Raw genomic sequence first — 113918 nt, forward strand, 5'->3', positions numbered from 1 at the left:
CCTTCGGTCTTGCGTTTCCGACTCTATCAGATCTTTTCTCGATCCGATTTCCTCGGTGCTTTCCAGGTTCCCGCTCTCGCGTTTCCCTTTCCGGCGGTTCCGACTCTATCAGATCCTTTCGGGCCTGACTCCCAGTCAGAGGGGGTTGTCCTCGCGACCCTTGGGCCGTTCCGACGAGTGAGACTTTAGCGGATTCCTTGCTCCCGAGCTAATCGGGGGCTGCGTCCTTTCGAACGCGGATTCCTCATTTCGCAAATACGCATACCGAGCGCGCGAAAAGCAGATGACTGCTCGTCGAGAGTGGTGTGGTACTTGCGGAGTGGCTGTCCGGGGACCGACCGGGGTCGGCGCTCACGTCGGACAACCCGGAGAACAGTACGGAGCGGGGTGAGGTGTGTCAACTCTGGGGCGGAGACACCCTTGCGGCGTATCGTGGGCGCCGTGACTACGCGTACGTGCACCCAGCAGTGGTGGGCCGCCTGACGGCGGCCGTACTCACGTATGCACTCAACGGCCGCCGCTCTCGGCGGCCGTAGTCGTATCTCCCTCCGGGAGGGGCGGTCGTCGGTGGAGGCGGCGGCTCCGAGCAGGAGGTGGAGAGATGAAGCGGGTCTTCAGCGGGGTCAAGCCGACCGGGCATCTGACGCTGGGGAACTATCTGGGGGCCATGCGGCGGTGGGTCGCGGTGGACCAGCACCAGGCGGACGCGCTGTTCAGCGTCGTGGATCTGCACGCGCTGACCGTGGAGCACGATCCGGCGCGGGTGCGCCGGCTCAGCCGGCAGGCGGCGACGCTGTTGCTGGCGGTCGGGCTGGACCCCGAGCGGTGCACCGTCTTCGTGCAGAGTCATGTCGACGAGCACGCGCGGCTGTCGTACCTGCTGGAGTGCGTGGCGACCGACGGTGAGATGCGGCGGATGATCCAGTACAAGGAGAAGGCCGCGCGGCAGCGGGAGCGCGGCGGGAGTGTGCGGCTGTCGCTGCTGACCTATCCGGTGCTGATGGCGGCGGACATCCTGGCGTACGGGACCGACGAGGTGCCGGTCGGGGAGGACCAGGCGCAGCACGTGGAGCTGGCCCGGGATGTGGCGGTGCGGTTCAACCAGCGGTACGGGCACACGTTCGTGGTGCCTCGGGTGACGTCGCCGGGCGTGGCGGCGCGGGTGATGAATCTGCAGGAGCCGACATCGAAGATGGGGAAGAGCGACGACGTCGGGCCGGGGATCGTCTATCTGCTGGACGAGCCGGACGTGGTGCGGAAGAAGATCATGCGCGCCGTGACCGACAGCGGGCAGGACGTCGTCTACGACCGGGAGGAGCGGCCGGGGGTCGCGAATCTGCTGGAGATCCTTGCCGCGTGTACGGGTGGGAACCCGGAGGCGCTGAGCGGTGTATATGAGTCGTACGGCGCCTTGAAGAAGGACACCGCTGAGGCTGTGGTCGACGTTCTGAGGCCCGTGCAGGAGAGGCACGCGGAGCTGTGTGCGGATCCCGGCTATGTGGAGGGGGTGCTGCGGGATGGTGCGGACAGGGCGCGGGCGATGGCCCGGCCGACCGTGGATGCCGCTTATCGCGCGATCGGGTTGCTGCCGGCCCCTTCTGATACGGGGGTCGGGGCGGGGGCCGCGCTGAACGCGGCGCGGTAGGCGCGCGGGCTGGTGGCGAGGCGCGATGCGAAGTGCTGGCGCATCGTGACCTCGCTGCCGAAGCCGGCGCGGCGGGCGACCTCGGGCATGGGGAGGTCGGTGCGTTCGAGGAGCTTCTGTGCGGCGGCGATGCGCTGGTCGAGGAGCCACCGCAGGGGCGTGGTGCCCGTCTCCGCGGTGAAGTGGCGGGCGAAGCCGCGCGGGGACATGCCCGCCTGGGCGGCGAGGTCGGCGACCGTGAGCGGTTCGTGCAGGTGCCGCAGGGCGTGTTCGCGTACGGCGGCGAGGGTGTCGGCGTCGCGGTCCGTGCGGGGAGTGGGGTGCTCGATGAACTGTGCCTGGCTTCCGGTGCGGAAGGGGGCGGTGACCATGGAACGGGCGATGGTGGCGGCGGTCTCGGCGCCGTGGGCGCGGCGGACGAGGTGGAGGCAGAGGTCGATGCCGGCGGCGGTGCCGGCCGCGGTCCAGATGTTGCCGTCCTCGATGAACAGGGCGTCGGGGACGACGGTGACCTGGGGGTGCCTCGTGCGGAGGAGGTCGACGAGGCTCCAGTGCGTGATGGCGCGGCGGCCGTCGAGGAGGCCGGCCTGGGCGAGGACGAAGGCGCCCGCGCACAGGGCGGCGATGGTGGTGCCGCGGGCGTGGGCGCGGCGGAGGGCGTCGAGGACGGGGACGGGTGCGGGGATGAGCTGGTCGTCGAGGCCGGGAATGAGGATGAGGTCGGCCTGGCGGAGCCAGGCGAGGGTGCGGTCGGGGTGGAGGGAGAGACCGCCGTGGACGGGGATGGGTGTGGGGTCGGTGGCGACGCGGCGCAGGTCGAAGGCGGGGGTGCCGCGGTCGGTGCGGTCGGTGCCCCAGACCTCGGTGATGACGGAGACGTCGAAGGCGCGGATGCCGGGGAAGGCGACGAGGGCCACGCGGTACATGCGTGGCAGTAAACCATCGATCGATGGCTTTCTCACCTCTGGGGCGGGCTGCTCGGTGGCGGGATGCTCTGGGACATGGAGATCGCGAAGAACGCAGCGCTGGTGGTCGTCGATGTGCAGAAAGGCTTCGAGGAGTCCGGGTTCTGGGGTCCGCGGAACAATCCGGGAGCGGACGAGAACATCGCGTCGCTCATCGACACCTGGCAGATGACGGGCCGGCCGGTCGTCCTCGTCCGGCATGACTCGGTGAGTCCGCGCTCGCCGCTGCGGCCGGGCCAGGTGGGCAACGACTTCAAGGACTACGTGGAGGAGCGGCGTGGGAAGGGGGCGGGGCGGGAGCTGCTGGTGACCAAGTCGGTGAACTCGGCGTTCTACGGCACGCCGGATCTGGGCGCCTGGCTGGGGGCGGAGGGGATCTCGCAGATCGTGCTGGCCGGCATCCAGACCAACCTGTGCGTCGAGACGACGGCGCGGATGGGCGGGAACCTGGGGTACGACGTGGTGGTGGCGTACGACGCGACGCACACCTTCGGTCTGGCCGGGCCGTTCGGATGGCGCAAGAGTGCGGACGAGCTGGGGCAGGCGTCGGCGGTGTCGCTGCACGGGGACGGGTTCGCTCGGGTGGTGCTCACGACGGAGGTCGTGGACGCGGCGAAGTGACCGCCCCCGGCGGGCGGGGTCAGCTGTTGTTGCCGGAGGCGAGTTCGCGGCTGCGGTCGCGGGCGGCTTCGAGGGCGGCGATGAGGGCGGCCCGGACGCCGTGGTTCTCCAGCTCGCGGATGGCGTTGATGGTGGTGCCGGCGGGGGAGGTGACGTTCTCGCGGAGCTTGACCGGGTGTTCGCCGCTGTCGCGGAGCATGGTCGCGGCGCCGATCGCGGACTGGACGATCAGGTCGTGGGCCTTGTCGCGGGGCAGGCCGAGGAGGATGCCGGCGTCGGTCATGGCTTCGACCAGATAGAAGAAGTAGGCCGGGCCGGAGCCGGAGAGGGCGGTGCAGGCGTCCTGCTGGGACTCGGGGACGCGGAGCGTCTTGCCGACGGCGCCGAAGATCTCCTCGGTGTGGGCGAGGTGGTCGGCGGTGGCGTGGCTGCCGGCGGAGATGACGGACATGGCCTCGTCGACGAGGGCGGGGGTGTTCGTCATGACGCGGACGACCGGGGTGCCGGCGGAGAGGCGGCCCTCGAGGAAGGAGGTGGTGATGCCCGCGGCGCCGCTGATGACCAGGCGGTCGGCGGGGACGTGGGGGGCGAGTTCGTCGAGGAGGGTGCCCATGTCCTGCGGCTTGACCGTGAGGATCAGGGTGTCGGCGGTCTTGGCGGCTTCCGGGTTGGTGACCGGGGTGACTCCGTAGCGGCTGCGGAGTTCCTCGGCTCGTTCCGGGCGGCGGGCGGTGACCAGGAGGTCGGCGGGGCTCCAGCCGGCGCGGATCATTCCGCTGAGCAGGGCTTCGCCGATCTTGCCGGTGCCGAGGACTGCGACTTTCTGCGTCATGGCCATGTGCCCTCCGAGGTGTGCGTCGTCCGGGATCATCCTCGCACCCGGGTGCGGGGTGCGGGCGGGGTGTCCGGTGGGCGGACGGCTCGCGGCGGGAAGGCGGAAGGGCTCCGGTGGCGCCGGGTCAGGTCGTGCGGCGTCGCAGGGTCGCGGCGCCGAGGGTGAGGACGAGGAGGGCGCAGCCGGCGACGATCAGGGCATCGCGGACGAAGCCGGCGGTCATGTCGGTGTGCTGGAGGACTTCGTTCATGCCGTCGACGGCGTAGGACATGGGCAGCACGTCGGAGATGGCTTCGAGGACGGGGTGCATGTTGTCCCTCGGGGTGAACAGACCGCACAGGAGGAGCTGGGGGAAGATCACGGCGGGCATGAACTGGACGGCCTGGAACTCGGAGGCCGCGAAGGCGGAGACGAACAGGCCGAGGGCCGTGCCGAGCAGGGCGTCGAGGAGCGCGACGAGCAGGAGCAGCCAGGGGGAGCCGGTGACGTCGAGGCCGAGGACCCACAGGGCGAGCGCTGTGGCGAGGGCGGACTGGATGATCGCCAGGGTGCCGAAGGCGAGGGCGTAGCCGGCGATGAGGTCGCCTTTGCCGAGGGGCATGGCGAGGAGGCGTTCGAGGGTGCCCGAGGTGCGTTCGCGCAGGGTGGCGATCGAGGTCACCAGGAACATGGTGATCAGCGGGAAGATCCCGAGGAGCGAGGCGCCGATGCTGTCGAAGGTGCGCGGGCTGCCGTCGAAGACGTAGCGCAGCAGGAACAGCATCACGCACGGGATCAGGATCATCATCGCGATGGTGCGCGGGTCGTGGCCGAGCTGGCGCAGGACGCGGGCGGCGGTGGCGGTGGTGCGGGAGAGGTTGAGGGCGCTGGTGGGGCCGGGCCGGAGGGCCGGGGCCGTGGTGGTGCTCATCGGGTGGTCTCCTTCGCGTGGCCCGCGGCCTGGTCGACCAGGTGGAGGAAGGCCGCTTCGACGGTGTCGGCGCCGGTGCGGGCGCGCAGGGCGTCGGGGGTGTCGTCGGCGAGGATCTCGCCCTCGCGCATGAGGAGCAGGCGGTGGCAGCGTTCGGCCTCGTCCATGACGTGGGAGGAGACCAGGAGGGTGGCGCCGCGGGTGGCCGCGATGTCGTGGAAGAGGTTCCAGAGGTCGCGGCGGAGTACGGGGTCGAGGCCGACGGTGGGTTCGTCGAGGACGAGGAGTTCGGGGGCGCCGAGCAGGGCGACCGCGAGGGAGACGCGGTTGCGCTGGCCGCCGGAGAGGTTGCCGGCGAGAGCGTCGGCGTGGCTGGTGAGGTCGACGTCGGCGATGGCGCGGGTGACGTCGTGGTGGCGGCGTTCGGCGAGGGCGCGGCCGGGGGCGAGGATCGCGGCGAAGTAGGCGAGGTTCTGGCGGACGGTCAGGTCGTCGTAGACGGAGGGGGCTTGGGTGACGTAGCCGATGCGGGTGCGCAGGGCGGGGTGGCCGGCGGGGCGGCCGAGAACGTCGAGGGTGCCGGTGACCTTGGCCTGGGTGCCCACGATCGCGCGCATGAGGGTCGACTTGCCGCAGCCGGAGGGGCCGAGGAGGCCGGTGATCCGGCCGCGGGGGACGGTGAAGCGGAGGTCGCGCAGGACGGTGCGGGGGCCACGGACGACGGTGAGGCCGTCGGCGTGGACGGCGTGGTCGCCCGGGGGTGGGGGTGCGGTGCCTTCGGGAGGCCCGGCCATATTATTCATCATGCGATGAATAATCCTCCCGGAGGCTTGGCCCGTCAAGAGACGGTGGTGGTGACCAGAAGTTCCACGTCGTAGACCTCCTCGACGACGCCCTCGGGGAAGCGGCGCAGGAGGTGGTCCCGTTCCTCCGCGAGGAAGGCGGCGCTGCGTTCCGGGCCGTGGACCAGGAAGACCGAGTGGCTGCCGAGGTTGGCGAGATGGGTGTCGAGCGGGACGCGGCGGCTCCAGCGGACGAGCTCGCGGACGCAGTGCGGGGTGCGTCCGTCGGCCGCGGCCGCGCCGAGCGCGGCGGTGAAGGCCGGCAGGGCGCTGGTGCGGGCGCTGCCGCGGGTGCCCCAGACGGCGACCACCGCGTCCCCGTAGTGCTGTCGGACGCGGTCCGTCTGCTCGGCGATCCAGGGGACGTCCTGGGCGTCGAGGTTCCACCACAGCGCGAGCGCGCCGCCCGGTCGCAGGACGCGCAACGCCTCCGGCAGGGCGCGGGCGGGGTCGGTCCAGTGCCAGGCCTGGGCGTAGGTGACGAAGTCGGCGCAGGAGTCGGCGAGCGGGAGGGAGTTGCCGTCGCCCCGGACGAGCGGGATGCCGGGGTGGGCGCGGCGGAACTCGGCCGCCATGCCCTCACCGGGCTCGACGGCGACGATCTCGGCGCCGCGGCGGTGCAGGAGCGCCGTCGCCATGCCGGTCCCCGCGCCGATGTCGGCGACCCGGGCGCCGGCGAAGGGGCGGCCGGCGATCTCCTCGATGGCGGCGAAGAGGGCGGGTGGATAGGAGGGGCGGTTCGCGGCGTACTGGGCCGCGATGGTGTTGAAGGAGTGGGCCCGGGCGGTGAGGGAGGGGCCGGTGGTGGAGTCGGAGGGGCCGGTGGTGGAGTCGGAGGGGCCGGGGAGTGGGTGTCCTGGAGTCGGCATACGGCCATGGTGGCCAAGGAAGAGAGCGCGGACGGGCGGTTCGGGGTAAGTCCGGGAGGGTGGAGCGGGTCAGGCGCGGCGGCCCTTCCTGGACGGGTTGCCGGTGCGGCGGGCGGTGCGCTTCTCGTACTGCTCGCGGGCGGTCTCGTACTCCGCGCGGTGCAGCTTCTCGCCGGGTGCCTCGGTGAGGGAGCGGAAGAAGTAGGCGAGGAGGGAGCCGACGAAGCCGATGGCCAGCAGGCCACGCAGGGACGCCTGGCGGTCGGGGTCGGGCCGCTTGCCGAAGCTGTCCCAGGTGTGCCGGAAGGCGAGCGCGCTGCACACGGCGAACGTCACGACCATGAGCAGCGACACCAGGTTGCCGGTGTTCGCGAGCGCCAGGCCCTCGTAGGCGAAGCGCAGCACGAGGCAGGAGACGACGACCGCGGCGAACGAGCCCGTGACGGCGGCGACGCGGCGCAGCGCGTAACCCTGGTCGCGGTGCAGCCAGGTCGTGCCGAAGAAGCGGATCGGCTCGGGGCGCGGGCCTGCGGCGGGCATGGCGCCCGGGGCGGCCGTGGCCCCCGGAGCGGCCGTGGTGCCTGCGGTCGGCGTGGTGGTGGCGGGCCGGGAGCCCGCGGGGGCCGTCGCCGGGTTGCCGGATTCGTCGCTCACGCGTCGATTATGGCTGCCGTGTCCCGACGGCCCGGGTGCGGGCTCCCAGGGTGTCGGAGACGTCAGAGACAGCGCGAGGCGACGTAGCCGTCGGTGCCGGTGTTCACGTACGCGTCGGAGACGTACTCACCCTGGCTGATGTTGTCCCAGATCTTCGACGTGCCGTAGGGGCCGGTGATCGTCTCGCCGGGCCGCTGGCAGTAGATCGCCACGCGGGCTCCCTCGGGCAGCACGCGGATGACCGGGTAGTTGGTGCCCGGACCGCTGCGCACGTTCAGCCGGACGCCCGGGGCGACCGCGTAGTAGCGCACGGCCGTCGTCGTGACGGCCTCGGTGACGCCGCCGGTCCCTTCCACTTCCACGTTCTCCACAGCCATGGAAAGCCTCCCCCGTTGACCCATGGCTCAGGACGGCCATGGGATCGCGTTGATTCCCCCGAAGCGCGTCTCGAAACACATGTCCGCAACTCGCACACGGAGGCTAGCAAGCCGCCTCGGTCTCGTACGAGTCATCGACTAGGCTCCGTGCGTCGCGCGCGCGGACGTAGAGCACGGGGGTGGTCCATGGCGCCACAGCGCAACATCGGAGCGGGCGCGGAAGCGGAACTTCCGGAGTACGCCGGTCACTACCGTCTGGAGTCCTGCCTCGGCGCCGGCGGCATGGGCGTCGTCCACCTGGCGCGCAGCCCCTCCGGGATGAAGCTCGCGGTGAAGGTCGTCCACGCGGAGTTCGCCAGGGATCCGGAGTTCAGGGGGCGGTTCCGGCAGGAGGTGGCGGCGGCCCGGCGGGTCAGCGGCGCGTTCACCGCACCCGTCGTCGACGCCGATCCGGAGGCCGGACGGCCCTGGATGGCGACGCTGTTCATCCCCGGCCCCACCCTGGCCGAGGAAGTGAAGCGGAACGGGCCCATGGCCACGGCCCAGTTGCGCCGGCTGATGGCGGGGCTGGCCGAGGCGCTGCGGGACATCCACCGGGTGGGCGTGGTGCACCGGGATCTCAAGCCGAGCAACGTGCTGCTCGCCGAGGACGGGCCGAAGGTCATCGACTTCGGCATCTCCCGGCCGAAGGACAGCGAACTGCGCACCGAGACCGGCAAGTTGATCGGCACGCCGCCCTTCATGGCGCCGGAGCAGTTCCGGCGTCCGAGGGAGGTGGGGCCCGCCGCGGACATCTTCGCGCTGGGCTCGGTCATGGTGCACGCGGCGACGGGGCGCGGGCCGTTCGACTCGGACAGTCCGTATGTCGTGGCCTACCAGGTCGTGCATGACGAGCCCGATCTGACCGGCGTACCGGAAGGGCTCGCTCCGCTGGTGCTGCGCTGTCTGGCGAAGGAGCCGGAGGAGCGGCCCACGCCGGACGAGTTGATGCGGGAGCTGCGATCGGTCGCGGCCTCGTACGACACGCAGGCGTTCATACCGGCGCAGCGGGCGGTCGAGGAGGGCGCGGGGTCCGGGACTACGGAGGCGGGAGGCGCGGAGGCGGCGGGCGCGGCGACCGGAGCTGCCGGCGCCGGGGGCGCCGAGAAGGGGGACGGCGGAACCGGGCTGGCGGGCTCCGAACTGCCGCGCGGCGAAGGCCTCGTCCCGGCCTCCGGTGCGCCGGGAGACAGGCCCCGGCTTCGCAACCGGGTGAGCGGTGCCGGCCGCGGCGCGGGCGCGGAGGCGCGGTCCGGACGGCGCCGTCTCGCGCTCGCCGCGCTCGGCGCCGTTCTCGTCGTCGGCGGTGCGCTCGCGTCGGTGCGGGTGTTCGACGGGGCGCCGGAGGACAGCCCGCCCCGGACGGCCGCCGCGGGTTTCAGCGCGTGGGCGGCGCCACCCGCCACGCGGGGCGGGGCCGCGCCGCAGTGCGCCTACGGCGCGGGGCTGCTGCTCTGCTCCCGGCCCGGGCGGATCTTCGCCCTCGACCCGTCCGACGGCACGCGCGCGTGGACGCGGTCCGCCGCCACCGGACCGACGAGCGGACCGCCCGTCGTCTCGGGCGGCCTGGTGCAGCCCGACCCGGAGGGCGGCCGGCGGCTCGTGGCACTCGACCCCGCCACGGGCGCGGAAGCCTGGCACCGGGACCTGCCGCCGCAGTCCGCGACGCGGCACGCCGGGGGCGTGCTGCTGCTCACCCGCGCCGACGGAACCGTCACCGGGGTGGACGGCGCGACCGGCGGGACCCGGTGGAGCGAGCGGATCACGGGGCACACCGTGCCGTCCTTCACCGCCTTCCCCGGCGACCCGCTGGCCTATGCGGCCGGTCCGTCCGACGACGGCTCGGGCACCCGCGTCAGCGCGGTGGATCCGGCGACCGGCGAGGTCCGCTGGACGGCCGTGCTGGAGGGCGCGTTGAAGCCGGTCGGCACTGCGGCGCAGGCAGAGGCAGAGGCCAACACGGACGTGACCACGGACGCCGACGCGGACGCGGCAGCCGACTCCGCGTCCCGGGCCGTGTACTTCGCCGCCGTCGACCCCGGTTACGGCGACACGGACGCCGTCGTCCGGTACGACCCGGGGTCCCGCACGGCCGACCGGGTGGCGCTGCCCGTGCCGCGGCAGGACGCGCAGGCCGCCGTGCACGGCGATGTGGTGTACGTGCTGGGGGCGGGCGGCTCGCTGGAGGCCTTCGACCTGGCGCGCGGGACGCGGCTGTGGCATCTGGAGACGTCCGTGAGCCGGGGCTCGGCGCCGGTCTCCGACGGCCGCCGGGTGTACTTCAGCGCCGCCGACGGCCGGCTGATCGCCGTGGACGCCCGGTCCGGGAACATGGCCGGGCAGACGCCCGCGCGGCTGGGCGCGGGCTCGGACAAGGTGGCCGGTGAAGTACCCGCGCCGGTGCTGGTGGGCACGCGCGTGTACGCCGCCGCGCCGGACGGCACGGTCTTCGGGGTGGACGGGCGTGACCCGGGCGCCTGGTGAAACCCCTGAGGCCCGCGCCGTCCTCGCCCGTGTACGACCGAGCGGCCGTCTCCCGCGGGGGACGGCCGCTCGTCGTACGAGGGGGTCAGCCCAGCTTGGTGACGTCGCGGACCGCGCCCTTGTCGGCGCTGGTGGCCATCGCGGCGTACGCGCGCAGGGCGGCCGAGACCTTGCGCTCGCGGTTCCTCGGGGCGTAGGCCCCGTTCAGAGCCTGCTCGCGGCGGGCCAGTTCGGCGTCGTCGACCAGCAGCTCGATCGTGCGGTTCGGGATGTCGATGCGGATGCGGTCGCCGTCCTCGACGAGCGCGATGGTGCCGCCGGACGCCGCCTCCGGGGAGGCGTGGCCGATGGACAGGCCCGAGGTGCCGCCGGAGAACCGGCCGTCGGTGATCAGCGCGCAGGTCTTGCCGAGGCCGCGGCCCTTGAGGAAGGACGTCGGGTACAGCATTTCCTGCATGCCGGGGCCGCCCTTGGGGCCCTCGTAGCGGATGACGACCACGTCCCCGTCGGTGATCTGCTTGTTCAGGATCTTCTCGACGGCCTCCTCCTGCGACTCGCAGACCACCGCCGGGCCCTCGAAGGTCCAGATCGACTCGTCGACGCCGGCCGTCTTCACCACACAGCCGTCTGCGGCGAGGTTGCCCTTGAGGACCGCGAGGCCGCCGTCCTGGGAGTAGGCGTGCTCGGCGGAGCGGATGCAGCCGTTCTCGGCGTCGGTGTCCAGGGCCTCCCAGCGCTCCGACTGGGAGAAGGCCTCGGCGGAGCGGACGCAGCCGGGGGCGGCGTGCCACAGCTCGACGGCCTCGGGAGACGGGGAGCCGCCGCGCACGTCCCAGGTCTTCAGCCAGTCGGACAGGGACGGGCTGTGCACGGCGTGCACGTCCTCGTTGAGCAGGCCCGCGCGGTGCAGTTCGCCGAGGAGGGCGGGGATGCCACCCGCGCGGTGCACGTCCTCCATGTAGTACGTGCGGTCCTTGGCGACGTTGGGCGCGACCTTCGCCAGGCACGGGACCCGGCGGGACACCGCGTCGATCTCCGTCAGGCCGAACGGGACGCCGGCCTCCTGGGCGGCGGCCAGCAGGTGCAGGATCGTGTTGGTGGAGCCGCCCATCGCGATGTCCAGGGCCATCGCGTTCTCGAAGGCGGCGAAGGTGGCGACGTTGCGGGGCAGGACCGAGTCGTCGTCCTGCTCGTAGTAGCGGCGGGTGATGTCCATGACCGTGCGGGCGGCGTTCTCGTAGAGCGCGCGGCGGGCGGTGTGGGTGGCCAGGACGGAACCGTTGCCGGGGAGGGAGAGGCCGATGGCCTCGGTCAGGCAGTTCATCGAGTTGGCGGTGAACATGCCGGAACAGGATCCGCAGGTCGGACAGGCGTTCTCCTCGATGCGGAGGATGTCCTCGTCCGAGATCTTGTCGTTCACGGCGTCGGAGATCGCGTCGACCAGGTCGAGGGTGCGGACCGTGCCGTCGACCAGGGTGGCGCGGCCGGACTCCATGGGGCCGCCGGAGACGAAGACGGCGGGGATGTTGAGGCGCAGGGCGGCCATCAGCATGCCCGGAGTGATCTTGTCGCAGTTGGAGATGCAGACCAGGGCGTCGGCGCAGTGCGCCTCCACCATGTACTCCACGCTGTCCGCGATCAGGTCGCGGGAGGGCAGGCTGTAGAGCATGCCGCCGTGGCCCATCGCGATGCCGTCGTCGACGGCGATCGTGTTGAACTCGCGCGGGATGCCGCCCGCCTCCCGGATCGCCTCGCTGACGATCCGGCCGACCGGCTGGAGGTGCGTGTGGCCGGGCACGAACTCGGTGAAGCTGTTGGCGACCGCGATGATGGGCTTCCGGCCGATGTCCGCACCCGGTACACCGGAGGCGCGCATCAGGGCGCGGGCGCCCGCCATGTTGCGGCCGTGGGTGACTGTGCGGGACCTCAGCTCGGGCATCGTCGCTCGCTCCTTCGAGGCCTCGGCCAGAGAAGTCTGGATGAGGCAGAGAGTTCTGGATACGTCGAGCGTACGCCGGGGGTACGACAGCCCGGGCGGAGTGTCCGGAATGCGGGACGGATGTCTCAGGGATCACCGCGGTCGCACGGAGGGGCGCGCCGGGTCAGGGGTGGGTCAGGTGCCGCTGCACCACGGGTGCCACCCGCGCGACGATCACTTCGATGTCGGCAGACGCCAGCGGCTCCAGCTTGATCACATAGCGCATCATGGCGACGCCGACCAGCTGCGCGGCGGCCAGCTCGGCCCGCAGCTCGGCGTCCGGCAGGCCCAGCCGGCCCGCGACCCGGCGCATCAGCTGGCTGGTGACCAGCCGGCGGAAGACGGCGGCGGCCACCTCGTTGGTGACGGCGGACCGCAGCACCGCGAGCAGCGGCGTCCGGGTCACCGGGTTCTCCCAGACCCCGAACAGGAACCGCGCGAACCGCTCGCCGATCTCGTCGGCCGGGCCCTCGAAGATCACGTCCGGTGCGCTGAGGGCGGGCGCGAAGACCGTCTCCACGGCCGCCTGGAAGAGCTGTTCCTTCGTGCCGAAGTAGTGGTGCACCAGCGCCGAGTCCACGCCGGCCGCCTTGGCGATGCCCCGTACGGACGTCTTCTCGTAGCCGTGCTCGGAGAACTCCTCGCGGGCCGCCGCCAGAATGCGGTCCCGGGTCTCGCCCGCCGCACCGGACTCCGTACGGCGCGGGCGGCCCCGGCGGCGGGCGGTGGCGTCGGTCATCGCCGGGGCACCCGCGCCGCGGAGGCCAGGTGGAGGCGGGTGAAGGCCAGCGCCTCCGCCAGGTCGGCCTCACGTTCGGCGCTGGACATGGCGCGGCGGGTGTTGACCTCGATGACGACATGGCCGTCGAACCCGGTCTGGGCGAGGCGTTCCAGCACCTCCGCGCAGGGCTGGGTGCCGCGGCCGGGCACCAGGTGCTCGTCCTTGGCGGAGCCGTTGCCGTCGGCGAGGTGGATGTGGCCGAGACGGTCGCCCATGCGGTCGATCATCTGGAGGGCGTCGGTGCGGGCGGTGGCGGTGTGGCTGAGGTCGATCGTGAAGTGCCGGTAGTCGTCCTTGGTGACGTCCCAGTCGGGGGCGTACGCCAGCATCTCGCGGTCGCGGTAGCGCCAGGGGTACATGTTCTCGACGGCGAACCGGACATCCGTCTCGTTCGCCATCCGCCAGATTCCGGCGACGAAGGCACGGGCGTAGTGGCGCTGCCAGCGGAACGGCGGGTGCACGACGACCGTGCTCGCGCCGAGCTTCTCGGCCGCCGCGCGGGCGCGCTGGAGCTTGACCCAGGGGTCGGTGGACCAGACGCGCTGGGTGATCAGCAGGCAGGGGGCGTGGACGGCGAGGATCGGCACGTGGTGGTAGTCGCTGAGCCGGCGCAGTGCCTCGATGTCCTGACTGACCGGGTCGTTCCACACCATGACCTCGACCCCGTCGTACCCGAGGCGCGCGGCGATCTCGAAGGCCGTCGCCGTCGTCTCCGGATAGACGGAAGCCGTCGACAGAGCGACCTTCGCATCCGGGATGCGCACCACTGGTTCTGCCACGAAGGACAGGGTACGGGGCGCCGCTTGGCGCCGGGCGGCGAGCCGCCGTTCGCCGCCCACGGGGGCACGGCAATCGGCCACCCGCGCGTGGGGGCGGTTTTCGGCGGGGCGGGGGCCGGCGGGGGCTCGCCGGCCGGCGACCCGGCGACGGGGAGGGGGAGGCCGCATGCGGGCGACATGCGGGCGATATGCAGGCGATATAGAGGCGTATGGACGGTTACGGGGGTGTGAGGAGCGGGGTCGCACGCCCGGCGTGGGAGTGGTGGAGGGGCGCCTGGGGTGGGGGCGTGAGAGGTGTGGTGGGGGCGCGGGTGGTGGGGTGCGGGGTGGCGTACTTCACGTGCGCCGGGCGCGGCACTGGGCGCCCGGCGGGGCAGGCACGGCACTGGCCACGCGGGTGCCCTGGTCGACGGGGCGGGTCGGGCACCGCGCAGCACCCCGGGCGCTTCCCCCTGCCGAAGCCGGTAGGCGCGGGCGGGCACCGCGCGGGCGGCACCCCATGGCGGCAGCCCGTCGCACGCGGCAGGCAGCCGCGGCAGACGGCACCGAGCGCGCCCGGGCAGCCCCGGCGCAGGCGCGCCGCGCGGACCGGCGGCCCCTCCGCTCACGCACACGCGCACGCACCCTGCCGCAGGGGCACCGCCGCCCGCACCGAGCCCCCGCGCCCGCGCCCGCGCCCGCCGCGCCGTCTCACTCCCCCGGCATGTGGTCCAGCCGGCGCAGGATGACGCCCTCGCGGAGGGCCCAGGGGCAGATTTCCAGGGCTTCCACGCCGAACAGGTCCATCGCGCCCTCGGCGACCAGGGCGCCCGCGAGGAGCTGGCCCGCGCGACCCTCGGAGACACCGGGGAGTTCGGCGCGCTCGTCCACGGTCATGGCGGCGAGGCGGGGGACCCAGGACTCGAGGGAGGCCCGCTTCAGCTCGCGCTGGACGTAGAGGCCCTCGGCGGAGCGGGCGGCGCCGGCGATGCGGGCGAGCTGCTTGAAGGTCTTGGAGGTGGCGACGACGTGGTCGGGGGCGCCGAAGCGGCGGAACTCCCCGACCGTACGGGCGATCTGCGCGCGGACGTGGCGGCGCAGCGCCCGGACGTCGTCGGGGGCGGGCGGGTCGCCGGGGAGCCAGGCGGCGGTGAGGCGGCCGGCGCCGAGCGGGAGGGAGACGGCCGCGTCGGGTTCCTCGTCGATGCCGTAGGCGATCTCCAGGGAGCCGCCGCCGATGTCCAGGACGAGCAGTTTCCCGGCCGACCAGCCGTACCAGCGGCGGGCGGCGAGGAAGGTCAGCCGGGCCTCCTCGGCCCCGGTGAGGACCTGGAGGTCGACGCCGGTCTCGGCCTTCACGCGCGCGAGGACCTCGTCGGCGTTGCCGGCCTCGCGCACGGCGGAGGTGGCGAACGGCAGCAGTTCCTCGACGCCCTTGTCCTCGGCGGCCTGGAGCGCGTCGCGGACGACGGCGATGAGCTTGTCGATCCCTTCGGGGCCGATGGCCCCGTCCTCGTCGAGGAGCTGGGCGAGGCGGAGCTCCACCTTGTGCGAATGCGCGGGCAGCGGGCGCGCGCCCGGGTGCGCATCCACCACCAGCAGATGCACCGTGTTCGATCCCACGTCGAGGACTCCGAGTCTCATGTACGGCACGCTACTGCCCGCCGCGCCGTCAGCCGCCCCCCGGAACCGTGCCCGATCCGGTCCGGGAGGTCCCGCAGGCCGTCCCGGGCGACTTACCCTGGTCCCGTGCCAAAGACGAAAAAGACGAAGAGCGAAAAGGCCGCGAAGAAGGCCAAGAAGGACAAGACGGTCCTGGGTTCTTCGTCGGCGAAAGCAGCCGAGGACGCCCTGACGACGTCGCGGCAGGACCCGGCGGCCGACGAGAAGGGGCTCGACTTCGCGCGCGCGTGGGTGGAGTTTCCCGATCCGGCGGACGACGAGCAGGTCTTCCGGTGCGATCTGACGTGGCTGACCTCTCGCTGGACCTGCATCTTCGGGAGCGGCTGCCAGGGCATCCAGGCGGGCCGCGCGGACGACGGCTGCTGCACGCTGGGCGCGCACTTCTCCGACGAGGACGACGAGAAGCGGGTCGCCGAGCATGTGGCGAGGCTCACGCCGGAGATCTGGCAGCACCACGACGTCGGCAGGGAGAGCGGCTGGATCTCCGAGGACGACGAGGGTTCCCGGCAGACCCGCCCGTATCAGGGCTCGTGCATCTTCCAGAACCGGCCCGGCTTCGCTGGCGGCGCGGGCTGCTCGCTGCACATCCTGGCGCTGAGGGAGGGCCGCGAGCCGCTGGAGACCAAGCCGGACGTCTGCTGGCAGCTGCCGGTGCGCCGGACCTACGACTGGATCGACCGGCCCGACGACACCCGGGTGCTCCAGGTGTCGATCGGCGAGTACGACCGCCGGGGCTGGGGCCCGGGCGGCCACGACCTGCACTGGTGGTGCACGTCGGCGACCTCGGCGCACGGCGCGGGAGAGCCGGTGTACGTCTCGTACCGCGCGGAGCTGACCGAGCTGATGGGGAAGGCGGGCTACGACCGGCTGGCCGAGCTGTGCGAGCAGCGGCTGGCCTCGCAGCTGCCGCTGGTCGCGCCGCATCCCGCGGACCCGGTGGTGTGACACCGGCCGCGTTCGGGACGTGACGCCCGCTCAGGACGTACCGGGACTCGGGTCGCCGCCGTCGCCCGGCGGCGGGGTCGAGCTGCCGGGACCGGGCGGGGAGGACGCGCTGGGCGTGGGTTCCGGGTCGGGTGACGGGGGCGGGCTGCTGGACGGGGGCGCCGTGGGCGCGGTGGCCGTCGGCCTCGGGTCCGGGGTGGACGGCGGCGGCTCGGACGGCGGGCTCGGCAGGGGGGCCGGGCCGGGGTCGGCCGGGGTGGGCGCGGTGCCGTAGCCCGCGATGGAGACGACGGCGCCGGCGGGCGAGATCGCGACCCGCGCGGTCCAGTACCCGGACGGCTCGCGCAGGTGGTCGACGTACACCTTCAGCGTGGTCGACTCGCCGGGCCGCAGGGTGCCCGAGGACTGGCTGAAGTAGAGCCAGGGGGCGGCGGTGGACGCGGACCAGCGGACCGGGGAGCGGCCGGAGGCGGTGAGGGTGACGAGGGTGGTGTCGCCGATGTGGCCGGCGGTGACCTCCAGCCGCCCGGCGCCCTTCGTGCCGGCTCCGGTGACGCTGACGACCTCGACGGAGACATCGGGCCGGTCGCTCCGCGAGGGATGTCCGCCGGGCTTGGCGCTGGCGTTGCCGGCGTTCTCGTAACCGCTGCCCCCCTCGCCGCCGAAGCCCCCGGCGATGTCGTCGCGGCTGGTGGCGGTTCCGCCGCCGGCCCCTGCCTCGCCGGCGCCGGGGGCGCCCCGGTAGGCGGACCACAGCGCGATCACGGGGGCGGCGATGACGGTGGCGACCACGGTCGTGGTGACGGCCCGCGCGCGGAGGCGGTCCCGGCGTGCGGCGCGGTCCTTGGGGTCCATGGGGAAGCCGCGCCGGTCGAAGCGGGGTGCGGCGGCTCCCCGCGCGCGCGTGTGGTGGGCCATGGCCATGCGCAGGGCCGCGCGGGGCGCCGCCAGGACGGGCAGCTCGGCGGGGGTGAGAGTGGCGCCGGGCCAGCGGCCGGGGACCGCGCGCTGCGCACCGCGGCGGCAGCGCGGGCAGTCGTCGACGTGCCGGACCAGCTCGCGGCGCAGGGCGGGGCTGAGCACGAGCTGGTGGTCGCCGGTGAGCCGGGCGACGCCCGGGCAGGTGCCGCTCTCGACGACGGCGAGCGCCGCGCGGGTCCGCTCGACCTCGCAGGCGGCGGCGGCCAGCAGCTCGCGGGCTGCGGCGAGTTCCAGGCCGAGTACGGCGGCGACCTCGTGGGCGGCCAGGTGATGGCGTACGGCGAGTTCCAGCGCCTCGCGCTGTTCCGGGGTGGTGCCGGCCGCCTCGGGCCAGGCGAGCAGGGCGAGTTCGCGCCGGCGCTCCTCCTGGACTTCCTCCGAGACCGGCGGCACGGCGGGCGGCGCGGGCCGCTGCCGGGCGGGGTTGTGGCGGCCCGCCGCGTGGGTGGCCTGACGTTTCTGCTTGGCCTCGGCCAGCTTGCGCAGACAGGCCCAGCGGGCCAGCGCGTACAGCCAGGCGCGGCGCTCCCCGGCCGCTTCGGGGGCGCGCTGGCCGCGCCGCTCGGCGACGGCCAGCACCTCGCCGAGGGCGGCGGTGGCGCTGTCGTGGTCGCACAGGACGGAGAGGCAGTAGGTGAACAGTCCGTCGAGGTACGGCTCGTAGCGCGCGGGGGGCCGGTGCGCCAGCGTGCGCGCCGCAGCGCGGTCGCGCGCCTCGCGGTGCGCCCGGTGTGCACCGGTCGTGCGGGTCGAAGTCTCCGGGCTGCTGCTCATCACCCGGTGACCGTAGGGCGCCGGGGAAGGACCCTTCCGCCCCCTTGAGCACTTTTAATCCGTACGGGTGAAACGATCCCTCATAAGGGGACAGGAGCCCATCATTCCGTGGCTGATTCCGAGGGGTGCGGGCCGATTCGGGGCGGGTGGCACGGGGGCGCGGCCCGGACGTGACCGGTGGCTCGGCCGGGCGGCCCCGGCCCCGCGGCGGCCGTGTTGTCAGTGCGGCCGGTTACGGTTTCGTCCATGGCTGCCCGTACGAAGACCACCAAGGACCGCCCGTCCTACCGCTGCACCGAGTGCGGCTGGCAGACGGCGAAGTGGCTCGGCCGCTGCCCCGAGTGCCAGGCCTGGGGGACGGTCGAGGAGTACGGCGCGCCCGCGGTCCGTACGACGACGCCGGGCCGCGTCACCACCTCCGCCCTGCCCATCGGCCAGGTCGACGGCCGCCAGGCCACCGCCCGCACCACCGGCGTGCCCGAGCTGGACCGGGTGCTCGGCGGCGGTCTGGTGCCCGGCGCGGTCGTGCTGCTCGCGGGCGAGCCCGGGGTCGGCAAGTCGACGCTGCTGCTGGACGTGGCGGCCAAGTCGGCGAGCGAGGAGCACCGGACCCTCTATGTCACGGGCGAGGAGTCGGCGAGCCAGGTCCGGCTGCGCGCCGACCGCATCGGCGCCCTCGACGACCACCTGTATCTGGCCGCGGAGACCGATCTGTCCGCCGTCCTCGGCCACCTGGACGCGGTGCGGCCCTCGCTGCTGATCCTGGACTCGGTACAGACGGTGGCGTCCCCGGAGATCGACGGCGCCCCGGGGGGCATGGCCCAGGTCCGCGAGGTGGCCGGCGCCCTGATCCGGGCCTCGAAGGAGCGCGGCATGTCCACCCTCCTGGTGGGCCATGTCACCAAGGACGGCGCGATCGCCGGCCCGCGTCTGCTGGAACACCTGGTGGACGTCGTCCTGCACTTCGAGGGCGACCGGCACGCCCGTCTGCGGCTCGTGCGCGGCGTCAAGAACCGGTACGGCGCCACGGACGAGGTCGGCTGCTTCGAACTGCACGACGAGGGCATCGTGGGCCTCGCCGACCCGAGCGGACTTTTCCTGACACGACGTGCCGAACCGGTCCCCGGCACCTGTCTGACCGTCACCCTGGAGGGCCGCCGCCCCCTGGTCGCCGAGGTACAGGCGCTCACCGTCGACTCCCAGATCCCCTCCCCGCGCCGCACCACCTCCGGCCTGGAGACCTCCCGGGTCTCGATGATGCTGGCCGTCCTGGAACAGCGCGGCCGGATCAGCGCCCTGGGCAAAAGGGACATCTACTCCGCGACGGTCGGCGGCGTGAAGCTCTCCGAGCCGGCCGCCGACCTCGCGGTCGCGCTCGCCCTGGCCTCCGCGGCGAGCGACACCCCGCTGCCCAAGAACCTCGTCGCGATCGGCGAGGTGGGCCTCGCCGGCGAGGTCAGACGGGTCACCGGGGTCCAGCGCCGGCTGGCCGAGGCGCACCGCCTGGGCTTCACGCACGCGCTGGTACCGGGCGACCCGGGGAAGGTCCCGGCCGGTATGAAGGTCCTGGAAGTCGCCGACATAGGAGACGCCCTGAGGGTCCTCCCCCGCTCCCGTCGCCGAGACGCCCCCCGGGAGGCGGAGGACCGCCGGTAGACTTTGCCCTGGTCTCGCCCGTCCGTACGAACCGAGTGCGCGTTGCGGGAGCGCCCCAGAACCTGCGACCGGAGGAGTGCAGTGGCAGCCAACGACCGGGCGGCAGCTCCCGGAAAGTCCGGTGGGAGTTCCGGTGCCGATGGCCTGATGCGCGCCTCACTGAGCGCCGTGGCACCCGGCACGGCCCTGCGCGACGGCCTCGAGCGGGTGCTGCGCGGCAACACCGGCGGCCTCATCGTGCTCGGCTCGGACAAGACCGTCGAAGCGATGTGCACGGGCGGATTCGTCCTGGACGTCGAATTCACCGCGACCCGGCTGCGCGAGCTGTGCAAGCTGGACGGCGGCATCGTGCTCTCCTCCGACCTGTCGAAGATCCTGCGGGCGGGTGTGCAGTTCGTGCCCGACGCCACGATCCCGACCGAGGAGACCGGCACCCGGCACCGCACCGCGGACCGGGTCAGCAAGCAGGTCGGCTTCCCCGTGGTCTCCGTCTCCCAGTCGATGCGGCTGATCGCGCTCTACGTCGACGGCCAGCGCCGGGTCCTGGAGGACTCGGCGGCGATCCTCTCCCGCGCCAACCAGGCCCTCGCCACCCTGGAGCGGTACAAGCTCCGCCTCGACGAGGTCGCGGGCACCCTGTCGGCGCTGGAGATCGAGGACCTGGTGACGGTCCGGGACGTCTCCGCGGTCGCCCAGCGGCTGGAGATGGTGCGCCGGATCGCCACCGAGATCGCCGAGTACGTGGTGGAGCTGGGCACCGACGGCCGCCTTCTCGCGCTCCAGCTGGACGAGTTGATCGCCGGTGTGGAGCCCGAGCGGGAGCTGGTCGTACGGGACTATGTGCCCGAGCCGACCGCCAAGCGTTCCCGCACCGTCGACGAGGCGCTGTACGAGCTGGACGCGCTGACCCACGCCGAGCTGCTGGAAATGCCCACGGTGGCGCGCGCGTTGGGGTACACCGGGTCGCCCGAGACCCTGGACTCCGCGGTGTCGCCGCGCGGCTTCCGGCTGCTGGCCAAGGTGCCGAGGCTGCCCGGCGCGATCATCGACCGGCTGGTGGAGCACTTCGGCGGGCTCCAGAAGCTGCTCGCCGCGAGCGTGGACGACCTGCAGACCGTGGACGGTGTGGGCGAGGCCCGGGCGCGCAGCGTGCGCGAGGGGCTGTCGCGGCTGGCGGAGAGCTCGATCCTGGAGCGGTATGTCTGAGCGGTACGGCTGAGCGGTGCGTCGGAGCCGCTCAGCCGAGCGGCAGCCGAAGGGGGCCGCACCCGGCGGGGTGCGGCCCCCTTCGGCGTCTCGCTCAGTCCGCGTCGAGCACGAACGACGTCTGCGCCTTCGCGAAGCTGGCGGCCTTGGCCTCCAGCAGATACGTCCCGGGCTTGGCCGACCCGGCCGGAGGCGTCGCGCACTCCGGGGCGCTCGGCTCCCGGTCCCACTCGACGGTGTAGGTGATGCCGCTCTTGGCCGGAACCCGGTAGAGCAGGTGGGCGGCGCCCTCGGGGCAGTCCGCGGACGACCAGTAGGCGTCGTCGCCGTCGGCCTGAGTGATCGTCAGCACCGCGCCGCGCGGTCCGAGATCGATCTTGCAGTCGCTTCCGGAGGTGTTCCTCGCGGTGATCCGGAACGCGGGCGTCTGGTCCGGCGAGTAGGAGTTGCGCACACTGCGCACGCTCAAGGTGACGGCGCCCGGTGCGCAGTCGGGGAGTGCGGAGCCCGCGGGCAGCGCGTCGCCCGCGCCGACCCCGTCGGCCACCCCGCCGGCGCCGGACCCGCCCGGCTTGTCGTCCGTACCGTCCGCGCCGCCGGAGTCACCGGCGTCCGTACCGTCGCCCGATCCCGCACCGGACCCGTCACCGGAGCCGTCCCCGGAGCCGCCGGAGTCTCCCGATCCGCCGGAGTCGCCGCTGCCCGACTCGTCGCGCCCGCCCGGGTGTTCGCTGATCGCCGGTCCGGAACCGGACGGTCCGGCGGTGATCGTGGGCAGGGGGTTCTTGCCGTTGGAACCACCGGCGTCGTTGTCGCCGCCGCCGTCGCCCGACGTGACGGTCCAGGTGATCAGCAACGCCAACAGGGCGACCACGGACAGCAGGACGGCCCTCCGTCGCCAGTAGATGGAGGAGGGAAGCGGCCCGACCGGATTGCGCAGAGATCCCACGGCGCAAACTGTACGAGAGATCAGTCCGTTCGCCGGTCCCACCCGCCGCCCTGGGTAACAACTTTTCCGGATCATCATCACGGAATCCGCCATTCCGCCACGGCGGCTCCCTCTTCACGCGCTCGCGTTCGCGCCCTTGACCCTTTGGCCACGACTCATCGGGCACCCCTGGGCGCATCCGACGGCGCGGTCCCGGGGCATCGGGCGGCACGCTCCGCGCACATCGGACGGCACGCTCCGCCACGCCGGGAACCCCTCCGCCGCCCCTCGGCGTGGCAGGATCGGAAGCGTCATGACTGCTCCCACGAAGCCCCTCCCCGGCACCCCCGCCCCCGGCCACGCCGACCCCACCACCGGCGAGCACCTGCACGCCCCTGTCATCGCCTGGTTCGACGAGCACGCGCGCGACCTGCCCTGGCGACGCCCGGAGGCCGGGCCGTGGGGCGTGATGGTCAGCGAGTTCATGCTCCAGCAGACGCCGGTCAGCCGCGTCCTGCCCGTCTACGAGCAGTGGCTGGCGCGCTGGCCGCGCCCCGCCGACCTCGCCGAGGAGCCGCCCGGCGAAGCGGTCCGCGCCTGGGGCCGGCTCGGCTATCCGCGCCGCGCCCTGCGGCTGCACGGCGCGGCGGTCGCCATAACGGAACGGCACGGCGGCGACGTACCGGCCGACCACGCGCAACTGCTGGCGCTGCCCGGCATCGGCGAGTACACGGCCGCCGCGGTCGCCTCCTTCGCGTACGGGCAGCGCCATCCGGTGCTGGACACCAATGTGCGCCGGGTCTTCGCGCGCGCGGTGACCGGGGTGCGGTATCCGCCGAACGCCACCACCGCCGCCGAGCGCCGGCTGGCCCGCGCGCTGCTGCCCGAGGACGAGCGGACCGCCGCCCGCTGGGCGGCCGCCTCGATGGAGCTGGGCGCGCTGGTGTGCACCGCCAAGAACGAGACCTGCCGGCGCTGTCCGATCGCCGCCCGGTGCGCCTGGCGGCTCGCGGGCAAGCCGGAGCACGACGGTCCGCCGCGCCGCGGCCAGACGTACGCCGGGACCGACCGGCAGGTCCGCGGCAAGCTGCTCGCCGTGCTGCGCGAGGCGCACGCGCCGGTCCCGCAGGCCGCGTTGGACCGGGTGTGGCACGAGCCGGTGCAGCGCGCCCGGGCGCTGGACGGGCTGGTCGCCGACGGCCTGGTCGAACCGCTGCCCGGCGGGATGTACCGGCTGCCGCTGGGCTGACGGATGTGACGGTGCGGCCGTCTCCGGCGTCGCGGCCCCCGCCTCCCACTCGCCGCAAATCACCCACACCTGCTCGAAGACGCCCGCCCTTTTACCCCGTTCCTCCTTTCGTTACACAACCGACGGACAGCCGATTGACAGTCGCGGGCTGCTTCGCACAGCCCCGTGACAACGCCTCCGTAGCTTCATTGCCGTACCCGACAGCGGGACTGAGCACGGGACAACGGGGAAAAGACGGAGGCGGTTGATCATGGCGCAGGGCGAGGTGCTCGAGTTCGAGGAGTACGTCCGCACCCGGCAGGACGCGTTGCTGCGCAGCGCCCGGCGCCTGGTACCGGACCCGGTCGACGCGCAGGATCTGCTCCAGACGGCGCTCGCGCGGACGTACGGCCGCTGGGACGGCATCGCGGACAAGCGGCTGGCGGACGCCTATCTGCGCCGGGTCATGATCAACACGCGGACCGAGTGGTGGCGGGCGCGGAAGCTGGAGGAGGTGCCGACCGAGCAGCTGCCGGACGCCTCGGTCGACGACTCCACCGAACAGCACGCGGACCGCGCCCTGCTGATGGACGTCATGAAGGTGCTGGCCCCGAAGCAGCGCAGCGTGGTCGTACTGCGACACTGGGAGCAGATGTCCACGGAGGAGACGGCCGCGGCCCTCGGCATGTCGGCGGGAACGGTCAAGAGCACGCTGCACCGGGCGCTCGCCCGGCTCCGCGAGGAGCTGGAGGCCCGCGATCTGGACGCACGCGCGCTGGAGCGTGAGGAGCGGGAGCGGTGCGCGGCCTGACCGGCACGGGAACGGCTGGGACAGACCCTGGCGATCAAGGCGTCCGGGCGGCGGGCAGGGCGATGGTCTTAGTCGCCGCCCTCGTCCTGTGTCTGGCCGCCTGCGGCACTGGCGGCACCGGCGCGCGGGACGAGGGGCCGGCGCACATCGGCACGGTGGCGGGTGCGGGGGCGGCGCCCTCCGACCAGCCGTCCGCGTCCGTCACGCCGAACCGGATGGACGCGCTCCGGCTGGTGCGCAGCGACCCGCGGGTCTCCCCGGCGGTCAAGCGCGAGCTGAAGCCCTGCGTCCCCGACGACTACCCGGTCGACGTGTCGTACGGCGACCTGACCGGCGGGACCGTGGACGATCTCGTGGTCAACGTGCTGACCTGCGGTGACGCGGTCGGGGTCGGGTCGTATGTGTACCACCGGGTCGACGGCCGGTACGAGAATGTCTTCGGGGCCGAGGAGTCCCCGGTGTACGCGGAGATCGACCGCGGCGATCTGGTGGTGACCAGGCAGGTGTACGAGAAGGGCGACCCCGTCTCCAACCCCTCCGGCGAGGTGGTGATCACCTACCGCTGGACCGGGAACCGCTTCGCCGAGGAGTACCGCATGCACAACGAGTACGGCAACGCCGTCGGGGAGGCCCCCGCCCCGGCACCCGAGAGCAACTGACGCCCAGAGCCACTGACCAGCACCGACGGAGCATCCGGATGGCAGACCAGACCCACGTCCTGTTCGTCGAGGACGACGACGTCATCCGCGAGGCCACCCAGCTCGCCCTGGAGCGGGACGGCTTCGCGGTCACCGCCATGCCCGACGGGCTGTCGGGCCTGGAGGCGTTCCGCGCGAACCGGCCCGACATCGCCCTGCTGGACGTCATGGTGCCGGGGCTGGACGGGGTCAGCCTGTGCCGCCGGATCCGCGACGAGTCGACCGTGCCGGTGATCATGCTGTCCGCGCGGGCCGACGCCATCGATGTCGTCCTGGGCCTGGAGGCGGGTGCCGACGACTATGTGACCAAGCCGTTCGACGGTGCGGTGCTGGTGGCCCGGATACGCGCGGTCCTGCGCCGCTTCGGCCACGCCGGTGGCGGCGACCGGGCCGACGAGTCCGGTGCCGCGGCGTCCGGCGGGATGCTGACCTTCGGCGATCTGGAGATCGACACCGAGGGCATGGAGGTGCGCCGGGCCGGACAGCCGGTGGCGCTGACGCCGACCGAGATGCGGCTGCTGCTGGAGTTCTCCGCCGCGCCGGGCACCGTGCTCTCCCGCGACAAGCTGCTGGAGCGGGTCTGGGACTACGGCTGGGGCGGGGACACCCGGGTCGTCGACGTCCATGTGCAGCGGCTGCGGCAGAAGATCGGCCAGGACCGGATCGAGACGGTCCGCGGCTTCGGTTACAAGCTGAAGGCCTGAGCGGGGGCTGTCGACGTGATGCGGGGGATGACACGCCCGTCCGCCCGGCGCGCGGACAGCCGCGCGCTCCTGGGCGCGGGCCCCGGCGCGGGCATCCGCGCCCGGCTCGGCGGGAGATTCGGCGACAAATCCGGTCCAGGCCTGCGCAAGGGCCTGCCCCGCGGGCTGCGCAACGGGTTGCCCCGCGGGCTGCGCAAGGGCCTGCCCCGCGGGTTGCGCAAGGGGCTTCCCAGCGAGCTGCGCACCGGTCTGCGCTGGAAGCTCAGCGCGGCGATCGCGCTGGTCGGCGCGCTGGTCGCGATCGCGCTCAGCCTGGTGGTGCACAACGCCGCCCGCGTCTCGATGCTGGACAACGCGCGCGACCTGGCGGACGAGCGGATCCAGATCGCCCAGCGCGACCTCGCGGACGTGCAGATCGCCGAGCACACCTTCGACCTGTCCAACCGGGCCAACTTCGCCAGCGTCAAGATCGACGACCCCCATCTGCCGGCCGAGCTGCGGGCGAAGGTCGGGGCCGGACGCCGCGCGACCTATGTGGCGGACCCGCCGGGCGGTTCCCCCGACATCTGGGCCGCCGTACCGATCGCCGACGGCCATGTGCTGTCGCTGCACACCGGGCTCACCGAGCGCAGTACGGACATCCTCAACGATCTCGACCAGGCCCTGGTGATCGGCTCGATCGCGGTCGTCCTCGTCGGCAGCGCGCTCGGCGTGCTGATCGGGGGACAGCTGTCGGGCCGGCTGCGCAAGGCCGCCGCCGCGGCGAACCGGGTCGCCAAGGGCGAGCCGGACGTCCGGGTGCGGGAGGCGATCGGCGGGGTCGTGCGGGACGAGACCGACGATCTCGCGCGGGCCGTCGACGCGATGGCGGACGCGCTCCAGCAGCGGCTGGAGGCCGAGCGCCGGGTCACCGCCGACATCGCGCACGAGCTGCGCACCCCGGTGACCGGGCTGCTCACCGCGGCCGAGCTGCTGCCGCCGGGCCGCCCGACCGAGCTGGTGCTGGACCGGGCGAAGGCCATGCGCACCCTGGTGGAGGACGTGCTGGAGGTGGCGCGGCTGGACGGGGCGTCCGAGCGGGCCGAGCTGCAGGACATCATGCTGGGCGAGTTCGTGGCCCGGCGGGTGGCGGCGAAGGACCCGGACATCGCGGTGCACGTGGTGCACGAGTCGGAGGTCACCACCGATCCGCGGCGGCTGGAGCGGGTGCTGTTCAATCTGCTCGCCAACGCGGCCCGGCACGGCAGGCCGCCTGTCGAGGTCACCGTGGAGGGCCGGGTGATCCGGGTCCGCGACCACGGGCCGGGCTTCCCGGAGGATCTGCTCGCCGAGGGCCCCAGCCGGTTCCGCACCGGCAGCCAGGACCGCGCCGGGCACGGCCACGGGCTGGGCCTGACCATCGCCGCGGGCCAGGCCCGGGTGCTGGGTGCCCGCCTGACCTTCCGCAACGTCCGGCCGCCGGGCGCCCCCGCGCGCATTCCGGCCGAGGGCGCGGTCGCCGTGCTGTGGCTGCCGGAGCACGCGCCGACGAACACCGGCAGCTATCCGATGCTGCCGCTGTCCGGGGATCAGTGAGGCCGGGGAGCAGTGAGACCCGGGACCAGTGAGGCCCGGGGGTGCCCCGCTCGGGGCCACCCGCCCGGGATGGCCCCTCAGCAGCCGAAGTCCTTGGAGAAGTCCAGCTCCTCGCTGCGCTCGGTCAGCGAGTACCGGTTGCCGTTGTCGTCGCGGAAGATCGCCTCGATGCCGTACGGCCGCTCCTGGGGCTCCTGGGGCTCCTGGATGAACTCGACGCCGCGGGCCCGGAACGTCTCGTAGTCGCCCCGGCAGTCGTCGGTGCGGAACGCGCCGGCGCGGACGAAGTGGAAGCGTGAATACCCGGCGTGGCCGGCCACCGCGGCCAGGTCGAGATCGGGGTCGGCCCAGTCGCGGTCCATGGCGTCCTTGGCGAGGCGCAACGGCCGCATCGTGTCCATACGCCGATGGTGGCACGCGGCACTGACAACGACCCCGGGCGCGGTGGGGCGCCCGGGGTCGTCGGGAGGTTCAGCCGGTTCTCACCGGCGGGTTCAGCCGGTTCTCGCCTCTGTCACGTCGGCGAGGGACGGCCGGTGCGTGGCGGTGGCCTCAGAGGGAGAGACCCTTGCCGCGCAGGAAGGCGACCGGGTCGATGGCCGTGCCGTAGTTCGGGGTGGTGCGGATCTCGAAGTGCAGGTGCGGGCCGCTGGAGTTGCCGGTGTTGCCGGACAGGGCGATCTTCTGGCCGGTGGCGACGATCTGGCCGACCTTCACGTTGATCTTGGACAGGTGGGCGTACTGGGAGTACTGGCCGTTGCCGTGCTTGATCACGATGGCGTTGCCGTACGCGGGACCGTCACCGGCGCCGTTGCCGCCGGCCTTGACGACGGTGCCGCCGTGCGCGGCGACGACCTTGGTGCCGCTCGGCACCGCGAAGTCCTGACCGCTGTGGGTGGACTGCCAGCGGGCGCCGTTCTGGGCGAAGCTCGCGGTCTTGGTGTAGCCCTTCACGGGGGCGACCCAGCCGGCGGCCTTCTTGGCGGCGGTCGTGGCGGTGACGGCGGTCGGGGCGGCGGAGGGGGCGGCGGCCGCGACCCCGGCCCCCAGCACGACCGAGGCGCCCAGGCCGGCGGCCAGGACGGCCGCGCGGGTGCGGAGCTGGGCCGTACGGGAAGAACGGGACGTGACACGCGGGGACATTCGCTACCTCGGAAGGTCGGGGACAGAGAGAACCACCCGGCGCACAGGCATCGGCTCCGGATGGCCATCCCTTGGTAACCCGGACCCCCGCAAAGGCCCAAAACCCTGATCTACGGCTCAAGCTAGTACTTGACCCCGAAATATCCCGACTCTTGACAGAGCCCCCATTCGGGACGAACCACAGCAGAACGCCGGTTCCGACGAAGGAACCTTGAGGCATACGTCCTTTTTGCCCGAATCGACCTTTCCACTATTCCGGCTAGTACCGGACAAATCGCCTGTGCGGCATGTCACCGGACGGCGAGATCTGCCGGCCCGCGAATGTGACCGGCGCTACTCTGCTGGTCAGACGGGGTGTCGACGGATTTCGGGGGAGACCGGAGTGGAACCGACGGCCATCGGGGTCAGGCTGGCGTCCAGCGTTGTGACGCCGCTCATACGAAGGCTCTTCGTTACCGAGGGACCGGGCGCCGGACTGGTGGACCGGCCGGTGCGGCTCTCCGGGCACCTCTCGTTCCGCGGCGAGAAAGGGCGGCTCGGCCCGGCGGACGTCCAGCGGCTGGCCGCCGAGCTGGTCCGGCAGGCCCTCGCCACCGGGGAGCGCCCGCTGCCCGCCGACGAGGAGCAGGCCGTCACCCACGCCCTCGCCGACACCCTGTACGCCCTCGGCGACCTCACCATGACCGACGTCCAGGCCGTGGAACTGGGCCCCGAGGCCCTGGCCGCCCGGCTGCGCCGCGCCGCCGGCGACCCGGCCCGCCATCTCTCCTACGACGCGAGCCTCTTCCTCGACCGCCTGCTCACCACCGCCTGCCTGCACATCCTGCACTTCTTCACCCAGCGGTCCACCTTCGTCCCGCGCACCCTGGTCGAGCAGACCCGCCGCCAGCGCGAGCTGATGGCCAAGGTCGACGAGCTGATCGCCCGCACCCCGCCGCCCGCCGGCACCGACCAGGCCTTCGAACAGCGCTACCTCTCCTACGTCGCCACCCGCCACGCCCACCTCACGATCTACGGCATCGACCTGGTCGCCTCCCCCGACCGCTGGCCCCTGGACGCCGCCTACCTGAGCCTCACGGCCCTGCACCCGGACGACGGCGGCGACCACGGCGGCGACCCCGACGGCGGGCCCGTCGTCTCCGCCGCCACCGCCCTGCCCGCCGACCGGGCACTGGCCGAGCACGACCGGGTGCTGCTGCGCGGAGTCGCCGGTTCCGGCAAGACCACGCTGGTGCAGTGGCTCGCGGTCACCGCGGCCCGGGGCGAGCGCGGCCGGATCCCCTTCGTGCTGCCGCTGCGCACCCTGGTCCGCCGTGCCGACGGCCTGCCCGCACCCGACGCCTTCCTGAGCGCCGTACGCGTCCCCTTCCACGCCACTCAGCCCGCCGGCTGGGCGGACCGGGTACTCGGCGACGGTCGCGGGCTGCTCCTCGTCGACGGCATCGACGAGATCCCCGAGCGGGACCGCGAGCGGACCCGGCGCTGGCTGCGCGAGCTGCTCGACGTCTACCCCGGCAACCAGTGGCTGGTGACCTCCCGCCCCACCGCCGTGCGCGCCCACTGGCTCGCCGCCGACGGGTTCACCGAACTCGCCCTCACCCCCATGCGCGGCGACGACGTGGCCGCCTTCGTCACCCGATGGCACACCGCCGCGCGGATCGGCGCCCCCGACCCCGGCCTCCTCGACACCTACGAACGCGTCCTGCTCGACGCCGTCCGCACCAAGCCCGACCTCGCACAGCTCGCCACCAATCCGCTCATGTGCGGTCTGATCTGCGCCCTGCACCGCGACCGGCGCGGCTACCTCCCGCACGGGCGGCAGGAGCTGTACGACGCCGCCCTGTCCATGCTGCTCGCCCGCCGGGACGAGGAACGCGACCTGATCACCCCCGACGACGGGGTGCACCTCACCGAACTCCCCCAGATCCAGCTCCTCCAGCGGCTCGCCTACTGGCTGATCCGCAACAACCAGTCCGAGCTGGACCGCGAACGCGCCGTCCGGATCGTCGCCGACGTGCTGCCCGCCCTGCCGGCCGCCGCGGCCCAGGGTGACGCCGAGCGGATCCTCGGCCATCTGCTGCTGCGCAGCGGCCTGCTCCGCGAACCGTCGGAGGGGACGGTGGAGTTCGTGCACCGCACCTTCCAGGACTACCTCGGCGCGCGGGCCGCCGTGGAGGACGGCGACTTCGGGCTGCTGGTGCGCAGCGCGGCGGACACCGCGTGGTCGGACGTGATCCGCATGGCGGTCGCGCACGCCCGGCCCCGCGAACGCGCCGAACTGCTGCGCGGCCTGATCACCGCCGCGGACCGGCTGACGGGGGCCGCCAGCACCCGCGTACGACTGCTGGCGCTGGCCTGCCTGGAGCACGCCACGGAACTCGACCCGCTGGTCCGGGCCGAGGTCGAACAGCGGGCCGCGGTGCTGATACCGCCCCGCTCCACCCAGGAGGCCCGCGCCCTGGCGGAGGCCGGGCCGCTCGCCCTGGAGCTGCTGCCGGGGCCGGAGGGCCTGAGCGAGGAGGAGGCACGGGCGGTCGTCGTCACGGCGTCGCTGATCGGCACGGACGCGGCGCTGCCGGTCCTGGCCCGGTTCCGCGGCCACCCCTCGCTGGACGTGCGGGCCCAGCTCACCTGGACCTGGCACCGCTTCCCGGTGCGGCGGTACGGCGAGGAGGTCGTCGCCCGTCTCAGGAAGGGCGGGCTGTTCTTCGCGGCGCACTCCGCGGAGCAGCTGCGCTTTCTGCGCGAACTGGGCGGGCGCCGGAAGATCCAGCTGGCCGGGAACATCCCGGCGGACGCGATCGCGGCGGGGCTCGTGCCGGAGCGCACGGAGAAGCTGATCATCCGCGGCAACGACCTGCTGCGGGATCTGGGCTGCCTCGCGGGCCTGCGGCGGCTCGGCCACCTCGACCTCAGCAGATCGCCGTACGTGGAGGACCTCACGCCGCTCGCCGGGCTGCCGCTGACCTGGCTGTCGCTGGACCTGCTGCCGGGTCTGGAACGGCCGGGCGCGCTGCACGCCCTCGCCGGGTGCCGGACGCTGGGCCAGCTGGACCTGGGGGTGCCGCTGGAGGCGGACTCGCTCGACGAGGCGATCCCGCTCGAACTGCCGCTGCGCTACCTGCGCTTCACCAAGACGGCGCTGCGGCACACCGGACTGCGCGGCCTGCACCGCTTCGGCGCCCTCAGACAGCTGAGCCTGGCCGCGCTCCAGAGCGAGCTGTCCCCGCGGGACCGCGAGGAGATCGCCCGGCTCCCCGAGCTGACGGAGCTGCGGATCAACTGGCGGGCCGTCGGCTGGCAGGGCCCGCCACTGCCCCGGATCACCAGCCTGCGGCTGAACAACCTGCACGGCACCGAGGACCTGGCGCGGATCCCCGCGCTGTTCCCCCGTCTGCGCGAGGTGGTGATCGTCCCCGCGCCGGACGCGTCCGAGATCCCGGACGAGGTGCTCGCGCCGCTGCCGGTCACCCCCGCCATCGCCAGGGTCCGTGCCGTCGTGTGACGCACGCCTCTAGCCACCTACCGTTCGGTAACCGTACGGTTCACCTCGCGTCACCCTCTTGAACGAGCATGCACACGACATGTGCCACCGACGTGAGAGGACCCCCCACCCATGACGAGACCCGGGATGCGCCGCACGGCCACCCTCGCCGTCACCGCGGCCGCCCTGCTGGCCATCGCCGCCCCCGCCGAAGCCACGACCGGCACCGGCACCACCGCCGTCGCCACCGCGACCACCACCGCCGCGGCGGACGTCGACTACGCCACCTGGCAGAAGGACTGCCAGGCCGTGATGGACCAGGCCCTGCCCTACCTCCGGCAGCGGATCGCCCAGCACCAGCCGGGCGAGAAGCAGGCGATCGTCTTCGACATCGACAACACGACCCTGGAGACCGACTTCGGCTTCAGCTACCCGTCGCCGGCCAACAAGCCGGTCCTGGAGGTCGCCGAGTACGCCCAGGAGCACGGCGTCGCGCTGTTCTTCGTGACCGCCCGCCCCGGCATCATCCACGCGCCCACCGAGTACAACCTGAAGAAGGTCGGCTACGAGGTCTCCGGGCTCCACGTCCGCGGCTTCCTCGACCTCTTCAAGAACGTCGCCGACTACAAGACGGCGCAGCGCGTCGCCATCGAGTCCAAGGGCTACACGATCATCGCCAACATCGGCAACAACACCACCGACCTGTCGGGCGGCCACGCCGAGAAGACGTACAAGCTGCCGGACTACGACGGACAGCTCTCGTAGGGCTTCACGCACGGAGAAGGGCCGGTGCCCGCCCGGGCACCGGCCCTCTCACCTGCCGTGAGACCTACTCCTTGCTGAGGTTCGGCCCGGCACCGCCGGCCGCCTGCTCGATCGGCGGGACGTCCGGCAGAGCCGACTTCTCCTCGCCGCGGAAGGTGAAGGTCTGGGTCTCGCCCTCGCCCTCGGTGTCCACGACCACGATGTGACCGGGGCGCAGCTCGCCGAAGAGGATCTTCTCCGACAGCGAGTCCTCGATCTCGCGCTGGATGGTCCGGCGCAGCGGCCGGGCGCCCAGCACGGGGTCGTAGCCCTTCCGGGACAGCAGCTCCTTGGCGGACTGGGACAGCTCGATGCCCATGTCCCGGTCCTTCAGGCGCTCGTCCACCTTGCCGATCATCAGGTCGACGATCCGGAGGATGTCGCCCTGGGTCAGCTGCGGGAAGACGACCACGTCGTCGACGCGGTTGAGGAACTCGGGGCGGAAGTGCTGCTTCAGCTCGTCCGACACCTTGTTCTTCATGCGCTCGTAGTTGGTCTTCGTGTCGCCCTGGGCGGCGAAGCCCAGGTTGAAGCCCTTGGAGATGTCCCGGGTGCCGAGGTTGGTCGTCATGATGATGACCGTGTTCTTGAAGTCCACGACCCGGCCCTGGGAGTCGGTCAGACGACCGTCCTCCAGGATCTGCAGCAGCGAGTTGAAGATGTCCGGGTGGGCCTTCTCGACCTCGTCGAAGAGGACGACGGAGAACGGCTTGCGGCGGACCTTCTCGGTCAGCTGGCCGCCCTCTTCGTAGCCCACGTAGCCGGGGGGCGAACCGAAGAGCCGCGACACCGTGTGCTTCTCGCTGAACTCCGACATGTCGAGGGAGATCAGCGCGTCCTCGTCACCGAACAGGAACTCGGCGAGCGCCTTGGACAGCTCGGTCTTACCGACACCGGACGGACCGGCGAAGATGAACGAGCCACCCGGACGCTTCGGGTCCTTCAGACCGGCGCGCGTACGACGGATCGCCTTGGACAGCGCCTTGACGGCGTCGTTCTGGCCGATGACCCGCTTGTGGAGCTCGTCCTCCATCCGGAGCAGGCGGGACGACTCCTCCTCGGTGAGCTTGAAGACCGGGATGCCCGTGGCGGTGGCCAGCACCTCGGCGATCAGCTCGCCGTCGACCTCAGCGACGACGTCCATGTCGCCGGCCTTCCACTCCTTCTCCCGCTTCGCCTTGGCGGCCAGGAGCTGCTTCTCCTTGTCACGCAGGGAAGCGGCCTTCTCGAAGTCCTGCGAGTCGATCGCGGACTCCTTGTCGCGGCGGACACCCGCGATCTTCTCGTCGAACTCGCGCAGGTCCGGCGGCGCGGTCATCCGGCGGATGCGCATCCGGGAACCGGCCTCGTCGATCAGGTCGATCGCCTTGTCCGGCAGGAAGCGGTCCGAGATGTACCGGTCGGCCAGGGTGGCGGCCTGAACCAGCGCCTCGTCGGTGATGGAGACGCGGTGGTGCGCCTCGTACCGGTCGCGCAGGCCCTTGAGGATCTCGATCGTGTGCGGCAGGGACGGCTCCGCGACCTGGATCGGCTGGAAGCGGCGCTCGAGGGCCGCGTCCTTCTCCAGGTGCTTGCGGTACTCGTCCAGCGTGGTCGCGCCGATGGTCTGCAGCTCACCACGGGCCAGCATCGGCTTGAGGATGGAGGCCGCGTCGATGGCGCCCTCGGCGGCACCCGCACCGACCAGCGTGTGCAGCTCGTCGATGAACAGGATGATGTCGCCGCGGGTGCGGATCTCCTTGAGCACCTTCTTCAGGCGCTCCTCGAAGTCACCGCGGTAGCGGGAGCCGGCGACCAGCGCGCCGAGGTCCAGGGTGTAGAGGTGCTTGTCCTTGAGGGTCTCGGGCACCTCGCCCTTGACGATGGCCTGGGCGAGGCCCTCGACGACGGCGGTCTTGCCGACGCCGGGCTCACCGATCAGGACCGGGTTGTTCTTCGTACGGCGGGACAGCACCTGCATGACCCGCTCGATCTCCTTCTCGCGCCCGATCACCGGGTCGAGCTTGGACTCACGAGCGGCCTGGGTGAGGTTCCGGCCGAACTGGTCGAGGACCAGGGACGTCGAGGGGGTGCCCTCCGCAGGGCCGCCGGCGGTGGCGGTCTCCTTGCCCTGGTAACCGGAGAGCAGCTGGATCACCTGCTGCCGCACGCGGTTCAGATCTGCGCCCAGCTTGACCAGGACCTGGGCGGCGACGCCCTCGCCCTCACGGATCAGGCCGAGCAGGATGTGCTCCGTGCCGATGTAGTTGTGGCCCAGCTGAAGGGCCTCGCGGAGCGACAGCTCCAGGACCTTCTTGGCACGGGGGGTGAAGGGGATGTGGCCCGACGGCGCCTGCTGCCCCTGGCCGATGATCTCCTCCACCTGCTGGCGGACCGCCTCGAGCGAAATCCCGAGGCTCTCAAGGGCCTTGGCGGCGACACCCTCACCCTCGTGGATCAGGCCCAGGAGGATGTGCTCGGTGCCGATGTAGTTGTGGTTGAGCATCCGGGCTTCTTCCTGAGCCAGGACGACAACCCGCCGCGCGCGGTCGGTGAACCTCTCGAACATCGTTAATCGCTCCTCAGAGCGGTCAGGCAGTAAGGGGAACTTCCCCTCCCTGTCCTTCCGCAGCTTAGTCCCGCAAGCGGGGACCGCTCATTCCAACTGCCGACACCGTCCTTGGCCTCCTGACCCCGAACGCCGACATCTGCTCCAACCCGATGGTGCGAGACGATGTTCCCGCAGGCCAGGCAGTTACCCTCACCACCAGTACGCCGATGGCGAACGCGAGACGGCCTTTCCTGCGTGTCGCCCCCTCCCACTAGGGATGTCTTACCCGCACGGACCGACAGTCCATGCCGCGCGCACGGTTTCCCTCCGCTACGGGCGAACAACCTTGCGCCTCCCCGCACCCCCGCACGCCCCCTTTTCCGGCACTCGGCGCATCCGCACGGGCACCCAGCGTAACCCGGACGGGCTTTCGACGGTTGCGCTGGGCATGGTTGGCGCAGCCCCGCAGTCCCCACCGTCCGTCACCGTCCCTCACCCCCGCCGTCCCGGCCGTCCCGGTCGTCCGCTCGACGCGAGCGACCGCCTCCGCGGGTGGTACGAGAACGATCTGGGATGGCCCGTGGTGCCCGGCAGGCCCTTGCGGCTCGTGGTGGGCCCCCGCTTCGACGTCCTGGACGTCCCCGCCGCAGCGGGCCTCGCCGCGCTGCGGCATCTCGCGCCGGGCTCTCCGGTCGCCGCGCAGGGCGGCCGGGTGCGGCTGCTGACGGCCCCGGGCACCGCGCAGGAGCTGCCGGGGCTGCTCGACTGGCTGGAGTGGGGCTCGCTGGACCTGGACCTCACCGCCCTGGGCGAGGGCACGCTCATGGACGCGCCGCGGGTGGGCGCGGAGTGGAGCCTCGGGGAGTCACCGGTCACGTCGTCGGTCACCGCGCCTGCTGCCGCGCCGCGGGGGGAAGGCGGGCCGCCGGTGGCCGTCGGCCGGGGCGGCTCGGCGCAGGGGGCCGCCGTGTGGGTGCGGCCCCCCGGTTCGGTGCGCGAGACCGAGGCCTCGCTGCCGACGCTGTCGGCCTTGGGGGGCGGTGGGGGCGCCCCCGATCTCGTACGCGTCGTGGACACGGTGGCGACACACTGCCACCGGATCCGGCTGCGGCGCGTGGGTGCTCAGCCGTTGGCCTTCTCGTAAGCCTCGCGAATGGACGCCGGAACTCGGCCACGGTCGTTGACCTCGTAACCGTTCTCCTTCGCCCACGCGCGGATGGCGGCGGTGTCCTGGCTGCCGCCGGAAGCGGCCCGCGCCTTTCCACGACCGCCCGAAGCACGGCCTCCGGTACGGCGACCGCCCTTCACATAGGGCTCGAGAAGGCCGCGAAGCTTGTCCGCATTGGCGGTCGTGAGATCGATCTCGTACGTCTTACCGTCCAGCGCGAACGTCACCGTCTCGTCCGCCTCGCCGCCGTCGAGGTCGTCGACAAGAAGGACCTGAACCTTCTGTGCCACCGGATTTCCTTTCATCGATAACGTGAGGACCTGGGGTCCGCGGCGTCCGCCGTTTCGCCGCCCCCTGTTATATGCAGTACAGCAGTACGTCGGAAAGCAAACCGCTTTTGCTGGAAAAACACAAACCCCTGGGAGAGACCCACTGCCCCTCCACTGCCCGGAAACGTGCGCGTTTCGGACATAGGGAACCTGGGCAGGGTCGGCAGAGCGGAATAACGACGATCACAGATGCAGAAGCATCCGACTGTTGCCCAAGGTGTTCGGTTTCACTCGTTCGAGACCCAGGAACTCCGCGACGCCCTCGTCATAGGAACGCAGCAGCTCCGCGTAGACATCGGTGTCGACCGGCGTCTCGCCGATCTCCACGAAGCCGTGCCGGCCGAAGAAGTCCACTTCGAAGGTGAGGCAGAAAACCCGGCGAACACCGAGCCAGCGGGCGGTCTGGAGCAACTTCTCCAGCACCTGGTGACCGACCCCGGCGCCCTTGAGCCCCGGCTTCACCGCGAGAGTGCGCACTTCCGCGAGGTCTTCCCACATCACGTGCAGTGCGCCGCAGCCGACGACCTCGGCGTTGTCGTCCCGTTCCGCTACCCAGAACTCCTGGATGTCCTCGTAAAGCGTCACCATCGCTTTGTCGAGCAGGATGCCGTGCCGGACGTACGCGTCAAGGAGCCGGCGGACGGCGGGGACATCGCTGGTCCGGGCCCGGCGGACGGTGATGGCTTTAGCGGTGACTTCGGGGTTCTCGGCGGAGGGGCTCTCTGCGGACATGGTCGGACGCTATCGCCCGTCACGCTCCGGTGCCGAGCCGGGGTTCTCCGCTTCCGCGCCTTCGGCTTGTGGGCGGGCTTCCGGCCGGGGCTGCCGTTCCGGTTCCGGCTCGGGTGTTTCCGGACCCTGGACGATGCGCACGGCATCCCGCAGGGCCGTCCGCTGTTCCTCGCTCATCATGCCGAAGAAGGCGACGAGTGCGGCGGCGGGGTTGTCGCTCTGCGACCAGGCGTCGTTCATCAGGGCGGCGGCGTAGGCGGCGCGGGTGGAGACCGCCTCATATCGATAGGCCCGGCCTTCCGCCTCGCGGCGGACCCAGCCCTTCTGATGGAGATTGTCCAAAACGGTCATCACCGTGGTGTAGGCGATGGACCGTTCCCGCTGAAGGTCTTCCAGGACTTCTCGAACGGTCACCGGGCGGTTCCACTTCCACACCCGCGTCATGACCGCGTCTTCGAGTTCTCCCAATGGGCGAGGCACAGCTTGAACAATAGTGGGAGATCTCCACAATGGCCTGCCGGACGTGCCCTTTCCCAGCAAACGCGAGCAAAAAGGGCGCGTCTGGGGTGTGCCGGGGCTGCCGAGTCCGGGAGCCCGCGTGACGGGGGCGCCGCCGACGGGGCGGGGCGGCGGCGCTCCGGGTCGGGCGGCTGGGGGCGGGGGCCGCCGGCGCGGGCGTGCCGGGGCGCCGGCGCCCGGGGTGGGCAAGGGGTCCGCATCGACCGCGGGGCCGGGGCGCTGCCGACGGGGCGTGGCGAGAGGTCGGTCCCCGCGGCGGGGAAGGCTGCCTTCGGCCCGCGGCGTGCGGGGCGCCGAGACTGCTGGGGCTGAGCCGGCGCCGGGGCCGGAAGGGCTGCCTGCCGCCGACGGGCTGAGGCGCAGCACCGCCGCCCGGGTGCCGCAGAACTCAGGCGACCGGCGCGCCGGGTGCCGCCCCCGGAGCGGCCGGGCTCGACCGCCCGGCTCCGAGCAGTGCGGGTGCCTGGCTTCGAGGGCCGTCGCGGGCGCCGGGGCAGACCACCCCGGACAGGACCGTCGGCCAAGGCCGCGTGGTCAGGCGCCCGGGTGGCGGGGCCGTCTGCCGGGGCGGCCGGCTTGGACGCCCCAGACCGGGGGTCGTCGGGCTTGGGCGCCCGGCTGCCGGGCGTCGGTAGTGCGGGTGCCCGCGCCAGGGGGCGGAGTACCGGTGGCGGGGCCGGGGTCGGGCGCCCCGGGCCGGCGGCCGTCGGTCACGGCGGCCAGGGCAGGATGCGGCGACGGGGACGGCAGAGCCCGAGCGAACGCGAAGGCGGGGAGGCCGGGGCCCGGGGCTCGCGGCCGGCGGCGGGCCGACCGGGCTCCGGCGCCGGGGGGCCGAGCGGGCCAGGGCTCAGGTGCCCAAGCCGGGGTCAGGCGTCCGGGGACGGGCGCCCGGTGCTTTCCGCGCGGGCGAGGGCGGCGTCGACGGCCGCGTCCTCCTTGGCCTTGTTGGCCCCGCCCTGGCTCTTCACGATCACCCTGATCACGCTGATGAAGAACACGGCCATGACGACCGGAGGCAGGAGCGCGGAGACGTAGTCCATGGCTCCAGGGTAGTCGCGCGGTGCCGGGGGCCCGGGGCGGGGTGGCGTCGGAGAGTCAGCCTGCGGCCAGTTGCCGCGGGGGGCCGGCCGGGGGCTGGGGCGGCTTGCGGCGGGGGAAGACCTCGCCGGGGGTGGGGATGGGGCGGCGGGCCGGCGGCTGGGGCGCGGTCGGCTGGGCGGGCTTCTGCGCGGGCTGCTTCTCGGGCTGCCGGGCGGGCCGGTCGGCCGCGTTCTCGACGGCGCCGCGGCCACCGGGGAGGGCGAGCAGACGGGTGCGGGACGCCGGTAGCAGCGGATGGGGCCGCGCGGCCGGGGCCTGCACGGTGCGGCGGGCCAGGCGGGCGCGGACGTCCTGTTCGGCGAGGGCCTGGCAGCGGTCGAGCAGGGCGGCGGCGACGGGGTTGCCGCGCAGGGCGCGCAGGGCGGCGAGGTCGTCGGGGGTGGGCCGGTGGCCGGCGCTCAGGGCCTCTTCCAGGAGGGTGAGGTAGCCGGCGGCGGTGCCGGGGAGGGCGGCGCGGTAGCGGGCGAGGTCGGCCACCAGGAAGGCCCGCAGGCGGGCTCCCTCGGCCATCGCCTCGTCGAGGGTGCCGGCGAGGCGGAGGCAGTCCTGGACGTCCTCGGCCGAGGGCCGGCCGGGCTGGAGGGCGAGGGCGAGGGCGCGGCGGAGCACACGCAGCTCCTCCACACCGAACGCCATGCCGCCGCGGGATCCGTAGGGCGTGGGCATGCGGCGACGATACGCGCTAATCAGACAAACTTCGCACGGAGCGCCGGTGTGGCGCGGGGAGCCACCCGGATGCGGGGTCCGTACCGGGGCCGCGGGCGGCCGGGCCGCCGGGTGCCCTCGTTCGAGGGCCCCCGGTGCGGCGCGGGCTCACATGCTCACATGCGGGACACGTTCCGCTCGTAGACCATCCGCAGGCCGATCAGCGTCAGCCACGGCTCGTGCTCGTCGATCACCGAGGACTCGCCCAGCACCATGGGTGCCAGGCCGCCCGTGGCGATGACGGTCACGTCGTCGGGGTCGTCGGCCAGCTCGCGGGCCATGCGGTTGACGACGCCGTCGACCTGGCCCGCGAAGCCGTAGACGATGCCGGCCTGCATCGCCTCGACGGTGTTCTTGCCGATGACGCTGCGCGGCCGGGCCACCTCGATCTTGCGGAGCTGCGCGCCCTTCACGCCGAGTGCCTCGACGGAGATCTCGATGCCGGGGGCGATGACCCCGCCGACGTACTCCCCGCGCGCGGACACCGCGTCGAAGGTCGTCGCCGTGCCGAAGTCGACGACGATCGCGGGTCCGCCGTACAGCTCGACCGCGGCGACCGCGTTGATGATGCGGTCAGCGCCGACCTCCTTGGGGTTGTCGGTGAGGATCGGCACGCCCGTCTTGACGCCCGGTTCGACGAGGACGGCGGGGACGTCGCCGTAGTAGCGGCGGGTGACCTCGCGCAGTTCGTGCAGGACGGAGGGGACCGTCGCGCAGATCGCGATGCCGTCGATGCCGTCACCCAGTTCGTCGCCGAGCAGCGGGTGCATGCCCATCAGGCCCTGGAGCAGCACCGCCATCTCGTCCGCGGTGCGGCGGGCGTCGGTGGAGATGCGCCAGTGTTCGACGATGTCCTCGCCGTCGAACAGGCCGAGCACGGTGTGCGTGTTGCCTACGTCGATGGTCAGCAGCATGGCCGGTCCCCCGTCTCCTACTCAGCCGCTCGCAGGTCCAGGCCGATGTCGAGGATCGGCGAGGAGTGGGTCAGGGCTCCCACGGCGAGGTAGTCGACGCCGGTGTCCGCGTACGCCTTGGCGTTGGCCAGGGTGAGCCGGCCCGAGGCCTCCAGCGTGGCGCGGCCGCCGACGATGGCCACCGCCTCCTCGCACTCGCCCGGCGTGAAGTTGTCCAGCAGGATCAGGTCGGCGCCCGCGTCGACGACCTCGCGCAGCTGGTGCAGGGTGTCGACCTCGACCTCGATGGGGACGTCGGGGAAGCGTTCGCGGACGGCCCGGAAGGCCTGGGCGACGCCGCCCGCGGCGACCACGTGGTTGTCCTTGACGAGGGCGGCGTCGGACAGCGACATACGGTGGTTCACGCCGCCGCCGCAGCGGACCGCGAACTTCTCCAGGGAGCGGAGGCCGGGGGTGGTTTTACGGGTGTCACGCACGCGAGCCTTCGTACCCTCCAGAACGTCCGCCCACGCGCGCGTGGCCGTGGCGATGCCGGAGAGGCGGCACAGGAGGTTCAGGGCGCTGCGCTCGGCGGTGAGCAGGTCGCGGGTGCGGGTGGTGACGGAGAGCAGCTTCTGGCCCTCCGTGACCCGGTCGCCGTCCTCGACGTGGCGTTCGACCTCGAACTCGTCCTCGCAGACGATCGAGACCACCGCTTCGGCGACCCTGAGGCCGGCCACCACGCCCGCCTCGCGGGCGACGAAGTCGGCGGTGGCGACCGCGTCCTCGGGGATGGTCGCGACGGTCGTCACGTCCACGCCGCCCGCCAGGTCCTCCTGGACGGCGACGTTGGCGATGTCCTCGATCTCGACGGGGTCGAGCCCGGCGTCGGCCAGGAGCTGGGCGAGCGCGGGGTCGAGGCCGCACTCCAGGTAGGCCTCTTCGGTGTCCGCGCCGCAGGCGCAGCCGTCGCCGCAGCCGCCGTTCTGGGCGAGGGGAAGGTCGGGGGTGCTGCTCACTGCTCTCACTGCTCCTGGGGACGGTGCGCCGGGGGGTTCGGCCGGGTCGGGGGGAAGTCTGCGGTGTCGGTGGTGCGCACGGCGAGGCTGCGGTCCGGATTGAGCCGTACGACGATGTGGCGGCGCCACGCGGTGTCGTCGCGGTCGGCGTGGTCCTCGCGCCAGTGGCAGCCGCGGGTCTCCTCGCGCAGCCGGGCGGCGGCGACCAGGACGCGGGCCACGCACAGCAGGTTGGTGGCCTCCCAGGTGTCGACGCCGGGCTCGGCGGTCTTGCCGTTCTCGGTGAGCGCGTCGCGGGCCTCGGTGTGCAGCCGCTGGAGCCGGTCGGCGGCCTTGGTGAGGGAGTCGGCGGAGCGCAGCACGCCCGCGCCCTCGGTCATGATCCGCTGGATGGTGAAGCGGGCCTCGGCGGACTGGAGGGGGTGCGCCGGGACCTCGGGATAGGGGACCGGTTCGGGCACGCACGCGTGGAGGCCGCTGTCCGCGTGGGCCGCGGCGATGTCGGCGGCGATGCGCTCGGCGTAGACCAGCCCTTCGAGGAGGCTGTTGGAGGCGAGGCGGTTGGCGCCGTGGACGCCGGTGCAGGCGACCTCGCCGCACGCGTAGAGACCGGGGACGGTGGTGCGGCCGTGCGGGTCGGTGCGCACGCCGCCGGAGGCGTAGTGGGCGGCCGGGGCGACCGGGATGGGCTCGTGGACCGGGTCGATGCCGTGGGCGCGGCAGGCGGCGAGGATGGTCGGAAAGCGGTGCTCCCACATCTCGGCGCCGAAGTGCCGGGCGTCGAGGAACATGTGCTCGGCGCCCTGCTCCTGCATGCGGCGCATGATGCCCTTGGCGACGATGTCGCGCGGGGCGAGTTCGCCCAGCTCGTGCTGCCCCACCATGAAGCGCACGCCGTCGGCGTCGACCAGGTGGGCGCCTTCGCCGCGGACCGCCTCGGAGACCAGCGGCTGCTGGCCCTCCGCCTCCGGGCCGAGGAAGAGCACGGTCGGGTGGAACTGGACGAATTCCAGATCGCTGACCTCGGCGCCCGCGCGGAGCGCGAGGGCCACGCCGTCGCCGGTGGAGACGGACGGGTTGGTGGTGGCGGAGAAGACCTGGCCCATGCCGCCGGTGGCGAGGACCACGGCGGGGGCGTGCACCGCCCCCACGCCGTCGTGCTGGCCCTCCCCCATGACGTGCAGGGTCACGCCCGCGGTGCGGCCGTCTGCGTCCGCGAGGAGGTCGAGGACGAGGGCGTTCTCGACGGTGCGCATCCCGCGCGCGCGGACCGCGTCGACCAGGGCGCGGGAGATCTCCGCGCCGGTCGCGTCGCCGCCCGCGTGGGCGATACGGCGGCGGTGGTGGCCGCCCTCGCGGGTGAGCGCGAGGCCCCCCTCGGCGGACTCGTCGAACTGGGCGCCGGTCTCGATGAGCCGCCGTACCGCGTCGGGGCCCTCGGTGACGAGGATCCGCACCGCCTGCTCGTCGCACAGGCCCGCGCCCGCGACCAGGGTGTCGTCGAGGTGCTGCTCGGGGCTGTCGCCCTCGCCGAGGGCCGCGGCGATGCCGCCCTGGGCCCAGCGGGTGGAGCCGTCGTCGAGGCGGGCCTTGGTGACGACGACGGTGTTCAGGCCGGCCGCCTCGCAGCGCAGGGCGGCGGTCAGGCCGGCCACGCCGGAGCCGACGACCACCACGTCCGCGTCGATGGACCAGCCCGGAGCGGGCGCGTGCAGTCGTATGCCTGTGCTGGTCACGAGGCGGCTCCGAAGGTGAGGGTGATGTTGTCGATCAGCCGGGTCGCGCCGACCCGGGCCGCGACGGCGAGGACCGCCTCGCCGGTGAAGTCGTCGCCGACCTCGGTGAAGTCGGAGGGGTCGACCAGGGCCAGGTAGTCCAGGGCGAGCGGCGGGTCGAGGCGGGCGGCCTCGTCGAGGACCAGCCGGGCCGCCGCGCGGACCTCGGCCGGGCCGCCGGGCACGGCCTTGGCGACGGCGTGCGCGTCGGCCGCCGCGCGGGACTCCCCTATCGCGCTCAGCGCCTCGGCACGCGCGCGCGTGGAGGGCACTTCCCGGGCCCGCGCGCGCAGCGCCTCCAGCGCGACGTGCCGGTCCTGGGCGGCGAACAGCGCGCGGGACAGCGCGAGGGCGGTGCGCCGCTCCTGGGGGGACAGGTAGCGGTTGCGGCTGGACAGGGCCAGGCCGTCCTCCTCGCGGACGGTCGGCACGCCGACGATCTCGACGGGGAAGTTCAGGTCCCGCACCATGCGCCGGATCAGGGCGAGCTGCTGGGCGTCCTTCTGCCCGAAGAACGCGACGTCGGGGCGGGTGAGGTGGAGCAGCTTGGCGACGACGGTGAGCATGCCGTCGAAGTGGCCGGGGCGCGAAGCGCCTTCCAGGCGCTCCCCCATGGCTCCCGCGCGCAGGGTTATCTCGGGCCGGCCGTCCGGGTACATCTCGTCGACGGAGGGCGCGAACACGATGTCGGCACCCGCCTGCCCGGCGGTCTTCAGGTCGGCTTCCAGGGTGCGCGGATAGCGGTCCAGGTCCTCGCCCGCGCCGAACTGGAGCGGGTTCACGAAGACGGTGACCACCACGTAGCCCTTGCGGCCGACGCGCTCCCGCGCGGTGCGGATCAGGGTGGCGTGGCCCTCGTGCAGCGCGCCCATGGTCATCACGACGGCGGTGCGGCCGGGCACCGAGAAGTGCTCCAGGACGTATCCGAGGTCGTCCAGGGTGGGGACGAGTTCGAGGTCGCGGCTCATTGGTCTCCCCCGTTCTCGGGCAGCGCCGCGCCGTCGGCGAGCACACCCAGCAGGTCTTCGGCGAGTTCCGGCTTCAGCAGGCCGTGGGCGAGCGCCCGGTCGGCGGTCGCGCGGGCCATCGCCAGATAGCCGGCGACGGTCTGGGGGGCGTGGGCGCGCAGTTCGGCGATGTGCGCGGCGACGGTGCCCGCGTCCCCGCGCGCGACGGGCCCGGTCAGGGCGGCGTCGCCGGAGCGCAGGGCGTTGTCGAGGGCGGCGCCGAGCAGCGGGCCGAGCATCCGGTCCGGGGCGGCGACACCGGCCGTGCGCAGCAGCTCCAGGGACTGGGCGACCAGGGTGACCAGGTGGTTGGCGCCGAGGGCGAGGGCCGCGTGGTAGAGCGGCCGGTTCTCCTCGGCGATCCACTCCGGTTCGCCGCCCATCTCGATGACGAGGGCTTCCGCCGCGAGGCGCAGTTCGTCGGGGGCGGTGACGCCGAACGAGCAGCCGGCGAGCCGCTGGACGTCCACGGGGGTGCCGGTGAAGGTCATCGCCGGGTGCAGGGCCAGCGGCAGCGCGCCCGCGCGCAGGGCGGGGTCCAGGACCTTCGCGCCGTACCGCCCGGAGGTGTGCACCAGCAGTTGGCCGGGCCGCACGGCGCCGGTCTCGGCGAGGCCGGTGACGAGGGCGGGCAGGGTGTCGTCGGGGACGGTCAGCAGCACCAGGTCGGCGCGTTCCAGCACCTCGGCGGGCGCGACCACGGGCACGTCGGGCAGCAGCAGCGCGGCGCGCCTGCGGGAGGCGTCGGAGACCGCCGAGACGGCGACCGGACGGTGTCCGGCGAGCTGGAGGGAGGCGGCGAGCGCGGGGCCCACGCGACCGGCGCCGACGACGCCGACGGTGAGCCGCGCGGGGCGGTCCCGGGGATCTGGCTGTTGGCTTGTACTCACGCGACGGCGGCCTTCCCGTTCCAGTCCGCTCTGGGTACCGGACGATTTCTCGTCATGTTAACGCGATCGGTTCGAGGGGCGTTCGGTTGTCCACAGGCTGTGGGTTTCTGTCCGAGGTTCCCCTCCGGGCTGCGGAAAACCGGGTGCCCACCCGGGACACGCACGCGATGATCGCCGGCATGAGCGATTCGGCCGAACAGAGCGCCCCGGAACCGCTGTCCGACGACGAGCGGCGCAAGCGGCGCCGTGAGCGGCGCCTCAGCGCGTCCCGCAGCGCGCAGCGCATTCTCGCGCGCCTCGGTTTTCAGCTCACCCTCCGGGAGCGTCTGGCGCTGCTGGACACGGCGTCCGAGCTGTACGACCTGGACGAGCGGGTCGACATGTACGGCGACGGCGTCGTGGAGGCCGTGGAGGAGAAGGTCGCCGGGCTGCTCGGCACGGAGGCCGCCGCGTTCTTCCCGACCGGCACGATGGCCCAGCAGGTGGCCCTGCGCTGCTAGGCGGGCCGCACCGGGAACCCGACCGTCGCCCTGCATGCCCTCGCTCACCCGGAAGTGCATGAGCGCCATGCGTTCAGCCAGGTCAGCGGGTTGCGCCCGGTCCGGGTGACCAGCGAGCCCCGGCTGCCGACCGCCGAGGAGGTGCGGGACTTCCCGGAGCCGTTCGGCGCCCTGATGCTGGAGCTGCCCCTCAGGGACGCGGGTTTCGTGCTGCCGTCCTGGGAGGAGCTGACCGAGGTCGTGGAAGCGGCGCGCGAGCGCGAGGCGGTGGTGCACTTCGACGGCGCGCGCCTGTGGGAGTCGACCGTCCACTTCGACCGCCCCCTCAGCGAGATCGCGGGCCTGGCGGACAGCGTGTACGTGTCGTTCTACAAGTCCCTCGACGGCTACGGCGGCGCGGCGCTGGCCGGTCCGAAGACCCTGGTGGAGGAGGCGAAGGTCTGGCGGCACCGCTACGGCGGCACGGTGTTCCAGCAGTTCCCCACGGTCCTGTCCGCGCTCGCCGGGCTGGAGCGGGAGCTGCCCCGGCTGCCGGAGTACGTGCGGCACGCGCGCGTGGTGGCCGCCGCGCTCCGGGAGGGCTTCGCTGCGGCCGGGCTGCCGCTGGCTCGCGTCCACCCCGAGGTGCCGCACACCTACGAGTTCCAGGTGTGGCTGCCGTACGACGTCGATGCCGTCGCCGAGGCCGCCGTCCGCGCGGCGGAGGAGACCGGGACGGTCCTCTTCGCGAACCCCTGGGACAGCAAGGGTCCGGGCCTCGCCATGACGGAGGTGTACGTCCGGGCCGCCGGCCTGGAGTGGACGGCGGAGGACGTCCGCACCGCGGTCGCGGAGTTCGCGGCACGGCTGGCCGGGGAGACGGCCTGATCGGCGAGGCACCCCCTGGCTGGGGGGCGTCTCGCCCTCTAGAAGCGCGGCCGCAGCCGCGACCAGCGGCTCACATTGCGCCACAGCCGTCCGCCGGCCGGACGGCCCGCCAGGACCGCCGCGAACTCCCGGCGGTCACGCCACTCGCGCGCGACCTGCCAGTCGTGGGCGCCGGGCTGCGGCGGGGCGGCCTCACCGAGGCGGTGGGCGCGGTAGGTGTCGAGGAGGTACTGCTGCGTGACGCTCATGACGGATCGCCTCTTCGGGACGTGGGAGACAGGGGTTCCGGAAGGCTCCGCGGCTGCCCCGGTGCCCTCAGCCTGCGACCGGACCGCACGGCGTGTCCCGTCGGTTGACGGCAGCCGTCAATCGGGAGGAGCGCTGTCGGTGGCCGGGTGCACCATGGGCCCATGAGCGTGAGCATCGACATCACCGGGCTGCCGCAGGAGCGGATCTTCTTCGTGCCGTCACCGCTGGCCGAGCTGGGGATGGCCCTGCACGCGCTCAGCGAACCCGGCCACCATCCGGGGCTCCAGGGCTGGGCGACCGCGGTGTCCTCGCGGCTGGACCCCTCGCTCGCGGACCGCCTGTGCGAGGCGGACTTCCTGTGGCGCACCACGTTCTCCGACGTCTTCGCCCCGTTCGCCGGTGTCCCCGGCGGCCGGACGCTGCCCGGCGCCACCCTCGCCGAGGAGCTGGATCTGCTGGACAAGCTGACCGATCAGCAGTTCGTGCACGCGGCCCTCGAGTTCACCTGCCAGATCAGCTACGACACCGAGACCGCCGGCCCGCTCGAGGACGAGACCGTGCGCCGGCGCGCGCTGGAGATGGCCGCCGCGCGGGGCTGCGTCCAGGAGCGGTTCACCCGGCGGCTGCTGCACGACCCGCCGGCCGTGCGCGCCTGGTTCCGGCAGCTGATGCAGGACTGCGAGGAGGCCTTCTTCGCGGACGTGTGGGCGCGGGTCCAGCCGCAGCTGGCCGCCGACGCGCGGCACAAGACGGAGCTGCTGCGCCGCAAGGGCCTCGCCGACGCCCTGACCGCGATGTCCTCGGCGGTGTCGCTGGACGCGCGGGCCGGGCTGATCACGGTCGACAAACTGATCGTGGGCCGCACCGCCACGGGCGACGGCGGCCTGGTCCTGGTGCCGACCAGCCTGGGCTGGCCGCATGTGATGGTGCTGCACCGGTTCGGCTGGCAGCCCGCCATCACCTACCCGGTCAGCGGTTCCGCGCCGCAGGCCCCGTCCGTCGAGCAGCTCACCCGCCGGCTGGAGGCGCTGGCCCACCCGGTGCGGATGCGGCTGTGCCGGCACCTCGCCCGCGCCCCGCACACCACCAGCGAGCTGGCCGACGCGCACGGCATGTCGGCGCCCGAGATATCCCGGCATCTGAGCGTGCTGAAGAAGGCCGGGCTGATCAGCACCCGCCGTCGGGGGCGATACGCGCAGCACCAGCTGGACCTGTCGGCGGTGGCCCGGCTGGGCAGCGACTTCATCGAGGGCGTGCTGCGCTGACGCCCATCGCGCGGGCGCGCTCAGTCGAGGCGGATGTGCCGGATCCCCACCCGGGCCTGCCGCAGCCGGGTCCGCACGGGACCCTCCCGGTTGGGCCGCAGCGTCAGTCCGGCGAGGACGGCGATCCGGTCGGCCGTCTTCGGCACGGTGGAGTGGTCCGTCCACAGATGCTCGGCGAACTCCGGTTCGCGCAGCCGCTCCAGGCAGTGGTCGAGCTGCCGCACGGCCCAGCTCTCACGGCGGAGTCCGGCATTCTTCCCGGCGAGGTGGCGCAGGACGTGCCCGAACCCCCGCTCGCGCAGCCGCGCGAGGACGGTGTCGCGTTCCGCCAGCAGTGTGAAGTGGCGGACGTCGTGGCCGAGTTCCCGCAGCCGTCCGACGGTCTCGGCGAAGTGGCCGGAGTGGGTGACGGTCATGGGCGCGATCACCACGCCGTCGTGCCGGGTCAGGGCGAGGTCGAGGACTTCGACGACGCCCTGCCGCCAGGCCGCCAGATCCTGGAAGTCTCCGCGCAGGTCGGGCGGCAGCATGCGGCGCAGGCCGAAGCCGACGTGCTCGGGGTCGCAGATGACGCTGCCGGGCAGGCGGCGCTGTATCTCGTGTGCGGTCTGTGTCTTGCCGCCCCCGAAGGGGCCGTTGATCCACAGGAGCATGCGCAGGACCCTACCGACGCCCCCGGAGACCGTCAGCGGTTCGGTGACGTCAGCGGTTCGGGGAAGTCAGCGGGTTCGGGGAAGTCAGCCGTGTCCGCCGGCCCGCACCAGCCCCGTCTCGTACGCGAGGACGACGACCTGCACCCGGTCCCGCAGTCCGAGCTTGGTCAGGATGCGCCCCACGTGCGTCTTCACGGTCGCCTCGGACAGCACCAGCCGGGCGGCGATCTCCCCGTTGGACAGGCCCTGCGCGACCAGCACCATGACCTCGCGCTCCCGCTCGGTCAGCCGTTCCAGCTCCTTGTGCTGCGGCTCGCTGCCGGTGCTGGGCAGCATCGGCGCGAACCGGTCGAGGAGCCTCCGGGTGGTCGAGGGCGCCACCACGGCGTCGCCGCTGTGCACCGCGCGGATGGCGGCGAGCAGTTCGCCGGGCGGTACGTCCTTGAGCATGAACCCGGAGGCACCCGCCTTCAGCCCGGAGAAGGCGTACTCGTCGAGGTCGAAGGTGGTCAGGATCAGCACCTTCGGCGGGTTCTGTTCCGCGCAGATGCGGCGGGTGGCCTCCACGCCGTCCAGCTTGGGCATCCGGACGTCCATCAGCACCACGTCCACGGCGGTCGAGCGGACCGCCTGAAGGGCCTCGACGCCGTCGCCCGCCTCCGCGACGACCTCCATGTCCGGCTGGGCGGCGAGCACCATCCCGAACCCGGTGCGCAGCAGCACCTGGTCGTCGACGAGCATCACGCGGATCGTCATCGGAGCCTCTTCCATGTCCATGGTTGTGAGCGGGGGGGCGTGACAGGTGTCAACGAGGGGCGTACGAATACGTCAATGCGCTGGTTTGAGCGGGAGAAGCGCACTGATGCGGAATCCTCCGCCGGGCCGGGGCCCCGCGTCCAGGGTGCCGCCGACCATCCCGACCCGCTCGCGCATGCCGATCAGGCCGTGGCCCTGCCCGTCGGCGCCGCCCTCCTCGTACAGCTCGTGCGGAGCGCCCTTGCCGTCGTCCTCCACGAGCAGCCCGAGGCCGTCGTCGAAGTACACCAGGCGCACGCTGGCGCCCGCGTTCGGGCCGCCGTGCTTACGGGTGTTGGTCAGCGCCTCCTGCACGATGCGGTAGGCGGTCAGCTCGACACCGCTGGGCAGCGGACGCGGGGTGCCCTCGATCTTGAAGTCGACGGGCAGGCCGGAGTCCCGGCACTGCGTGACCAGGTCCTCGATCTGTTCGACGTCGGGCTGCGGGACGTACTCCCCGCTCTCCTCGTGCTCGCCGGTGCGCAGCACCCCGAGCAGCCGGCGCATCTCCGCGAGCGCCTGGCGGCCGGTGGAGGAGATCGTCTCCAGGGCCTTCTTCGCCTGGTCGGGGGCGGCGTCGAGGACGTAGGCCGCGCCGTCGGCCTGCACCACCATCACCGACACGTTGTGCGCGACGACATCGTGCAGCTCCCGCGCGATCCGGGCGCGCTCGGCGGCGACCGCGACCTTGGCCTGCGCCTCGCGTTCCCTCTCCAGACGAGCGGCGCGCTCCTCCAGCTGCGCGAAGTAGGCGCGGCGGGTGCGGATCGAGTCGCCGAGCACCCAGGCCAGGGCGAACGGCACGGTCTGGAAGACGGCGACCGCGATGTCGCCCGCCACGCTGGTCTCGGTGGCCGGCCAGCGGATCTGGGCGAGCGGCGCGGCGCACAGGCCGGCGGCCAGCGCCAGCCGGGAGGCCCAGCGCGCCCCGACCGCGGCCACCGTGTAGACGATCACCAGCATGGCGAAGTTCGCGGGTGTGGTCGCCACGTCCAGCACGAGCTGGGCCACGCCCGCCCCGATCGCCAGCAGCAGCATCTGCTCCGGCAACCGGCGGCGCAGCGCGACCACGACGCACAGCAGCAGCACGACCGGGACGATGAGGACCGGCACGTCGGTGCCCATGTCCCGTTCGACCTGTCCGCCCATCAGCGAGAGACCGAGCAGGATCACGGCCCAGAAGCCGTCGACCCATGTCGGGTGCCTGCGGAGAAAGTCATAGAGGCGCTGCACGTAACCCAGCGTAGGGAAGCGCGATGCGTGCGGGGGTCAACCGGAGGATCGATCCGTATCGGACACATGTACTCCGCAAGGTGGAGGAGCCGTTCCCCTGTGCGCCTAGCCTGGCCGTGTGACGGATGCGGCGGAGGATGAGGCGAGTGCTGTGAGGGATGGTGTGTCGGGCCCTGTGACGGACGGGACGGCGGGCCCCGGCTGGCGGGGATGGCGGGCGGCGGCGGAGGCCGCGCTGTACGGGCCGGGCGGCTTCTACCGCCGCCCCGAGGGCCCCGCCGGGCACTTCCGTACGTCCGTGCACGCGTCGCCGCTGTTCGCGCGGGCCGTGGCCGGTCTGCTGTGCCGGGTCGACGAGGCGCTGGGCCGCCCGGACCCACTGGACTTCGTGGACATGGCGGCGGGCCGCGGCGAACTCGTCACCGGCGTGCTCGCCGCGCTGCCCGCCGGGACGGCCGCCCGCACGCGCGCGTACGCCGTCGAGATCGCCGCCCGTCCGGCGGAACTCGATCACCGTATCGAGTGGCGCGCCGAGCTGCCGAAGGCCGTCACCGGGCTGCTGTTCGCCAACGAGTGGCTGGACAACGTGCCCGTGGAGGTCGCGCAGACCGATGCCGCGGGCGTGCCGCGGCGGGTGCTGGTGCGGGCGGACGGCACGGAACGGCTGGGCGAGCCGGTCACCGGCGCGGAGGCGGCGTGGCTGGCCCGGTGGTGGCCGCTGCCGGCCGAGGAGGGGCTGCGGGCGGAGATCGGGCTGCCCCGGGACACCGCGTGGGCGTCGGCCGTGTCCTGTGTGGAGCGCGGGCTCGCGGTGGCGGTGGACTACGCGCACACGGCGGACGCGCGCCCCCCGTTCGGGACGCTGACCGGGTTCCTGGAGGGGCGGGAGACGGCGCCCGTGCCGGACGGGTCCCGTGACATCACGGCGCATGTCGCGCTGGACGCGTGCACGCTCCCCGGGGGACGTGTGCTGACCCAGCGCACCGCCTTGCACGCCCTGGGCATCCAGGGCGCACGCCCCCCGCTCACGCTCGCCTCCACGGACCCCGCGGCCTATGTGCGCGCCCTCGCGAGCGCCGGGGAGGCCGCCGAGCTGACCGCGGCGGGCGGGCTCGGCGACTTCGGCTGGCTCGTCCAGCCGGTGGGAATCGCGGACCCGCTGGCGCGGGCCGCGCCCACCGGACACTGAGCCCGGCCCGTCGCGCCGAGCCCTACTTGTCGATGTCCCCGACCACGAAGAACATCGACCCCAGGATCGCCACCATGTCCGCGACCAGCGTGCCCGGCAGCAGCTCGGTGAGCACCTGGATGTTGTTGTACGACGCCGAGCGCAGCTTCAGCCGGTAGGGCGTCTTCTCGCCCTTGCTGACCAGGTAGTAGCCGTTGATGCCGAGCGGGTTCTCGGTCCACGCGTACGTGTGCCCCTCGGGCGCCTTCAGCACCTTGGGCAGCCGCTGGTTGATCGGCCCGGGCGGCAGCTCGGCGATCCGGTCGAGGCAGGCGTCGGCGAGGTCGAGGGCGATGTGCGTCTGCTCCAGCAGGCACTCGAAGCGGGCGAGGCAGTCGCCCTCCCGCCGGGTGACGACCTTGAGGGTGTCCTGCAACTCGCCGTAGGCCAGGTACGGCTCGTCGCGGCGCAGGTCGAAGTCGACGCCCGAGGCGCGCGCGATGGGGCCGCTCACGCCGTAGGCGTGCACCGCCCCGGGGGTGAGCGTGCCCACGCCCCGCGTGCGCCCCCGGAAGATCTCGTTGCCGAGCACCAGGTCGTCGTAGACGTCCATCCGCGAGCGGACGGCGGCGACGGCGGCACGCGCGCGTGCGGTCCAGCCGGCCGGCAGGTCCTCCTTGAGGCCGCCGACCCGGTTGAACATGTAGTGCATCCGCCCGCCGGAGACCTCCTCCATGACGTTCTGGAGCACCTCGCGCTCCCGGAACGCGTAGAAGACCGGCGTGATGCCGCCCAGCTCCAGCGGGTAGCTGCCGAGGAACATCAGATGGTTGAGCACCCGGTTCAGCTCGGCGAGCAGTGTGCGGGTCCACACCGCGCGCGGGGGCACCTCCATGCCGAGCATCCGCTCCACGGCCAGCACCACGCCCAGCTCGTTGGAGAACGCCGACAGCCAGTCGTGGCGGTTGGCGAGCATGATGATCTGGCGGTAGTCGCGCGCCTCGAACAGCTTCTCCGCGCCGCGGTGCATGTAGCCGATCACCGGCTCTGCGCTGGTGATGCGCTCGCCGTCCAGCAGCAGCCGCAGTCGCAGCACACCGTGTGTGGACGGGTGCTGGGGCCCGATGTTGAGCACCATGTCGGTGCTCTCCGCCGCGCCGCCGATCCCGACCGTGGTCTCCGTCGTAGGAGTCATGGCCCCAGTCTCTCCTACGTACGCTGGCCCCATGGAAACGGGGAGCCCGCGGGGCGCGGAGACGGCGGGGGACGATCCGGTGTGGACCGGGCTGCCGCCGGGGCTGCTGCGGATGCGGCGGCTGTTGCTGGTGGTGTGGACGGTGATCCTGGCGGTGGGCCTCGGCCTGCCGCTGGGCCTGCTCGTGGGGCCCGCGTGGGCGGCGTTCGCGCTGCTGCCCCCGGCCTTCGCGGTGGGCTGCTGGGGCCTGCTGGAGCGCAACTGGCGCTCCTGGCGGTACGCCGAGCGCGCCGACGACCTGCTGATCAGCCGGGGCGTGCTGTGGCACGAGGAGACGGTGGTGCCGTACGGGCGCATGCAGCTGGTCGAGGTCACCTCCGGCCCGCTGGAGCGGCACTTCGGGCTGGCCAGCGTGCAGCTGCACACCGCCGCAGCCGCGACCGACGCGACCATCCCCGGCCTGGACCCGGCCGAGGCGGAACGGCTGCGCGACCGGCTCACCGAGCTGGGCGAGGCACGATCGGCGGGGCTGTGAGCGCGCCGGGCACCGAGGACGGCGTACGCCGCGACGACACCGCGGTGACCGAACGGCGGCTGCACCCGGTGACACCGCTGCGGCGGGCGTGGGCTCCGGTCGCCGTGCTGATCGGCTGGGCGCTGCACGACCCGGACGGGACCCAGCGCCAGCTGTCCCGGCTGACCACGACCACCCTGCTGATCGGGCTCGCCGTGCTGATCCCGGCCGCCGCCCTCTACGGCTTCCTCACCTGGTGGTTCACCTACTTCGCGGTCACCGGGACGGAGCTGCGCATCCGCACCGGCCTGCTGTTCCGGCGCACCGCGCACATCCGGCTGGAGCGGATCCAGGCCGTCGACGTCACCCAGCCGCTCCTCGCGCGCGTGGCGGGCGTCGCGAAACTCAGACTCGACGTCATAGGGACCGACAAGAAGGACGAGCTCGCCTTCCTCGGCGAGGACGAGGCGCGAGCGCTGCGCGCCGAGCTGCTCGCGCGGGCGGCCGGTTTCGCGCCCGAGACCGCGCACGAGGTCGGCGAGGCACCGGCGCACCGGCTGCTGCGCGTGCCGGCCAAAGTCCTCGCGCTCTCCCTGGTGCTGACCGGCGCCACCTGGGGCTCGCTGGCCGCCGCGCTCGTCGTCCCGCCGGTGCTGTGGTTCGCCACCCACAGCCTGTGGACGGTCCTCGCCACCGGTGTGCCGCTGCTCGGCGCGGCGGGCGCGAGCAGCGTGGGACGGTTCGTCGCGGAGTACGACTGGACGGTGGCCGAGTCCCCGGACGGGCTGCGGATCGACCGCGGACTGCTCGACCGCGTCCACGAGACGGTGCCGCCGGGGCGGGTGCAGACCGTCCGGATCGTGGAGCCGCTGCTGTGGCGCCGCCGGGGCTGGGTGCGGGTGGAACTGGACGTGGCCGGGTCGTCGAACTCCGTGCTGCTGCCGGTGGCCCCGCGCCAGGTCGCCGAATCCGTCGTCGCGCGGGTGCTGCCCGGGGTGAGCGTGCCGCCGCGCTCGGCCCTCTCCGGGGCGCCGCGACGCGCGGGCCGGTGTGTGCCGCTGTGGTGGCGGGGCTACGGCTTCACCGCACCGACGCCGTCTTCGCCGCCCGACACGGACTGCTGCGGCGCGGCCTGGCCCTCGTCCCGCACGCGAAGGTGCAGAGCGTCCGGCTCACCCAGGGGCCCTGGAAGCGCCTGTGGGGGCTCGCCGACGTCCACGTGGACACGGGAGCCGGCAAGACCGTCACCGCGCGTCTCAGGGACGCCGAGGAGGCCGTCCGGCTGCTGCGGGCGCAGGCCGAGCGATCACGGACGGGACGCAGGGACGCCCGGCCGGACCGGTGGATGGCGTAGCGCTCTGTCCGCGCGGGGCCGGGGGGCGTCGCGCGGCGGCTCAGGAGGCCGCGGTGCGCAGCCCCTGGACGTCGATCTGCTCCGTCTCGTCGTGCGCCGTCAGGTCGATGACCTGGCCGACGGCCCGCCCGTCGGCGGGGCCCGCCGCCTCGGCCTCCGCCTCGGCCTCCGCCTCGATGGCCGCCTCGGTCTCGGCCTTGTGCACGTCCAGCGCCTCCTGGCCGACGACGTCGGCGAGGTCCTCGTTCTGCACGGCCTCCAGGGCGGCGGAGTCCGCGCCCTGCGCCTTCGTGCCGAAGAAGTCGAAGCCGCCCTCGACGGCGGGGCGCCGCGCGGGGGCGGGCGGTACGACCGCGACGGCGGTCGGCACGGTGAAGTGCCCGGCGGGGTGCTGGGGGTCGGCGGGCAGGTCCACGGAGGCGGCGGCCGCGTGCTCCTGGCCGGCGGCCGCCTCGGGCTTCCCCTGCGCCTCGTCCTCCCGCGCGGCCTCCGCCTCGGCGGGACGCCCGGCGCCGGACGCGGTGGCCTGCCGCGGCACGGAGGCCTCGGCGGCATCGGTGGCGAGGTCACCGGCGGCGAGGACACCGGCGGCGGGAGTCTCGGACGACACGTCGGACCTCGGCGCCGCACCGGACGGCGCGACGGCGCCGGGGGTCACCCCGGACTCGACGGCACCTCCGGCACGCGCACCGGACTCGACGGCTCCCCCGGCGTCCGCCTTGGCACCCGCCTCGGCGTCCGCCCCTGCCTCGATGTCGGCCTGCGGGCTCGCGTCCGCCTGCGGGCTCGTGTCCGCACCCGCAGCCCCGTCGCCATCGGCATCCCCATCCGTGTCCGCGTCCGCGTCCGTGTCCGCCGACGCGGCATCCCCCTCGGGGACCGTGCCGGCGTCGTCGAGGCGGGCCAGTGCCGCCCCGGCGCGCAGGAAGAGCCGGGATCCATCCGGGGAGAAGAGCGCGGGCACGGCCCGCTGGCCCACGACGGCCGCGAGTGCCTCACCGGCCTCGGCCGCCCGCTCCGGCCCGGCCTGCTGATCCGGCTCCCGCACCGGCCCCGGCGGCAGCGCCCGCGCGGGCGACGTGGCCTCGATCTCCAGCAGCCGCCGCCCCTCCAGGGCGGTCGCCCGCTCGGTCTCGGCGGTGGCGTACCGGCGCAGCAGTGCCGCGTGCTCGTTGCGCAGACCGGCCAGTTCGGCCCGCTTGGCGCGCAGCCGCTGCTCCAGCTTCCGGCGCAGCTCACGCGATTCGTCGAGGTCGGTCTCCAGTTCGGCGACCCGCTCATCGAAGCGCCACTCGTCGCCCGCACGCGCGCGCGTGAGCTCGGCGACGCGCTTGCCCGCCTGAATGTCCCAGCGCCGCATGACGACCGCGCCGACCACCGCCGTCACCGCGGCGGCGGCGGCAAGGCCGCGCAGCACCATCGGTTCCGTGAACACCCAGGGCCCGAAAGCGCAGACAAGGGAGACGCCCGCGATCGCCGACGGGGGAAGCAGCCTGTGCAGAGGCGGGGAATGACGGTGACGTCCACGTGGCATGGCCAGAAACTTACCGCGCGTAGGCGAATCGTGGTGCCCCAGGCCGTAAAAAGAAAGCCACGCCCAAGGGTTCACGCCCGATCAGGAACTCCGCACGGAAGGAAAGCACCCGTCCTCGAATTCGACAAGATCATTTTCTAGGCCTCGGTCAGCCGCCCGCTCAACCACTCCAGTGCCGCCGGGATCTCCCGCCGCCACGTGTTGAAGTTGTGCCCGCCGCTTTCCAGGATGATCGACGAGATGCGCGTCGGGGGCGCCGCTTTCACCCGGTCGATGAACTTCAGCGTGTCCTTGTAGTTGGTCTCCCCGGACTTGCTGCTGGTGACGAGCAGCGAGGTCTCCGGCGCGGGCAGATTCTCCAGGCACCACCACAGGTCGGCGCGATTGCGCACCGCCTCGTCGCCCTGGAAGAGATCGCCCGTCGTGGCGTCGGTCAGCGCGTTGTAGTAGGGCGACAGGCCCGCTCCGGCGCCGTAGACGTCCGGATGGTGCATCGCGAACTTCAGGGCGCAGTAACCCCCCGTGGAGTCCCCGATGACACCCCATCGGCCGGGTTTTCCGTCCACCCGGTAGTGGGCCTCGACGGCCGCGGGCAGGTCCTTCGCGAAGAACGTCTCCGCCTGCGGGCCGCCGGGGACGTCCACGCACTCGGTGTCCCGCGGCGGCGCCACGGTGGGCCGCAGCATCACCAGGATCATCGGCTCCATCCGGCCGTCGGCCGCCAGTTCCCGGGCGGTGCGCGGGAAGTTCAGCTTGTCGACCAGCGACCTCGCCGTGCCGGGATAGCCGCTGAGCACGACGGCCGCGGGGAACGCGCGGGTGCGGTAGCGCGGCTGGAAGTACTCCGGCGGCAGGTACACGTACGCGGGCACCGTCAGGCCGGTCGAACGGCCCGCCAGGGCGACCTTCTGCACCCGGCCGTTGCTGTCCGGCCGCAGCCCGGGCGCGCCGGGCACGCGCTCGTTCGTCAGGACCTTCACACCGCCGCCCCCGGCGTGGTCGACGACCACGCCCAGGTCGTCCTCCTGCCCGAGCAGGTCCGCCCAGCTCGCGTAGAAGCCGAACGACTGGTTGGCGGCCAGCCCGACCGACGCGAACAGCGCCAGCTGGGTGGCCAGCAGCAACCCGATCCGCCCGCCGACGACCCGCCAGCCGCGCCGGGCCAACCGCGGCCACAGCCACACCGTTGCGGCGAACAGCGCGACGGCCGACCCGACCGCCAGCGCCAGCACCACGTCACTCGTGAGCCCCATGGGTGGTATCCACCCGTCCTTCCTGAACTTTCCCTGACTTTCCCCGGCCTTTGACCCCGCTTGGCAGAACGGAGTGAACCTCCGCCCCCCAGACACCGTCCTAGAGGGCGCAATGTCGCCGGATGCCCGAATCGGCACCGGATCAAGCTCTCTCGCAGAACCACGGGATGCGATGTCTGTCAGGGAAGATGGGGAAGTGTCGGGCGGGGTTCCGGGCGGATCGAGCCGGGCGCGCCGACTGCTGCGCGGCCCGCGACCGGAGGCCGTACCCGGCCTCGTCGCCAGGGCCTGCGCCCTCGTCGGGCTGCTGGACATCGCCGCGGGCGTCTTCCCGCGCTTCCGGTACAGCAGGATGCACGCCCTCGCCGAGGTGCTGCCCGGCGCGCTCGGCCCGTTCGCGGCGGCGCTCTCGCTCAGCGCCGGCGTGCTGTTGCTGCTGCTCGCGCACGGGCTGAAGCGCCGCAAGCGCCGCGCCTGGCGGGCCACCGTCGCGCTGCTGCCGGCCGGCGCGGTCGCCCAGTTCGCCTACCGGCACTCCGTGCTCGGCGTGGTGATCTCGCTCGCCCTGCTCGCGGTCCTGCTGCGGTACCGCGACCAGTTCGCGGCCCTGCCCGACCCGCGCAGCCGGTGGCGCGCCCTCGCCAACTTCGTACTGATGGGCGCCGGTTCCCTCGCCCTCGGTCTGGTCATCGTCGGCGCCCACCCCGGCCGCATGGTCGGCGACCCCAGCCTGGCCGACCGCCTCACCCACGTCCTGTACGGCCTGTTCGGCTTCGAGGGGCCCGTCGACTACCGCGGCAACACCTCCTGGACGGTCGGCTTCTCCCTGGGCGCCCTGGGCCTGCTCACCGCGGTCACCACCGTCTACCTCGCCCTGCGCCCCGAGCACCCCGCCGCGCGGCTCACCCAGGAGGACGAGGTCCGGCTGCGGGCCCTGCTGGACAAGCACGGCGGGCGCGACTCGCTCGGCCACTTCGCGCTGCGCCGCGACAAGGCCGTCGTCTTCTCGCCCAGCGGCAAGGCGGCGGTCACCTACCGCGTGGTGTCCGGTGTGATGCTCGCCAGCGGCGACCCCATCGGCGACGTCGAGGCCTGGCCCGGCGCCATCGAACGCTTCATGGACGAGGCCCGCGCCCATTCCTGGACCCCGGCCGTCATGGGCTGCTCCGAGACCGGCGGCGAGGTGTGGACCCGCGAGACCGGCCTGGACGCCCTCGAACTGGGTGACGAGGCGGTGGTGGACGCCTCGGATTTCTCCCTCGCCGGCCGTGCGATGCGCAATGTGCGCCAGATGGTCAAGCGCATCGAGCGCGCCGGTTACGAGACCCGAGTACGACGCGTGCGTGACCTCGGCGAGGCCGAACTGGAGCGGATCCGCCGGGCCGCCGACGACTGGCGCGGCACCGACACCGAACGCGGCTTCTCCATGGCGCTGGGCCGCATCGGCGACCCCGCCGACGGCGACTGCCTGATCGCCACCGCGCACCGGGCCGACGGCGAGCCGGGTCCGTACGGCGACCTGAAGGCGATCCTGCACTTCGTGCCCTGGGGCACCGACGGGGTCTCCCTGGACCTGATGCGCCGCGACCGCTCGGCCGACCCCGGCATGAACGAACTGCTGATCGTCGCCGCCCTCCAGGCCGCGCCGGAACTCGGCATCGCGCGTGTGTCGCTCAACTTCGCGATGTTCCGCTCGGCGCTGGCGCGCGGCGAGAAGATCGGCGCGGGTCCGGTGCTGCGCGCCTGGCGGGGGCTGCTGATCTTCCTGTCCCGCTGGTTCCAGATCGAATCCCTGTACAAGTTCAACGCCAAGTTCCAGCCCCGCTGGGAGCCGCGCTTCGTCGTCTACCGCGCCTCCGCCGACCTGCCGCGCATCGGCTTCGCGGCGATGCAGGCCGAGGGCTTCCTGGACCCGGCCGAGCTGCTGCCGCGCCCGCTGCGCCGCCGCCGGCCCGCACCCCGCCCGTGCGGCCACGCCGTACGGGAACAGGACACCCGCGCGGCGGGAGAGCGGGACGTCCGCGCGGGGCGCGAACAGGACACCCGCGCGGGACGGGGACAGGACGTCCGCACAGCCAAGGAACGGGACGCCCGCACGTCCGAGGAACGGGACGCGCGCGCCTCCGAGGAACGGGACGCGCGCGCCTCCGAGGAACACGAGGTCCACGCGGCCGAGGAACACGAGGTCCACGCGGCCTGATGCGCGGGACAGTGCGCCGTGGCGCCCAGGACAGGCCCGGGCGGAAGCCCGCCCCCTCCTCCGGCTCCGGAGGGCTTCCGCCCGGGCCGCACGGCGTGAAGAGCCGCGCGCCCCGGGGGGCCTACGCTGAACGTATGAGCAACCAGAGCGGACGCGGACACATCGCGGGCCTTCCGGATTGGGACCGCTGCGCGGTCATGGGCGTCGTGAACGTGACGCCCGACTCCTTCTCCGACGGCGGCCGATGGTTCGACACGACCGCCGCGGTCAAGCACGGCCTGGAGATGGTCGCCCAGGGCGCCGACCTGGTCGACGTCGGCGGCGAGTCCACCCGCCCAGGCGCCACCCGGGTCGACGAGTCCGAGGAACTGCGACGGGTCATCCCCGTCGTCCGCGAACTGGCCTCCGAGGGCGTCGTCGTCTCCGTCGACACCATGCGCGCCCCGGTCGCCGAACAGGCCCTCGCGGCCGGCGCCGCCCTCGTCAACGACGTCAGCGGCGGCCTCGCCGACCCGGCGATGATCCCGGTCGTGGCCGACGCCGGCGCCCCCTTCGTCGTCATGCACTGGCGCGGCTTCCTGGAGGGCGGCAACGTCCGGGGCGTCTACGACGACGTCGTCACCGAGGTCGTCGACGAGCTGCACGCGCGCGTGGAGGCCGTCCTGGCGGGCGGCATCGCCGCCGACCGGATCGTCGTCGACCCCGGCCTCGGCTTCTCCAAGGACGCCGAGCACGACCTGACCCTGCTCGCCCACCTGGACCGGCTGCGCGGACTCGGCCATCCGCTGCTCGTCGCCGCCTCCCGCAAGCGGTTCCTCGGCCGGGTGCTCGCCGGACCGGAGGGCGCCCCGCCGCCCGCGCGGGAGCGCGACGCGGCGACCGCCGCCGTCTCGGCGCTCGCGGCACAGGCCGGCGCGTGGGCGGTGCGAGTGCACGAGGTGCGCGCGACGGCGGACGCGGTACGCGTCGCACGCGCCGTGGAAGGGGCGCGCATGCCGGACAACGCGCCGGTGGCGGCTTCCGCACGCCAGGCGTACGGCACCGCACACACGCCGGGCGCCTGCGCCCCCGAGGCGCGCCCCGTCGACACCACCCCCACCGGCGCACACTCTGAAGGAACCCGGTGAGCGCTCCCCACACCGACGTCGAGCAGGTCGAGCTCGCCAACACCGCCTTCTACGAGGCACTGGAGCGCGGCGACTTCGAGACGGTCTCCCGGCTCTGGCTCGCCCCGTCCGACCTGGGCGTCGACGAGACGTACCACGACCCGGCGGACACCGGAGTGGTCTCCTGCGTACACCCCGGCTGGCCGGTGCTCACCGGCCGCGGCGAGGTGCTGCGGTCGTACGCGCTGATCATGGCCAACACCGACTACATCCAGTTCTTCCTCACCGACGTCCATGTCTCCGTCACCGGCGACACCGCCCTGGTGACCTGCACCGAGAACATCCTCAGCGGTGGGCCCGCCCCCGCCGACGGCGACGAGCTGGGCCCGCTGGTGGGCCAGCTCGTGGTCGCCACCAATGTGTTCCGGCGCACGCCCGACGGCTGGAAACTCTGGTCGCACCACGCTTCACCCGTCCTCGCCGAAACCGACGAGGCCGAGGGCGACGACAACCCCGCCTGAGCGGGTAGAGGCACCCCGGAGGGCCGGAACGAGACGGAAGAGAGCCCGAAGGGACCAAGGAGTGGTTGGAATCACGCAGCGCCGGGTAGGGGCGGCTACCAGCCCGTGACCCGCCGGGTTCCCCAGGGGAAACGCACGGTGGAGCCTCCTGGCCCCGGCCGGGCCCACGCCCCCGTGGCCCGGTGCTGTCAGTGCCCGCAGGTAGATTCGTCCGAGGCCGGTGTGCCCTCCGCACACGGCACGGACCGGTCGCAACCGACGATTGCAGGAGTGATTCGCGTGGATCGTGTCGCGCTGCGCGGCCTGAAGGCCCGCGGGCACCACGGTGTGTTCCCCAAGGAGCGCGAGGAAGGCCAGACCTTCATCGTCGACCTCGTCCTGGGCCTGGACACCCGGCCGGCCGCGGCCGACGACGACCTGGCGAAGACGGTGCACTACGGCATCGTGGCGGAGGAGGTCGTGGCCGTCGTCGAAGGCGAGCCCGTCAACCTCATCGAGACGCTCGCCGAGCGCATCGCCCAGGCCTGTCTGAAGCACGAGGGAGTCCAGGAGGTCGAGGTCCGCGTCCACAAACCGGACGCGCCGATCACCGTCCCCTTCGACGACGTGACCGTCACCATCACCCGGAGCCGAGTATGACCCCGTCCTTCACGCAGGGTCCCGACGACCCGACCGTCCAGCCGGTGCCCGCCGCCGTCGTCGAGAAGGTCGACGCCGCCGACACCACCCTGCACGACCCGAAACGCGCCGTGCTCTCCCTCGGCTCCAACCTCGGCAACCGCCTGGAGACCCTCCAGGGCGCCATCGACGCCCTGGAGGACACACCGGGCGTACGGATCAAGGCGGTCTCGCCGGTCTACGAGACGGAGCCGTGGGGCGTCGAGCCCGGCAGCCAGCCGTCCTACTTCAACGCCGTCGTGGTGCTCAAGACCACGCTGCCGCCGTCCTCCCTGCTGGAGCGGGCCCACGCGATCGAGGAGGCCTTCAACCGGGTGCGGGACGAGCGCTGGGGCCCGCGCACCCTCGACGTCGACATCGTGGCCTACGCCGACGTGGTCTCCGACGACCCGCGGCTCATCCTCCCCCACCCGCGCGCCCACGAACGCGCCTTCGTCCTCGTCCCCTGGCACGACGTGGACCCCGACGCCCAGCTGCCCGGCCGCGGTCCCGTGGCCGGTCTCCTCGGTACGATCACCCGCGAAGGCGTCGCGCCCCGCGCCGATCTGGAACTCCGGCTGCCCGAGTAGTCGTTAAGGTCGAGACGACCACCGTCGGGGAGATCCGCCAGGCCGGACACCCGGGAAGCCGAAGGGACACCGTGAGAGAGCTGCGCATCAGGGTGCTGGCCGCCGTGTTCGTCGTCGCCGGAGTGCTGTCCTGGGCGGGCGCCCGCCTGTGGAGCTCGTACGGCACCCTGCCGAGCGTCCCCCTGGCCGCGCCCATCGTCCTGGCGCTGATCGCCGTGGTCCTCCTGGCCACCGCGCTCTCGCTGCGCGCCCGGCTGAAGGCCCAGCGCGAGCGCCGCCCCGAGGCCAAGGGCGTCGACCCGCTGATGGCGGCCCGCGCGGTGGTCTTCGGCCAGGCCAGCGCCCTGGTTGCCGCCCTGGTCGCCGGTGTGTACGGCGGCACGGGCGTCGTCCTGCTGGACTCCCTCGACATCCCCGCCCGCCGCGACCAGGCCATCTATGCCGGCTTCTCGGTCCTCGCGGGCATCGCCGTGATAGCGGCTGCCATCTTCCTGGAGCGCGTCTGCAAGCTCCCGGAGGACGACGAACCGGGGGGCCCGGGGACGGCACCGGCGGCCTGAGGGCTCGGCCGTCGGCTCACCGCGGCTGGTGTTCCGTACGAAGGTCCCACGCGACGGCCGGCGGTCCGCCGGCGCGAGACGCGCGGGCGGCCCGGTCGCCTCGGTGAGCGTCCCGGCGCAGCGGGAAGCGAACGCCTCATCGTCCACCACGAGCGACACGCGGTCGCGCCCGCTGTGCCGCCCGCGCAGCCCGCGCCGATCATGTAGCCGAAGGCGCATCCCGGCTTGACGGTCGATCGCTCACGGCACAGCTTCCTCGCTGGTGTCCCGGCCGGAATGGTTCCCACGATCGGCTCACTGCCGACAGCCGTAGCGGGCCCCACTGACACCCGGGTCAGCGCGCCAGTATCAGGCTCATCGCCTCGGCTCGGGTCGTGGCGTCCCGGAGCTGACCGCGTACGGCGGACGTCGTGGTCTTGGCACCGGGCTTGCGGATGCCTCGCACCGACATGCACATGTGTTCGGCCTCGATGACGACGATCGCGCCACGCGCCTCAAGGATGCTCATCAGCGAGTCGGCGATCTGCGTGGTGAGTCGTTCCTGCACCTGGGGGCGTCGAGCGAACACCTCGACGAGGCGCGCCAGCTTCGACAGTCCCGTGATCTTGCCGGTCTCCGCCGGGATGTAACCGACGTGCGCCACTCCATGGAACGGCAGCAGATGATGCTCGCACAGAGACACGATTTCGATGTCCTTCACCAGGACCATCTCATCGTGCCCCAGGTCGAACGTCGTCGTCAGAACCTCCTCGGGTTCCTGCCAGAGCCCCGCCAGAAGCTCCCGATACGCCCGCGCCACCCGCGCCGGCGTCTCCCTCAGGCCCTCGCGGTCCGGGTCCTCGCCGACCGCGATCAGGAGTTCGCGGACGGCGTTCTCGGCGCGCTTCTCGTCGAACTCGCCGATGATGCCCTCGCCGTCCAGCGTCACGGGGTCGGTCATGTGGTGCCTCGTTCCTGTGTGTCGTGCATTCCCGGCAGCCGGAAATGGCGGAATGCCGCGCCCCCCAGGCTAAAACCTGGGGGGCGCGGCATTCATTCCGGGCCTGGTGGGGGCCGCCGGGGCGGCTCCGGGCCGGGTCAGCCGTCGGTACGGTCCTCCTGGACCGGGTCCGGCACGGACTCCGTGGCCGTGGACTTCGCGGTGATCGCCGCCGACGCGCCGTTGGCGCCGTTGGTCAGCGCCAGCTCCTTCGGGGAGAGCACCGGCGGGCGGGTGGACGGCGTACGCCGCGAGGAGCCGGTCCAGGCGGGCCGCGGCGGGCGCTTGACGATCGGGGCGAAGATCTCGGCGATCTCCTCCTTGCCCAGGGTCTCCTTCTCCAGCAGCTGGAGGACGAGGTTGTCGAGCACGTCGCGGTTCTCGACCAGGATCTCCCAGGCCTCGTTGTGCGCGGTCTCGATGAGCTTCTTGACCTCTTCGTCGACCAGCGCGGCGACCTCTTCGGAGTAGTCGCGCTGGTGCGCCATCTCACGGCCGAGGAACGGTTCGGTGTTGTCGCCGCCGAACTTGATGGCGCCGAGGCGTTCCGTCATGCCGTACTGCGTGACCATCGCGCGGGCCAGGTTGGTGGCCTTCTCGATGTCGTTGGCGGCACCGGTGGTCGGGTCGTGGAAGACCAGTTCCTCGGCCGCGCGGCCGCCCAGCATGTAGGCCAGCTGGTCGAGCATCTCGTTGCGCGTGGTCGAGTACCTGTCCTCGTCCGGGAGCACCATCGTGTAGCCGAGGGCGCGGCCGCGGGACAGGATGGTGATCTTGTGCACGGGGTCGGAGTTCGGTGAGGCCGCCGCGACCAGGGCGTGTCCGCCCTCGTGGTACGCGGTGATCTTCTTTTCCTTGTCCGACATGATCCGGGTCCGCTTCTGCGGTCCGGCCACGACACGGTCGATCGCCTCGTCCAGCATGTGGTTGTCGATCAGCTTCTGGTCGCTGCGGGCCGTCAGCAGGGCGGCCTCGTTCAGGACGTTGGCGAGATCGGCACCGGTCATGCCGGGCGTGCGGCGGGCGACGGCCGAGAGGTCGACGTCCGGGGCGACCGGCTTGCCCTTCTGGTGGACCTTGAGGATCTCCAGGCGGCCCTGCATGTCGGGGCGGTCGACCGCGATCTGGCGGTCGAAGCGGCCCGGGCGCAACAGGGCCGGGTCGAGGATGTCGGGCCGGTTGGTCGCGGCGATGAGGATCACGCCGCCCTTGACGTCGAAGCCGTCCATCTCGACGAGGAGCTGGTTCAGGGTCTGCTCGCGCTCGTCGTGACCGCCGCCGAGGCCGGCGCCGCGGTGGCGGCCGACCGCGTCGATCTCGTCGACGAAGACGATCGCCGGGGCGTTCGCCTTGGCCTGCTCGAACAGGTCACGGACGCGGGAGGCACCGACGCCGACGAACATCTCGACGAAGTCGGAACCGGAGATCGAGTAGAACGGCACGCCCGCCTCGCCCGCGACGGCACGCGCGAGCAGGGTCTTGCCGGTGCCGGGGGGGCCGTAGAGCAGGACGCCCTTGGGGATCTTGGCGCCGACGGCCTGGAACTTCGCCGGTTCCTGGAGGAACTCCTTGATCTCGTGCAGTTCCTCGACGGCCTCGTCGGAGCCCGCGACGTCCGCGAAGGTCGTCTTGGGGGTGTCCTTGGTGATGAGCTTGGCCTTCGACTTCCCGAAGTTCATCACCCGGGAGCCGCCGCCCTGCATCTGGTTCATCAGGAAGAGGAAGACGACCACGATGAGGACGAAGGGCAGCAGGGAGAGCAGGATCCCGACGAACGGGTTCTGCTTGGACGGCGAGACCGTGTAGCCGTCCGGGATCTGCTTTTCCTGGTACTTGTTCTGCAGCGTGCTGGCGATGGTCACGCCCTGGTCGCCGATGTAGCTCGCCTGGATCTTCGAGCTGCCCTCGATCTTCACACCGTCTTTGAGCTGGACCTTGATGATCTGCTCGTCGCCGGTGGTCAGCTTGGCCTGCTCGACCTTGTTGTCATTGATCGCCTGGACGACCTGGCCTGTGTCCACCGTCTTGTAGCCGCCGGACGAGCCGACGACCTGCATCAACACGACCACGGCAAGGACGGCCAGCACGATCCACATGACCGGCCCACGGAAGTATCGCTTCACGTCCATCCATACGGAGCGGTGCCGCCCCGTCCCTCCTGCCATAGTGAGTTTGATAAGACAGTTCTTCTGACGGTACCCCAGCATTGTCGCCCGAAGCGGCGCAGGACGGCTGGCAATCCCGTCTGCATGCTCCAACGGCGCGAGGCCCGCCGGGGTTCCCGATCTCCCCGCGGAGGCGCCCTGGTGGCTCAGCCGCCGTAGACGTGGGGCGCGAGCGTACCGACGAACGGCAGGTTGCGGTACTTCTCGGCGTAGTCCAGGCCGTAGCCGACGACGAACTCGTTGGGGATGTCGAAACCGACCCACTCGACGTCGATGGCGACCTTGGCGGCGTCCGGCTTGCGCAGCAGCGTGCACACCTTCAGCGAGGCGGGCTCGCGGGAGCCGAGGTTGTTGATCAGCCAGGACAGGGTCAGGCCGGAGTCGATGATGTCCTCGACGATGAGGACGTGCTTGTTCTTGATGTCGGTGTCGAGGTCCTTGAGGATCCGCACCACGCCGGAGGACTGGGTGCCCGCGCCGTACGAGGACACGGCCATCCAGTCCATGGTGACGGGGGTGGACAGCGCCCGCGCGAGGTCGGCCATGACCATCACCGCGCCCTTGAGCACGCCGACGATCAGCAGGTCCTTCCCCGCGTACTCCGCGTCGATCTTCGCCGCCAGTTCGGCCAGCTTGGCGTCGATCTCTTCCTTGGTGATGAGTACCTGCTGGAGGTCGGCACCCATGTCTTTCGCGTCCACCCGCATCACTTTCGGTCGTCCCACCGGCTGCCCGCCCCGCCGGAGGGGGGCCGGGATTCAGCCTTGCCGAATCACCAGTCTGCCACCCTGCCGCTGGGCGACGACTCTGCCGGGGAGGTTGATGGCGCCCTGGCCGCGCCAGCCGGTGATCAGCCGGTCGATTTCCTCGATGTGGCGGGCGAAGAGGGAGCCGGCCGGGGCACCGGCCTCGATGGCCGCGCGGCGCAGGATCCGGCGGCGTACGGCGGGCGGCAGGGCGTAGAGCTTGGCGCACTCCAGCAGGCCGGCGGCGTCGCGGACGGTGGCCTCGGCCCGGCTGGCCCAGGCGTCGAGGGCGTCGGCGTCGTCGCGGGAGAGGTGGGCCGTCCGGGCGAGGGCCTCGACGACGCCCTTGCCCAGGGCTTTCTCCAGGGCGGGCAGACCTTCGTGGCGCAGCCGGGAGCGGGTGTAGGCCGGGTCCGCGTTGTGCGGGTCGTCCCAGACGGGCAGCGACTGGACCATGCAGGCCTTGCGGACGGTCTGCCGGTCGAGTTCCAGGAAGGGGCGCCGGTAACGGCCGCCGGCCCCCGAGACCGCGGCCATTCCGGACAGGGAGCGGATGCCGGAGCCGCGGGCGAGCCCGAGGAGCACGGTCTCGGCCTGGTCGTCGCGGGTGTGGCCGAGCAGGACGGCGGCGGCGCCGTGACGTTCGGCGGCGGTGTCCAGCGCGGCGTACCGGGCGTCCCGGGCGGCGGCTTCGGGGCCGCCCTCGCGGCCGACGGTCACGGCGGTGGACTCGACCGGGTCGAGGCCGAGTTCGCGCAGGCGCAGGCAGACCTCCGCGGCGCGGAGGTCGGAGCCGGGTTGCAGGCCGTGGTCGACGGTGACGCCGCCCGCGCGGATGCCGAGCTTGGGCGCCTCGAAGGCGAGGGCGGAGGCGAGCGCCATGGAGTCGGCGCCGCCGGAGCAGGCGACGAGGACGAGCGGCGGGGACGGGGGCGCCTCGCCGTTCGGACGGGGCCCAGGGCATGGGGGAGGCTCGGAGCCGGCCCGCTGGGGGAAGCTGTGGTCGTTGAGGATGTCGTGGAGGACGCGGCGGACCGCCAGGCGTATCGCCGCGACCGCAGGATGGGGACCCATGTCCGGTTCCCTTCATGAAGTTTTCTTCGGGGGGTGAACCCGAGCCGGTCACTCAGAGTGTGTAGATGGTGACAGATCCGGGCCGTTCCCCGAGCATTGCACGCCCGTGCAAGGCTCACGCTCCCTCGGACGGGTGATTGAAGGGACGTTCGCCTGCCGTCGGCCGGATTCGGTTCACGACCGTCCCACCCCGTGTCAGGTTTCGCTCCGGCGGTGCACCCGTGCGATCCAGTCCGCCGGTTTGGCGATCTCCGCCTTGGTGGGGAGGGTGTTCGGGGAGGTCCACACGCGGTTGAAGCCGTCCATGCCGACCTCGTCGACGACGGCCCGGACGAACCGTTCGCCGTCCCGGTACTGCCGCAGCTTGGCATCCAGGCCGAGCAGCTTGCGCAGGGCCAGGTCGAGGCGGGAGGCGCCCTTGGCACGGCGCTGCTGGAACTTCTCGCGGATCTCGCCGACGGCCGGGACGACCGCCGGGCCGACGCCGTCCATCACGAAGTCGGCGTGGCCCTCCAGGAGGGACATCACGGCGGTGAGGCGGCCCAGGATCTCCCGCTGGGCGGGGCTCTGCACCAGCTCGACCAGGGAACGGCCGCCGTCGTCCTCCTCGGCGTCGGGGCGGCCTCCGGCCAGCGTCTGGGCGGCTTCGCGAATGCGTTCGAGGAAGGTCATGGGGTCGACGTCGGTCTCCGCCAAGAACGACTGGATTTCACCCTCCAGGTGGTCCCGCAGCCAGGGCACGGCGGTGAACTGCGTCCGGTGGGTCTCCTCGTGCAGGCACACCCAGAGCCGGAAGTCGTGCGGGGGTACGTCGAGTTCGCGTTCGACGTGGACGATGTTGGGCGCGACGAGCAGCAGCCGGCCGCCGCCGCCCGCACCGGCGGGGAGGTCGCGGCTGGCGGGGGCGAAGGTCTCGTACTGGCCGAGGACGCGGGAGGCCAGGAAGGACAGCAGCATGCCCAGCTCGACGCCGGTGACCTTGCCGCCGACGGCGCCGAGGACCGCGCCGCCGGGGCTGCTGCCGCGACGTTCCTGCATCTTGTCCAGCAGCGGCCGGAGGATCTCCCGGAAACCGGCGACGTTCGCCCGGACCCAGCCGGGGCGGTCGACGACGAGGACGGGGGTGTCGTGGGTCTCCTCGGTGCCCATACGAGTGAAGCCCCGGACGTGTTCCTCCGAGGCCTTGGCGTGCCGGCGCAGTTCCGCGACGACGGCCCGGGCCTCGTCGCGGCTCACCTCCGGGCCCGGCCGTACGAGCCGGGTCGCGGTCGCCACCGCGAGATTCCAGTCGACCATGCCGGGTGCGGTGCCACCGATGCTCGTCATGTGTCAACCGTACGTGAGGGGTCCCCACGGGGGCAGGCCGTGTGCGGGCGGGGAGGGGCCCGGCGCACGGCGCCCGGCAGGCCGCGCAAGGGCGCTCGCTAGCCGCAGCCGCAGGCCGCCAGCGCCGTGGCCGCGCGGTCCAGGGCCGACTGGGCCGTGACCGCGTCGGTGGTGTCCGAGCCGAGGAAGGCGAAGGCGAGGACGCGGCCGGACGCGTCGACGACGGTGCCGGCGAGGGTGTTCACACCGGTCAGGGTGCCGGTCTTGGCGCGTACGAGGCCGGCCGCGCCGTCGCCGTAGCGGCCGGTCAGGGTGCCGGTGAAGCCGGCCACGGGGAGACCGGTGAGGGTGGGGCGCAGGTCGGGGTGGCCGGGGTCGGCGGCCTTGGTGAGGAGCGCGGTGAGCAGGGCGGCCGTCAGCCTGCCGTCGCGGTTCAGGCCGCTGCCGTCCTTGATGACGGCGCCCCGCGTGGGCACGCCCAGCTTCTTCAGCTGCTTCTCGATGGCGCGGCCCGCCCCGGCGAAGTCGGCGCGCTCGCCGGTCGCGAGGGCGGTGTGCCGGGCGAGGGCCTCGGCGATGTCGTTGTCGCTGTGGGTCAGCATCCGCTCGACGAGCGCGGACAGCGGGGGCGAGGAGACGGTGGCGAGGGTGTCCGCGCGGCCGGTCGCCTTGGACGGGCCGGGGGGCGTGGTCTCGATGCCCTCGGCCGCCAGGAGGTCCCCGAAGGCGCGGGTGGCCTCCGCCGCGGGGTCGGTGTGGCGCGGGGCGGGCCCGCTGGTGGAGCCGTCGGTGCGCGCCTCGTCGGCCATCAGTGCGGTGACGCGCGCGAGGTTGTCGTTGACGCCGATGGGGTGAAGGTCGGAGCCGGCGTACAGGGTGGTGTCGTACGACAGGGTCACCGCGCGGACGTCCTGCTTCTCCAGGGCGGCGGCGGTGCGCGCGGCGAGCGTGCGCAGGCTCGCGCCGCCCCCGGCGTCGCGGCCGGCGGTGAGGGTGGGGTCGCCGCCGCCGACCAGGATCAGCTCCCTGGTGTCGGGTTCGAAGACGGCGCGGGTGGCCAGGCGGTGGTCGGCGCCGAGGGCGGACAGCGCGGCGACCGCGGTGGCGATCTTGGTGGTGGAGGCGGGGGTCAGTGCCTCGTCGGTGCCCGTGCCGTAGAGCCGCTTGCCGGTGGCGATGTCGACGACCGCGGCCGATCGCCGTCCGCCGAGCGCCGCGTCGTGCAGGAGCGGGTCCAGGACGTCGGCGAGCGCCTCGCCGTCCGGGAGCCCGGCGTTCGTCGCGCCGCCCAGTCCGGTCAGCACGGACGCGGCGCTGGGGGCGGGACGGGGCCCGGTGCCGTTCGCTCCGGCCCGGCCGGCGGCGCCGCCGTGAGATGCGCCACCCGGTTGTCCGGCGGCGACCGCGCGATCGCGCTCGGCCGTACGCTGACCCGTGGAGTCCCAGGGCCCCGCGGCGGTCACGACGCCGGCGGCCAGCGCCAGACCGGCGGTGGCGGCACCCGCGGTGTACTGCCAGGTCTTCACCCGCGTGATCCGTGTGACCTGCGGTGACGCGGCCCGCGCCAGCCGCGCGACCCGCGGCCCCGTCGCCGCGACGGCACGGGCGAGACGGGGGCGTACGGCCTCCGCGACCCGCGTCAGACGCGGCCTCGCGGACCGCCACGGCCTCAGCTCGGGCACGACCACCAGCCCCTTTCGCGATCACACACCTGCGTGAGGGACACTTAACCACCAAGACTGTGTGCTGATCATGGAGGAGCCACCGGTGGAGTTCGACGTAACGATCGAGATTCCGAAGGGTTCGCGCAACAAGTACGAGGTGGACCACGAGACCGGTCGGATCCGCCTGGACCGCCGACTGTTCACGTCGACCGCCTACCCGACGGACTACGGCTTCGTCGAGAACACCCTCGGCGAGGACGGCGACCCGCTGGACGCGCTGGTCATCCTGGACGAGCCGACCTTCCCGGGCTGCCTCATCCGCTGCCGCGCGATCGGCATGTTCCGGATGACGGACGAGGCCGGCGGCGACGACAAGCTGCTGTGCGTCCCGGCGACCGACCCGCGTGTGGAGCACCTGCGCGACATCCACCACGTGTCCGAGTTCGACCGCCTGGAGATCCAGCACTTCTTCGAGGTGTACAAGGACCTGGAGCCCGGCAAGTCGGTCGAGGGCGCCAACTGGGTGGGCCGTACGGACGCCGAGGCCGAGATCGAGCGGTCCTACAAGCGCTTCAAGGAGCAGGGCGGTCACTGACCTGCCTGTTGCCGGGTAGACGGGCCGTACGCGTGTGCGTGCGGCCCGTTCGTCATGTGTGCGCATACTGAGGTACCGGAGGTGTCGTACAGGGAGCACTGCACGTGACGGACGCGGAGGACCGCAAGCCGCAGTCGGACGAGGCGAGGATGGCGTTCACGCCGCCCGCCGGGGTCGAGGTCGGGGACAGCGAGTCGGAGACGACGTCCGAGTTCGCGCTCCCCGTCGGGCTGGACGCCCCCCAGCCGGCGGGCGCGGAATCCGAGGGATCGGCGTTCGTCCCGCCGCGCACCTACAGCGCGCGGGAGGCGCCGCCCGCGTTCACCCCGGCCACCGGGATACCGGCGGTCAGCCTGACCAAGGACGCGCCGTGGCAGGACCGGATGCGCACGATGCTGCGCATGCCGGTGACCGAGCGGCCCGCGCCGGAGCCGGTGCAGAAGGCGGAGGAGGGCGGCCCGGCCGTTCCGCGCGTGCTGGACCTGACGCTGCGTATCGGGGAACTGCTGCTGGCGGGCGGCGAGGGCGCGGAGGACGTCGAGGCGGCGATGTTCGCGGTGTGCCGGTCGTACGGCCTTGACCGGTGCGAGCCGAACGTCACCTTCACGCTGCTGTCGATCTCGTACCAGCCGTCGCTCGTGGACGACCCGGTGTCGGCGGCGCGGACCGTACGGCGGCGCGGGACGGACTACACGCGGCTCGCGGCCGTGTTCCAGCTCGTCGACGACCTCAGCGACCCGGAGACGCAGATCTCGCTGGAGGAGGCCTACCGGCGGCTCGCCGAGATCCGCCGCAACCGGCACCCGTATCCCACCTGGGTGCTGACCTCGGCGAGCGGGCTGCTCGCGGGGGCTGCCTCGGTGCTGGTCGGCGGCGATCTGATCGTGTTCGTCGCGGCGGCGCTGGGCGCGATGCTCGGGGACCGGCTGGCGTGGCTGTGCGCGGGGCGCGGGCTGCCGGAGTTCTACCAGTTCACGGTCGCCGCGATGCCGCCCGCCGCGATCGGGGTGGCGCTCACCGTCGCGCACGTCGACGTGGCGGCGGCCGCCGTGATCACCGGTGGGCTGTTCGCGCTGCTGCCCGGGCGCGCGCTGGTCGCGGGCGTGCAGGACGGGCTGACCGGCTTCTACATCACCGCGGCGGCGCGGCTGCTGGAGGTGCTGTACTTCTTCGTGGGCATCGTGGTCGGGGTGCTCGTGGTGCTGTACTTCGGCGTCCAGCTGGGGGCCCAGCTCAACCCGGACGCCGCGCTGGGCAGCCGGGAGCAGCCGCTGGTGCAGATCGCCGCGTCGATGCTGCTGTCGCTGACGTTCGCCGTGCTGCTTCAGCAGGAACGATCCACCGTGCTGGCGGTGACCCTCAACGGGGGTGTCGCGTGGGTGGTGTACGGCGCCCTGCACTACGCCGGTGATCTGTCGCCGGTGGCGTCCACGGCGGTGGCGGCGGGGCTGGTCGGGTTGTTCGGGCAGCTGATGTCGCGGTACCGGTACGCGTCGGCGCTGCCGTACACGACCGCGGCGATCGGGCCGCTGCTGCCGGGTTCGGCCACGTACTTCGGGCTGCTGGCGATCGCGCAGAACGATGTCGACGGGGGGCTGGGGTCGCTGACCAAGGCGGCGGCGCTGGCGATGGCCATCGCCATCGGGGTGAACCTCGGGTCGGAGGTGTCGCGGATGTTCCTGCGGGGCGCCGGCCGCGGGCGGAAGGCGGCCAAGCGGACGCGGGGATTCTGACGCCGGGTCGCTTCCCCGCGCCCCTCGGGTGGACTTCTTCAGTAGCCCTGGTTCTGGTTGTACGGGTAGGGCTGCTGCTGGGGGTACTGGTCGTCGGCGTACGGCTGCTGCTGGGGGTACTGCCGGTCGTAGCCCTGCTGGTCGTAGCCCTGCCGGTCGTAGCCGTACTGCTGCTGCGGGTACTGCTGCTGGTTCTGCTGGGGGTACGGCTGCTGCTGGTCGGCCGGGGGGATGCGGCGGAGCTGGGTCGTGGCGTCGTCCATCACCGGGTACGCGGGCTGCTGCTGCGGCTGGGCCTGGTGCTGCCGGGGCTCGGTGGGCCGCTGCCGCGCGGCCTTCTTGTTCTGGGAGCGGGCCCGCAGGAGCTCGATGATGATCGGGACGACCGAGATCAGGACGATCAGGATCAGGATCGCTTCGATGTTCTTCTTGACGAAGTCGATGTTGCCCAGCCAGGAGCCGAGCAGGGTGACGCCCGCGCCCCAGAGGATGCCGCCGACGACGTTGAAGACCAGGAAGGAGCGGTACCGCATGCCGCTGACGCCGGCGATGATCGGCGTGAAGGTGCGGACGATGGGCACGAACCGGGCCAGGACCAGGGACTTCGGGCCGTACTTCTCGAAGAACTCGTGGGCCTTGGTGACGTTCTCCTGCTTGAAGAAACGGGAGTCGGGGCGGGTGAAGAGCGCGGGTCCGACCTTCTTGCCGAACATGTAGCCCGCCTGGTCGCCGAGGATCGCGGCGACGCAGATCAGCACGATGGCCGCCCACAGGGGGAAGTCCAGCTGCTTCGAGGTGATCAGCAGACCCGCCGTGAACAGCAGGGAGTCACCGGGCAGGAAGAAGCCGATGAGCAGGCCGGACTCGGCGAAGACGATGAGGAGCAGACCCCAGATCCCGAAGGTGTCGAGCAGGTAGTTCGGATCCAGCCAGCTGGGTCCGAGAGCGAGCGTCGTCACGATTCCGGGCTCCTGAGGGGTGAAGGGAAGTGCGGCGTCCAGTTGGCCGGACAACGCTATCAACGCCGCGCGCCCGCCCCAGGTTCCACCGGCCCTCCAGGATGCACTGTGCGCCGGGTGGGAGGCACCCGCGCGTGGGGCCGACGGGGTGCCGGCGTTCCGCTTCGATGTGACGGACGCCGCGGACGCCGGCACCGAGGTGTGCGCGGACCGGACGGCGGTGGTCCTGGCCCGGGAACAGCCCGTGGGCCGCCCGGGCCAGGACGTCAGGAGGCGTGCCGGGCCGCGTTCGCGACGATGGCGTCCCTCAGGTGCTCGGCGAGACCGGGGCGCATGGCCTCGTAGAACGCCTTGAAGCGCTCGTCGGAGACGTACATGTCGCCCAGGCACCGGTGCATCTCGAAGCCGCACTCGTAGTACCAGCCGGTGATGTGCCGCCGGTGTTCCTCGGCCAGGTCCATGGCCCGCTCACCGGTGGGCGGCTCGCCGTCGGCCATCAGGGCGCCGTAGCGCTCGGCCCAGTCGGCCGCCTCGGCCTGCATCCGCTTCCAGTCCTCCTTGGTGTAGCTCGCGGCGCGGCGCTGCGACTCGGCGTAGGCCTCGGTGCCGCCCCAGCGCGCCTCCACCTCCTCGGCGTACTGCTCCGGGTCGTTGTCCCCGAAGACCTCGAACCGCTCCTCGGGCGTGAGGTTGATCCCCATCTTGCGTGCCTCCATGGCGTGCTCCACGGCCGCCGCCATCTTCCGCAGCCGCTCGATCCGGGCGGTCAGCAGCTCGTGCTGCCGGCGCAGGTGGGCCCGTGGGTCCACCTCCGGGTCGTCGAGCAGGACGGCGACCTCGTCGAGCGGGAAGCCGAGCTCGCGGTAGAACAGGATCTGCTGCAGCCGGTCGAGGTCGGCGTCGCTGTAGCGCCGGTGGCCCGCGTGGCTGCGCTCGCTGGGCACGAGCAGCCCGATGTCGTCGTAGTGGTGCAGGGTGCGCACCGTCACTCCGGCGAATCCGGCGACCTGTCCCACGGAGTAGCTCACTTCCGCTCCCTTCTCGGTACACCGTCCACGCTGAGGCATCACGTCACGTGAGGTGCAAGCCGGGAATCCCGGTGCCTCAGGTCAGGACACCGACGAAGGGCTCGCCCTCGCCCGCGAAGGTATGGGCGCCGCCTTCGATGCGGCCGATGAGGCCGCGGGTCCAGGCGGCCTCGGCGTCGGCCGTGTGCAGCCAGAGGTTCATGATCTCGCCGATGTGGCCGAGCTGTCCGGTGCCGCCCTCGGGGACGTAGTGCTCGGTGACGGCGGCGCGCCACTGCTCGATGCGGCGGATCCGCTCCTTGAGCAGGGCGACCGTTTCGGCGCGCGGCAGGTCGACCATGAAGCCGATGGCGGCGGACTTCATGTCGGTCTTCTGGTCGTACTCGGTGAGGGCCTCGCGCAGCAGCCGGAAGTACTCCTCGGTGCCGTCGGCGGTGATCTCGTACTCGGTGCGCGGAGGGCCGCCGGCGGTGGAGGGGGCGACCTCGTGGGCCTGCAGCAGGCCTTGCCTGGCCATCTGTTTCAGCGCGTGGTAGATCGAGCCGGGTTTGGCGTTGGACCACTCGTGCGCGCCCCAGTACTCCAGGTCGCCGCGCACCTGGTAGCCGTGGGCCCGTCCGTGCTGGCGGACGGCGCCCAGGACCAGGAGTCGGATCGCTGACATGCGGTCCAGATTAGGACCCAGCCGCTTCCGCCTTCTCGGCGAGGGCGACCAGTTCGAAGGCGGTCCTGCCGTCCAGCGACTCGCGGACGATGTCGGCGTGACCGGCGTGGCGGGCGGTCTCGCGGATGAGGTGGAGGCACAGCCAGCGCATCGAGACGGACTCCTCGGGGAACCACGGCTCGTCCGGGAGGTCGAAGGTGTCGTCCAGGCTGGGCACCGCGCGGATGAACGCCTCCGTCTCGGCGGCGACCTTCTCCCAGTACGCCAGCTGGTCGGCGAGGGTCTCGCCGTCGACCAGCCGGAAGCACTCGTGCCAGTTCGACTGGTCGCGCCGGACGGCCGGCGGCTCGCCCTTGGCCCGCGCGATCCAGCCCTGCTCCACCTCGGCGACGTGCTTGACCAGCCCGGCGAGGCTCAGCTCGCTCGCGCTGGGGCGCGCGGACGCCTGCTCGTCGGTCAGTCCGAGCACCGCCCGCCGGATGCCGCCGCGCTGCTCCGCCAGGAAGGAGAGCAGCGCTCCGCGCTCGTCGCCGTGGGCCTCCGCGCGCACGTGGGTGACCATGTCGGACCGCCTTTCATCGGGGGCTTTCGCCTGACACAGATGAAGGTACGCGGCATCGAGGTCAGATGCTGTCCTAGTGCGGGCGGGACCGGAGAACGGAAGCGGAGAACGGCCGCGATCCTCAGAAGGGGAACCTGCTGCGCCTGTGCTGCACCGAGATCCACTTCAGAGTGGTGAAGGCGTCCAGGGTCGACTCGCCGTTCAGGCGGCCGACGCCGGAGTGCTTCTCGCCGCCGAAGGGGACGAGGGGTTCGTCGTGGACGGTGCCGTCGTTGACGTGGAACATGCCGGTGTCGATGCGCTGGGCGAAGCGGACGCCGCGCTCGACGTCGCCGGTGTGGACGGCGCCGCTGAGGCCGTACGGAGTGTCGTTGACCAGGCGGACGGCCTCCTCCTCGCCGTCGAACGGGATGAGCAGGGCGACCGGACCGAAGATCTCCCGGCGCAGCACCGGCGAACCGGCGGGTATGCCGGTCAGGACGGACGGCTCGACCAGGTTGTCGCGGACCGTGCCGCGCAGCAGGGCCGTCGCGCCCTCGGCGACCGCCTGCTCCACCGCGCCGGACAGCGCCTTGACCTGGGAGGCGTTGATGACCGGGCCGATGACGGTCTCCGGGTCGCGCGGGTCGCCCACCTTGAGGGACCTGACCTTGGCGACGAACTTCCCGGTGAACTCGTCGGCGACCGAGCGGTCCACGAGGACGCGGTTGGCGGCCATGCAGACCTGGCCCTGGTGGATGTAGCGGCTGAAGACCGCCGCGTCGACGGCGTAGTCGAGGTCGGCGTCGTCGAGGACGACCAGCGCGCTGTTGCCGCCGAGTTCAAGGACGGCCCGCTTGAACTGCCCGGCGCACACGGTGGCGACGTGCCGGCCGACCGCGTCGGAGCCGGTGAAGGAGATGACCTTGGGCACCGGGTGCTCGATGAAGGCGTCGCCGATCTCGGCGATGTCGGTGACCACGACGTTCAGCAGGCCGGCCGGGAGGCCCGCGTCCTCGAAGAGTCGGGCGACGAGGGTGCCGCCGACGACCGGGGTGTCCTGGTGCGGCTTGAGGACCACGGCGTTGCCGAGCGCCAGGGCGGGCGCCACGGACTTCAGCGACAGCAGGAAGGGGAAGTTGAAGGGGCTGATGACGCCGACGACACCGACCGGGACGCGGTGGAGGCGGTTCTCCTTGCCGGGGTCGGGCGAGGGGATCAGCTTGTCCTCGGGGCGCAGGGCGAGGGCGGCGGCCTCGCGCAGGAACTCCTTGGCCAGGTGCAGTTCGAAGGCGGCCTTGACCCGGGTGCCGCCCAGCTCGGCGGTGATCGCGTCGGCGATCTCCGCCTCGCGCTCCTCGACCAGCCGCAGTGTCTTCTCCAGCACCGCGCGGCGGGTGAAGGCGCCGGCGCGGGCCCAGTCCCGCTGGGCGCGTTCGGCGGCCCGGTAGGCCTGATCTATCTCGTCGACGGTGGCTATGGTGATCGAGGCCAGCTTCTCGCCGTCGTACGGATTGAAGTCGATGATGTCCCAGGAGCCGGTGCCCGGCCGCCACTCGCCGTCGATGTACTGCTGAGCCAGGTCGGTGAAGTAGGACGACATGTGATCCCTCAATCCCTGCCGCGGGCGCGGACAGACAGACACTCCTGATCACTCGTCATCGTACTTGTGACGCAACCGAGTTGGCCGCTGTCTCAGGAGAGTTGGAGGAGGCCCCGGAGGAGGTCGCGGCTCTCGGCCGGGCCGGGGCTGTCGCGCTGCAGCTCCTTCAGGGCCGTCTCGTACTGGGCGACGTCCTCGGGCTTGTCCAGGTAGAGGGCGCTGGTCAGCTGCTCCAGGTAGACCACGTCCGACAGGTCGGACTCGGGGAAGCTGAGGATGGTGAAGGCGCCGCTCTCCCCGGAGTGCCCGCCGAAGCTGAACGGCATGATCTGGAGCCGTACGTTGGGCCGCTCGGAGATCTCGATGAGGTGCTGGAGCTGGCCGCGCATCACCTCGCGGTCGCCGTAGGGGCGGCGCAGGGCGGCCTCGTCCAGGACGATGTGGAAGTCGGGGGCGTTCTCCGCGACGAGGTGCTTCTGCCGCTCCAGGCGCAGGGCCACACGACGCTCCACGTCGGCCTCGCTCGCGCCCTTCATCCCGCGCCGCACCACCGCGCGGGCGTACGCCTCGGTCTGCAGCAGACCGTGCACGAACTGCACCTCGTACGCCCGGATCAGGGACGCGGCGCCCTCCAGGCCCACGTAGGTGGGGAACCAGCTCGGCAGCACGTCGGAGTAGCTGTGCCACCAGCCGGCGACATTGGCCTCGCGGGCGAGCGAGACCAGTGAGCCGCGCTCGGCCTCGTCCGTGATGCCGTACAGCGTCAGCAGGTCCTCGACATCCCTCGTCTTGAAGCTCACCCGGCCCAGCTCCATCCGGCTGATCTTCGACTCGGATGCGCGGATGTGGTAACCCGCCGCCTCACGGGTGATGCCACGCGCCTCGCGCAGCCGCCTGAGTTGCGAACCGAGCAGCATCCGCCGCACCACCGATCCGGGCTCTCCCGCGCTCACCTTCGCCAGCCTCCCCAACCGTCTTCAGGGCCCGCAGTCTGCCACTAAAACACTCCGAGCTGTACTCGCCCGATTACACAGACGGAAAGAAGCCAAAGATTGCGGACAGGAGGACACGCGGAGGGGACGCGCGGCGAGCGCACGAGCGACGAGAAGGTGGCACGCAGGGCCAGAAGATGGCGGAAAAAATGGCCAAGAAGTGGTACGGGAGGGACTATTTCGGTCGCGTGCACGTGCATCTGCCCTTGCATCTGGTCTGCGCTTCCGAAACCATGGTGCCGCGCCACCGCTGCATCGCAACGACCGCGAATTCCGGGAGTGCCCCGCATGGCAACGAATGGATCGACCATGCTCGAGCCGTTACGGCAGGGCCTTCCGCCGCTGGACCCCACGGCCGTCTCCAGCGCCGCCTCCTGCGCCCTGCCCGCCCGCTTCGAGGCGGTGCGTGACGCACGGCGGTTCACCCGCAGGACCCTCGACCAGTGGGACCTGGGCGACCGGTTCGACGACGTCTGCCTGGTCGTCTCGGAACTCGTCACCAACGCCCTGCGGCACGCCGTGCCCGGCGCCCCGCGGACCCCGGCCCAGGAACCGCCGGTACGGCTGCACCTGATGCGCTGGACCGAGCGGCTGGTGTGCGCGGTGCGCGACCCCAGCAACGACAGCCCGGTGGCGCGCGAGGCGGACGACTTCTCGGCGGAGTCCGGCCGGGGGCTGTTCCTCGTCGACTCGTTCTGCGACAGCTGGGGGTGGCACCCGCTGGCCGGCACGCTCAGCGGCAAGGTCGTCTGGGCGCTGTTCCGTCTCCAGCCCGCCGACTGACGAACCGTGGCACGCGCGCGTGCCACGGTTCTACGCGCGTCACAGCGATCCCGGAGCCGTGCCGCACGGCGCGCCGCGCGCCGTCCCTCAGCCGGCCACGAGATGGTCGAACTCGCCGTCCTTCACCCCGAGCAGCATGGCCTCGATCTCCGCGCGCGTGTACACCAGCGCGGGCCCGTCGGGGAAGTTGGAATTCCGTACGGCGACTCTGCCGCCCGGCAACCGGGCGAACTCCACGCAGGATCCCTGCGAGTTGCTGTGTCTGCTCTTCTGCCAGGCCACACGCAGCTCGGTGGCGGCCATGCCGTTGTACACGTCGTGGTCCACAGATCGCTCCCCGGTGGTGCACTGGCTGATGTGGCCATAGATGCAATGGTCAACTGTGCCGGATCATAACCTTCTTCACCTGCAGCTGCATGAGCAGATGCACGTGCACGCGGGGTGTTCCTGTGACTACGGCTTTGCCCCCCGCTTTACCGAAGTGGTTCCCGTACTAGGAACAGACGCATGTCATCGGCTTTGTGTTCCATTGAACCTCCGCCTGAACTCCCCGTGTGGCGGCGGGCCGTGCCGCACACGTCGACGGGCCCCGCCTCCGGTGAGGCGGGGCCCGTCGATACGGGAGGTCAGCGGCTCCCGTAGGGGAGCAGAGCCATCTCCCGGGCGTTCTTGATCGCGCGGGCCAGCTGCCGCTGCTGCTGCGAATCGACCCGGGTGACCCGGCGGCTGCGGATCTTGCCGCGGTCGGAGATGAACTTCCGCAGCAGATCAGTGTCCTTGTAGTCGATGTACGTCACGCCCGCCTGGTCCAGCGGATTGGGCCGGTTCTTCTTGGCGGGCTTGCGGTCGGACGTGCGGGGCATCGGTGTTCAGACCTCCAGGAGGGTGTCGAAGGCGGACGGCAGCCGCTTCCAGGCGTCGCGCCCGGCGGCGTACTCGGCGTCGGTCAGCAGGCAGGACTCCAGCAGGTCGCGCAGGCCCTCCCGGTCCAGGCCCGGCGAGGTGAAGACCAGGTGCTGGCAGCGGTCCCCGTGCTCCGGGTGCCAGTCCAGCGCGGCGGCGGCCCGGCGCACCGGCGGGACCATCTCCCAGGCCGCGTCGGGCAGCGAGGCGAGCCAGGGACCCGCGCTCTCCACGCACAGCGCGCCCCCGGCCGCGTCCCAGTGCAGCAGGGTGTCGGGCCGGTCGGCGAGCCAGAACCGGCCCCGGCTGCGCGCGGCGGCGCAGGTCAGATCCTCAAGGGCCTGGTAGAGCCGCTCGGGGTGGAAGGGGCGGTGCCGGCGCCAGACGAGGGTGGCGACCCCGTGCGCGTCGGCCTCGGCGGGCAGCAGCGCGCAGGCCGGGTGCTGGGCCGCCGCCGCGGCCTCGATGTCGAATCCGGCGAGCGCGGCGCCCGCCAGATCACCCTGACCGATCGGGACCCGGCGGGCGGTCGGGTGCAGCTGGGCCAGCAGCTCGCGGTCCTCGTCGTCGGCCTCCGGGGAGTCGGCGACGGCGAGGACGGGGGCGTACTCCAGCTGGCGGGCGAAGGTGTCGGCGACGGTGCGCTGGTCGGTGGCGGCCGTGGCGAGCCCGGCCTCGGCCAGATCGTCGCCGTTGCCGAGGTACGGCAGCAGCAGCGCGGGGTCGACGGCGGTGAGCACGCCGGTGACGGTGAGGCCGCCGGCCGCGACGACCTCGGCCATGGCCTTCGGCTCGACGGAGTCCCACAGCTCGACGACCGCCAGGCGGGTGTCCCCCGCGTCGGCGAGCCGCCGCAGCTCGGGCACCAGGTCCTCGCGCAGCGCGCAGCACGCGCAGTCGTTGACCAGCGGCGCCTCACCGGTGTCCCGGACGCCGCCGGCGTCGCGGACGGTGCGGACCACGGTGCCGGCCGCGGCCGTCGCCAGGTCGTGGTGGAGGGCGACGCTGCCGGGGACGTCGGCGAGCAGCCGGCCGACGGCCGCCCTGCGGGCGTCGGAGTGCAGCCCGCCGACGATCACGACGGAGAGGTCGGGCACGTCGCTCAGCTCCGCTTCCCGTACCGGCGCTCGAAGCGCTCGACGCGGCCGGCGGTGTCCAGGACGCGGGCGGTGCCCGTGTAGAAGGGGTGGCTCACGTTCGAGATCTCGACGTCCACGACCGGGTAGGTGTTGCCGTCCTCCCACTCGATCGTCTTGTCGCTGGTCATGGTGGACCGGGTGAGGAAGGCGTGGTTCGCGGCACGGTCACGGAAGACGACGGGACCGTAGGCGGGGTGGATTCCCTGGCGCACGGCGGGTCAGCGCTCCTCTCGGAAGTCGACGTGGCGGCCGGCGACCGGGTCGTACTTGCGCAGGGTCATACGGTCCGGGTCGTTGCGGCGGTTCTTGCGGGTCACGTAGGTGTAGCCGGTGCCGGCGGTGGACCGGAGCTTGATGACCGGGCGGAGTTCGTTGCGTGCCATGCTGCTATGTTACTGAAAATGAATTCCATTTACGATAGCGATCGAGGAGAGGTACGTCACCCATGTCCGCCCACTGCATGCTGACCGGCGCCCGGCCCGGATTCGGCAACACGATCTCCCACTCCCACCGGCGCACCTCGCGCCGTTTCGACCCCAACATCCAGTCCAAGCGCTACTGGCTGCCGAGCGAGGGCCGGTACGTCCGGCTGAAGCTGAGCACCAAGGGGATCAAGACCGTCGACACGATCGGGATCGAGGCCGCCGTGGCGCGGATCCGGGCCCGGGGGGTGCGGGTCTGATGGCGAAGAAGAGCAAGATCGCGAAGAACGGGAAGCGGCAGGAGACCGTCGCCCGGTACGCCGCGCGGCGGGCCGAGCTGAAGGAGATCATCCGCCGGCCGTCCAGCACGGACGCCGAACGCGCGGCCGCCCAGGCCGAGCTGCGCCGCCAGCCGCGCGACGCCAGCGCCACGCGCGTCCGCAACCGGGACCAGGTGGACGGGCGCCCGCGCGGGTACTTCCGGGCGTTCGGGCTGTCGCGGGTGTCACTGCGGGAGCAGGCGCACGCCGGGTTCCTGCCGGGGGTTCGCAAGTCCTCCTGGTAACCGGTCGCGGTGAGGGAGGCGGCGGGGCGGTTACGGCCTGGTAGCTTGCTGCGGTCGTACCGTCCTACCGGTTCTTCCTGGGGGCTCGCAGTGACTTCGGCGACGTACGCGCGCGGGTCGCGCACGCGGATTCGGGCCGCGGCCGTGGCCATGGCCGCGGGACTGGGCGGCGCGCTGCTGCTCGGTGGGTGCGGTGACGGTGGGGGCTCCGAGGACGAGGCGACGCCCACCGCGTCGGCGCCCCCCTCCCCCGCCCCCGGCGACAGCCCGTCCGGCGCCGCCGCCGGAAAGCTGGAGGGCAGCTGGGTCGCCACCAGCGGCGGGCAGGCCGTGGCCCTGGTGATCACCGGAGACGAGGCGGGACTGTTCGCCAGCCGCGGGACGATGTGCGGCGGCCGGGTCGGCGAGGCCGCCGGGAAGCGGACGGTCCGGCTGTCCTGCGGCGGCGGGCAGGAGGAGCGGGGCACCGGGACGGTCGACTCCGTCACGGCGACCACGCTCAAGGTGACCTGGGAGGGTTCCGCGGGCACCGAGACGTACACCAGGGCCGAGGGCGGGAAGCTGCCGCCGGGACTGCCGCCGGCGGGGCCGGGGTCGTAGGACGGGACCGCGTCCTCACCGGGGCTCCGGGGGCCGCTTCGCGCCGTCCGAGGTTTCGTGCAGGGCGTCGTGCACGGCCGCCTGCGCCACGGACGTCGGCAGGGTGACCGTGACCAGCATCATCGCCACGCTGGAGGAGGCGATCAGGCCGGTCGTGGGGCCGGCGGCCCGGCTCAGCCCGGTGACGAAGGTCAACAGGGCGAGCAGCGCGAGGAACACGGGCGGGTGGCCGATGGTGAGGCAGCCGAGGAAGGTGGAGACGGCGAGGCTCGTGCCGGAGGCCGGCGCCAGCTCCGGGCGCGCGCGCCGGCGGCGCCGGAAGGTGGCGATCGCCGCCTGGAAGGCCCCGAACGCCGAGCCGGCCGCCGCCTCCGGGCCCAGCGCCCACAGGCATACCCCGATGGTGATCGCGAGCCCGGCCGCGCCGCGCAGGGCGACCAGGGGTTCCCGCGGCTTGCGGGAGGCGGGCGACGGTCCCGCCGCCCCGTACGTGATGATCGTCCCGACACCGTCGCCAGCCCAGGGGGTCTCCTCATGCGCGTCCCGCCGCTCACCGTCACCGCCGGCGCCCTCGCCGCCGTCCTTCTGCTGTCCGGCTGCGAGGGGGACGGCGGTGACAGCGGGAGCGGCGGTGACGGTCGTGACGGCTCCGGCGGGAAGAGGACCGCCGCCGGTCCGTGCGTCCTCGGCGCTCTCGCGGTGGAGGTCGGGCCCGTCGACGCCGCGCCCGCCGCGGGGGACCTCGGCAACGTCACCGTGACGCTCACCAACCGCGGCGACGCGGCCTGCACGCTCCAGGGATTCCCCGGCGTCACCCTGGTGGCGGGGGGTACGTCCGCGACCGTGGACCCGGGCGAGGCCGCGGCGCGCCGGGTGAGCGTGCCCCGGGAAGGCACCGTGTCCTTCACGATCGGCTACACGCGCGGTGCGGCGGGCGAGGAGCGCAGCCTCCCGGTGAAGACGGTGCGGTTCCGCCTGCCGGGCGCCTCGGAGACGCACGGCTTCCCGTGGTCGTACGGCGAGGTGGCGCTGCGCGGCGGGGGCGTGCCGGAGGCCTCGGTCAGCCCCTTCCAGCAGACCGCCGGCGACTGAGCGCGCCCCCGCGTCAGCCGAGGCGCGGGCGGTGCCGCACCTGGGCGCGGTCCGCCGCGAGGGCGCCCTCGTGCCAGCCCGCCGCGTCGCTGACGCCGCGCAGGCGGGTCGTGGTGGTCTCCGGGAACATCCGCTCCACGCGGTCGGTGACCGCGACCTCGCGGGAGGCGAGGACGGGCAGCAGGTCGTCGGTCACCTGGGTCTCCGCGGCGGCCGTGAGGCGAGTGCCGACGCGGTGGGCGTAGGCGGCGAGGAAGGACTGCCGGAACGTTTTCGTGCGCTTGCGCCCGCCCGCGCGCTGCGCCGCCTCCGCCTTCGTCATCGCGGTCGTGGCCTGCACGAGCAGCGAGGTGTAGAGCAGTTCGACGGCTTCCAGGTCCGCGTCGAAGCCGACCACCGTGGAGAAGCCGAGGGGTTCGTTCCACACCGCGCGGCAGTGGTTCGCGGCGGCCACCGCGTCCAGCAGTACCGCCTTCGCCTGCTCGTACGGCGCCTCCACACCGATCCGGCAGGCGGTGGGGGCGTCGGCGGGGTCCGGGGAGCGGGCCGCGAGCAGCGCCTCGTCGACGCTGTGCCGGGCCATCAGCTCCTGGGCCTTCGCGCTCAGCGCCTCGGCCTCCTCCGGGTAGCCGGTCGCCTCCGCCTTGGCGAGCAGCGCGCGGATCCGGGCGAGCATCCGGGACTCGGCGGGCGCGTCCCGGCGCGCCGACGCCGGCTGGTGCTCGTCGAGAGGTTCCAGGGTGGGCAGGCGCAGCAGCAGGCGGAACAGCTCCAGGACCGCCGTGGCGTGCGAGAAGCGGTCCGCGCGGGGCGGGCTCGCCTCGGGCAGGCCGGTCAGGTCGTCCAGCTGGGCCCGCCAGCGGCGCCCGCGCGGGCCGTCGTCCCGGGCCTGCGCGCGGATCAGCGCCGCGGCGATCCGCACGTGCGCCTCGTCCAGCTCGCGGCGCACGACCCGGACGACATCGGCGGGCTGCCAGCCACGCCGCCAGGCCCCCGCGACGAACTCCCGGCCCCGCCGTGCGAGTTCCGCGTCGGCACCCGGATCGGCGGCGAGCAGGGACGCGCCGGTGTCGAGCCCGGTGTCGTTGGTGGCGTACAGGGCGGCCTCGAAGGCGCGGTCGACGGTGCTGGACGTACTCACCTGGCGATGGTGCCACGCGACCGGCCCTGACCGTGTCAACCGACGGTTGACAGTGCGGCGTGTGCAACCTACGGTTGACACATGACGACGAACCCAGACATCACGTCATCCGTACGTCTCGACGACCTCATCGCGGCCATCAAGAAGGTCCACCACCAGCCCCTCGAGCAGCTCCAGGACGCGGTCATCGCCGGGGAGCACCTCGGCGACGTGGCGGACCACCTGATCGGCCACTTCGTGGACCAGGCGCGCCGCTCGGGCGCGTCCTGGACGGACATCGGCAAGAGCATGGGCGTCACCCGGCAGGCGGCGCAGAAGCGATTCGTGCCCAAGGAGTCCGCGGACCTGGATCCCAGCCAGGGGTTCAGCCGCTACACCCCCCGCGCGCGGAACGTCGTCATGGCCGCCCACAACGAGGCCATCGCCGCCCGCAACACCGAGGGCCGCCCGGAGCACCTGATCCTGGGTCTGCTCGCCGAGCCGGAGGGCCTGGCCGCGCACGCGATCACCGCGCAGGGCGTCACCCTCGACGAGGTGCGCCAGGCGGCGACCGCCGCGCTGCCGCCCGCCTCCGACGAGGTCCCGGACCTGGTCCCCTACGGCCCCGACGCCAAGAAGGCGCTGGAGCTGACCTTCCGCGAGGCGCTGCGCCTCGGCCACAACTACATCGGCACCGAGCATCTGCTGCTCGCCCTCCTGGAGTTCGAGAACGGCGAGGGGGTGCTGTCCGGCCTCGGCATCACCAAGGCGGCGGTGGAGCAGTACGTCACCGAGCTGCTCGCCCAGTTCCTGGAGACGAAGAAGAGCGCGGGCGAGCCTCCGGAGGAGGGCTGACGCCCGGTCCGGAGGGCTGAGGTCCGCAACGGAGGGCTGAGGTCCGGACCCGAGGGAGCGGCGTCCGGACCTGGCGGAACGGCGTCCGGGGCTGGGGGGTCCCCCTCCCTCGGCCCCGGAGGGCTGCCGCCCGGGCACCGGGTGAGCGGCCCCTGGGCCCCGGAGGGCTGGCGCCCGGGCGGCGCGGGCGCGGAAGGCTCCGGATCAAGGGCCGGAGGCTTGTTCCGGGGCGTTGTCAGACCCCCCTGTCACACTCGCCTCATGACCGATCGGTGGGCGCTCGCGTCGGCCGAGGGTGGTGGCGTGGAGCTGGCCCCCCTCGGCCCGGACGGGCTGCCCGCCGGTCCGGTGCTGCGGGAGGCGGACCCGGCGGCGGCCGTGCGCGCGCGGCCGGAGGTGACGCGCTGGGTGTGGCGGTCCACGGCGGAGGTGTATCCGGCTCTGCTCGCCACGGGGGTGCGAGTGGAGCGGTGCTACGACATCGAGGCCGCCGAGAACCTCCTCCTCGGCCACGAGGGGCGGTACGGCGAGCCGCGTTCGGCCGCTGCCGCCCTGGCCCGGCTGCGCGGCGGACCGGTCCCGCCGGATCCGCCGCAGCGGTCGGCCGTACCGGGCGCGCAGTCCCCGCTCTTCGAGCCGGCGGGCAGCCGCCCGCTCCCCCTCGCCGACCTGCTCGCCGTCTACGCCGAGCAGCAGCGGAGGCACGAGGGCGCCGCCCACCCGGAGCGGATGCGGCTGCTGACGGCCGCCGAGTCGGCGGGGACGCTGGTGGCCGCCGAGATGAACCTCGCGGGGCTGCCCTGGAGCGCGGACGTGCACCGCGCGGTCCTGCGCGACCTGCTCGGCGAGCGGTACGCGGGCGGCGGCGAGCCCCGGCGGCTGGCCGCGCTGGCCGACGAGGTGTCCGCGGCGTTCGGGCGGCGGGTGCGCCCCGATCTGCCCGCCGATGTGGTCAGGGCGTTCGCGCAGGCCGGGATCAAGGTGCGGTCCACCCGGCGCTGGGAGATCGAGTCCGTCGACCACTCGGCCGTGAAACCACTGATCGAGTACAAGAAGCTGTACCGGATCTGGGTCGCCCACGGCTGGTCCTGGCTCCAGGACTGGGTGCGTGACGGGCGGTTCCGGCCCGAGTTCCAGGCCGGCGGCACGGTCACCGGGCGCTGGGTGACCAACGGCGGGGGCGGCCTGCAGATCCCCAAGGTGATCCGGCGGGCCGTGGTCGCCGACCCCGGCTGGCGGCTGGTCGTCGCCGACGCCGACCAGATGGAGCCGCGCGTGCTCGCCGCGATCTCCCGCGACCCCGGCCTGATGGAGGTCGCCGGGCGGGAGAGCGACCTGTACCAGTCGGTGTCCGACCGGGCCTTCTCCGGCGACCGCGCCCAGGCCAAGCTGGCGGTCCTCGGCGCGGTCTACGGGCAGACCTCCGGGGACGGCCTGAAGAACCTCGCCGCGCTGCGCCGCCGCTTCCCGAAGGCGGTGGCCTACGTCGACGACGCCGCCCGCGCCGGTGAGGAGGGGCGGCTGGTGCGCACCTGGCTCGGGCGGACCTGCCCGCCCGCGGTCTCGGCGGGCGAGGACACGGCGGAGGAGGCCGGCATCCCGGCGGCGGACGAGGACGGCGACGACCGGACCTGGGTGCCGGGGTACGCCTCGACCGACGCCCGCGCCCGCGGCCGCTTCGCCCGGAACTTCGTGGTCCAGGGCAGCGCCGCCGACTGGGCGCTGCTGCTGCTCGCCGCGCTGCGCCGGGCCTGCGCGGACCTCGCGGCCGAGCTGGTCTTCTTCCAGCACGACGAGGTGATCGTGCACTGTCCGCAGGAGGAGGCGGAGACGGTCGTCGCGGCGATCCGGGAGGCGGCGGAGCTGGCGGGGCGGCTGACGTTCGGCGAGACGCCGGTGCGGTTCCCGTTCACCACGGCGGTGGTGGAGTGCTATGCCGACGCCAAGTGAGCCGCCCCGGGCTCAGCACCGGGCGGTGGCCAGCAGCTCCCGCAGCTCCGCCGTCACCGCGCTGTCGTCCGTGCCGTCCAGGGCGGCGAGGGCGGTGCGCCACTCCTCGTACGCCCGCTCGTGCAGACCCTGGGCGCACAGCAGCAGACCGTGCTGGTGGCGGGCGAGACCTCCGGTGTAGTGGTCGGCGCGGGCGTCCGCGCGGCGCAGCAGTTCCGCGCACTCGAGGGCGGCGCGGTCGCCGTGCCCGAGCAGGCGCAGGGCGCGGACCAGTCCGAGGCGGGTCTGGGATTCGCCGTGCCAGTCGCCGTGGCCGCCGAGGATGCGCAGACTCTCCTCGAAGTGCCGGGCGGCGGAGGCCGGTTCGCCGAGGGTGAGATGGGCGTAGCCGATGTTGCAGTGCGCGGAGTGCTGCACGATGACCGCGCCGATCGAGATGCCGATGGAGAGGGACCGGCGGTGCTGTTCGATCGCGGCGCGCGGGTCGGTGTGCTCGTAGAGGTTGCCGAGATGGCTGTAGGTGACGGCCTCGCCGTGCGGGTCGTTCAGCTGCCGGGAGTAGGTGAGGCTCTGGCGCAGCGCCGTTTCCGACTCGGCGTACCGGCCGAGCCCTTCGAGCAGCAGCCCGCGGTTGTTCAGAGAGCGCCGGATCCAGGAGACCACCCCGAGCCGCCGCCAGATCTCCAGCGCGCGGTCGTTCAGGGCGAGGGCGTCGCCCTGGCGGCCGGTGAGGAAGTGGAGTCCGGCGAGGTCGCCGAGGGCGCAGGCCTCGGCGGCGGGGTCGCCGAGGCGGCGGGCGGCGTCGAGGGCGGCGCTGCCCAGCACCTCCATCTCGGCGACCCGGCCGCTGCGGTGGACGTACGGGAAGAGGAGGCGGATCAGGGTGGAGACGTAGGCGGCGGTGCGGTGGTCGTGGGCCGGGTCGCCCGCGTGCCGCTCCACGAGCGTCACGATGTTGGGCAGCTCCGTGTCGCCCCAGGCGAAGGCCGCCTCGGCGGACGCGAAGTGCGGGGTGGCGGCCACGTGCGCCGCGTGCTCCGGGGGCTGGGCGGCGGTGGGACGCCGGCGGTCGTCCTGGTCGAGTCCGGGTTCGACGATGGCGACGAGGGCACGCTCCGCTGTCGCGGCGTACCAGTGGAGGGCGGTTTCGATGGCGGCCGGGGTTTCGGCGCGGGGGGCCGAAGTGCGGGGGACCGGAGTGCGGGGGTGCGGGAGGCCGCCGGGCACCGGGTCCGGCCGGGAGGACACCGGGTCCGGCTGGAGGGACACCGGGTCCGGCTGGAGGGACAGTTCCCGGGCGAAATCGCGGACCAGGTCGTGGGGCGCGTATCTGCCGTACGCCGTCTCCTCCAGCAGGGCCACGTCCACCAGCCGGTCCAGGGCCGCCTCCGCGCGTCGTTCGTCGGTGTCGGTGAGGCGGGCGATGAGGGGGGCGCCGTAGGCGGGGAGGTCGAGGGCACCGATGCGGCGCAGCGCGAGGGCCGCGTCGCGGTCGGCCTCGCGGTCGGAGGCGGCGAGAGCGTCGTGGGCGACCGCGAGGGAGCGGCGCACGCTCAGGTCGTCGTACTCCAGGTGGTGCAGCCGGCCCTCGGTCGCGGCGAGCTGATGGGCCAGGACGTCCGGGGTGAGGGCGCTGCGGGCCGCGAGCCGGGCCGCGACGACCCGCAGGGCGAGCGGCAGCCGGCCGGTGAGGTGGACGAGCGGGTGGGCGGCGTCCAGACCGTCCCGGCCGGACACCGCGCGCAGCAGTGCCGCGCTGTCCTCGCCGGTGAGGGGGGAGAGCGGGAAGCGGCGGGCACCGTCGAGGGCGGTCAGCGGTGAGCGGCTGGTGACGATGACCGCGCAGCCGGGCCCGGCGGGCAGCAGCGGCCGTACCTGGGCGGCGGTGGCGGCGTCGTCGAGGACCAGCAGGGTGCGGGTGGGCGCGAGCAGGGACCGCAGCAGCGCGGCGGCGGCGTCCGGGTGGTCGGGGACACGGCGGGGCCCGGTGCCGAGGTCGCGCAGCAGGGCGGCGAGGGCCTGGGGGGAGGTGAGGGGGGTCATGCCGGGGGTGGCGCCGTGCAGGTTGATGTAGAGCTGACCGTCGGAGAAACGTTCCGCCAGAGCATGTGCGACATCCAGCGCGAGCGCGCTCTTGCCTACCCCGGCCATCCCGCTGACCACGGCGACCGCGCCCGGCTCCAGCAGGGCCGCGCGCAGCTCGTCGCGGTCCGCCCTGCGGCCGGTGAAGTGCGGCGGGGGCGGGGGAAGCTGCGCGGGCCGCGGCGCGGCGGGGGCGGCGGCCGGGGTCGCCGGTCCGGCGCCGGGCTCCCGCGACGGCTTCTCCCGCGGCACCCCGCGCAAGACCTCCACATGCGCGTCCCGCACCGCCGGCGCCGGTTCCACGCCCAGCTCCTCCAGCAGCCGGGCGCGCAGATCGCGATGGACGGCCAGCGCCTCGGCGCGCCGGCCCGTGCGGTGCAGGGCGAGCATCAGCTGCCGGTGGTAGGCCTCGCGCAGCGGATACTCCGCGGCCAGCTCCGCCAGCTCCGGCACCAGTTCGCCGAGCCGGGCGCCGCCGACGGCCAGTTCGGCGTCGTAGCGCCACTCCAGCAGCAGCAGCCGGGCCTCCGCCAGGCGCTGGACGAAGGCGTACCCGCCCAGGTCCGAGGGGAGGCCGCTGAGCGGGGTGCCGCGCCACAGGGCGAGCCCGGCGGTCGCCTCGCGCACCACTCGCGCCCAGTCCTCGGCGGCGTGCGCGCCGCGCGCGGCGGCGACATGGCGTTCGAAGACATGGACGTCCAGCTCGTCCGGTTCGACCCGCAGCAGATAGCCCGGCGGGACCGCGCGCAGCCGGTCGGGGTCATCGAGGAGGCGGCGCAGCCGGGTGACGTGGTTGTGCAGGGAGGCGTGCGCGGAGGCGGGCGGGTCGGCGCCCCACAGCGCGTCCTTGAGGGAGTCGACGGAGACCACGCGGCCGGCCTCCAGCAGCAGCGCGGCGAGCAGGGCCCGCGCCTTGGGGCTGCGGATGGCGCGCACGGCGGCGCCCTGGGGTGCGGACGCGCGATCGGCTCGTGCGGCGGTGTCCTGAGGACCGGCTACGCGATCGGCTCGTACGGCGGTGTCCCGCCGACCGGGTGCCGCGGCCGGCTGGTAGAGCACGGGTGGGCCCAGCAGTCCGAACCGCATCACACCCTGGCGCATTTCCGCCCTCGTCACGACGGTTTCCCGCCACCCGCTCACTGCCGGTCCCCGGCGGGGACCCCGCTGCTGTTTCCTTGCCGTTTCCCGGCGTCGCCCGGGTCGCACGTCCGGCTCCGGAAGACGGCTTCGCGCCAACTGGCAGACAGCACTCCGAAGAACCGTTGGCCACATGTTAGCGATCCGTTGGTGCCGCCTGATGTGATCACTTCATCGGAACCGGCGCGACGGTGCGCGCGTAGAACGCGTTGCTCGGGGGAGTGTCGCCGCCGCGGCCGGATCCGGGACGCCAGTGGGCCCCGGTCGTCAGAGGTGAACGACCGGGGCCCCGCGTCCGCACCCGGGCGCCGGGCCGGGGGCACCGCTGCCCGTTCCCCTTCGAGTCCCCGTTCCCGGTGTGTACCGGCCGGATCGTGACATCGTGGTGCCATGGCCATCGAAGTGCGCCCGGCGACGGTCTTCGAGGACGTCCGCGCGGTGCTCGGACCGAAGTCGCCCACGGCGACCGTCTGCTGGTGTCTGAGCTACCGGATCCCCTCGAAGCTCAACAACGAGCTGCGCGGCCCGGCCCGTGGCGAGTACGTCGCCGGACTGTGCCGCGCGGATCTCCCTCCGGGCGTGCTCGCCTACGACGGTGACGAGCCGGTGGGCTGGGCCGCCGTCGCCCCGCGCGCGCAGACGTCCTTCGCGCGCAACCGCAGGATCCCGCACGTGGACGACCTGCCGGTCTGGTGTGTGTGGTGCGTCCGGGTCCGCCCCGGCCACCGCAAGCAGGGCATCTCCCACGCCCTGATCGCGGGCGCGGTCGACTTCGCCCGCGCGCACGGCGCCCCGGCCGTCGAGGCGTACCCCCTCGACAACGGTGACGCCCGCGTCGACCTGACCATGGCCTACCCGGGCCTGCGCAAGAACTTCGAACGCGCGGGTTTCACCCACGCCGCCGACACCACCTCCGTCCTGTCCGGCCATCCCCGCGTGCTGATGCGGCTGGACCTGCGCTGACCCGGGGAGCACGGCTCCTCACCGGTCCGCCCGCCCCAGCGTCGAGACGTCGATGACGAAGCGGTAGCGGACGTCTCCCGCCACCACCCGGTCGTACGCCTCGTCGACCTGCTTGGCGTGGATGACCTCCACCTCCGCGCCGATCCGGTGCGCGGCGCAGAAGTCGAGCATCGCCTGGGTCTCGGCGATCCCGCCGATGAAGGATCCGGCGAGGTTTCTGCGCCCGTCGACGAGTGCGGCGACGGTGAGCGGAGAGGGGCCCGGCGGTACACCCACGTGGACGAGGGTGCCGCCCACCGCCAGCAGTCCGAGGTAGGCGTCCAGGTCCAAGGGCGCGGAGGCGGTGCTGACGAGCAGGTCGAAGTGCCCGTTCAGCTCGTCGAGGGCGGACGGCCCGCCGGTCGCCCGGAAGTGGGCCGCGCCCAGCCGCAGCGCGTCCTCCCGCTTGCGCGGGCCGCGGCTGAGCACCGTGACCTCCGCCCCCATGGCCCGGGCGAGCTTGACCCCGAGGTGGCCGAGTCCGCCCAGGCCCGCGATCGCCACCCGGCGGCCCGGGCCCGCACCCCAGCGCACCAGGGGCGCGTACATGGTGATCCCGGCGCACAGCAGCGGCGCCGCCTCGGCCGGCGCGAGGCCGTCGGGGAGGGCCAGCACATAGTTCTCGTCGACGACGATGTGCGTGCTGTACCCGCCGTAGGTGGGCGCGCCGTCCCGGCCGACCGCGTTGTACGTCGAGGTCATGCCCTCCGCGCAGAACTGCTCCTCGCCGCGCCGGCAGTGCGCGCACCGGCGGCAGGAGTCCACCAGGCAGCCCACGCCCACCCGGTCGCCCACGGCGAACCGGGTGACACCCGGCCCGGCCTCGGTGACCACCCCCGCGATCTCGTGCCCGGGGACCATGGGGAAGGCCGCCGCGCCCCACTCCTCCCGGACCTGGTGGATGTCCGAGTGGCAGATGCCCACGTACGCGATCTCGATGAGGACGTCGTGCTCGCCGACCGGGCGCCGCCGGATGCGGGTGGGTTCCAGCGGGGCGCCCGGAGCGGCGGCGGCGAGGGCGGGGACGGTCGTCACGGGGGTGCTCCTGGTCCGGCCGGTCAGCGCGGGACGGCCTCGAGGACGTTGTAGTGGTCGTGGGTGGAGAACTCGTAGGAGCCCAGCGGTGTCACCTCGGTCAGCTCGAAACCGGTCGCCCGGAAGAGCCGGCGGAAGTCGTCCGTGGTGCGGATCTTGCCCTGGGTGGCCGCCAGCAGGTCCAGGTCCGAGGTGACGATCCCGAAGAACGACGGCACGTCGTGGGCGTTGTCCGGCAGCAGCGGCTCGACGACCAGGACCCGGCCGTTCTCGCCGATGACCTTGCGGATGTTGGTGAGGATGGTGGTGACGTGCTCGTCGTCCCAGTCGTGCAGGAAGCTCTTCATCACATACGCGTCGGCGCCGCCGGGCACCTCGGTGAAGACGTCGCCGCCGATGGCGCGGCAGCGGTCCTCGACGCCGTTGCTCCTGAAGTGCTTCTCGGCGGTGTCCACCGCGGTGGGCAGGTCGAAGACGATGCCCTGGACGCCCTGGTGCGCGGCGGCGATGTTGGAGATGAGGGTGCCGTTGCCGCCGCCGACGTCCATGACGGTGCCGAAGCGGGAGAAGTCGAAGCCGTTCGCGATGCTCTCGGCGGAGTTGCGGGAGTCGTCGGCCATCGCGCCGTTGAACAGCGCGTACTCCTCCGGGTCCTCCTTGAGGTACTCGAAGTAGTTCTTCTTGTCGACGCGCTCGAAGGTGTTGACACCCGTGCGCACGATGTCCGCGAGGTCGCTCCAGCAGTGCCAGGTGGCCTGGCCGTTGTAACAGAGGACCAGGTCGCGGACCGAGTCCGGGACGTCCTCACGCAGGCGCTGGCCGAGGGACGTCAGCTCGTACTTCTCCCCGTCCAGGAGGGTGACGACGTCCATCGTCTCCAGCGCCAGCAGCAGCCGGCGCAGCGACGGCTCGTGCAGGTCGGCCTTCGCGGCGAGTTCGGCGCTGGTCAGCGGCTCCTTCGCGAGATGGTCGGCGAGCCTGAGCTGGCCGGCGGCGCGGAAGACCTGCGCGCGCAGCGTGCCGAAGATCAGGTGCGACAGGACTTCCTGGTGCTGGTCCTTGCTGATTGCCATGGGATTCCCTGTTCTCGGTGCGTGTCCCGCCCGGGACACGGGTGTGCCGGGCGGCTGGCCTCGGAGGTGAGGTACGGGTGGACCGACCGGGCCGCCGGAGCGGTGATCGGGTGACGTCCGCCTGCGGTGAACGGGAGGGGCGTCCCGCCCGCGTGAACGGGGCTACTGCCGCTGCGCGGGCACGATGTGCAGGGCGACGCTCAGCAGCTTCTCGCAGGTCTCGCGGTACTCGCGCTCGGCGGTGGAGTGTTCGACGATGCCGGCGCCGGCCTGCAGCCAGGAGCGTCCGGAGCCGGTGTGGTCGGTGAAGAGGGTGCGCAGGACCAGAGCGGAATCCATCGCGCCCGAGCTGTCCACCGTCATCACGGTGCCGCTGTACAGTCCGCGCGGGTGGGGCTCGTTGCGGCTGATGCTCCGGTACGCCTCCCGTTTCGGGACACCGGAGGCGGTGACCGCGGGGAAGAGCGCCTTGAACGCGTCCCAGGCACTGAGTCCGTCGGCGAGCCTGCCGGACACGCTGGACGCCAGGTGCTGGACGGTGCCGCGTTCCTTGACCGTCATGAAGTCGTCCACGACGACCGAGCCCGGGGTGCAGACCTCGTTCATCTCGGAGCAGGAGACCTTGACCGAGATCGCGTGCTCGAAGACTTCCTTGACGTCGTTGAGGAGGATCTCGCGGGTGGCCCGGTCCCGCTCGGCGTCTCCGGTGAGCGCCCGCGTGCCGGCCAGCGGCTGGGAGACCACGCGGCCGTCGGCGCTGACCTCCGCCACGATCTCCGGGCTGAATCCGGCGGCCCGCATGTCCGGGAAGCCGATGAGGAAGGAGCGGGCGGGCGTGTTCGCCTTGCGTCCCTCGATATAGGTGCCGAGCAGATCGACGGGGTGGTCGACGGGGACCCGGCGGGACAGGATGACCTTCTGGAGCGCCGTACCGCGGATCTCCTCCACCGCCCGGTCCACGGCGGCCCGGTACTCCTGGGCCAGGGCGGTCTCCACGTCGACCGGGCTGGTGCGGTGGACGGGCAGTTCGGCGGGCTTGGCGAGCACCTCCGCCAGGGTTTCCAGCTGCTCCCGGTCGACGCTGCGCAGCAGCGCCCGGCGGCTGTCCAGCCGGACCTCGGTGCGGGGCACGACGAGGTGCAGGAGCTGTTCGTCGCGGACGAGTTCGGTGAGTCCCGCGTTCACATAGGCGAGGTCGAAGCCGCCCCAGCCGTAGGCCCGCCAGTTCTCCACCGGAAGGTCCGCCAGCAGCTGCTCGACGGTGCGGAGCGGGTCGTCCTGCCAGGGCAGTTCGCGGAGGTCGTCGGCACATCGGTAGGTGATGCCGCCACGGCTCAGCCGGATCTCGGCGAGGACTCCGCAGCCCAACGACCAGACGTTTCCGCTCTCGTAGAGCAGATGTGGCTCGGTGGCACAGGCTTCGGCCAGCCGGGCCGCCACGGCCAGCGGGTCGCTGACCATCGGGACTTCCCGCTCGTGGCGGTATATGTGCTGAGTGGGCACGGCATCCTCTTCTTCGATCCCTCGGGCGAGCTTCATAAGGTCACGAACTCCGCGCGCAGCGCCTTCTTGTCGATCTTGCCGACGGGCGTGTGCGGAAGGCTCGGCAGAATCCTCAGGTGCTCGGGGAACTTGTAGCGGGCGATCGATGAGCGGGAGAACGTCTCGACGACGTCGGCCAGCTCCAGGGTTTCGTTCTCTTTCAGGACCACGCACAGGCAGATCCGCTCCCCGAGTTCCTCGTCGGGAACGGCGATCGCGGCGGCCTCCACCACCTGCGGCAGGGTGTAGGCGATGTCCTCGACCTCCTCGGCGGAGATCTTCTCGCCGCCGCGGTTGATCAGATCCTTGGACCGCCCGGCCACCACCAGGTTGCCGCTGGGGTGGACGCGCACGACATCGCCGGTGCGGTACCAGCCGTCGGGGGTGAAGGCGCGCTTGTTGTGCGGGCCGCCGCGGAAGTAGCCGGGCGGGGTGTACGGCCCCCGGGTCAGCAGTTCGCCGCTCTCCCCCTCGGCCACCGGAGCACCGTCCTCGTCCACGATCAGGATCTCGTCATGCGGGCTGATGGGCCGGCCCTGGGTGGTGGCGACGACCTCGGCCGGGTCGTCGGGCCGGGTGTAGTTGAGCAGGCCCTCGGCCATCCCGAAGACCTGCACCAGGGCGCAGCCCAGCTCGCCGGGCACCCGGCGGGCCAGCTCGGGGGCGAGCCGGGCGCCGCCGACCTGGAGCTGGCGCAGACTCGACAGGTCCGCGCCGCCCGGACCGGCCGCCTGGAGCCAGCGCTGTGCCACGGCGGGCACCACGGCGGTGGTGTTCACCCGCTCGCGGGCGATCAGCGGGAAGGCGACCTCGGGCCGCGCCGAGGGTGCCATGACGACCCGCCCGCCGACACCCCAGGTGCCCAGGACGCCCGGGCAGGCGAGCGGGAAGTTGTGGGCGACCGGCAGCACCGCCAGATAGACGGTGTCCTCGCCGAACCCGCAGACCTCGCCGCTGCGCCGGGCGTTGTACTCGTAGTCGTTGTGGGTCCGGCCGATCAGTTTGGGCAGACCGGTCGTTCCCCCGGACAGCAGCAGGAAGGCGACGTCCTCGGGATCGACGTCCACGGCGTCCAGCCGGCGGCGCCGGGCGGCCACGTCCTCGGCTTCGTCCGGGCCGGAGCCATCGCCGGGGCCGGGGCCGTCCGCGGGGCCGATGAGCGGGTCGAGGGCGACGCTGTCCGCGCGGCGTGGCCGGCCGGTGACGAGGACCCGTGGTCCGCCGGGGCAGGCGTCCGCCACCTGGTGGGCCAGTTCCTCGTAGTCGAAGTCCTTCCACGAGGCCGGCACCACCACCGCGGTGGCCTCCGCCTCGGTGGCCACATGGACCAGTTCGCGCCGCCGGTGCGCGGGCAGCGCCAGCACCGGCGCGAGCCCGACACGCGCGCACGCCAGGACGGTGACCAGGAACTGCCAGCAGTTCGGCAGCTGCACCAGCACGTTCTGTCCCGGGCGCAGTCCCAGCTCCAGCAGGTTTTCGGCCAACGTGTCGACACGGACGGCGAGTTGGCGGTAGCCGAGCCGCCGGTCGCCGTCCACGAGGGCCGTGCGGTCGCCGTAGCGGCCGGCCCAGTCCCAGAGGTGGCGGCCGAGGGGCTGGTCCAGCCAGTAGCCCGCCGCTCGGTAGACGGCCGCGGATTCCGTGGGCCACGGAACCATGCCACGTCGCTTCACGTTGAACTCCCCCTGCTCGGAAAATCACGCTGCGCGCGCCCAGTCATGAGCGTCTGTGAGGTGGCCAAAGAATGTTCGCTGTATTAACTCGCGAGAAACAGAGAATCGAGCGCGCGCTGCTGCGCAACTCTTCCGGCCGACCGAGGCGATTAACGGGTCAGGCCGTACAGCGAGATTGCCGGTGATCTTCGCGGCACGGTATCCATGGCACGTCGGCCGACGCAACCCCTTTCCATGTGACGTATCGCACGTTTAATAACCGCCCGACTGCCCTCGCGTGACGGGCGGGCCCCCGCCCCTTTGCCATCGCTTAGTGCAACCGTTGACGGGTCCTGACGTGCTCTGATAGACGTTGATCCGGCGCATTCGATATATGCCGCATCGCTTCTGGGGGAAGAGCACATTGTTACCCGGGCATGAGACCTATTCCTTAGAGTGGCAAAAAGAGGGGTTACGTCGGCTGGGTTCCGGCATCGTGGCCCTGGACCGGGAGACCGCCCGGCTCAGGGCATGGCTGACCGACGCCGATGACCAACGGTGGTCACGCGGCACCCGATGTACCGAGTGGGACGTCCACGACGTCGTCGCCCACCTGACCAGTGGGGAGCTGTACAACCAGCACTGCCTGCGCGACGACATCGAATCGCTGCGCGCCTGGGGCGACTGGGGCGAGGACGACGAGGCGTACAACGTCCTCCACGTGGCGTTACGCCGGCCCCTCAGTCACACGCAGGTATTCGACGAGTGGATCGAGCGCCACACCGACGTCCACGCCCGATGGCGGGCCATGCCCCCCGACGCACCGCTGAGCACCAGCTACGGCCCTTACGCGGTCGGCCTCCAGTGCTGGCACATCGCCTCCGAATACGCCACCCACAGCGACGACATGGGCGTGCCGGTCCCGGACGAGGACCGCGCCGAACGCCTGGCCTGGCGTTTCGCCTTCTCCCGCTACGCGGTCGAGGAACGCGGGGTCCCGGTCTCCCTCGACGTGCACGAGGGCACGAACACCATCTCCGTCAGCGACGAAACCGCCCGCGTGACACTCACCGACGAACAGTTCGTCGCCGCCGTCAGTCAGCGGTTGCCGCTCGAATCCGTCACCTCCGATCCCCACGTCCGGCTCCTCATCGAAAAACTCAAAGTCCTCCTGTGACGCGGGGGATGGGAAAGTCGAGGATTCTCATGGCTGAAGCGGCTTCGAAGCAGCGGCGCATGGCCGTCGTATGGCTCATGCTGGAGGGCGGGCAGGTCTCCCAGGGAGGAGTGGCCCGGTATGTCGAGAACGTGCTCAGGGCGCAGGACTCCATTTGCGCCGAATGGTCGGCGCAGGGCTGGGATATCGACTTCATTCTCGGTGAGCCGTTTTATCGCGAGAGCGCTGCCGGATACGACGAGCAGCGCCGGCGGCGGGTCGCCGCTCATCTCGAGGAGCGCGGGGGCCGGGCCGTCCGGTTGATCAGCGACAGCGACGGGATCGAGCAGTGGGGCAGCGACCGTTTCTTACACGCGTTGTCCGCGGCCGGAGCTCAATTAGTCCTGGAAACGGCGGAACGCTACGACGGCGTCATCGCGGTTTCCGGAACCAGCGCGTTTGCACAAGTTGCGGGAATGATCCAGAGACTGGGCGGCCCACTGGCCGCACGCGTCCTCCATGTGCACACCTTCGGCCTCGCCACACATGAGACAGCGCTTCCCCCCGCCCCCGCCGAGATCGCCGCCGACGCGGACGTCGCCTTCTGGGCGCGGCAGACACCGCATGTCACGGTGGCGTACATCTCCGACTACACGGCGCGGCTCTACGAGCGGACGTATGCGATACCGCGACGCTCCCTGCTCCCCAACCGCAGCGGAATTCCGCTCGACGACCCGCTGTTCGCCCTCCTCGACCAGGACACCGTGGCCAAGCGCCTGGCCCCCCTGGGACTGCCCGCCGAGGGCCGGCTCGCGGTGATGTGGGGCCGCAACAGCGCCCCCGACCTCGACAAGGGCTACCACCTGCTGCTGGAGGCGGCCGCCGACGTACCCGGCGTGGTCCCCGTGATCGCCAACCGCCGCCCCGCCCCCGACCTCCAGAACCTCGCCGAACGCCTCGGCGTCCGGGCCGTGTTCCTCGCCGGCCAGCCCTTCGAGACCATCTCCGCGCTGCTCCAGTCCGAACGGACCCTGGCCGCCGCCTTCCTCGGCGAGGCCGAGCCGGGTGCCGTCTCGCCCATGGAGGCGATGTGGGTCGCCCGCCGGTCCGGCGCGGTGGTCATCGCCGCCGACGCGGGCAACCTCCCCGAACTCGTCGACGGCGGACGCGCCGGCCTCCTCACCGCCCGCACCGCTCCCGCGGTCGCCGAGGCGCTGCGGACGGCTCAGGCCCTGACGGACGAGGAACGCGCCGCGATGCGCACGGCCGCCGCCGGCATCGTGCGCGCGGACTGCGACTTCCTGGCGAACATCCGTGAGCTGGTCTCCTCGGCCATATGTCGCTGGAGCGAACTGTGAACTCGCCCGAAGGGGACTGTAGCCCGGCCCCGGCCACCGCTCCCGCCGGCGTCCGCACCCTGCGCCAGGTCCGTTCCGGCACCCTGAAGTTCGCCGGCTCCGCGCTGACCAGCCATGTCGAGCACGACGTCGTCGAGTACGCCGAGCGGCCCGCCGGCTCCGCGCCCACCCGCCACCGGGTGGTCGGCTCGCGGGACGCCCTGCGGGGCGCCGGGCGGCTCGCCGACGAGTGCGCCGACGCCGTCGCCGCGGCCTCCCGCACCGGCTCCCGGGAGCGCGTCGCGCTGCTGCGCGAACTGGCCGCGCTCGGCCCCGGCGTCCACGGGCGCGTCGAGGACGTGTACGGCGCCACCGCCACCGTCGACGGACACGAGCGCACCGCCCTGGGCACGATGGTCCGGCGCAACGTCATCGTCACCACGGTCCGCGACGGCGTACGCCGCACCCGGGCCGCCTGCGGCGCGCCCGGCGACCTCGACGTGCGGGAACTGGTCGTGCCGGGCGAGCCGCTGCCCGCGCACCGCGGCCCGCTGCCCACCCAGGTGGTGCTGGAGCCCCTCGCCCTGGCCGAACTCCTCGCCGAGTACGCCAGCGTCGGGCTGGCCGTGCAGGACCCGGAGTCGGCCCCGGAGTTCGACCGCCGGTGGGCGGGGCGGCAGGTCGCGGCGGCGGGTGTCGACATCACCGACACGCCCGCGGCGCTCGGCGGCTGGACCCTCGACATCGAGGGCACCCCCAGCGCCCCGCTGCCGCTCGTCCGCGACGGCCGGGTCACCGGGTACGCCACCGATCACCGCGGCGCCGCCGCCCTCGGCCGGCCCTCCACCGGCCGCGCGGCCCGCTCGGTGGACGGCCTGCGCGCCTACCCGGCGGCGCTGACCCTCCGGTGCCCGCCGGCCGCCGAGCCGGCCGGCCCGTATCTGCGCGTCGAACGGGTGCAGTACATCAGCGTCGTGTCCGCGCGGACGGGCACCGTCACCGGCTCCACGCGGGACTACTGCGCGGTGGTGGAGGACGGCGTCCCGCGGGCCGCCGTGGGGACGGTGCGCTTCACCGTCGCCGTCCCCGACCTGCTGCGCCGGATCACGGGCGGGCTCGGCCCCGCCCGTACCGTGCCGGTCACCTGGGGCGGCTGCGTGGTGCGCTGCCCGGCGGTGCTCTGCGCGGATCTGCGACTGGTGCCGTAAGCCCACACCCCGTCGCACCGCGGCGCCCCGGCGCCCTCCGCGCTCCCCGTCGGCCCGGCCCCGTCCTCCGCACCCGCTCTTCGCCATGCCCCATGCCCGCTCTTCCCCATGCCCCCGGAACGCCCCTCCTCGAACCGCCTCCCCCCGAACCGCCCTCCCTCGAATCTGGAGCACTCATGAAGATCTTCCTGGACACCACCGACCTGGACGCGGTCACCCGATGGCTGCCGCACGGCATCGTCGACGGAGTCACCACGAACCCGACCCTGCTGCGCAAGGCCGGGGTCGACAACGCCCGCGAGATGGTGCGCGAACTGGCCCGGCAGGTCGCCCCGGGCGACGTGTCCATCCAGGTGGCCGGCGAGACGCACGACGAGATGGTCCAGCAGGCCCTCGGCTACCGGACGCTCGGTGAGAACATCGTGATCAAGGTGCCGGTGATCCGCCCGGACGGCCGGCCCAACCTCGACGTGATGGCCACGCTCAGCCGGCAGGGCATACCGGTCAACGCGACCGCCTGCTTAAGCCTCGCGCAGGTGCTGGCCGCGGCCAAGGCGGGCGCGCGGTACGCGAGCCTGCTGTGGGGCCGGGTGGCCGACGAGGGCGGCTCGCCGGAGGCCGTGGTGGCCGACGCCGCCCGCCTGCTGCGCCGGTTCGGCCTGTCCACCCAGCTGCTCATCGGCAGCGTCCGCACGGCCGGTGACATCACCAAGGCGCTGAGCGCCGGGGCCGATGTCGTGACGGTGCCGCCCGCCCTGCTGGAGCGCTGGCTGGACCACCACTACTCCCGGGTGACCGTCCAGCAGTTCAACGCCGACGCCGGACTGAAGGCGGGCACCAAGTGAGCGACTACGTCCCCTTCGCCGAGCCGACCCTGGACGAGGCCGAGGTCGAGGCGGTCACCCGGGTGCTGCGCAGCGGCTGGGTGTCCACCGGCGCCGAGGCCGACTCCTTCGAGCAGGAGTTCGCCGCGTACGTGGGCACCCGGCACGCGGTCGCGCTGAACTCCTGTACCGCCGCGCTGCACCTGGCGCTGCTCGCGCTGGGCGTCGGCCCCGGCGACGAGGTCATCGTGCCCACCATCACGTTCACCGCGACCGCCGCCGCCGTGGTGCACACCGGTGCCACCCCGGTGCTCGCCGATGTCGAGCCGACGCACCTCACGCTCGACCCCGCGCGGGTGGCGGAGCTGATCGGCGAGCGGACCAAGGCCGTCGTCCCGGTGCACTTCAGCGGGCGGATGGCCGCCCCCGGTCCGCTGCGCGAGCTGTGCGACCGGCACGGCCTCGCGCTCCTGGAGGACGCCGCGCACACCCTGCCGGCGAGCAGCGGCCCGTATCGCGCCGGGCAGGTCGGCGATGTGTCGGCGTTCTCGTTCTTCGCCACCAAGCCGATCACCACGGCCGAGGGCGGCATGCTGTGCACCGACGACTCCCGGATCGCCGAGGAGGCCCGGGTGTGGAGTCTGCACGGGCTGAGCCGGGGCGCCGTCAACCGCTACCGGCCGGGTGCCCGCGCCGCCTACGACGTGGACCGCCCCGGCTTCAAATACAACATGTCCGACGTGCAGGCGGCGATGGGCCGGGTCCAGCTGGCCAAGGCGGACCGGCTGCACGCCGCGCGGACCGCGATCGCCGGAACGTATCTGCGCGAGCTGGGCGACCTGCCGAACCTGGAACTGCCCGCCGCGGACACCGCCGACGACCTCAGCTCGTGGTACCTCTTCCCGGTGCGGCTGCGCCTGGAGGAGATGCGGGCGGACCGCGACGCGTTCCGCGACGAGCTGCACCGGCTCGGCGTCGGCACCAGCGTCCACTTCATCCCGCTGCACCACTTCAGCTGGTACGCGAAGCACGCCGTGCGCGACGGGCAGAAGTTCCCGGTGGCGGACGCGGCGGCGGACCGGCTGCTGTCCCTGCCGATCTTCCCGGGCATGGACGACGGCGCCGTCGAGCGGGTCGTGGCGGCCGTCCGCGCGGCCCACGAGGACACGAGGAGCTGAGCCGCCGTGGTGGCGCTGCCCGGAACACCGCCCTTGGTCGTGCTCGCCGGAGGTCTCGGCAGCCGGATGCTGCACCACACCAGATCGACGCCCAAGGCGCTGCTGCCGGTGGGCGGCACGCCGTTCCTGACCGAACTGCTCCAGGCCTTCCGCGACCGCGGAGGCATCGTCGACGTCCTGCTCTGCACCGGCCACATGGCCGACCAGGTACGGGACGAGATCGGCGACGGCAGCCGGCTGGGGCTCAGGGTGACCCACAGTCCCGAGCCCGAGCCGCTCGGCCCCATCGGGGCGCTGCGCTACGCGGCCGACCTGCCGGACGCGTTCCTGCTCACCTACTGCGACGTCCTGCCCACGATCGATCCGCTGTGGTTCGCCGAGCGGGCCCGCTCCTGCGGGCGCCCGGCGGCGATGGCGGTGGGGCCCGCGCCCACCGCGGCGGAGGCCAACGTCCGGGTGCGCGACGACAGGGTGACGGCGTACGCGAAGAACCCCGGCCCGGCGGGCGCCACCGACTGCGACCGGGGGCTGCTGGCCCTGGAGAAGAGCACCCTGGACCGCCATCCGGGCCGGGACGAGCGGGAGTTCTACGGCTCGCTGGCGCGCGGCGGCGAGCTGGCGGCCGTCCCGGTGCGGGACCCGGTCGTGGACATCGGCACGGCCGACCGTTACGAGACCTATCTTCGAGTCGCGGAGACGTCATGATCACATCGACCGCACCGCTGCGGCTGTCCCTCGCGGGCGGCGGTACGGACCTGCCGGAGCACTACGAGGAGTCCGGCTGCCGGCTGCTGGCCGTCACGCTGGATCTCACGGTGACGGTGACGGTGGGCGGTGCCCCCTCGGGCGTACGGTTCTCCGCCTTCGGCGCCGAGGAGCACGCCCCGCACACCGACACCGTCGCCAACCCCCTGGTACGGGCCGCGCTGCGGCACTTCGGGATCACCGGCGGAGTCCGGATCGATGTCGCTTCCGACGTCCTGCCCGGCAGCGGCCTGGGCGGCTCCGGTGCCTTCCTGGTGGCCCTGGCCAGTGCCCTGGCCGCGCGCACCGGGCGGCCGATCGGCGCGGACGAGGCGGCCCGGCTCGCCTTCCGGCTGGAGCGGGAGGAGTGCGGCTGCCCCGTGGGCCAGCAGGACCACTGGACGGCGGCCCGCGGCGGGGCGATCGAGCTGCGCATCGACCGCGACGGCACGGCCACGACCACACCGCTGCCGGAGCTGTGCAAGGCCGTCGACACCCTGCTGGACCGGGAGTTGCTGCTGCTGCGCACGCCGATCACCCGCGCGGCCGGGCGCCCGCTGGCCGCCCAGACCAAGGCCCTCAAGTCCCGCCGGGGACCGGGCATGGGCACCATCCAGAACATGGTGGACGCCTTCCACTCCGCGCTGACCAGCGGCGACATCGGGCGGGTGGGCACGCTGCTGGACCAGCACTGGCGGGCCAAGCGGCAGTTCAACCGCGCGGTGACCAACCCGCGGATCGACCGCTGGTACGAGACGCTGCTCACCCATGGCGCGCTGGGCGCCAAGGTCGTCGGCGCGGGCGGGGGCGGCCATCTGCTGGTGGCCGTCCCCGCCGAGCACGCCGACCGGGTCAGCGGGGCCCTCGCCTCGGAGGGGCTGCGCCGGATCGCCGTGCGCACCAGCGAGGACGGGGTGCGCACGACGTGACGTACCGCTACGCCGACTCGGCCGCGATCCTCCGGCGCACCTCCTGCCGGTCCGTCTTGCCCGTCGAGGTGAGCGGGATCGCGGGCAGCTCCAGGAAACGCTGGGGTATCGCCCAGCCCGGCAGCCGGCCGCGGCAGTGGGAGCGCAGCGCCGCATGATCGAGGCGATCACCGGTCACGGCGGCGCAGAGGACGGTCGGACGGCCGGGCGGGGTGACGGCGACCACGCAGACGCCGGTCACCCCCTCGGCCGTGCCGAGCACGCTCTCGACCTCCTCCAGCTCCAGCCGCTGCCCGCGGATCTTGACCATGTGGTCCCGGCGCCCGAGGTAGGCGTACCGGCCGCCGGGGAGGATGCGCACCTGGTCGCCCGTGGCGTACGCCCGTCCGGAGCGGTACCGCGGGCCGAACCGGAACCGGCGCGCGGTCTCCTCCGCGTTGCCCCAGTAGCCGTCGGCGACGGTCGGCCCGGCCACGATCAGCTCGCCCACCTCGCCCACGGCGTCGACCCGCTCGCCGTCCCGCTCCACCCAGCACTCGGCGCCGCAGGCGGGCCCGCCGATCGCGACGGGCCCGGCCGGCGGGGCGGTGACCGGCTCGAAGGTGCACACGTTGGTCTCGGTCGGGCCGTAGAGGTTGGTGTAGCGGACCCACGGCATCCTGCCCATCAAGGTGGCCAGCCGGCCGTGCGGGAAGACCTCGCCCGCGAAGCAGACGGTGCGCAGCCGGCCCAGCCGCCGCTCCAGCACGGCGGCGTCCAGGGTGCCGAGCCGGGCCAGCGGATAGGGCACCGAGTACCAGACGGTGATCCCCGCCTCCTCGGCCCAGGCCGCCAGCTCGGCGGGGAATCCGGCGAGCTGGGCCGGGGCGGGGGCCAGGGCGGCACCGGCGAGCGCGGAGCCGAACAGGCTGAACACCGAGACGTCGAAGTGCAGCGGCGAGAACCCGGCCAGCACGTCGTCCGCGGCCACCTCGAAGGTGTCCACCATCCAGGAGGCGAAGGCCAGCAGGGCCTCCCGGCTGATGGCCACCCCCTTGGGCACCCCGGTGGACCCGGAGGTCGGCAGGACGGCGCCGAGGTCGGCGGCCTCCCGGGCCACCGGTGCGAGCGCGGCCCCGGGCCGGGGGACGTCCAGGTCGACGACGGGCAGGTGCGGCAGCTCGGCGGTGAGCTTGGCCAGCGCCTCCCCGGTGCCGACGACGGCGCGGGGCGTGCTCATCGCGCACACCGCCGCCCAGCGGGCCGGGGGCGAGGCGGGGTCCAGCGGCACATAGGCGGCGCCCGCGGCCAGCACGGCGTGCACCGCCGCCACGGCCGCCGCGGTCTGCGGAGCGAGGACGGCGACCCGGTCGCCGGGCCGTACCCCGGCCTCGGTGAGGGCGGCCTGGATGCCGCCGGCCAGGGCGGCCAGTTCGCGGTAGGCGAGGTCGCCGCCCGGTTCCCGCAGCGCCGTCGCCGCGGGAGTGGCCGCGGCCCGGTCGGCCAGCAGCGTGGAGAGCGAGTGACGGACAGTGGAGGTATTCATGGCCCCATCCAAGGAATCGGTCGGTCAGACAGAGCACGCACCGCACTGCGAGGTGGGGTGCGCGGCCAACGTGGCCCGGCGGGTCGGGATCGACCTGGCCCGCCAGGTGATCGGTGCGCACTGGGCGTCGCGGATGCTGGTCCGGGAGGTCGGCGCCTTCCCCCAGCCGCTACTGGACCGCACCCAGGTGGCCTTCAGCGCCCAGGGCGAGGGCTGGCCCACGCTGCTGGCCCGGATGACCGGCGGCGAGGTGGTGGACCGTCAGGTGCCGCGCGGTGAACTGCTGGACACGCTGCACACGGACCGCGAGCGGGGCGGGTCGCTGCTGTTCCTGGAGGACCGCGCCTGCCCGTGGCTGGACTCCGCGCACAGTCCGGGGATGCTGCCGCACGCGGTGGTGCCCGACGGCGTGGACGCGGACGGCACCTGGCAGCTGATCGAGGGGCACTCCTGGTGGCGCGGCAGGTATCCGATGTCCGAGCCGGACCTGCTCGCCGCGGCCTACCCGGACCCCGATCCGCACCGGGTGGCCGGACGGGTGCTCAGCCTGCGCGTCCGCCCGTCGGCCGAACGCGCCGCGCGACTGGACACGCTGGCCCGCGAGGAACTGGCGAACGGCCTGCGCGGCTATCTGGGCGGCGGGCGCGGCGCGGCGGAGACCCCGGCCGGGCGCATCGTGTGGGCGGACGGCCCGCAGAGCGTGCCCCTGCTGATCGAGCGGCTGCGGGGCTGGGACTACCTGTGCCCGCTGGCCGCCCGCGCCGATCTGTCCACCGAGCACGCCCGGGACCTGGCCCTGGGCCGCTATCTCTTCCTCGCCCTCACCGACGAACTGGCCTTCGCGGCCTACGCCAGGGCCGGAACCGTGCGGCTGGTCGAGGGGCTCGGGCTGGCCGGGGCCGCCGGGGAGCTGCGCCCCGACGAGCCCTGGCGACTGGCCTGGCGCGCCGGCCAGCAGCTGTACCGGCGGCTGGACCGGCAGCACCTCGATGCTCTGTTCAGCGCCCTGGAAAGAGCGGCCGAGACGGACGCCGAATACGCCCGGCGACTGCTCGTGGAGCTGTAACGGGAGACTCACGGGTTATCCACGAACAGGTCGTCGAACCGGTGCCCGCCCGGCCCGGCGGCCACCCGAATGTATTCGTCGTAGGGATACGCCCGGTAAAGCTGGGAGGAGGAAAGAGCGAACCAGCCTGAATTGGGGGCTATCTGGGTCCGGTGGCACCGCAGCGCGGCCAGCCGCCGGTCAATTGCGGATTCGCTCAGTGGAATAACGGTATTGATTTCCGCGTCGTCGAAGGCGGAGTCGGGTTGGCTCAGTCCCGGGGCATAGGGGCTGGCCACACCCGCGGTCAGGCACGCCTCGTGCAGGGCCTGGTGCCGGCGCCGGGAGAAGGCCACGTGGAAGACGTCGGGCAGCGGGATCGCGCCCCGCTCCCCCAGCAGCTCCACGCACCGGGTCAGCACCTGGTTCGCGCGGATGTGGTCGGGGTGCGGATCCCGCGTGTGATTCGTGCCATAACCTATGATGACCTGAGGTTTCTCCTTCTCCACGAGGACGGCGAGGCGCTCGGCCGCGACGTCGACGGGGGCCTTGACGAACGCGTCGTCGCCGCCGGCCGCGCCGTCGAAACCGGAGTCGGCCCAGCCCAGCGAGTGCACGGTCGAGTAGCCCAGCACGCGGGCGCTGGCGGCCAGCTCCCCGGCCCGCTGGGCGGCCAGCGTCCGGCCCTCGGGCAGGGTTCCGAAGTCCGGATTGAGTATTTCCCCTGCGGCGCCGTCCGTACAGGTCACGAGAACGGCCTGGACGCCCTGCGCCGTGTAATGCGCAATGGTGGCTCCGCCGCGCGAGACTTCATCGTCGGGATGGGCGTGTACGGTGAGAATCTTCCGCTGCATGACCCACAAGCTACCGCGCCGCGCAGGAATGCGCAGCAATGCTTGACGAAAAGATTCTGCGACACCTAGCATCGTTGGCCATTGCAGCGTTCATTTCAGAACTCCGGTATTGGGGGACGTAGCGAGTGTCCGACTTAGCCATCGTCGACGACTGGCCCGCGCTGCGTCGAATTGCGATTGACGCGGTTCCCACCGGCCGCAACCCCGAGCTGAAATGGCTCGCCGACCACCCCGAGGGCACCCCGGCCTACGCCCTCCACCTCGCCGACCCCGTCGAGGGCGCCCCCGAGGGGCTGCGCAGATACCTACGGGACGCCTGGGACGAACCGCTCGACAGCTATGTGCTCTCGCACCACGGTCTGCCGGAGCTGCGCCAGGCGATGGAACGGTGGTTCGCCGACGACGAGAACTGGCCGAGCCGGCGCCGCCTGCTCACGACGGCGACCATGACCGGCACCGGCCCCGCCATGTACGACCTGCTGCGCACGATCAAGGCCCGGGAGCCGGACGGCCCGATGGCCGCGCTGGTCCCCCGTCCCGGCTGGGACTACCGCCTGTTCGCCCACGACGTCGGTTACGAACCGATCGGCTACCACGTCCCGTTCACCTCGCCCACCGGCCCGGAGCCCGGCGACCTGGACCGGGCGGTGGAGCAGGCCCGCGCCAGGGGCCTGCGGCCCACGGTGCTCGTGCTCAACCCCCAGCACTACGCGACCGGCGGCAACTGGACGGCGGAGTTCGTCCGCCACGCGCTGGGCCTCGCCGACACCCTCGGCATGTGGGTGCTGGTCGACAACGCGTACCACGGCATGACCGCCGCCGGCACCCAGCCCACCAGCACGGTGCGCCTCGCCCTCGACGAGGGCTTCGAGGAGCGGCTGATCCATGTCCGCACCCTCGGCAAGCAGTTCGCCTGCAACGGCTGGGCCGTGGGCAGCGTGACCGCGATGCCCGACGTGATCGACGAGTTCGCCCACCGCTGGCGGGGCTTCCGCGAGTACCCGGGCCACGCCCGGGAACAGGCCGCGTTCGCCGGGTGGCTGGCCGACCCCGAGAGCCGCAAGTGGGCCGACGAGCGCCGCGAGGCCATCCGCAGCAACGGCGACGCCCTGCTCGACGCCCTCGCCGGCATCTCGGACACCACCCGCTACTGCCACCGGGGTTCGCCCTTCCTGCTGTTCGAGGTCCCCGAGGGGTGGACCCAGGAGTCCTTCCGGCAGCGCCTGTTCGCCGACACCGGCGTCCTGCTGGCCAGCGCCCAGATCCCCTACGCCCCCGACTGGGTCAAGGTCTTCCTCGGCCGCCGCCCCGACCGCTTCCTGCCCGCCGTCGAGACCCTGCGGACCCGCCCCTCCGGCGCCTGGCAGCCCCGCTGACCCGACCCTCACCCGCCTTGCGGCCCCACTGACCCGACCCTCACCCGCCTTGCGGCCCCGCCGACCCGGCCTCCCGCGCCCGGCACCCCCGCTGCCCCGGCGGCCCGCCTCGACCGGTCCGGGTCAGCCGCCCCGGCACGACACCCCGTCGGCACGCACACCGGCCTCGAAGAGAGCCGGTATCCAAGGAGAGACGCAATGACATCCCCCACCCGCGGCGCCACCCCGCCACGCGTCGGCATCATCGGCACCGGACTCCAGGCCGGCCGGCGGATCTCGGTGGCCGGGGCGAACGTGGTGGCGGTCGCCGGGCACGACGCCGCCGCCGGAGAGGCGTTCGCCACCCGGCACGGGATCCGCGCCGAGAAGGACTGGCGCGCCCTGGTCGGCGCCGCCGACCTCGACGTGGTGCTGGTCTGCACCCCGCCCCACCTGCACGCCGAGATGACCATCGCGGCGCTGGAGGCGGGCAAGCACGTGCTGTGCGAGAAGCCGTTCGCCCGCACCGGCGCGGAGGCCGAGCGCATGGTCCACGCCGCCCGCACCCACGGCAAGGCGCTGGCCTGCGGGTTCAACCACCGCCACCACCCGGCCCTGGCCGAACTGCGCCGGCTCGTCGACGAGGGCCGGCTCGGCCGCGTCCTGTGGGCCCGCTGCGCCTACGGCATCGGCGGCCGCGACGGCTACGAGAACGAGTGGCGGGCCGACCCCGCCCAGGTCGGCGGCGGGCAGCTCATGGAGCAGGGCATCCACGCCGTCGATCTGCTGCGCACCCTGCTCGGCGAGGTGGAGTCCACCACGGCCGTGCGCAACACCGCCGTGTGGCCCGCGATGGCGCCCCTGGAGGACGACGCGATGATGCTGCTGCGGCACCGCGGCGGCGCCATGGCGACCGTCCACTCCACCCTCACCCAGTGGGTCAACCTGTTCCGCCTGGAGATCGGCGGCGAGCGGGCCACCGCGGAGGTCCAGGGCCTGGCCGGCTCGTACGGCCCGCAGACCCTGACCGTGTGGGACCGCACGGACGGCCCGTTCTCCGCCACCCGCACCGAATTCCGCGGCGGCGACCGCTCGTGGCAGCGGGAGTGGGACGACTTCCTCCGGCTGCTGGACGACCCGTCGGACCTCGGCTCGGCCGAGGACGGCGCGGCGGCGGTCCGGGTGGTGGAGGCCGCCTACCAGGGCGCGCGGGACCTGAACTGGGCCGCACCCGTCACCAGCGGGACGGGGAACGCCGCCCCGGCCGACCTCGCGCCGCCCTCCCCCCTCCTCGCCGAGGTGCTGGACCTGCTCCACCCCCTGCTCCCGGCCCCCGAAACCCCCCTCACCCCCGGCACCCGCCTGTTCAGCAGCAAGCTGCTCGACAGCCTGGCGCTGGAGGAGATCCAGGCCGCCATCGAGGCCCGGTGGGTCCCGCTGCCGCCCGAGGAGCTGACCCTGGCCAACTTCGACACCCCGGCGGCCATCGCCGAGACCATCGCCCGCACCCGCGCGTAAACCCAAGGAGCACCCACAGTGAACTCAGTAAAGGACCTGCTCGTCGCCGCGTCCGACCACACCTCGGCCCTGCAGAGCGGAGACATCGAGCGCGCCGCGCAGCTGGTCTTCCGCACCTGGCAGCACGGCGGCACCGTCATATCCTGCGGAAACGGCGGCTCGGCGTCGACCGCCTCGCACTTCGCCGCCGACCTGGCCAAGCTGACGATCGTCCCCGGCCGGCCGCGGCTGCGCACCCTGTGTCTGAACGACAACGCGTCCGCGTTCTCCGCCTGGACCAACGACGAGGGCTTCGACACGGTCTACACCGAGCAGGCCGAGCCGTGGCTGGACGACAAGGCGACCCTCATCACCTTCTCCGTGCACGGCGGTTCGCGCCCCACCGACGCCTCGGCGGTCTCGTCGAACTTAGGCAAGGTGGCCCGGCTCGCCAAGGACCGCGGCAGCTCGGTGATCGCGGTCACCGGCTTCGACGGCGGGGCTGCCGGTGACATCGCCGACGCGCACATCAACGTGCCGCACCACACCGAGCCGGTGGCCACCCCCCTGATCGAGTCCCTGCACGTGCTCGTCCATCACGCGCTGTGCGTCGGTGTCCGCCAGCTCATCCAGGAGGACGCCAAGTGACGCGCTACTTCGTGACCGGCGGGGCGGGCTTCATCGGCAGCCACTTCGTCGAGCGGCTGCTGTCGGAGGGCGGCACGACCTCCGTCGTCGCCTACGACGACCTCAGCAACAGCACCACCGAGTGGATCGAGCCGCTGCTGAAGGACCCGCGGCTGACCTTCGTCGAGGCCGACATCCTGGACACCCCGCGGCTCACCGCCGCGATGTCCGGCGCCGGGATGACGGACCGCGACCTGGTGATCCACCTGGCGTCCAGCGTGGACATGCGCAAGGGCCTGAGCGACTCGTCGTTCGACCTGCGCCAGTGCGCCAACGGCACGTTGTCGGTGCTCGACGCGATGCGCGAGGTCGGCCCCCGCAAGGTGGTCTTCTCCTCCAGCTCCACCGTCTACGGCGAGCCCACCGTGCTGCCGACGCCCGAGCACGCCGGGCCGTACGCGCCGATCTCGCTGTACGGCGCGGGCAAGCTGGCCGCCGAGGCGCTGCTGAGCGCCTTCTGCCACCTGTACGGCTTCACCGCGCACGCCTTCCGGTTCGGCAACGTCGTGGGCGGCCGGATGAACCACGGCGTGATCTACGACTTCATCGTCAAGCTCACCGAGGACCCCACCCGTCTGCACATCCTCGGCGACGGCCGGCAGCGCAAGAACTACTTCCTGGTCGAGGAGTGCGTCGACGGCATCCTCACCACCAGCGAGAAACTCGGCGAGGGCTTCCACGCGCTCAACCTCGGCAACCCGGGCACGGTCACGGTCGACGAGATCGCGGCCATCGTCATCGACGAGATGGGCCTGACGGACGTACGCACCACCTACGAGGGCGGCTCGCGCGGCTGGCCCGGTGACGTCCCGGTGGTCGAGTACGACCTGAGCAAGCTGAACGGCCTCGGCTGGACCGCCCGGCACGGCTGCGCCGAGGCCGTCCGCGAGTGCGCCCGCCGGCTGCTGGCCGAGCGCGGGTGGACCCGGCCGTGACCCCCGACCACCAGGGCGGCGCCGGGCCCCGGCCGGCGGACGTCTCCGTCTGCGGACTGTGGCACCTGGGCACCACCGTCGCCGCCGGACTGCTGCGCCGCGGCCACCGGGTCGTGGGCCACGACCCGGACGACGGGCTGCGCCGGACCGCCGGCCGCGGCGAGGCGCCCACCGGCGAGCCCGGCGTCGGCGACGCACTCGCCGCGGGACTGCGCGAGCGGCGGCTGCGGATCACCGCGGACCCCGCGGACTGGGCGCGTTCGGCGCTGTGCCTGCTGACGTACGACAGCGCGGTGGACGCCGAGGGTGGGGTGGCCGACGACCGGCTGGACGCCGCCGTCGCGGCGTTCGCCGAGCACG

103 protein-coding genes and 4 pseudogenes (1 of these 107 running past the window's edge) are annotated in these 113918 nt (G+C 72.8%); 48 read left to right on the forward strand and 59 right to left on the reverse strand.

Annotated elements, in window-relative coordinates; all coding sequences use genetic code 11:
• The first annotated feature begins 601 nt into the window (after nt 1-601).
• Nucleotides 602-1645 (forward strand): tryptophan--tRNA ligase, encoded by a 1044-nt coding sequence (gene trpS / locus VE614_RS00005; protein WP_324929782.1) that lies wholly within the window; start codon nt 602-604, stop codon nt 1643-1645.
• On the opposite strand, the gene VE614_RS00010 is transcribed toward trpS, so the two are convergent.
• Nucleotides 1567-2571: a GlxA family transcriptional regulator gene (locus VE614_RS00010; RefSeq protein ID WP_324929785.1), complete on the reverse strand. Its 1005-nt coding sequence runs from the start codon at nt 2569-2571 to the stop codon at nt 1567-1569. The genes trpS and VE614_RS00010 overlap by 79 nt on opposite strands.
• A 75-nt stretch (nt 2572-2646) precedes the next feature.
• On the opposite strand from VE614_RS00010, the gene VE614_RS00015 reads away from it, so the two are divergent.
• Nucleotides 2647-3231 (forward strand): cysteine hydrolase family protein, encoded by a 585-nt coding sequence (locus VE614_RS00015; RefSeq protein WP_324929788.1) that lies wholly within the window; start codon nt 2647-2649, stop codon nt 3229-3231.
• Nucleotides 3232-3250: 19 nt separating this feature from the next.
• Here the strand turns inward: VE614_RS00015 and proC are convergent, their stop codons facing one another.
• The 6 genes from proC to VE614_RS00045 form a co-directional block, all read right to left on the reverse strand.
• Nucleotides 3251-4063 carry a pyrroline-5-carboxylate reductase gene (proC, locus tag VE614_RS00020; RefSeq protein ID WP_324929791.1) on the reverse strand — a complete coding sequence of 271 codons (813 nt, stop codon included), beginning with the start codon at nt 4061-4063 and terminating at the stop codon, nt 3251-3253.
• A gap of 127 nt (nt 4064-4190) precedes the next feature.
• Entirely contained in the window at nt 4191-4976 is a 786-nt protein-coding gene (locus tag VE614_RS00025) for an ABC transporter permease (protein ID WP_324929794.1), read from the reverse strand.
• Nucleotides 4973-5782 carry an ABC transporter ATP-binding protein gene (locus VE614_RS00030; RefSeq protein ID WP_324929797.1) on the reverse strand — a complete coding sequence of 270 codons (810 nt, stop codon included), beginning with the start codon at nt 5780-5782 and terminating at the stop codon, nt 4973-4975. Before VE614_RS00030 ends, VE614_RS00025 begins: the two co-directional genes overlap by 4 nt.
• A 32-nt stretch (nt 5783-5814) precedes the next feature.
• On the reverse strand, nt 5815-6687 hold the full coding sequence (locus tag VE614_RS00035; RefSeq protein ID WP_324929800.1) for a class I SAM-dependent methyltransferase: 873 nt from the start codon (nt 6685-6687) through the stop codon (nt 5815-5817).
• A gap of 69 nt (nt 6688-6756) precedes the next feature.
• Nucleotides 6757-7341: an EamA/RhaT family transporter gene (locus VE614_RS00040; protein WP_414719458.1), complete on the reverse strand. Its 585-nt coding sequence runs from the start codon at nt 7339-7341 to the stop codon at nt 6757-6759.
• A gap of 62 nt (nt 7342-7403) precedes the next feature.
• Nucleotides 7404-7718 carry an SH3 domain-containing protein gene (locus tag VE614_RS00045; RefSeq protein WP_324929803.1) on the reverse strand — a complete coding sequence of 105 codons (315 nt, stop codon included), beginning with the start codon at nt 7716-7718 and terminating at the stop codon, nt 7404-7406.
• 186 nt (nt 7719-7904) lie between these two features.
• On the opposite strand from VE614_RS00045, the gene VE614_RS00050 reads away from it, so the two are divergent.
• A complete protein-coding gene (locus VE614_RS00050) occupies nt 7905-10241 on the forward strand; it encodes a serine/threonine-protein kinase (protein WP_324929806.1) in 2337 nt (778 codons plus the stop codon).
• Nucleotides 10242-10326: 85 nt separating this feature from the next.
• Here VE614_RS00050 and ilvD read toward each other — a convergent pair whose 3' ends face one another.
• From ilvD to VE614_RS00070, 4 genes are all read right to left on the reverse strand, one after another.
• A complete protein-coding gene (gene ilvD, locus VE614_RS00055) occupies nt 10327-12180 on the reverse strand; it encodes a dihydroxy-acid dehydratase (protein ID WP_324929809.1) in 1854 nt (617 codons plus the stop codon).
• 163 nt (nt 12181-12343) lie between these two features.
• On the reverse strand, nt 12344-12958 hold the full coding sequence (locus VE614_RS00060) for a TetR/AcrR family transcriptional regulator (RefSeq protein WP_324929812.1): 615 nt from the start codon (nt 12956-12958) through the stop codon (nt 12344-12346).
• Entirely contained in the window at nt 12955-13779 is an 825-nt protein-coding gene (locus VE614_RS00065; protein ID WP_324929815.1) for a sugar phosphate isomerase/epimerase, read from the reverse strand. Before VE614_RS00065 ends, VE614_RS00060 begins: the two co-directional genes overlap by 4 nt.
• Nucleotides 13780-14469: 690 nt before the next feature.
• On the reverse strand, nt 14470-15402 hold the full coding sequence (locus tag VE614_RS00070) for a Ppx/GppA phosphatase family protein (protein WP_324929818.1): 933 nt from the start codon (nt 15400-15402) through the stop codon (nt 14470-14472).
• 105 nt (nt 15403-15507) lie between these two features.
• Between VE614_RS00070 and VE614_RS00075 the strand changes: the two genes are divergently transcribed.
• Nucleotides 15508-16386: a hypothetical protein gene (locus VE614_RS00075; protein ID WP_324929821.1), complete on the forward strand. Its 879-nt coding sequence runs from the start codon at nt 15508-15510 to the stop codon at nt 16384-16386.
• Between the two features lie 30 nt (nt 16387-16416).
• Here VE614_RS00075 and VE614_RS00080 read toward each other — a convergent pair whose 3' ends face one another.
• Nucleotides 16417-18144 carry a BACON domain-containing protein gene (locus VE614_RS00080; RefSeq protein ID WP_324929824.1) on the reverse strand — a complete coding sequence of 576 codons (1728 nt, stop codon included), beginning with the start codon at nt 18142-18144 and terminating at the stop codon, nt 16417-16419.
• A gap of 243 nt (nt 18145-18387) precedes the next feature.
• Between VE614_RS00080 and radA the strand changes: the two genes are divergently transcribed.
• Nucleotides 18388-19797, forward strand: coding sequence for a DNA repair protein RadA (gene radA / locus VE614_RS00085; RefSeq protein WP_324929827.1), 1410 nt, complete (start codon nt 18388-18390; stop codon nt 19795-19797).
• 81 nt (nt 19798-19878) lie between these two features.
• Complete coding sequence (disA, locus tag VE614_RS00090; protein WP_324929830.1) at nt 19879-21003, forward strand: DNA integrity scanning diadenylate cyclase DisA; 1125 nt, start codon at nt 19879-19881, stop codon at nt 21001-21003.
• Between the two features lie 94 nt (nt 21004-21097).
• On the opposite strand, the gene VE614_RS00095 is transcribed toward disA, so the two are convergent.
• A complete protein-coding gene (locus tag VE614_RS00095; protein WP_324929833.1) occupies nt 21098-21952 on the reverse strand; it encodes a hypothetical protein in 855 nt (284 codons plus the stop codon).
• 292 nt (nt 21953-22244) lie between these two features.
• Here VE614_RS00095 and VE614_RS00100 point away from each other — a divergent pair, with 292 nt between their 5' ends.
• The 5 genes from VE614_RS00100 to cseC all read left to right on the forward strand — a co-directional run bounded on the left by VE614_RS00100 (nt 22245) and on the right by cseC (nt 26947).
• Nucleotides 22245-23180 carry an A/G-specific adenine glycosylase gene (locus VE614_RS00100; RefSeq protein WP_324929836.1) on the forward strand — a complete coding sequence of 312 codons (936 nt, stop codon included), beginning with the start codon at nt 22245-22247 and terminating at the stop codon, nt 23178-23180.
• Between the two features lie 250 nt (nt 23181-23430).
• The gene (locus tag VE614_RS00105) at nt 23431-23970 is read left to right on the forward strand and encodes a SigE family RNA polymerase sigma factor (RefSeq protein WP_043502979.1); all 540 of its coding nucleotides are present in this window, start codon (nt 23431-23433) and stop codon (nt 23968-23970) included.
• On the forward strand, nt 23958-24629 hold the full coding sequence (locus VE614_RS00110) for a hypothetical protein (RefSeq protein WP_414719459.1): 672 nt from the start codon (nt 23958-23960) through the stop codon (nt 24627-24629). Before VE614_RS00105 ends, VE614_RS00110 begins: the two co-directional genes overlap by 13 nt.
• 38 nt (nt 24630-24667) lie before the next feature.
• Nucleotides 24668-25372 (forward strand): two-component system response regulator CseB, encoded by a 705-nt coding sequence (gene cseB / locus VE614_RS00115; protein WP_324929845.1) that lies wholly within the window; start codon nt 24668-24670, stop codon nt 25370-25372.
• 27 nt (nt 25373-25399) lie between these two features.
• On the forward strand, nt 25400-26947 hold the full coding sequence (cseC, locus tag VE614_RS00120) for a two-component system sensor histidine kinase CseC (RefSeq protein WP_324929848.1): 1548 nt from the start codon (nt 25400-25402) through the stop codon (nt 26945-26947).
• A gap of 77 nt (nt 26948-27024) precedes the next feature.
• On the opposite strand, the gene VE614_RS00125 is transcribed toward cseC, so the two are convergent.
• Together VE614_RS00125 and VE614_RS00130 are read right to left on the reverse strand one after the other, a co-directional pair.
• The gene (locus VE614_RS00125; RefSeq protein WP_324929851.1) at nt 27025-27348 is read right to left on the reverse strand and encodes a hypothetical protein; all 324 of its coding nucleotides are present in this window, start codon (nt 27346-27348) and stop codon (nt 27025-27027) included.
• Nucleotides 27349-27499: 151 nt separating this feature from the next.
• Nucleotides 27500-28090 (reverse strand): M23 family metallopeptidase, encoded by a 591-nt coding sequence (locus VE614_RS00130; protein WP_324929854.1) that lies wholly within the window; start codon nt 28088-28090, stop codon nt 27500-27502.
• A gap of 382 nt (nt 28091-28472) precedes the next feature.
• On the opposite strand from VE614_RS00130, the gene VE614_RS00135 reads away from it, so the two are divergent.
• Both VE614_RS00135 and VE614_RS00140 read left to right on the forward strand, forming a co-directional pair.
• Nucleotides 28473-31595, forward strand: a complete 3123-nt coding sequence (locus tag VE614_RS00135) for an NACHT domain-containing protein (RefSeq protein ID WP_324929857.1) — start codon at nt 28473-28475, stop codon at nt 31593-31595.
• A 111-nt stretch (nt 31596-31706) separates the two neighbouring features.
• Complete coding sequence (locus VE614_RS00140; protein ID WP_324929860.1) at nt 31707-32339, forward strand: HAD family acid phosphatase; 633 nt, start codon at nt 31707-31709, stop codon at nt 32337-32339.
• A gap of 64 nt (nt 32340-32403) precedes the next feature.
• Here VE614_RS00140 and VE614_RS00145 read toward each other — a convergent pair whose 3' ends face one another.
• Nucleotides 32404-34926: an ATP-dependent Clp protease ATP-binding subunit gene (locus VE614_RS00145; RefSeq protein ID WP_324929863.1), complete on the reverse strand. Its 2523-nt coding sequence runs from the start codon at nt 34924-34926 to the stop codon at nt 32404-32406.
• Nucleotides 34927-35356: 430 nt separating this feature from the next.
• Between VE614_RS00145 and VE614_RS00150 the strand changes: the two genes are divergently transcribed.
• A complete protein-coding gene (locus tag VE614_RS00150; protein WP_324929866.1) occupies nt 35357-36052 on the forward strand; it encodes an SCO3374 family protein in 696 nt (231 codons plus the stop codon).
• Here the strand turns inward: VE614_RS00150 and VE614_RS00155 are convergent.
• From VE614_RS00155 to VE614_RS00200, 10 genes are all read right to left on the reverse strand, one after another.
• Nucleotides 36031-36366: a histone-like nucleoid-structuring protein Lsr2 gene (locus tag VE614_RS00155; RefSeq protein ID WP_067299641.1), complete on the reverse strand. Its 336-nt coding sequence runs from the start codon at nt 36364-36366 to the stop codon at nt 36031-36033. The two genes, VE614_RS00150 and VE614_RS00155, sit on opposite strands and share 22 nt — an antisense overlap.
• Before the next feature lie 222 nt (nt 36367-36588).
• On the reverse strand, nt 36589-37137 hold the full coding sequence (locus VE614_RS00160; protein ID WP_324929871.1) for an amino-acid N-acetyltransferase: 549 nt from the start codon (nt 37135-37137) through the stop codon (nt 36589-36591).
• Between the two features lie 9 nt (nt 37138-37146).
• Nucleotides 37147-37581, reverse strand: a complete 435-nt coding sequence (locus VE614_RS00165) for a BlaI/MecI/CopY family transcriptional regulator (RefSeq protein WP_414719460.1) — start codon at nt 37579-37581, stop codon at nt 37147-37149.
• A 944-nt stretch (nt 37582-38525) separates the two neighbouring features.
• Entirely contained in the window at nt 38526-38699 is a 174-nt protein-coding gene (locus VE614_RS00170; RefSeq protein WP_324929874.1) for a hypothetical protein, read from the reverse strand.
• 55 nt (nt 38700-38754) lie between these two features.
• The gene (locus VE614_RS00175) at nt 38755-39396 is read right to left on the reverse strand and encodes a hypothetical protein (RefSeq protein WP_324930283.1); all 642 of its coding nucleotides are present in this window, start codon (nt 39394-39396) and stop codon (nt 38755-38757) included.
• 185 nt (nt 39397-39581) lie between these two features.
• Nucleotides 39582-40379, reverse strand: a complete 798-nt coding sequence (locus VE614_RS00180) for a type III pantothenate kinase (protein WP_086736398.1) — start codon at nt 40377-40379, stop codon at nt 39582-39584.
• 17 nt (nt 40380-40396) lie between these two features.
• Entirely contained in the window at nt 40397-41386 is a 990-nt protein-coding gene (gene nadC / locus VE614_RS00185; protein ID WP_414719461.1) for a carboxylating nicotinate-nucleotide diphosphorylase, read from the reverse strand.
• Nucleotides 41383-43113 carry an L-aspartate oxidase gene (locus VE614_RS00190; RefSeq protein WP_324929882.1) on the reverse strand — a complete coding sequence of 577 codons (1731 nt, stop codon included), beginning with the start codon at nt 43111-43113 and terminating at the stop codon, nt 41383-41385. Before VE614_RS00190 ends, nadC begins: the two co-directional genes overlap by 4 nt.
• The gene (gene panC, locus VE614_RS00195; protein ID WP_414719464.1) at nt 43110-44030 is read right to left on the reverse strand and encodes a pantoate--beta-alanine ligase; all 921 of its coding nucleotides are present in this window, start codon (nt 44028-44030) and stop codon (nt 43110-43112) included. Before panC ends, VE614_RS00190 begins: the two co-directional genes overlap by 4 nt.
• Nucleotides 44031-44116: 86 nt before the next feature.
• Nucleotides 44117-45049, reverse strand: a complete 933-nt coding sequence (locus VE614_RS00200; RefSeq protein ID WP_324929887.1) for a Rossmann-like and DUF2520 domain-containing protein — start codon at nt 45047-45049, stop codon at nt 44117-44119.
• 179 nt (nt 45050-45228) lie between these two features.
• Here VE614_RS00200 and VE614_RS00205 point away from each other — a divergent pair.
• A pseudogene (locus VE614_RS00205) lies at nt 45229-46416 on the forward strand (threonine aldolase family protein).
• A gap of 38 nt (nt 46417-46454) precedes the next feature.
• Here the strand turns inward: VE614_RS00205 and VE614_RS00210 are convergent.
• Nucleotides 46455-46664 (reverse strand): hypothetical protein, encoded by a 210-nt coding sequence (locus VE614_RS00210; protein ID WP_324929890.1) that lies wholly within the window; start codon nt 46662-46664, stop codon nt 46455-46457.
• Nucleotides 46665-46826: 162 nt separating this feature from the next.
• On the opposite strand from VE614_RS00210, the gene VE614_RS00215 reads away from it, so the two are divergent.
• Nucleotides 46827-47930 (forward strand): DUF5937 family protein, encoded by a 1104-nt coding sequence (locus VE614_RS00215; protein WP_324929893.1) that lies wholly within the window; start codon nt 46827-46829, stop codon nt 47928-47930.
• Nucleotides 47931-47950: 20 nt separating this feature from the next.
• On the opposite strand, the gene VE614_RS00220 is transcribed toward VE614_RS00215, so the two are convergent.
• The 3 genes from VE614_RS00220 to VE614_RS00230 form a co-directional block, all read right to left on the reverse strand.
• On the reverse strand, nt 47951-48583 hold the full coding sequence (locus tag VE614_RS00220; RefSeq protein ID WP_324929896.1) for an AAA family ATPase: 633 nt from the start codon (nt 48581-48583) through the stop codon (nt 47951-47953).
• A gap of 84 nt (nt 48584-48667) precedes the next feature.
• The gene (locus tag VE614_RS00225) at nt 48668-49339 is read right to left on the reverse strand and encodes a response regulator transcription factor (protein WP_324929899.1); all 672 of its coding nucleotides are present in this window, start codon (nt 49337-49339) and stop codon (nt 48668-48670) included.
• Nucleotides 49340-49411: 72 nt separating this feature from the next.
• Entirely contained in the window at nt 49412-50611 is a 1200-nt protein-coding gene (locus VE614_RS00230) for a sensor histidine kinase (RefSeq protein ID WP_324929902.1), read from the reverse strand.
• Between the two features lie 175 nt (nt 50612-50786).
• Here VE614_RS00230 and VE614_RS00235 point away from each other — a divergent pair, with 175 nt between their 5' ends.
• A complete protein-coding gene (locus tag VE614_RS00235; protein WP_324929905.1) occupies nt 50787-51800 on the forward strand; it encodes an SAM-dependent methyltransferase in 1014 nt (337 codons plus the stop codon).
• A 22-nt stretch (nt 51801-51822) separates the two neighbouring features.
• Here the strand turns inward: VE614_RS00235 and VE614_RS00240 are convergent, their stop codons facing one another.
• Nucleotides 51823-52974: an NADH-quinone oxidoreductase subunit D gene (locus VE614_RS00240; protein WP_324929908.1), complete on the reverse strand. Its 1152-nt coding sequence runs from the start codon at nt 52972-52974 to the stop codon at nt 51823-51825.
• A gap of 31 nt (nt 52975-53005) precedes the next feature.
• Between VE614_RS00240 and VE614_RS00245 the strand changes: the two genes are divergently transcribed.
• Both VE614_RS00245 and VE614_RS00250 read left to right on the forward strand, forming a co-directional pair.
• Entirely contained in the window at nt 53006-53509 is a 504-nt protein-coding gene (locus tag VE614_RS00245; RefSeq protein ID WP_324929912.1) for a PH domain-containing protein, read from the forward strand.
• A pseudogene (locus tag VE614_RS00250) lies at nt 53506-54842 on the forward strand (PH domain-containing protein). Before VE614_RS00245 ends, VE614_RS00250 begins: the two are co-directional and overlap by 4 nt.
• A 40-nt stretch (nt 54843-54882) precedes the next feature.
• Here the strand turns inward: VE614_RS00250 and VE614_RS00255 are convergent.
• Together VE614_RS00255 and VE614_RS00260 are read right to left on the reverse strand one after the other, a co-directional pair.
• Nucleotides 54883-56376: a hypothetical protein gene (locus VE614_RS00255; protein WP_324929914.1), complete on the reverse strand. Its 1494-nt coding sequence runs from the start codon at nt 56374-56376 to the stop codon at nt 54883-54885.
• A 137-nt stretch (nt 56377-56513) separates the two neighbouring features.
• Nucleotides 56514-57629: an alpha/beta hydrolase gene (locus VE614_RS00260; RefSeq protein WP_324929917.1), complete on the reverse strand. Its 1116-nt coding sequence runs from the start codon at nt 57627-57629 to the stop codon at nt 56514-56516.
• Between the two features lie 196 nt (nt 57630-57825).
• Between VE614_RS00260 and VE614_RS00265 the strand changes: the two are divergent.
• The 6 genes and pseudogenes from VE614_RS00265 to VE614_RS00290 all read left to right on the forward strand — a co-directional run.
• Nucleotides 57826-59634, forward strand: a pseudogene (locus VE614_RS00265) (phosphatidylglycerol lysyltransferase domain-containing protein); the annotation flags it as partial.
• 329 nt (nt 59635-59963) lie between these two features.
• Nucleotides 59964-60956, forward strand: coding sequence for a dihydropteroate synthase (folP, locus tag VE614_RS00270; RefSeq protein WP_324929920.1), 993 nt, complete (start codon nt 59964-59966; stop codon nt 60954-60956).
• Nucleotides 60953-61456, forward strand: coding sequence for a nuclear transport factor 2 family protein (locus tag VE614_RS00275; RefSeq protein WP_324929922.1), 504 nt, complete (start codon nt 60953-60955; stop codon nt 61454-61456). Before folP ends, VE614_RS00275 begins: the two co-directional genes overlap by 4 nt.
• Nucleotides 61457-61735: 279 nt before the next feature.
• The gene (gene folB, locus VE614_RS00280) at nt 61736-62095 is read left to right on the forward strand and encodes a dihydroneopterin aldolase (RefSeq protein WP_166001081.1); all 360 of its coding nucleotides are present in this window, start codon (nt 61736-61738) and stop codon (nt 62093-62095) included.
• Entirely contained in the window at nt 62092-62703 is a 612-nt protein-coding gene (gene folK, locus VE614_RS00285; RefSeq protein WP_324929929.1) for a 2-amino-4-hydroxy-6-hydroxymethyldihydropteridine diphosphokinase, read from the forward strand. Before folB ends, folK begins: the two co-directional genes overlap by 4 nt.
• 71 nt (nt 62704-62774) lie before the next feature.
• Complete coding sequence (locus VE614_RS00290; RefSeq protein ID WP_324929932.1) at nt 62775-63263, forward strand: DUF3180 domain-containing protein; 489 nt, start codon at nt 62775-62777, stop codon at nt 63261-63263.
• A 334-nt stretch (nt 63264-63597) separates the two neighbouring features.
• Here VE614_RS00290 and folE read toward each other — a convergent pair whose 3' ends face one another.
• The 6 genes from folE to dacB form a co-directional block, all read right to left on the reverse strand.
• Nucleotides 63598-64203, reverse strand: coding sequence for a GTP cyclohydrolase I FolE (gene folE, locus VE614_RS00295; protein ID WP_324929935.1), 606 nt, complete (start codon nt 64201-64203; stop codon nt 63598-63600).
• A 137-nt stretch (nt 64204-64340) separates the two neighbouring features.
• The gene (gene ftsH, locus VE614_RS00300; RefSeq protein ID WP_324929938.1) at nt 64341-66371 is read right to left on the reverse strand and encodes an ATP-dependent zinc metalloprotease FtsH; all 2031 of its coding nucleotides are present in this window, start codon (nt 66369-66371) and stop codon (nt 64341-64343) included.
• A 182-nt stretch (nt 66372-66553) separates the two neighbouring features.
• Nucleotides 66554-67114, reverse strand: coding sequence for a hypoxanthine phosphoribosyltransferase (gene hpt, locus VE614_RS00305; RefSeq protein WP_324930286.1), 561 nt, complete (start codon nt 67112-67114; stop codon nt 66554-66556).
• Nucleotides 67115-67165: 51 nt separating this feature from the next.
• Nucleotides 67166-68227 carry a tRNA lysidine(34) synthetase TilS gene (gene tilS, locus VE614_RS00310; protein WP_324929941.1) on the reverse strand — a complete coding sequence of 354 codons (1062 nt, stop codon included), beginning with the start codon at nt 68225-68227 and terminating at the stop codon, nt 67166-67168.
• Nucleotides 68228-68422: 195 nt separating this feature from the next.
• Nucleotides 68423-69553 (reverse strand): zinc-dependent metalloprotease, encoded by a 1131-nt coding sequence (locus VE614_RS00315; protein ID WP_324929944.1) that lies wholly within the window; start codon nt 69551-69553, stop codon nt 68423-68425.
• Nucleotides 69554-69651: 98 nt separating this feature from the next.
• Nucleotides 69652-71241: a D-alanyl-D-alanine carboxypeptidase/D-alanyl-D-alanine endopeptidase gene (gene dacB / locus VE614_RS00320; protein WP_324929947.1), complete on the reverse strand. Its 1590-nt coding sequence runs from the start codon at nt 71239-71241 to the stop codon at nt 69652-69654.
• Between the two features lie 79 nt (nt 71242-71320).
• On the opposite strand from dacB, the gene VE614_RS00325 reads away from it, so the two are divergent.
• Nucleotides 71321-71812, forward strand: coding sequence for an inorganic diphosphatase (locus tag VE614_RS00325; protein WP_029381130.1), 492 nt, complete (start codon nt 71321-71323; stop codon nt 71810-71812).
• A gap of 104 nt (nt 71813-71916) precedes the next feature.
• The gene (locus VE614_RS00330; RefSeq protein WP_324929952.1) at nt 71917-73545 is read left to right on the forward strand and encodes a threonine/serine ThrE exporter family protein; all 1629 of its coding nucleotides are present in this window, start codon (nt 71917-71919) and stop codon (nt 73543-73545) included.
• A gap of 38 nt (nt 73546-73583) precedes the next feature.
• Here VE614_RS00330 and VE614_RS00335 read toward each other — a convergent pair whose 3' ends face one another.
• From VE614_RS00335 to VE614_RS00360, 6 genes are all read right to left on the reverse strand, one after another.
• The gene (locus tag VE614_RS00335) at nt 73584-74504 is read right to left on the reverse strand and encodes a DedA family protein (RefSeq protein WP_324929954.1); all 921 of its coding nucleotides are present in this window, start codon (nt 74502-74504) and stop codon (nt 73584-73586) included.
• Nucleotides 74505-74770: 266 nt separating this feature from the next.
• On the reverse strand, nt 74771-75532 hold the full coding sequence (locus tag VE614_RS00340) for a MerR family transcriptional regulator (protein ID WP_324929956.1): 762 nt from the start codon (nt 75530-75532) through the stop codon (nt 74771-74773).
• A 76-nt stretch (nt 75533-75608) separates the two neighbouring features.
• A complete protein-coding gene (locus tag VE614_RS00345; RefSeq protein WP_324929959.1) occupies nt 75609-76196 on the reverse strand; it encodes a PadR family transcriptional regulator in 588 nt (195 codons plus the stop codon).
• 10 nt (nt 76197-76206) lie between these two features.
• The gene (locus VE614_RS00350; protein WP_324929962.1) at nt 76207-76758 is read right to left on the reverse strand and encodes a DinB family protein; all 552 of its coding nucleotides are present in this window, start codon (nt 76756-76758) and stop codon (nt 76207-76209) included.
• A 121-nt stretch (nt 76759-76879) separates the two neighbouring features.
• Nucleotides 76880-78340, reverse strand: a complete 1461-nt coding sequence (locus VE614_RS00355; protein WP_324929965.1) for an aldehyde dehydrogenase family protein — start codon at nt 78338-78340, stop codon at nt 76880-76882.
• Between the two features lie 92 nt (nt 78341-78432).
• Entirely contained in the window at nt 78433-79257 is an 825-nt protein-coding gene (locus VE614_RS00360) for a helix-turn-helix transcriptional regulator (protein WP_324930289.1), read from the reverse strand.
• 384 nt (nt 79258-79641) lie between these two features.
• Between VE614_RS00360 and VE614_RS00365 the strand changes: the two genes are divergently transcribed.
• The gene (locus VE614_RS00365; RefSeq protein WP_324929968.1) at nt 79642-80115 is read left to right on the forward strand and encodes an ATP-binding protein; all 474 of its coding nucleotides are present in this window, start codon (nt 79642-79644) and stop codon (nt 80113-80115) included.
• Nucleotides 80116-80202: 87 nt separating this feature from the next.
• On the opposite strand, the gene VE614_RS00370 is transcribed toward VE614_RS00365, so the two are convergent.
• The 5 genes from VE614_RS00370 to rpmG form a co-directional block, all read right to left on the reverse strand.
• Nucleotides 80203-80418 carry a DUF397 domain-containing protein gene (locus tag VE614_RS00370; RefSeq protein ID WP_324930292.1) on the reverse strand — a complete coding sequence of 72 codons (216 nt, stop codon included), beginning with the start codon at nt 80416-80418 and terminating at the stop codon, nt 80203-80205.
• Nucleotides 80419-80741: 323 nt separating this feature from the next.
• Entirely contained in the window at nt 80742-80978 is a 237-nt protein-coding gene (gene rpsR, locus VE614_RS00375; RefSeq protein ID WP_324929971.1) for a 30S ribosomal protein S18, read from the reverse strand.
• 6 nt (nt 80979-80984) lie between these two features.
• Nucleotides 80985-82115 (reverse strand): CobW family GTP-binding protein, encoded by a 1131-nt coding sequence (locus VE614_RS00380; RefSeq protein ID WP_324929975.1) that lies wholly within the window; start codon nt 82113-82115, stop codon nt 80985-80987.
• Nucleotides 82116-82120: 5 nt separating this feature from the next.
• A complete protein-coding gene (locus VE614_RS00385) occupies nt 82121-82369 on the reverse strand; it encodes a type B 50S ribosomal protein L31 (RefSeq protein ID WP_324929979.1) in 249 nt (82 codons plus the stop codon).
• 6 nt (nt 82370-82375) lie between these two features.
• Nucleotides 82376-82540: a 50S ribosomal protein L33 gene (gene rpmG / locus VE614_RS00390; protein WP_030573688.1), complete on the reverse strand. Its 165-nt coding sequence runs from the start codon at nt 82538-82540 to the stop codon at nt 82376-82378.
• 62 nt (nt 82541-82602) lie between these two features.
• Between rpmG and rpmB the strand changes: the two genes are divergently transcribed.
• The 3 genes from rpmB to VE614_RS00405 all read left to right on the forward strand — a co-directional run bounded on the left by rpmB (nt 82603) and on the right by VE614_RS00405 (nt 83744).
• Complete coding sequence (rpmB, locus tag VE614_RS00395; protein WP_324929983.1) at nt 82603-82839, forward strand: 50S ribosomal protein L28; 237 nt, start codon at nt 82603-82605, stop codon at nt 82837-82839.
• Nucleotides 82839-83144: a 30S ribosomal protein S14 gene (gene rpsN, locus VE614_RS00400; protein ID WP_324929986.1), complete on the forward strand. Its 306-nt coding sequence runs from the start codon at nt 82839-82841 to the stop codon at nt 83142-83144. The genes rpmB and rpsN overlap by 1 nt, the downstream gene beginning before the upstream one ends.
• Before the next feature lie 150 nt (nt 83145-83294).
• A complete protein-coding gene (locus VE614_RS00405; protein WP_324930295.1) occupies nt 83295-83744 on the forward strand; it encodes a hypothetical protein in 450 nt (149 codons plus the stop codon).
• Nucleotides 83745-83804: 60 nt separating this feature from the next.
• On the opposite strand, the pseudogene VE614_RS00410 reads toward VE614_RS00405, so the two are convergent.
• Nucleotides 83805-84242, reverse strand: a pseudogene (locus VE614_RS00410) (FUSC family protein); the annotation flags it as partial.
• A 36-nt stretch (nt 84243-84278) separates the two neighbouring features.
• Between VE614_RS00410 and VE614_RS00415 the strand changes: the two are divergent.
• Nucleotides 84279-84836, forward strand: a complete 558-nt coding sequence (locus VE614_RS00415) for a DUF4232 domain-containing protein (RefSeq protein WP_324929989.1) — start codon at nt 84279-84281, stop codon at nt 84834-84836.
• 13 nt (nt 84837-84849) lie between these two features.
• Here the strand turns inward: VE614_RS00415 and VE614_RS00420 are convergent, their stop codons facing one another.
• Complete coding sequence (locus VE614_RS00420; protein ID WP_324929992.1) at nt 84850-85977, reverse strand: DUF2786 domain-containing protein; 1128 nt, start codon at nt 85975-85977, stop codon at nt 84850-84852.
• Between the two features lie 81 nt (nt 85978-86058).
• Here VE614_RS00420 and VE614_RS00425 point away from each other — a divergent pair, with 81 nt between their 5' ends.
• Both VE614_RS00425 and VE614_RS00430 read left to right on the forward strand, forming a co-directional pair.
• Nucleotides 86059-86811, forward strand: coding sequence for a Clp protease N-terminal domain-containing protein (locus VE614_RS00425; protein WP_324929995.1), 753 nt, complete (start codon nt 86059-86061; stop codon nt 86809-86811).
• A 261-nt stretch (nt 86812-87072) separates the two neighbouring features.
• A complete protein-coding gene (locus VE614_RS00430; protein WP_324929998.1) occupies nt 87073-88761 on the forward strand; it encodes a bifunctional 3'-5' exonuclease/DNA polymerase in 1689 nt (562 codons plus the stop codon).
• 12 nt (nt 88762-88773) lie between these two features.
• Here the strand turns inward: VE614_RS00430 and VE614_RS00435 are convergent, their stop codons facing one another.
• Entirely contained in the window at nt 88774-91944 is a 3171-nt protein-coding gene (locus tag VE614_RS00435; protein WP_324930297.1) for an AfsR/SARP family transcriptional regulator, read from the reverse strand.
• A gap of 426 nt (nt 91945-92370) precedes the next feature.
• Between VE614_RS00435 and VE614_RS00440 the strand changes: the two genes are divergently transcribed.
• The gene (locus VE614_RS00440) at nt 92371-92943 is read left to right on the forward strand and encodes a GNAT family N-acetyltransferase (protein WP_324930001.1); all 573 of its coding nucleotides are present in this window, start codon (nt 92371-92373) and stop codon (nt 92941-92943) included.
• A gap of 18 nt (nt 92944-92961) precedes the next feature.
• On the opposite strand, the gene VE614_RS00445 is transcribed toward VE614_RS00440, so the two are convergent.
• From VE614_RS00445 to VE614_RS00460, 4 genes are all read right to left on the reverse strand, one after another.
• On the reverse strand, nt 92962-94017 hold the full coding sequence (locus VE614_RS00445; RefSeq protein WP_324930005.1) for an NAD(P)-dependent alcohol dehydrogenase: 1056 nt from the start codon (nt 94015-94017) through the stop codon (nt 92962-92964).
• A gap of 23 nt (nt 94018-94040) precedes the next feature.
• A complete protein-coding gene (locus VE614_RS00450) occupies nt 94041-95090 on the reverse strand; it encodes a methyltransferase (protein ID WP_324930008.1) in 1050 nt (349 codons plus the stop codon).
• Nucleotides 95091-95252: 162 nt separating this feature from the next.
• A complete protein-coding gene (locus VE614_RS00455) occupies nt 95253-96593 on the reverse strand; it encodes a salicylate synthase (RefSeq protein WP_324930011.1) in 1341 nt (446 codons plus the stop codon).
• Nucleotides 96594-96625: 32 nt separating this feature from the next.
• On the reverse strand, nt 96626-98305 hold the full coding sequence (locus VE614_RS00460; protein WP_324930013.1) for a (2,3-dihydroxybenzoyl)adenylate synthase: 1680 nt from the start codon (nt 98303-98305) through the stop codon (nt 96626-96628).
• 475 nt (nt 98306-98780) lie between these two features.
• Between VE614_RS00460 and VE614_RS00465 the strand changes: the two genes are divergently transcribed.
• The 7 genes from VE614_RS00465 to VE614_RS00495 all read left to right on the forward strand — a co-directional run bounded on the left by VE614_RS00465 (nt 98781) and on the right by VE614_RS00495 (nt 105660).
• Nucleotides 98781-99461: a maleylpyruvate isomerase family mycothiol-dependent enzyme gene (locus VE614_RS00465; RefSeq protein ID WP_324930016.1), complete on the forward strand. Its 681-nt coding sequence runs from the start codon at nt 98781-98783 to the stop codon at nt 99459-99461.
• 29 nt (nt 99462-99490) lie between these two features.
• Entirely contained in the window at nt 99491-100798 is a 1308-nt protein-coding gene (locus tag VE614_RS00470; RefSeq protein WP_324930019.1) for a glycosyltransferase, read from the forward strand.
• Nucleotides 100795-101985 (forward strand): metallopeptidase TldD-related protein, encoded by a 1191-nt coding sequence (locus VE614_RS00475; RefSeq protein WP_324930022.1) that lies wholly within the window; start codon nt 100795-100797, stop codon nt 101983-101985. Before VE614_RS00470 ends, VE614_RS00475 begins: the two co-directional genes overlap by 4 nt.
• Before the next feature lie 176 nt (nt 101986-102161).
• Nucleotides 102162-102830: a transaldolase family protein gene (locus VE614_RS00480; RefSeq protein WP_324930025.1), complete on the forward strand. Its 669-nt coding sequence runs from the start codon at nt 102162-102164 to the stop codon at nt 102828-102830.
• Nucleotides 102827-103987: a DegT/DnrJ/EryC1/StrS family aminotransferase gene (locus VE614_RS00485; protein ID WP_324930028.1), complete on the forward strand. Its 1161-nt coding sequence runs from the start codon at nt 102827-102829 to the stop codon at nt 103985-103987. The genes VE614_RS00480 and VE614_RS00485 overlap by 4 nt, the downstream gene beginning before the upstream one ends.
• Nucleotides 103988-103993: 6 nt before the next feature.
• Nucleotides 103994-104692: an NTP transferase domain-containing protein gene (locus VE614_RS00490; RefSeq protein ID WP_324930031.1), complete on the forward strand. Its 699-nt coding sequence runs from the start codon at nt 103994-103996 to the stop codon at nt 104690-104692.
• Entirely contained in the window at nt 104689-105660 is a 972-nt protein-coding gene (locus tag VE614_RS00495; RefSeq protein ID WP_324930034.1) for a hypothetical protein, read from the forward strand. The genes VE614_RS00490 and VE614_RS00495 overlap by 4 nt, the downstream gene beginning before the upstream one ends.
• Before the next feature lie 7 nt (nt 105661-105667).
• Here the strand turns inward: VE614_RS00495 and VE614_RS00500 are convergent, their stop codons facing one another.
• Complete coding sequence (locus tag VE614_RS00500) at nt 105668-107185, reverse strand: amino acid adenylation domain-containing protein (RefSeq protein ID WP_324930037.1); 1518 nt, start codon at nt 107183-107185, stop codon at nt 105668-105670.
• Here VE614_RS00500 and VE614_RS00505 point away from each other — a divergent pair.
• Nucleotides 107184-108251 carry a hypothetical protein gene (locus VE614_RS00505; protein ID WP_324930040.1) on the forward strand — a complete coding sequence of 356 codons (1068 nt, stop codon included), beginning with the start codon at nt 107184-107186 and terminating at the stop codon, nt 108249-108251. The two genes, VE614_RS00500 and VE614_RS00505, sit on opposite strands and share 2 nt — an antisense overlap.
• An 8-nt stretch (nt 108252-108259) precedes the next feature.
• Here the strand turns inward: VE614_RS00505 and VE614_RS00510 are convergent, their stop codons facing one another.
• Complete coding sequence (locus tag VE614_RS00510) at nt 108260-109084, reverse strand: PIG-L family deacetylase (protein ID WP_324930043.1); 825 nt, start codon at nt 109082-109084, stop codon at nt 108260-108262.
• A gap of 125 nt (nt 109085-109209) precedes the next feature.
• Between VE614_RS00510 and VE614_RS00515 the strand changes: the two genes are divergently transcribed.
• From VE614_RS00515 to VE614_RS00535, 5 genes are all read left to right on the forward strand, one after another.
• On the forward strand, nt 109210-110460 hold the full coding sequence (locus VE614_RS00515; protein WP_324930046.1) for a pyridoxal phosphate-dependent aminotransferase: 1251 nt from the start codon (nt 109210-109212) through the stop codon (nt 110458-110460).
• Between the two features lie 198 nt (nt 110461-110658).
• Entirely contained in the window at nt 110659-111957 is a 1299-nt protein-coding gene (locus VE614_RS00520) for a Gfo/Idh/MocA family oxidoreductase (protein ID WP_324930049.1), read from the forward strand.
• Nucleotides 111958-111975: 18 nt separating this feature from the next.
• The gene (locus VE614_RS00525; RefSeq protein WP_324930053.1) at nt 111976-112584 is read left to right on the forward strand and encodes an SIS domain-containing protein; all 609 of its coding nucleotides are present in this window, start codon (nt 111976-111978) and stop codon (nt 112582-112584) included.
• Entirely contained in the window at nt 112581-113558 is a 978-nt protein-coding gene (locus VE614_RS00530) for an NAD-dependent epimerase/dehydratase family protein (protein WP_324930056.1), read from the forward strand. Before VE614_RS00525 ends, VE614_RS00530 begins: the two co-directional genes overlap by 4 nt.
• Nucleotides 113555-113918, forward strand: partial view of a nucleotide sugar dehydrogenase gene (locus VE614_RS00535; RefSeq protein ID WP_324930059.1) — the 5' portion only. It continues 950 nt past the right edge of the window; 364 of the gene's 1314 nt are visible here — the first part of the coding sequence; its start codon is at nt 113555-113557; its stop codon lies beyond the right edge, outside the window. The genes VE614_RS00530 and VE614_RS00535 overlap by 4 nt, the downstream gene beginning before the upstream one ends.

This window comes from Streptomyces sp., from assembly GCF_035645055.1.
Classification (GTDB): Bacteria; Actinomycetota; Actinomycetes; order Streptomycetales; family Streptomycetaceae; genus Streptomyces.

Bases quoted from the DNA above. Each gene is read 5' to 3' on its own strand.
- trpS (WP_324929782.1), top strand. From the start codon at position 602: ATGAAGCGGGTCTTCAGCGGGGTCAAGCCGACCGGGCATCTGACGCTG.
- VE614_RS00010 (WP_324929785.1), bottom strand. From the start codon at position 2,571: ATGTACCGCGTGGCCCTCGTCGCCTTCCCCGGCATCCGCGCCTTCGAC.
- VE614_RS00015 (WP_324929788.1), top strand. From the start codon at position 2,647: ATGGAGATCGCGAAGAACGCAGCGCTGGTGGTCGTCGATGTGCAGAAA.
- proC (WP_324929791.1), bottom strand. From the start codon at position 4,063: ATGACGCAGAAAGTCGCAGTCCTCGGCACCGGCAAGATCGGCGAAGCC.
- VE614_RS00025 (WP_324929794.1), bottom strand. From the start codon at position 4,976: ATGAGCACCACCACGGCCCCGGCCCTCCGGCCCGGCCCCACCAGCGCC.
- VE614_RS00030 (WP_324929797.1), bottom strand. From the start codon at position 5,782: ATGATGAATAATATGGCCGGGCCTCCCGAAGGCACCGCACCCCCACCC.
- VE614_RS00035 (WP_324929800.1), bottom strand. From the start codon at position 6,687: ATGCCGACTCCAGGACACCCACTCCCCGGCCCCTCCGACTCCACCACC.
- VE614_RS00045 (WP_324929803.1), bottom strand. From the start codon at position 7,718: ATGGCTGTGGAGAACGTGGAAGTGGAAGGGACCGGCGGCGTCACCGAG.
- VE614_RS00050 (WP_324929806.1), top strand. From the start codon at position 7,905: ATGGCGCCACAGCGCAACATCGGAGCGGGCGCGGAAGCGGAACTTCCG.
- ilvD (WP_324929809.1), bottom strand. From the start codon at position 12,180: ATGCCCGAGCTGAGGTCCCGCACAGTCACCCACGGCCGCAACATGGCG.
- VE614_RS00060 (WP_324929812.1), bottom strand. From the start codon at position 12,958: ATGACCGACGCCACCGCCCGCCGCCGGGGCCGCCCGCGCCGTACGGAG.
- VE614_RS00070 (WP_324929818.1), bottom strand. From the start codon at position 15,402: ATGAGACTCGGAGTCCTCGACGTGGGATCGAACACGGTGCATCTGCTG.
- radA (WP_324929827.1), top strand. From the start codon at position 18,388: ATGGCTGCCCGTACGAAGACCACCAAGGACCGCCCGTCCTACCGCTGC.
- VE614_RS00100 (WP_324929836.1), top strand. From the start codon at position 22,245: ATGACTGCTCCCACGAAGCCCCTCCCCGGCACCCCCGCCCCCGGCCAC.
- VE614_RS00105 (WP_043502979.1), top strand. From the start codon at position 23,431: ATGGCGCAGGGCGAGGTGCTCGAGTTCGAGGAGTACGTCCGCACCCGG.
- cseB (WP_324929845.1), top strand. From the start codon at position 24,668: ATGGCAGACCAGACCCACGTCCTGTTCGTCGAGGACGACGACGTCATC.
- cseC (WP_324929848.1), top strand. From the start codon at position 25,400: ATGACACGCCCGTCCGCCCGGCGCGCGGACAGCCGCGCGCTCCTGGGC.
- VE614_RS00125 (WP_324929851.1), bottom strand. From the start codon at position 27,348: ATGGACACGATGCGGCCGTTGCGCCTCGCCAAGGACGCCATGGACCGC.
- VE614_RS00130 (WP_324929854.1), bottom strand. From the start codon at position 28,090: ATGTCCCCGCGTGTCACGTCCCGTTCTTCCCGTACGGCCCAGCTCCGC.
- VE614_RS00140 (WP_324929860.1), top strand. From the start codon at position 31,707: ATGACGAGACCCGGGATGCGCCGCACGGCCACCCTCGCCGTCACCGCG.
- VE614_RS00145 (WP_324929863.1), bottom strand. From the start codon at position 34,926: ATGTTCGAGAGGTTCACCGACCGCGCGCGGCGGGTTGTCGTCCTGGCT.
- VE614_RS00150 (WP_324929866.1), top strand. From the start codon at position 35,357: ATGGTTGGCGCAGCCCCGCAGTCCCCACCGTCCGTCACCGTCCCTCAC.
- VE614_RS00160 (WP_324929871.1), bottom strand. From the start codon at position 37,137: ATGTCCGCAGAGAGCCCCTCCGCCGAGAACCCCGAAGTCACCGCTAAA.
- VE614_RS00165 (WP_414719460.1), bottom strand. From the start codon at position 37,581: ATGACGCGGGTGTGGAAGTGGAACCGCCCGGTGACCGTTCGAGAAGTC.
- VE614_RS00170 (WP_324929874.1), bottom strand. From the start codon at position 38,699: ATGGACTACGTCTCCGCGCTCCTGCCTCCGGTCGTCATGGCCGTGTTC.
- VE614_RS00175 (WP_324930283.1), bottom strand. From the start codon at position 39,396: ATGGCGTTCGGTGTGGAGGAGCTGCGTGTGCTCCGCCGCGCCCTCGCC.
- VE614_RS00180 (WP_086736398.1), bottom strand. From the start codon at position 40,379: ATGCTGCTGACCATCGACGTAGGCAACACGCACACCGTGCTCGGCCTG.
- panC (WP_414719464.1), bottom strand. From the start codon at position 44,030: ATGACCATGGGCGCGCTGCACGAGGGCCACGCCACCCTGATCCGCACC.
- VE614_RS00210 (WP_324929890.1), bottom strand. From the start codon at position 46,664: ATGAGCGTCACGCAGCAGTACCTCCTCGACACCTACCGCGCCCACCGC.
- VE614_RS00215 (WP_324929893.1), top strand. From the start codon at position 46,827: ATGAGCGTGAGCATCGACATCACCGGGCTGCCGCAGGAGCGGATCTTC.
- VE614_RS00220 (WP_324929896.1), bottom strand. From the start codon at position 48,583: ATGCTCCTGTGGATCAACGGCCCCTTCGGGGGCGGCAAGACACAGACC.
- VE614_RS00225 (WP_324929899.1), bottom strand. From the start codon at position 49,339: ATGACGATCCGCGTGATGCTCGTCGACGACCAGGTGCTGCTGCGCACC.
- VE614_RS00240 (WP_324929908.1), bottom strand. From the start codon at position 52,974: ATGACTCCTACGACGGAGACCACGGTCGGGATCGGCGGCGCGGCGGAG.
- VE614_RS00245 (WP_324929912.1), top strand. From the start codon at position 53,006: ATGGAAACGGGGAGCCCGCGGGGCGCGGAGACGGCGGGGGACGATCCG.
- VE614_RS00255 (WP_324929914.1), bottom strand. From the start codon at position 56,376: ATGCCACGTGGACGTCACCGTCATTCCCCGCCTCTGCACAGGCTGCTT.
- VE614_RS00260 (WP_324929917.1), bottom strand. From the start codon at position 57,629: ATGGGGCTCACGAGTGACGTGGTGCTGGCGCTGGCGGTCGGGTCGGCC.
- folP (WP_324929920.1), top strand. From the start codon at position 59,964: ATGAGCAACCAGAGCGGACGCGGACACATCGCGGGCCTTCCGGATTGG.
- folK (WP_324929929.1), top strand. From the start codon at position 62,092: ATGACCCCGTCCTTCACGCAGGGTCCCGACGACCCGACCGTCCAGCCG.
- folE (WP_324929935.1), bottom strand. From the start codon at position 64,203: ATGACCGACCCCGTGACGCTGGACGGCGAGGGCATCATCGGCGAGTTC.
- ftsH (WP_324929938.1), bottom strand. From the start codon at position 66,371: ATGGACGTGAAGCGATACTTCCGTGGGCCGGTCATGTGGATCGTGCTG.
- hpt (WP_324930286.1), bottom strand. From the start codon at position 67,114: ATGCGGGTGGACGCGAAAGACATGGGTGCCGACCTCCAGCAGGTACTC.
- tilS (WP_324929941.1), bottom strand. From the start codon at position 68,227: ATGGGTCCCCATCCTGCGGTCGCGGCGATACGCCTGGCGGTCCGCCGC.
- VE614_RS00315 (WP_324929944.1), bottom strand. From the start codon at position 69,553: ATGACGAGCATCGGTGGCACCGCACCCGGCATGGTCGACTGGAATCTC.
- VE614_RS00345 (WP_324929959.1), bottom strand. From the start codon at position 76,196: ATGTCAGCGATCCGACTCCTGGTCCTGGGCGCCGTCCGCCAGCACGGA.
- VE614_RS00350 (WP_324929962.1), bottom strand. From the start codon at position 76,758: ATGGTCACCCACGTGCGCGCGGAGGCCCACGGCGACGAGCGCGGAGCG.
- VE614_RS00355 (WP_324929965.1), bottom strand. From the start codon at position 78,340: ATGTCGTCCTACTTCACCGACCTGGCTCAGCAGTACATCGACGGCGAG.
- VE614_RS00360 (WP_324930289.1), bottom strand. From the start codon at position 79,257: ATGCTGCTCGGTTCGCAACTCAGGCGGCTGCGCGAGGCGCGTGGCATC.
- VE614_RS00365 (WP_324929968.1), top strand. From the start codon at position 79,642: ATGCTCGAGCCGTTACGGCAGGGCCTTCCGCCGCTGGACCCCACGGCC.
- VE614_RS00370 (WP_324930292.1), bottom strand. From the start codon at position 80,418: ATGGCCGCCACCGAGCTGCGTGTGGCCTGGCAGAAGAGCAGACACAGC.
- rpsR (WP_324929971.1), bottom strand. From the start codon at position 80,978: ATGCCCCGCACGTCCGACCGCAAGCCCGCCAAGAAGAACCGGCCCAAT.
- rpmG (WP_030573688.1), bottom strand. From the start codon at position 82,540: ATGGCACGCAACGAACTCCGCCCGGTCATCAAGCTCCGGTCCACCGCC.
- rpmB (WP_324929983.1), top strand. From the start codon at position 82,603: ATGTCCGCCCACTGCATGCTGACCGGCGCCCGGCCCGGATTCGGCAAC.
- rpsN (WP_324929986.1), top strand. From the start codon at position 82,839: ATGGCGAAGAAGAGCAAGATCGCGAAGAACGGGAAGCGGCAGGAGACC.
- VE614_RS00405 (WP_324930295.1), top strand. From the start codon at position 83,295: ATGGCCGCGGGACTGGGCGGCGCGCTGCTGCTCGGTGGGTGCGGTGAC.
- VE614_RS00415 (WP_324929989.1), top strand. From the start codon at position 84,279: ATGCGCGTCCCGCCGCTCACCGTCACCGCCGGCGCCCTCGCCGCCGTC.
- VE614_RS00425 (WP_324929995.1), top strand. From the start codon at position 86,059: ATGACGACGAACCCAGACATCACGTCATCCGTACGTCTCGACGACCTC.
- VE614_RS00430 (WP_324929998.1), top strand. From the start codon at position 87,073: ATGACCGATCGGTGGGCGCTCGCGTCGGCCGAGGGTGGTGGCGTGGAG.
- VE614_RS00435 (WP_324930297.1), bottom strand. From the start codon at position 91,944: ATGCGCCAGGGTGTGATGCGGTTCGGACTGCTGGGCCCACCCGTGCTC.
- VE614_RS00440 (WP_324930001.1), top strand. From the start codon at position 92,371: ATGGCCATCGAAGTGCGCCCGGCGACGGTCTTCGAGGACGTCCGCGCG.
- VE614_RS00450 (WP_324930008.1), bottom strand. From the start codon at position 95,090: ATGGCAATCAGCAAGGACCAGCACCAGGAAGTCCTGTCGCACCTGATC.
- VE614_RS00470 (WP_324930019.1), top strand. From the start codon at position 99,491: ATGGCTGAAGCGGCTTCGAAGCAGCGGCGCATGGCCGTCGTATGGCTC.
- VE614_RS00480 (WP_324930025.1), top strand. From the start codon at position 102,162: ATGAAGATCTTCCTGGACACCACCGACCTGGACGCGGTCACCCGATGG.
- VE614_RS00495 (WP_324930034.1), top strand. From the start codon at position 104,689: ATGATCACATCGACCGCACCGCTGCGGCTGTCCCTCGCGGGCGGCGGT.
- VE614_RS00505 (WP_324930040.1), top strand. From the start codon at position 107,184: ATGGCCCCATCCAAGGAATCGGTCGGTCAGACAGAGCACGCACCGCAC.
- VE614_RS00500 (WP_324930037.1), bottom strand. From the start codon at position 107,185: ATGAATACCTCCACTGTCCGTCACTCGCTCTCCACGCTGCTGGCCGAC.
- VE614_RS00510 (WP_324930043.1), bottom strand. From the start codon at position 109,084: ATGCAGCGGAAGATTCTCACCGTACACGCCCATCCCGACGATGAAGTC.
- VE614_RS00520 (WP_324930049.1), top strand. From the start codon at position 110,659: ATGACATCCCCCACCCGCGGCGCCACCCCGCCACGCGTCGGCATCATC.